General features: G+C 59.9%; 107 protein-coding genes and 3 pseudogenes (2 of these 110 cut by a window edge). 40 read left to right on the top strand and 70 right to left on the bottom strand.

Annotation, left to right across the window (positions count from 1 at the left end; all coding sequences use genetic code 11):
- From L9B60_RS11965 to L9B60_RS11955, 3 genes are all read left to right on the top strand, one after another.
- Positions 1-635, top strand: the 3' portion of a protein-coding gene (locus L9B60_RS11965) for an ABC transporter substrate-binding protein (protein WP_249678870.1). The gene continues 187 nt to the left of window position 1, outside the view; only the last 635 of its 822 coding nucleotides appear in the window; its start codon lies beyond the left edge, outside the window; it ends in the stop codon at positions 633-635.
- Complete coding sequence (locus tag L9B60_RS11960) at positions 632-1,465, top strand: amino acid ABC transporter permease (protein WP_249678868.1); 834 nt, start codon at positions 632-634, stop codon at positions 1,463-1,465. Before L9B60_RS11965 ends, L9B60_RS11960 begins: the two co-directional genes overlap by 4 nt.
- Positions 1,466-1,528: 63 nt before the next feature.
- The gene (locus L9B60_RS11955) at positions 1,529-4,420 is read left to right on the top strand and encodes an autotransporter outer membrane beta-barrel domain-containing protein (RefSeq protein ID WP_249678866.1); all 2,892 of its coding nucleotides are present in this window, start codon (positions 1,529-1,531) and stop codon (positions 4,418-4,420) included.
- Between the two features lie 139 nt (positions 4,421-4,559).
- Here the strand turns inward: L9B60_RS11955 and oadA are convergent, their stop codons facing one another.
- Positions 4,560-6,368, bottom strand: a complete 1,809-nt coding sequence (oadA, locus tag L9B60_RS11950) for a sodium-extruding oxaloacetate decarboxylase subunit alpha (RefSeq protein WP_249678864.1) — start codon at positions 6,366-6,368, stop codon at positions 4,560-4,562.
- 100 nt (positions 6,369-6,468) lie between these two features.
- Positions 6,469-7,884 (bottom strand): acetyl-CoA carboxylase biotin carboxylase subunit, encoded by a 1,416-nt coding sequence (locus L9B60_RS11945; protein ID WP_249678862.1) that lies wholly within the window; start codon positions 7,882-7,884, stop codon positions 6,469-6,471.
- A gap of 187 nt (positions 7,885-8,071) precedes the next feature.
- On the opposite strand from L9B60_RS11945, the gene L9B60_RS11940 reads away from it, so the two are divergent.
- On the top strand, positions 8,072-9,031 hold the full coding sequence (locus L9B60_RS11940) for a LysR family transcriptional regulator (RefSeq protein ID WP_283780604.1): 960 nt from the start codon (positions 8,072-8,074) through the stop codon (positions 9,029-9,031).
- Here the strand turns inward: L9B60_RS11940 and L9B60_RS11935 are convergent.
- From L9B60_RS11935 to L9B60_RS11925, 3 genes are all read right to left on the bottom strand, one after another.
- Positions 8,976-9,191 carry a PA3496 family putative envelope integrity protein gene (locus L9B60_RS11935; protein ID WP_249678860.1) on the bottom strand — a complete coding sequence of 72 codons (216 nt, stop codon included), beginning with the start codon at positions 9,189-9,191 and terminating at the stop codon, positions 8,976-8,978. The two genes, L9B60_RS11940 and L9B60_RS11935, sit on opposite strands and share 56 nt — an antisense overlap.
- A gap of 162 nt (positions 9,192-9,353) precedes the next feature.
- A complete protein-coding gene (gene hexR, locus L9B60_RS11930; RefSeq protein ID WP_249678858.1) occupies positions 9,354-10,220 on the bottom strand; it encodes a transcriptional regulator HexR in 867 nt (288 codons plus the stop codon).
- Between the two features lie 108 nt (positions 10,221-10,328).
- Positions 10,329-13,214 carry a GGDEF and EAL domain-containing protein gene (locus L9B60_RS11925; RefSeq protein WP_249678856.1) on the bottom strand — a complete coding sequence of 962 codons (2,886 nt, stop codon included), beginning with the start codon at positions 13,212-13,214 and terminating at the stop codon, positions 10,329-10,331.
- 134 nt (positions 13,215-13,348) lie between these two features.
- Here L9B60_RS11925 and uvrD point away from each other — a divergent pair, with 134 nt between their 5' ends.
- The 3 genes from uvrD to L9B60_RS11910 all read left to right on the top strand — a co-directional run bounded on the left by uvrD (position 13,349) and on the right by L9B60_RS11910 (position 17,499).
- Positions 13,349-15,532 (top strand): DNA helicase II, encoded by a 2,184-nt coding sequence (gene uvrD / locus L9B60_RS11920; protein ID WP_249678855.1) that lies wholly within the window; start codon positions 13,349-13,351, stop codon positions 15,530-15,532.
- 235 nt (positions 15,533-15,767) lie between these two features.
- The gene (locus tag L9B60_RS11915) at positions 15,768-16,613 is read left to right on the top strand and encodes a Tim44 domain-containing protein (protein WP_249678852.1); all 846 of its coding nucleotides are present in this window, start codon (positions 15,768-15,770) and stop codon (positions 16,611-16,613) included.
- A 478-nt stretch (positions 16,614-17,091) separates the two neighbouring features.
- A complete protein-coding gene (locus L9B60_RS11910) occupies positions 17,092-17,499 on the top strand; it encodes an SMI1/KNR4 family protein (RefSeq protein ID WP_249678850.1) in 408 nt (135 codons plus the stop codon).
- A 24-nt stretch (positions 17,500-17,523) separates the two neighbouring features.
- On the opposite strand, the gene L9B60_RS11905 is transcribed toward L9B60_RS11910, so the two are convergent.
- Positions 17,524-19,290 carry a cation:proton antiporter gene (locus L9B60_RS11905; RefSeq protein WP_249678849.1) on the bottom strand — a complete coding sequence of 589 codons (1,767 nt, stop codon included), beginning with the start codon at positions 19,288-19,290 and terminating at the stop codon, positions 17,524-17,526.
- Positions 19,291-19,608: 318 nt separating this feature from the next.
- On the opposite strand from L9B60_RS11905, the gene L9B60_RS11900 reads away from it, so the two are divergent.
- On the top strand, positions 19,609-20,094 hold the full coding sequence (locus L9B60_RS11900; RefSeq protein ID WP_249678847.1) for an acyl-CoA thioesterase: 486 nt from the start codon (positions 19,609-19,611) through the stop codon (positions 20,092-20,094).
- Here L9B60_RS11900 and pdxY read toward each other — a convergent pair.
- Positions 20,091-20,963: a pyridoxal kinase PdxY gene (gene pdxY, locus L9B60_RS11895; RefSeq protein WP_249678845.1), complete on the bottom strand. Its 873-nt coding sequence runs from the start codon at positions 20,961-20,963 to the stop codon at positions 20,091-20,093. The genes L9B60_RS11900 and pdxY overlap by 4 nt on opposite strands.
- A 108-nt stretch (positions 20,964-21,071) precedes the next feature.
- On the opposite strand from pdxY, the gene L9B60_RS11890 reads away from it, so the two are divergent.
- Positions 21,072-21,461 (top strand): DUF3301 domain-containing protein, encoded by a 390-nt coding sequence (locus tag L9B60_RS11890; protein WP_249678843.1) that lies wholly within the window; start codon positions 21,072-21,074, stop codon positions 21,459-21,461.
- A gap of 33 nt (positions 21,462-21,494) precedes the next feature.
- Here L9B60_RS11890 and L9B60_RS11885 read toward each other — a convergent pair whose 3' ends face one another.
- Positions 21,495-22,469 carry a CobW family GTP-binding protein gene (locus tag L9B60_RS11885; RefSeq protein ID WP_249678841.1) on the bottom strand — a complete coding sequence of 325 codons (975 nt, stop codon included), beginning with the start codon at positions 22,467-22,469 and terminating at the stop codon, positions 21,495-21,497.
- Positions 22,470-22,498: 29 nt separating this feature from the next.
- Between L9B60_RS11885 and L9B60_RS11880 the strand changes: the two genes are divergently transcribed.
- Positions 22,499-22,852: an NADH:ubiquinone oxidoreductase gene (locus tag L9B60_RS11880; RefSeq protein WP_249679719.1), complete on the top strand. Its 354-nt coding sequence runs from the start codon at positions 22,499-22,501 to the stop codon at positions 22,850-22,852.
- On the opposite strand, the gene L9B60_RS11875 is transcribed toward L9B60_RS11880, so the two are convergent.
- The 3 genes from L9B60_RS11875 to L9B60_RS11865 form a co-directional block, all read right to left on the bottom strand.
- On the bottom strand, positions 22,853-23,497 hold the full coding sequence (locus L9B60_RS11875; RefSeq protein ID WP_249678839.1) for a DUF1826 domain-containing protein: 645 nt from the start codon (positions 23,495-23,497) through the stop codon (positions 22,853-22,855).
- On the bottom strand, positions 23,497-24,705 hold the full coding sequence (gene zigA, locus L9B60_RS11870; protein WP_249678837.1) for a zinc metallochaperone GTPase ZigA: 1,209 nt from the start codon (positions 24,703-24,705) through the stop codon (positions 23,497-23,499). Before zigA ends, L9B60_RS11875 begins: the two co-directional genes overlap by 1 nt.
- Positions 24,706-24,808: 103 nt before the next feature.
- Positions 24,809-26,038 (bottom strand): N-acetylmuramoyl-L-alanine amidase, encoded by a 1,230-nt coding sequence (locus L9B60_RS11865; RefSeq protein ID WP_249678835.1) that lies wholly within the window; start codon positions 26,036-26,038, stop codon positions 24,809-24,811.
- 94 nt (positions 26,039-26,132) lie between these two features.
- On the opposite strand from L9B60_RS11865, the gene folE2 reads away from it, so the two are divergent.
- Positions 26,133-27,020, top strand: coding sequence for a GTP cyclohydrolase FolE2 (gene folE2 / locus L9B60_RS11860; protein ID WP_249678833.1), 888 nt, complete (start codon positions 26,133-26,135; stop codon positions 27,018-27,020).
- 13 nt (positions 27,021-27,033) lie between these two features.
- On the top strand, positions 27,034-27,594 hold the full coding sequence (locus L9B60_RS11855; RefSeq protein WP_249678832.1) for a gamma carbonic anhydrase family protein: 561 nt from the start codon (positions 27,034-27,036) through the stop codon (positions 27,592-27,594).
- Between the two features lies 1 nt (position 27,595).
- Here the strand turns inward: L9B60_RS11855 and L9B60_RS11850 are convergent, their stop codons facing one another.
- The gene (locus tag L9B60_RS11850; RefSeq protein ID WP_249678831.1) at positions 27,596-28,123 is read right to left on the bottom strand and encodes a DUF3617 domain-containing protein; all 528 of its coding nucleotides are present in this window, start codon (positions 28,121-28,123) and stop codon (positions 27,596-27,598) included.
- A 144-nt stretch (positions 28,124-28,267) separates the two neighbouring features.
- Here L9B60_RS11850 and cls point away from each other — a divergent pair, with 144 nt between their 5' ends.
- The gene (gene cls / locus L9B60_RS11845; RefSeq protein ID WP_249678830.1) at positions 28,268-29,707 is read left to right on the top strand and encodes a cardiolipin synthase; all 1,440 of its coding nucleotides are present in this window, start codon (positions 28,268-28,270) and stop codon (positions 29,705-29,707) included.
- 18 nt (positions 29,708-29,725) lie between these two features.
- On the opposite strand, the gene cfaB is transcribed toward cls, so the two are convergent.
- From cfaB to L9B60_RS11705, 28 genes are all read right to left on the bottom strand, one after another.
- Entirely contained in the window at positions 29,726-30,910 is a 1,185-nt protein-coding gene (gene cfaB, locus L9B60_RS11840) for a C17 cyclopropane fatty acid synthase CfaB (protein WP_249678828.1), read from the bottom strand.
- Positions 30,911-31,122: 212 nt separating this feature from the next.
- Entirely contained in the window at positions 31,123-32,256 is a 1,134-nt protein-coding gene (locus L9B60_RS11835) for an XdhC family protein (protein ID WP_249678827.1), read from the bottom strand.
- A gap of 24 nt (positions 32,257-32,280) precedes the next feature.
- Entirely contained in the window at positions 32,281-33,507 is a 1,227-nt protein-coding gene (locus L9B60_RS11830) for a cytochrome c (RefSeq protein ID WP_249678824.1), read from the bottom strand.
- A gap of 8 nt (positions 33,508-33,515) precedes the next feature.
- The gene (locus L9B60_RS11825; protein WP_249678822.1) at positions 33,516-35,702 is read right to left on the bottom strand and encodes a xanthine dehydrogenase family protein molybdopterin-binding subunit; all 2,187 of its coding nucleotides are present in this window, start codon (positions 35,700-35,702) and stop codon (positions 33,516-33,518) included.
- Between the two features lie 8 nt (positions 35,703-35,710).
- Entirely contained in the window at positions 35,711-36,163 is a 453-nt protein-coding gene (locus tag L9B60_RS11820) for a (2Fe-2S)-binding protein (protein WP_249678820.1), read from the bottom strand.
- A 277-nt stretch (positions 36,164-36,440) separates the two neighbouring features.
- Positions 36,441-37,535: an alkene reductase gene (locus tag L9B60_RS11815; protein WP_249678819.1), complete on the bottom strand. Its 1,095-nt coding sequence runs from the start codon at positions 37,533-37,535 to the stop codon at positions 36,441-36,443.
- Between the two features lie 40 nt (positions 37,536-37,575).
- Complete coding sequence (locus L9B60_RS11810; RefSeq protein ID WP_249678817.1) at positions 37,576-38,985, bottom strand: NAD-dependent succinate-semialdehyde dehydrogenase; 1,410 nt, start codon at positions 38,983-38,985, stop codon at positions 37,576-37,578.
- Between the two features lie 96 nt (positions 38,986-39,081).
- On the bottom strand, positions 39,082-39,891 hold the full coding sequence (locus L9B60_RS11805) for a helix-turn-helix transcriptional regulator (RefSeq protein ID WP_249678814.1): 810 nt from the start codon (positions 39,889-39,891) through the stop codon (positions 39,082-39,084).
- Between the two features lie 439 nt (positions 39,892-40,330).
- Positions 40,331-42,166, bottom strand: a complete 1,836-nt coding sequence (gene glmS, locus L9B60_RS11800; protein WP_249678812.1) for a glutamine--fructose-6-phosphate transaminase (isomerizing) — start codon at positions 42,164-42,166, stop codon at positions 40,331-40,333.
- A gap of 10 nt (positions 42,167-42,176) precedes the next feature.
- Positions 42,177-42,944: a DeoR/GlpR family DNA-binding transcription regulator gene (locus L9B60_RS11795; protein ID WP_249678810.1), complete on the bottom strand. Its 768-nt coding sequence runs from the start codon at positions 42,942-42,944 to the stop codon at positions 42,177-42,179.
- A gap of 273 nt (positions 42,945-43,217) precedes the next feature.
- The gene (glmU, locus tag L9B60_RS11790; protein WP_249678808.1) at positions 43,218-44,582 is read right to left on the bottom strand and encodes a bifunctional UDP-N-acetylglucosamine diphosphorylase/glucosamine-1-phosphate N-acetyltransferase GlmU; all 1,365 of its coding nucleotides are present in this window, start codon (positions 44,580-44,582) and stop codon (positions 43,218-43,220) included.
- 112 nt (positions 44,583-44,694) lie between these two features.
- Positions 44,695-45,120, bottom strand: a complete 426-nt coding sequence (locus L9B60_RS11785; RefSeq protein ID WP_249678806.1) for a F0F1 ATP synthase subunit epsilon — start codon at positions 45,118-45,120, stop codon at positions 44,695-44,697.
- A 45-nt stretch (positions 45,121-45,165) separates the two neighbouring features.
- On the bottom strand, positions 45,166-46,545 hold the full coding sequence (gene atpD / locus L9B60_RS11780; protein ID WP_249678805.1) for a F0F1 ATP synthase subunit beta: 1,380 nt from the start codon (positions 46,543-46,545) through the stop codon (positions 45,166-45,168).
- Between the two features lie 27 nt (positions 46,546-46,572).
- Positions 46,573-47,433 carry a F0F1 ATP synthase subunit gamma gene (gene atpG, locus L9B60_RS11775; protein WP_249678803.1) on the bottom strand — a complete coding sequence of 287 codons (861 nt, stop codon included), beginning with the start codon at positions 47,431-47,433 and terminating at the stop codon, positions 46,573-46,575.
- A gap of 50 nt (positions 47,434-47,483) precedes the next feature.
- Positions 47,484-49,028, bottom strand: a complete 1,545-nt coding sequence (gene atpA, locus L9B60_RS11770) for a F0F1 ATP synthase subunit alpha (protein ID WP_249678801.1) — start codon at positions 49,026-49,028, stop codon at positions 47,484-47,486.
- Positions 49,029-49,049: 21 nt separating this feature from the next.
- On the bottom strand, positions 49,050-49,586 hold the full coding sequence (locus L9B60_RS11765) for a F0F1 ATP synthase subunit delta (protein WP_249678794.1): 537 nt from the start codon (positions 49,584-49,586) through the stop codon (positions 49,050-49,052).
- A gap of 12 nt (positions 49,587-49,598) precedes the next feature.
- The gene (locus L9B60_RS11760) at positions 49,599-50,069 is read right to left on the bottom strand and encodes a F0F1 ATP synthase subunit B (protein WP_249678792.1); all 471 of its coding nucleotides are present in this window, start codon (positions 50,067-50,069) and stop codon (positions 49,599-49,601) included.
- A gap of 57 nt (positions 50,070-50,126) precedes the next feature.
- Positions 50,127-50,384 carry a F0F1 ATP synthase subunit C gene (atpE, locus tag L9B60_RS11755; protein ID WP_002555987.1) on the bottom strand — a complete coding sequence of 86 codons (258 nt, stop codon included), beginning with the start codon at positions 50,382-50,384 and terminating at the stop codon, positions 50,127-50,129.
- 147 nt (positions 50,385-50,531) lie between these two features.
- Positions 50,532-51,401 carry a F0F1 ATP synthase subunit A gene (atpB, locus tag L9B60_RS11750; RefSeq protein ID WP_249678790.1) on the bottom strand — a complete coding sequence of 290 codons (870 nt, stop codon included), beginning with the start codon at positions 51,399-51,401 and terminating at the stop codon, positions 50,532-50,534.
- 16 nt (positions 51,402-51,417) lie between these two features.
- Entirely contained in the window at positions 51,418-51,825 is a 408-nt protein-coding gene (locus tag L9B60_RS11745) for a F0F1 ATP synthase subunit I (protein WP_249678789.1), read from the bottom strand.
- Between the two features lie 147 nt (positions 51,826-51,972).
- Positions 51,973-52,845: a ParB/RepB/Spo0J family partition protein gene (locus L9B60_RS11740; protein WP_249678788.1), complete on the bottom strand. Its 873-nt coding sequence runs from the start codon at positions 52,843-52,845 to the stop codon at positions 51,973-51,975.
- A gap of 9 nt (positions 52,846-52,854) precedes the next feature.
- Positions 52,855-53,643, bottom strand: coding sequence for a ParA family protein (locus L9B60_RS11735; RefSeq protein WP_249678786.1), 789 nt, complete (start codon positions 53,641-53,643; stop codon positions 52,855-52,857).
- An 18-nt stretch (positions 53,644-53,661) separates the two neighbouring features.
- Positions 53,662-54,300, bottom strand: coding sequence for a 16S rRNA (guanine(527)-N(7))-methyltransferase RsmG (gene rsmG, locus L9B60_RS11730; protein ID WP_249679718.1), 639 nt, complete (start codon positions 54,298-54,300; stop codon positions 53,662-53,664).
- A gap of 5 nt (positions 54,301-54,305) precedes the next feature.
- Positions 54,306-56,198, bottom strand: coding sequence for a tRNA uridine-5-carboxymethylaminomethyl(34) synthesis enzyme MnmG (gene mnmG, locus L9B60_RS11725; RefSeq protein ID WP_249678784.1), 1,893 nt, complete (start codon positions 56,196-56,198; stop codon positions 54,306-54,308).
- Between the two features lie 500 nt (positions 56,199-56,698).
- Entirely contained in the window at positions 56,699-57,319 is a 621-nt protein-coding gene (gene msrA, locus L9B60_RS11720; RefSeq protein WP_249679717.1) for a peptide-methionine (S)-S-oxide reductase MsrA, read from the bottom strand.
- A gap of 138 nt (positions 57,320-57,457) precedes the next feature.
- On the bottom strand, positions 57,458-57,721 hold the full coding sequence (locus L9B60_RS11715) for a pentapeptide MXKDX repeat protein (protein ID WP_249678775.1): 264 nt from the start codon (positions 57,719-57,721) through the stop codon (positions 57,458-57,460).
- A gap of 64 nt (positions 57,722-57,785) precedes the next feature.
- On the bottom strand, positions 57,786-58,571 hold the full coding sequence (locus L9B60_RS11710; RefSeq protein WP_249678773.1) for a molybdopterin-dependent oxidoreductase: 786 nt from the start codon (positions 58,569-58,571) through the stop codon (positions 57,786-57,788).
- Positions 58,572-58,586: 15 nt separating this feature from the next.
- Positions 58,587-59,207, bottom strand: coding sequence for a cytochrome b/b6 domain-containing protein (locus L9B60_RS11705; protein WP_249678762.1), 621 nt, complete (start codon positions 59,205-59,207; stop codon positions 58,587-58,589).
- Between the two features lie 148 nt (positions 59,208-59,355).
- Between L9B60_RS11705 and L9B60_RS11700 the strand changes: the two genes are divergently transcribed.
- On the top strand, positions 59,356-60,084 hold the full coding sequence (locus tag L9B60_RS11700) for a response regulator transcription factor (protein WP_249678761.1): 729 nt from the start codon (positions 59,356-59,358) through the stop codon (positions 60,082-60,084).
- Entirely contained in the window at positions 60,081-61,541 is a 1,461-nt protein-coding gene (locus L9B60_RS11695; protein WP_249678756.1) for a sensor histidine kinase, read from the top strand. Before L9B60_RS11700 ends, L9B60_RS11695 begins: the two co-directional genes overlap by 4 nt.
- Here L9B60_RS11695 and mnmE read toward each other — a convergent pair whose 3' ends face one another.
- The 5 genes from mnmE to rpmH all read right to left on the bottom strand — a co-directional run bounded on the left by mnmE (position 61,542) and on the right by rpmH (position 65,470).
- Positions 61,542-62,912 carry a tRNA uridine-5-carboxymethylaminomethyl(34) synthesis GTPase MnmE gene (gene mnmE, locus L9B60_RS11690; protein WP_249678755.1) on the bottom strand — a complete coding sequence of 457 codons (1,371 nt, stop codon included), beginning with the start codon at positions 62,910-62,912 and terminating at the stop codon, positions 61,542-61,544.
- An 82-nt stretch (positions 62,913-62,994) separates the two neighbouring features.
- Entirely contained in the window at positions 62,995-64,677 is a 1,683-nt protein-coding gene (yidC, locus tag L9B60_RS11685; protein WP_249678754.1) for a membrane protein insertase YidC, read from the bottom strand.
- Positions 64,678-64,679: 2 nt separating this feature from the next.
- A complete protein-coding gene (gene yidD, locus L9B60_RS11680) occupies positions 64,680-64,925 on the bottom strand; it encodes a membrane protein insertion efficiency factor YidD (protein WP_249678752.1) in 246 nt (81 codons plus the stop codon).
- Positions 64,918-65,319 carry a ribonuclease P protein component gene (rnpA, locus tag L9B60_RS11675; RefSeq protein ID WP_249679716.1) on the bottom strand — a complete coding sequence of 134 codons (402 nt, stop codon included), beginning with the start codon at positions 65,317-65,319 and terminating at the stop codon, positions 64,918-64,920. Before rnpA ends, yidD begins: the two co-directional genes overlap by 8 nt.
- Before the next feature lie 16 nt (positions 65,320-65,335).
- Positions 65,336-65,470 (bottom strand): 50S ribosomal protein L34, encoded by a 135-nt coding sequence (gene rpmH / locus L9B60_RS11670; protein ID WP_003213577.1) that lies wholly within the window; start codon positions 65,468-65,470, stop codon positions 65,336-65,338.
- A gap of 573 nt (positions 65,471-66,043) precedes the next feature.
- Between rpmH and dnaA the strand changes: the two genes are divergently transcribed.
- From dnaA to gyrB, 4 genes are read left to right on the top strand one after another with little or no spacing between them, the layout of a single operon-like run.
- On the top strand, positions 66,044-67,564 hold the full coding sequence (gene dnaA, locus L9B60_RS11665) for a chromosomal replication initiator protein DnaA (protein WP_249678750.1): 1,521 nt from the start codon (positions 66,044-66,046) through the stop codon (positions 67,562-67,564).
- Positions 67,565-67,602: 38 nt separating this feature from the next.
- The gene (dnaN, locus tag L9B60_RS11660; RefSeq protein ID WP_249678748.1) at positions 67,603-68,706 is read left to right on the top strand and encodes a DNA polymerase III subunit beta; all 1,104 of its coding nucleotides are present in this window, start codon (positions 67,603-67,605) and stop codon (positions 68,704-68,706) included.
- A 19-nt stretch (positions 68,707-68,725) separates the two neighbouring features.
- A complete protein-coding gene (gene recF / locus L9B60_RS11655) occupies positions 68,726-69,829 on the top strand; it encodes a DNA replication/repair protein RecF (protein WP_249678746.1) in 1,104 nt (367 codons plus the stop codon).
- 4 nt (positions 69,830-69,833) lie between these two features.
- Positions 69,834-72,251: a DNA topoisomerase (ATP-hydrolyzing) subunit B gene (gyrB, locus tag L9B60_RS11650; RefSeq protein WP_249678744.1), complete on the top strand. Its 2,418-nt coding sequence runs from the start codon at positions 69,834-69,836 to the stop codon at positions 72,249-72,251.
- 131 nt (positions 72,252-72,382) lie between these two features.
- Here the strand turns inward: gyrB and L9B60_RS11645 are convergent, their stop codons facing one another.
- The gene (locus L9B60_RS11645; protein ID WP_249678742.1) at positions 72,383-73,267 is read right to left on the bottom strand and encodes a LysR family transcriptional regulator; all 885 of its coding nucleotides are present in this window, start codon (positions 73,265-73,267) and stop codon (positions 72,383-72,385) included.
- A 137-nt stretch (positions 73,268-73,404) separates the two neighbouring features.
- Between L9B60_RS11645 and L9B60_RS11640 the strand changes: the two genes are divergently transcribed.
- On the top strand, positions 73,405-75,054 hold the full coding sequence (locus L9B60_RS11640) for a GMC family oxidoreductase (RefSeq protein WP_249678740.1): 1,650 nt from the start codon (positions 73,405-73,407) through the stop codon (positions 75,052-75,054).
- Between the two features lie 91 nt (positions 75,055-75,145).
- Positions 75,146-76,762, top strand: coding sequence for an MFS transporter (locus L9B60_RS11635; RefSeq protein ID WP_249678737.1), 1,617 nt, complete (start codon positions 75,146-75,148; stop codon positions 76,760-76,762).
- A 189-nt stretch (positions 76,763-76,951) separates the two neighbouring features.
- On the opposite strand, the gene L9B60_RS11630 is transcribed toward L9B60_RS11635, so the two are convergent.
- The 4 genes from L9B60_RS11630 to glyQ all read right to left on the bottom strand — a co-directional run bounded on the left by L9B60_RS11630 (position 76,952) and on the right by glyQ (position 81,367).
- Positions 76,952-77,722: a lysophospholipid acyltransferase family protein gene (locus L9B60_RS11630; RefSeq protein ID WP_249678735.1), complete on the bottom strand. Its 771-nt coding sequence runs from the start codon at positions 77,720-77,722 to the stop codon at positions 76,952-76,954.
- A gap of 109 nt (positions 77,723-77,831) precedes the next feature.
- The gene (gene gmhB / locus L9B60_RS11625; protein ID WP_249678734.1) at positions 77,832-78,365 is read right to left on the bottom strand and encodes a D-glycero-beta-D-manno-heptose 1,7-bisphosphate 7-phosphatase; all 534 of its coding nucleotides are present in this window, start codon (positions 78,363-78,365) and stop codon (positions 77,832-77,834) included.
- A gap of 3 nt (positions 78,366-78,368) precedes the next feature.
- Positions 78,369-80,423, bottom strand: coding sequence for a glycine--tRNA ligase subunit beta (gene glyS, locus L9B60_RS11620; RefSeq protein ID WP_249678732.1), 2,055 nt, complete (start codon positions 80,421-80,423; stop codon positions 78,369-78,371).
- The gene (glyQ, locus tag L9B60_RS11615; RefSeq protein ID WP_249678730.1) at positions 80,420-81,367 is read right to left on the bottom strand and encodes a glycine--tRNA ligase subunit alpha; all 948 of its coding nucleotides are present in this window, start codon (positions 81,365-81,367) and stop codon (positions 80,420-80,422) included. Before glyQ ends, glyS begins: the two co-directional genes overlap by 4 nt.
- 82 nt (positions 81,368-81,449) lie before the next feature.
- Here glyQ and L9B60_RS11610 point away from each other — a divergent pair, with 82 nt between their 5' ends.
- Both L9B60_RS11610 and L9B60_RS11605 read left to right on the top strand, forming a co-directional pair.
- Positions 81,450-82,001 carry a DNA-3-methyladenine glycosylase I gene (locus L9B60_RS11610; RefSeq protein ID WP_249678728.1) on the top strand — a complete coding sequence of 184 codons (552 nt, stop codon included), beginning with the start codon at positions 81,450-81,452 and terminating at the stop codon, positions 81,999-82,001.
- Positions 82,002-82,038: 37 nt separating this feature from the next.
- Positions 82,039-82,926, top strand: coding sequence for a lysophospholipid acyltransferase (locus L9B60_RS11605; protein WP_249678727.1), 888 nt, complete (start codon positions 82,039-82,041; stop codon positions 82,924-82,926).
- A gap of 97 nt (positions 82,927-83,023) precedes the next feature.
- On the opposite strand, the gene L9B60_RS11600 is transcribed toward L9B60_RS11605, so the two are convergent.
- The 5 genes and pseudogenes from L9B60_RS11600 to def form a co-directional block, all read right to left on the bottom strand.
- The gene (locus tag L9B60_RS11600; protein ID WP_249678726.1) at positions 83,024-83,341 is read right to left on the bottom strand and encodes a tetratricopeptide repeat protein; all 318 of its coding nucleotides are present in this window, start codon (positions 83,339-83,341) and stop codon (positions 83,024-83,026) included.
- 12 nt (positions 83,342-83,353) lie between these two features.
- Entirely contained in the window at positions 83,354-84,727 is a 1,374-nt protein-coding gene (gene trkA, locus L9B60_RS11595) for a Trk system potassium transporter TrkA (protein WP_249678723.1), read from the bottom strand.
- Positions 84,728-84,738: 11 nt separating this feature from the next.
- Positions 84,739-86,053 (bottom strand): annotated as a pseudogene (gene rsmB / locus L9B60_RS11590) (16S rRNA (cytosine(967)-C(5))-methyltransferase RsmB).
- Positions 86,050-86,982 carry a methionyl-tRNA formyltransferase gene (gene fmt / locus L9B60_RS11585; protein WP_249678721.1) on the bottom strand — a complete coding sequence of 311 codons (933 nt, stop codon included), beginning with the start codon at positions 86,980-86,982 and terminating at the stop codon, positions 86,050-86,052. Before fmt ends, rsmB begins: the two are co-directional and overlap by 4 nt.
- A gap of 64 nt (positions 86,983-87,046) precedes the next feature.
- Complete coding sequence (gene def / locus L9B60_RS11580; RefSeq protein ID WP_249678720.1) at positions 87,047-87,553, bottom strand: peptide deformylase; 507 nt, start codon at positions 87,551-87,553, stop codon at positions 87,047-87,049.
- Positions 87,554-87,669: 116 nt separating this feature from the next.
- On the opposite strand from def, the gene L9B60_RS11575 reads away from it, so the two are divergent.
- The 3 genes from L9B60_RS11575 (at position 87,670) to tsaC (ending at position 90,490) form a co-directional block, all read left to right on the top strand.
- On the top strand, positions 87,670-88,695 hold the full coding sequence (locus L9B60_RS11575) for a LysM peptidoglycan-binding domain-containing protein (RefSeq protein WP_249678717.1): 1,026 nt from the start codon (positions 87,670-87,672) through the stop codon (positions 88,693-88,695).
- Between the two features lie 91 nt (positions 88,696-88,786).
- Positions 88,787-89,893: a DNA-processing protein DprA gene (gene dprA / locus L9B60_RS11570; RefSeq protein WP_249678715.1), complete on the top strand. Its 1,107-nt coding sequence runs from the start codon at positions 88,787-88,789 to the stop codon at positions 89,891-89,893.
- Positions 89,894-89,932: 39 nt separating this feature from the next.
- Positions 89,933-90,490 (top strand): L-threonylcarbamoyladenylate synthase type 1 TsaC, encoded by a 558-nt coding sequence (tsaC, locus tag L9B60_RS11565; RefSeq protein WP_249678713.1) that lies wholly within the window; start codon positions 89,933-89,935, stop codon positions 90,488-90,490.
- On the opposite strand, the gene L9B60_RS11560 is transcribed toward tsaC, so the two are convergent.
- Positions 90,487-91,461, bottom strand: a complete 975-nt coding sequence (locus L9B60_RS11560) for an NADPH:quinone reductase (protein ID WP_249678711.1) — start codon at positions 91,459-91,461, stop codon at positions 90,487-90,489. The genes tsaC and L9B60_RS11560 overlap by 4 nt on opposite strands.
- Before the next feature lie 155 nt (positions 91,462-91,616).
- Between L9B60_RS11560 and hemF the strand changes: the two genes are divergently transcribed.
- Both hemF and aroE read left to right on the top strand, forming a co-directional pair.
- On the top strand, positions 91,617-92,543 hold the full coding sequence (hemF, locus tag L9B60_RS11555) for an oxygen-dependent coproporphyrinogen oxidase (RefSeq protein WP_249678709.1): 927 nt from the start codon (positions 91,617-91,619) through the stop codon (positions 92,541-92,543).
- 54 nt (positions 92,544-92,597) lie between these two features.
- Complete coding sequence (gene aroE / locus L9B60_RS11550; RefSeq protein ID WP_249678708.1) at positions 92,598-93,422, top strand: shikimate dehydrogenase; 825 nt, start codon at positions 92,598-92,600, stop codon at positions 93,420-93,422.
- On the opposite strand, the gene L9B60_RS11545 is transcribed toward aroE, so the two are convergent.
- The 3 genes from L9B60_RS11545 to betC all read right to left on the bottom strand — a co-directional run bounded on the left by L9B60_RS11545 (position 93,419) and on the right by betC (position 97,541).
- Entirely contained in the window at positions 93,419-94,987 is a 1,569-nt protein-coding gene (locus L9B60_RS11545; RefSeq protein ID WP_249678707.1) for a SulP family inorganic anion transporter, read from the bottom strand. The two genes, aroE and L9B60_RS11545, sit on opposite strands and share 4 nt — an antisense overlap.
- 106 nt (positions 94,988-95,093) lie before the next feature.
- Positions 95,094-96,014 carry a choline ABC transporter substrate-binding protein gene (gene choX, locus L9B60_RS11540; protein WP_249678706.1) on the bottom strand — a complete coding sequence of 307 codons (921 nt, stop codon included), beginning with the start codon at positions 96,012-96,014 and terminating at the stop codon, positions 95,094-95,096.
- Positions 96,015-96,032: 18 nt separating this feature from the next.
- Complete coding sequence (gene betC / locus L9B60_RS11535; RefSeq protein WP_249678697.1) at positions 96,033-97,541, bottom strand: choline-sulfatase; 1,509 nt, start codon at positions 97,539-97,541, stop codon at positions 96,033-96,035.
- Between the two features lie 115 nt (positions 97,542-97,656).
- Here betC and L9B60_RS11530 point away from each other — a divergent pair, with 115 nt between their 5' ends.
- A complete protein-coding gene (locus tag L9B60_RS11530; RefSeq protein WP_249678695.1) occupies positions 97,657-98,568 on the top strand; it encodes a choline sulfate utilization transcriptional regulator in 912 nt (303 codons plus the stop codon).
- A gap of 35 nt (positions 98,569-98,603) precedes the next feature.
- Positions 98,604-98,930: a DOPA 4,5-dioxygenase family protein gene (locus tag L9B60_RS11525; protein WP_249678693.1), complete on the top strand. Its 327-nt coding sequence runs from the start codon at positions 98,604-98,606 to the stop codon at positions 98,928-98,930.
- Positions 98,931-98,997: 67 nt separating this feature from the next.
- Here the strand turns inward: L9B60_RS11525 and L9B60_RS11520 are convergent, their stop codons facing one another.
- The 4 genes and pseudogenes from L9B60_RS11520 to trpB all read right to left on the bottom strand — a co-directional run bounded on the left by L9B60_RS11520 (position 98,998) and on the right by trpB (position 102,057).
- Entirely contained in the window at positions 98,998-99,441 is a 444-nt protein-coding gene (locus tag L9B60_RS11520) for an anti-virulence regulator CigR family protein (protein WP_249678692.1), read from the bottom strand.
- A gap of 27 nt (positions 99,442-99,468) precedes the next feature.
- Entirely contained in the window at positions 99,469-99,897 is a 429-nt protein-coding gene (locus L9B60_RS11515; protein WP_249678691.1) for an anti-virulence regulator CigR family protein, read from the bottom strand.
- A gap of 126 nt (positions 99,898-100,023) precedes the next feature.
- The gene (gene trpA / locus L9B60_RS11510) at positions 100,024-100,836 is read right to left on the bottom strand and encodes a tryptophan synthase subunit alpha (RefSeq protein WP_249678690.1); all 813 of its coding nucleotides are present in this window, start codon (positions 100,834-100,836) and stop codon (positions 100,024-100,026) included.
- Positions 100,833-102,057, bottom strand: a pseudogene (gene trpB / locus L9B60_RS11505) (tryptophan synthase subunit beta). Before trpB ends, trpA begins: the two are co-directional and overlap by 4 nt.
- 110 nt (positions 102,058-102,167) lie before the next feature.
- Here trpB and L9B60_RS11500 point away from each other — a divergent pair.
- The gene (locus tag L9B60_RS11500; RefSeq protein ID WP_249678688.1) at positions 102,168-103,064 is read left to right on the top strand and encodes a LysR family transcriptional regulator; all 897 of its coding nucleotides are present in this window, start codon (positions 102,168-102,170) and stop codon (positions 103,062-103,064) included.
- Here L9B60_RS11500 and L9B60_RS11495 read toward each other — a convergent pair.
- Positions 103,061-103,387, bottom strand: a complete 327-nt coding sequence (locus tag L9B60_RS11495) for an ElaB/YgaM/YqjD family protein (protein ID WP_249678686.1) — start codon at positions 103,385-103,387, stop codon at positions 103,061-103,063. The two genes, L9B60_RS11500 and L9B60_RS11495, sit on opposite strands and share 4 nt — an antisense overlap.
- 157 nt (positions 103,388-103,544) lie before the next feature.
- On the opposite strand from L9B60_RS11495, the gene L9B60_RS11490 reads away from it, so the two are divergent.
- Positions 103,545-103,760, top strand: coding sequence for a dodecin (locus L9B60_RS11490; protein ID WP_249678684.1), 216 nt, complete (start codon positions 103,545-103,547; stop codon positions 103,758-103,760).
- A 120-nt stretch (positions 103,761-103,880) separates the two neighbouring features.
- On the top strand, positions 103,881-104,102 hold the full coding sequence (locus L9B60_RS11485) for a DUF1161 domain-containing protein (protein ID WP_249678682.1): 222 nt from the start codon (positions 103,881-103,883) through the stop codon (positions 104,100-104,102).
- A gap of 53 nt (positions 104,103-104,155) precedes the next feature.
- On the opposite strand, the gene L9B60_RS11480 is transcribed toward L9B60_RS11485, so the two are convergent.
- Entirely contained in the window at positions 104,156-105,157 is a 1,002-nt protein-coding gene (locus tag L9B60_RS11480; protein WP_249678681.1) for an LLM class flavin-dependent oxidoreductase, read from the bottom strand.
- Positions 105,158-105,354: 197 nt separating this feature from the next.
- Between L9B60_RS11480 and L9B60_RS11475 the strand changes: the two genes are divergently transcribed.
- Both L9B60_RS11475 and L9B60_RS11470 read left to right on the top strand, forming a co-directional pair.
- A complete protein-coding gene (locus L9B60_RS11475; protein WP_249678680.1) occupies positions 105,355-105,783 on the top strand; it encodes an OsmC family protein in 429 nt (142 codons plus the stop codon).
- Between the two features lie 139 nt (positions 105,784-105,922).
- Positions 105,923-106,156, top strand: a complete 234-nt coding sequence (locus L9B60_RS11470) for a DUF1161 domain-containing protein (RefSeq protein WP_249678678.1) — start codon at positions 105,923-105,925, stop codon at positions 106,154-106,156.
- Here L9B60_RS11470 and L9B60_RS11465 read toward each other — a convergent pair.
- Together L9B60_RS11465 and L9B60_RS11460 are read right to left on the bottom strand one after the other, a co-directional pair.
- Positions 106,153-106,563, bottom strand: a complete 411-nt coding sequence (locus L9B60_RS11465) for a PA0061/PA0062 family lipoprotein (protein ID WP_249678675.1) — start codon at positions 106,561-106,563, stop codon at positions 106,153-106,155. The two genes, L9B60_RS11470 and L9B60_RS11465, sit on opposite strands and share 4 nt — an antisense overlap.
- A gap of 51 nt (positions 106,564-106,614) precedes the next feature.
- Positions 106,615-107,028 (bottom strand): PA0061/PA0062 family lipoprotein, encoded by a 414-nt coding sequence (locus L9B60_RS11460; protein ID WP_249678673.1) that lies wholly within the window; start codon positions 107,026-107,028, stop codon positions 106,615-106,617.
- A 76-nt stretch (positions 107,029-107,104) separates the two neighbouring features.
- Here L9B60_RS11460 and L9B60_RS11455 point away from each other — a divergent pair, with 76 nt between their 5' ends.
- A complete protein-coding gene (locus tag L9B60_RS11455) occupies positions 107,105-108,169 on the top strand; it encodes an aminopeptidase (RefSeq protein WP_249678671.1) in 1,065 nt (354 codons plus the stop codon).
- Positions 108,170-108,181: 12 nt separating this feature from the next.
- On the opposite strand, the gene L9B60_RS11450 is transcribed toward L9B60_RS11455, so the two are convergent.
- Both L9B60_RS11450 and L9B60_RS11445 read right to left on the bottom strand, forming a co-directional pair.
- Entirely contained in the window at positions 108,182-108,832 is a 651-nt protein-coding gene (locus L9B60_RS11450; protein WP_249678669.1) for an HAD family hydrolase, read from the bottom strand.
- Between the two features lie 29 nt (positions 108,833-108,861).
- Positions 108,862-109,410 (bottom strand): gamma carbonic anhydrase family protein, encoded by a 549-nt coding sequence (locus tag L9B60_RS11445; RefSeq protein ID WP_249678667.1) that lies wholly within the window; start codon positions 109,408-109,410, stop codon positions 108,862-108,864.
- Positions 109,411-109,501: 91 nt separating this feature from the next.
- Here L9B60_RS11445 and prlC point away from each other — a divergent pair.
- Positions 109,502-111,554: pseudogene (gene prlC / locus L9B60_RS11440) on the top strand (oligopeptidase A).
- Positions 111,551-111,817, top strand: a complete 267-nt coding sequence (locus tag L9B60_RS11435) for a YheV family putative zinc ribbon protein (RefSeq protein ID WP_249678665.1) — start codon at positions 111,551-111,553, stop codon at positions 111,815-111,817. Before prlC ends, L9B60_RS11435 begins: the two are co-directional and overlap by 4 nt.
- Here the strand turns inward: L9B60_RS11435 and L9B60_RS11430 are convergent.
- Complete coding sequence (locus L9B60_RS11430; protein ID WP_349631962.1) at positions 111,814-112,440, bottom strand: phosphatase domain-containing protein; 627 nt, start codon at positions 112,438-112,440, stop codon at positions 111,814-111,816. The two genes, L9B60_RS11435 and L9B60_RS11430, sit on opposite strands and share 4 nt — an antisense overlap.
- Before the next feature lie 307 nt (positions 112,441-112,747).
- Between L9B60_RS11430 and L9B60_RS11425 the strand changes: the two genes are divergently transcribed.
- Both L9B60_RS11425 and L9B60_RS11420 read left to right on the top strand, forming a co-directional pair.
- A complete protein-coding gene (locus tag L9B60_RS11425; RefSeq protein ID WP_249678663.1) occupies positions 112,748-113,488 on the top strand; it encodes a gluconate 2-dehydrogenase subunit 3 family protein in 741 nt (246 codons plus the stop codon).
- Between the two features lie 2 nt (positions 113,489-113,490).
- On the top strand, positions 113,491-113,553 hold the 5' end (the start) of the coding sequence (locus L9B60_RS11420) for a GMC family oxidoreductase (protein ID WP_249678662.1). 1,722 nt of this gene lie beyond the right edge of the window; the window shows 63 of its 1,785 coding nt (coding positions 1-63); it begins with the start codon at positions 113,491-113,493; its stop codon lies beyond the right edge, outside the window.

The following is a 113,553-nucleotide window of genomic DNA, read 5'->3' as shown; positions in this document are numbered from 1 at the left end:
CCAAGGCCGTGGCGCAGAAACTGGGCGTCAAGCTACGCTTGGAAACCCCGTCCTGGGACGTGATCGCCGCAGGCCATTGGAGCGGGCGCTATGACATCTGCATCTGCTCCATGACCCCGAGCAAGGCCCGCGCGCAGGTCTTCGATTTCCCCGTCGAGTATTACGCTTCGCCCGCCGTCATCGTGGTCAATGCCAAGGATGAGCGCATCCATTCGGCCAAAGACCTCAGCGGCCTGAAAGTCGGCCTTACCAGCGCCTCCAGCTACGAGAGCTACTTGAACAAGAACCTGGTGATCGAGGGCAAGGAAGACACCCCCCTGGTGTACCCGTTCGACAACGTGCAGATCGCCCCGTACGACACCGACAACGTCGCCTTCCAGGACTTGGGCCTTGGCGCCGGCGTGCGCCTGGACGCCATCCTGACCAACCTGGTGACTGCACAGCCACGGCTGGACCAGGACAAGCGCTTCAAGATCGCCGGCGCGCCGCTGTATGAAGAACCCAATTCGGTGGCCATCGAGAAAGGCGATGCCGAGTGGGACGCCAAGGTGCGCCAGGTATTTGCCGATTTGAGACAGGACGGCACCCTGAGCAAACTGTCGCAAAAATGGATTGGCGCCGACATCAGTAAATGACTTCCTTCGAGCCCCCTCGCCCACCGCAACCGGTAAACGAAACCCTGTTGCAGCGCATCTTCGGCTTTCGCACCCGGCTGTACCTGACCTGGGCGGCGATGTTTGTGTTGTTTGCCGGGTTCTTCCTGAGCTTTGACCTGAAGTTCTCGGTAATCCTGGACAAGCTGCCAAATCTTGTGGGCTACCACCTGGCGCCCAACGGCTTCTTGCAGGGCGCCGCGCTGACGCTGTTTTTGTGCCTGTGCTCGATCGTGGCATCGGTGCTGCTGGGTTTCGTCACTGCGTTGGCGCGCTTGTCGAGCAGCGCGGTGGCCTTTGGCATCGCCAGTTTCTACGCCTCGTTCTTCCGTGGCACGCCGCTGTTGATCCAGATCCTGCTGATCTACCTGGGGCTGCCGCAACTGGGCGTGGTACCCGGAGCCATCAGTGCGGGCATCATCGCCCTGTCGCTGAACTATGGCGCCTACCTGAGCGAGATCTTCCGCTCCGGCATCATCGGCGTAGCCCCCGGCCAAGGCGAGGCGGCACGCGCCCTGGGCCTGCGCCCGGCAGTGATCTTCTGGCGCATTACCCTGCCCCAGGCGATGCGCACCATCATCCCACCCACCACCAACCAATTTATCTCGATGCTCAAGGACTCTTCACTGATCTCGGTGATGGGTGTGTGGGAAGTGATGTTCCTGGCGCAGAGCTATGGCCGCTCCAGTTATCGCTACATCGAGATGCTGACAACGGCTGCAATCATTTACTGGATCATGTCGATCGGCCTGGAATTGCTGCAATCGCGCCTGGAAAAGCACTACGGCAAAGCCTACTCGCAGCAACGTTAAATAATTCTGTAAGAACCCTTCGCTATACAGGACGGCCCTTTCAATAAGAACAAGGCCGTCCTTATGCCCCCTGCGCAAAATCGTCTCGCCCTGACCTTCGCCTTGCTTGGCGGCAGCGGCCTGGCCAGCGCCGCGCCCATTGTCATCAGCACTGCCACTACGGCCAGCCAAACCCTGAGCGGTGCGACGGCATTGACGGTGACGTCGACCGGCAGCATCACCAACGCCAGCAAGGCCGTGAGCTTGAAAGACGCCACCAGTGACGCCGGCGTGGTGGTGGATAACGCCGGCACGATCCAGTCCAGTGGCGGGCGGGCCATCGACAGCAGCGGCGACATAACGCAGGCGCGCAATTACTCAATCACCAACCGCAGCGGCGCGTCGATACTGGGATATGACGACGCCCTGCGCATCAACAGCAATTTCGCCAGCGGCAGCATCCTGATCGACAACAGCGGCACGATCCGCTCCAGTACTGGCCAAGGCATTGACCTGGACGCAGTGCGCAGTGCCGGCGTGACCACCACCATTTACAACCGTGCTGGCGCGCTGATCCGCGGCGACGCCAGCGACGGTATCAAGACCGGCGGCAACGCGACGCTCTACAACTACGGCAAGATATCCACAGGTGACTCGCTCACCGACGACCAGAAATACGACGGCGTGGACATCGACTCCGCAACCGGCGTGACGGTGTACAACTACGGCGATATCAGCGGTGGCCGCCACGGCATCACCACCGATTTGGGCGCCACGCTCTACAACTACGGCACCCTGACCGGGCGCAATGGCTCAGGCTTCGGCTCGGATGGCGATGGCACGGTGTATAACCACGGCACCATCACCGGCGCCTACTCGGGCCTGAAAACCAACGGCGATGGGGACGGCGTGGACATCGATGGTGTCGGCCATGTGGAAAACTATGGCGTGATCCAGGGGACCGGCGCCGGCGGTGTGGATAAAAACGGCTTTGCCAATGGCAGCGAAGGGATTGCCATGGGTGGCGGCTATATTCTCAACGCCAGCGGTGCGCTGATCAGCGGCGCCAATAACGCCATCCTGGTCGACGACGGCAGCGATGGCCCAGGGGTGGCGGCCACCTATTTGGAAAACCACGGCACCATCCAGGGCCTGGCTGGCTTTGGCGTGAAGTTCGTGGGCGAGTACGCCGACACCGTGGTCAACGACGGCTTGATCAGTGGCAGCAATGGCCTGGCCCTGAGCCTGGGTGGCGGCAACGACACCTTGATCCTGCGCAGCGGCAGCCGCTTCGACGGCCTGGTGGACGGTGGCAGCGGCTACGACAGTGTGATCCTCGACGATGCGCGGGGTGGCAGCTTTGGCGCCAGCCAAAATTTCGAGTGGCTGAACGTCAGCCAAGGCACCTGGACCCTTACCGGACTGGGCGACTTCAGCGACGGCGGCGAAGTGGCCAGCGGGGCCAAGCTGATCAACCAGGGCAGTATTGCCGGCACCCTGACCGTCGATAGCGGCGGCGTGTATGCCGGAGGCGGACGGGTCGGTAACCTGACCCTCGCGAGCGGCGCCACCCTGGCCTTTGCCGTCAGCGCCGATGGCAGCAGCACGCCGGTGCAGGTCACCGGCACTGCAAACCTCAATGGCGCAACGCTGGCGATCAATCCAAGCCCAGGCGAGTACCCCTGGCAAAACCACTACGCCGTACTGCAGGCCGGTAGCGTGAATGGCACCTTCGCCAAGGTGACCAGCGACTATGCCTTCCTGACCCCAACGCTAAGCTATACGCCGACCCAGGTCGACCTGGAATACGATCGCAACGACATTGCCTTCGCCAGCTACGCCAGCACCGCTAATGGCGCCAATGCCGCCAGCAGCCTGGCGGGCCTGAGCCAAGGCGCCCTGTACAACGCCTTGCTCAATACCACCACCGCGACCGCAGGCGCCGCTATCGAGCAACTGTCGGGCAACAGCACCGCGAGCCTGGGCGCTGCCACGTTGACTGGCGCGGCCCAAGTAGGCAGCACCATGCTCGCGGCCATGCAACAGATGGGTAGCGGCAGCAGCCTGCTGGTGGGGCTCAACGCCAAGGAAGGCCCGGTGCTGGCCTCCAATGGCGTGCCCGACAGCGCCCGCAACCTCAATGACCCGAATGCACAATCGCGCGTTTGGGTTCAGGCGCTGGGCAGCTATGGCAAGCTCGACGGTGCAAACGGCGGCAGCGCGCTCACCCAACGCACGCGCGGCAGCGTGCTTGGCGCCGACTGGGCAGCCACCAGCGACTGGCGGATTGGCGTATTGGGCGGCTATTCCAAAACCGATCTGGACACCACCGGCGTCGACGGCTCGGTAGACAGCTGGCACCTGGGCGCCTACGCACAACGCTTGAGCGGCCCATACGCCCTGCGACTGGGCGCGGCTTACAGCACCCACGATGGCGACAGTAAACGTGAAGTGGCCTTCAATGGTTTCACGGACACACCACGCGGCGACTACGACGCCAACAGCCAGCAGGCCTTTGCCGAACTGGGCTACAGCTTGGGCCGCGGCCGCCTCAGCGCCGAGCCATTCGCCAACCTTGGTTACCAGCGCTACCACCGCGACCGCTACAGCGAAAAAGGCGGCGCCGCAGCATTGCAGGTGGATGCCACCACCCAGGACAACTTCAGCAGCACCTTGGGCGTGCGCCTTGCCCACCTGAGCCAACTGGACAACGGCATCAGCCTGACCCCGCGCATGAGCCTGGGCTGGCGGCACACTTATGGCGATGTCGACAGCACCACCCGGCAGGCGTTTCTGCAGGGTGGCAGTGCCTTCAGCGTGCAGGGTACGGCGCTGGACCGGGACAGTCTGCTGGTCGAGGCCGGAGTGGATGTAGGGCTGACCGCACGGCAAAGCGTCGGGTTGGGGTATAGCGGGGAGATGGGCAGTAATAGCCAAAATCATGCGGTAATAGGGCAATATCAGTTCAGGTTTTGAGGACCCCTTCGCGGATAAATCTGCGCCTACATGGCTTGTAGGAGCGGATTTATCCGCGAAGGACTCACCCCAAACCCCAGGCAAAAAAAAGGGAGGCCGAAGCCCCCCCGAGGTTAAACGTTGTGTCGAAGGCGGCTAATCAGCCCTCGATTTCAATCAGAATTTCACCCGGGTTGACCCGGTCGCCCTTGGCCACGTGAATGGCGGTGACCTTGCCGGCAATGGCCGATTGCACTTCGGTCTCCATCTTCATCGCTTCGGTGATCAACACGGCCTGGCCGGCTTTGACGGTGTCGCCTTCCTTGACCAGCACGTCGACGATGTTGCCCGGCATGGTGGTGCTCACGTGGCCTGGCGCAGTGGCCTGCTTGCGCTTGCTGCTGCCGCCACCGACGAATTCGTTGAGCGGTTCGAACACCACTTCTTCCGGCATGCCGTCGATGGACAGGTAGAAGTGGCGCTTGCCTTCGGCCTTCACGCCCACGCCGGTAATATCGACGCGGTAGGTCTCGCCGTGCACGTCGATGACGAACTCGGTAGGCACGCCTTCGCCGCCGGCCGAGCTCACGCCGCCCGCCTCGGGAATTGGCAGCAGTACTTCCGGGGTCAAGGTGCCGGCCGCACGCTCTTCCAGGAACTTGCGCCCGATGTCCGGGAACATGGCATAGGTCAGCACGTCTTCTTCGGACTTGGCCAAGGTGCCGATTTCAGCGCGCAGCTTGGTCATTTCCGGCTTGAGCAGGTCAGCCGGGCGCACGTCGATGACTTCTTCGCTGCCGATGGCCTGGCGCCGCAACTTCTCGTTGACCGTGCCTGGTGCCTTGCCGTAGCCGCCTTGCAGGTACAGCTTCACTTCGTTGGTGATGGTTTTGTAGCGCTCGCCGGCCAGCACGTTGAAAAATGCCTGGGTGCCGACGATTTGCGAGGTCGGTGTCACCAGTGGCGGGAAGCCCAGGTCTTCACGCACGCGCGGGATCTCGGCCAACACTTCGCCCATACGGTTCAGTGCGCCCTGCTCCTTGAGCTGGTTGGCCAGGTTGGAAATCATCCCGCCTGGCACCTGGTTCACCTGCACGCGGGTATCGACGGCGGTGAATTCGCTTTCGAACTGGTGGTACTTCTTGCGCACGGCATAGAAGTACAGGCCGATTTCCTGCAGCAATTCCAGGCTCAGGCCGGTGTCGAACTCGCTGCCTTTAAGGGCGGCGACCATCGACTCGGTACCTGGGTGGCTGGTGCCCCAGGCAAAACTGGAGATTGCCGTGTCGATATGGTCGGCGCCGTTTTCGACAGCCTTGAGCTGGCACATGGCGGCAAGGCCAGCGGTGTCGTGTGAGTGGATGAACACCGGCAGCGACTGCTCGGCTTTCAGCGCCTTGACCAGTTCGCCAGTGGCGTATGGGGTCAGCAGGCCGGCCATGTCCTTGATCGCCACCGAGTCGCAACCCATGGCTTCCATTTGCTTGGCCTGGGCCACGAACGCGCCGATGGTGTGCACCGGGCTGGTGGTGTAGGCGATGGTGCCCTGGGCATGCTTGCCGGCAGCCTTTACCGCCTCGATGGCCACGCGAAGGTTACGCACGTCGTTCATGGCATCGAAAATACGGAACACGTCGATGCCGTTGACCGCCGCCTTGGCAACAAAGGCTTTGACCACGTCATCGCTGTAGTGGCGGTAGCCCAGCAGGTTCTGGCCACGCAGCAGCATTTGCAGGCGTGTGTTGGGCAGCGCGGCGCGCAGTTGGCGCAGGCGCTCCCACGGGTCTTCTTTGAGGAAGCGCACGCAAGCATCGAAGGTGGCGCCGCCCCAGACTTCCAGCGACCAGTAGCCGACCTTGTCGAGCTTGTCGCAGATCGGCAGCATGTCTTCGGTGCGCATGCGGGTAGCCAGCAGGGACTGGTGGGCGTCGCGCAGGATGGTGTCGGTTACGAAGATCTTCTTGGACATTGGTATCTCCTCATGAGCGGCAAGCTTCAAGCTACAAGCTGCAGGTAAAAGCAGATCTGCTTCACCTTGCAGCTTTCAACTTGCAGCTCGCAGCTGCTATTCATAGGCCTGCGTGGGCGGCGATGGCGGCGGCGATGGCCAGGGCCAACTCTTCGGGTTTGCGCTTGATCGAGTAGTTGGTCAGTTCAGGGTGGCTTTCAACGAAGCTGGTATTGAACTGGCCGCTACGGAATTCCGGGTTACGCAGGATTTCCTGATAGTACGCGGCAGTGGTCTTCACGCCCTGCAGGCGCATGTCATCCAGCGCGCGCAGGCCGCGGTCCATGGCCTCTTCCCAAGTCAGGGCCCACACCACCAGTTTCAGGCACATCGAATCGTAGAACGGCGGGATGGTGTAGCCGGTGTAGATCGCCGTGTCGGTGCGCACGCCGGGGCCGCCGGGTGCGTAGTAACGGGTGATCTTGCCGAAGCTGGGCAAGAAGTTGTTTTTCGGGTCTTCGGCGTTGATGCGAAACTGCAACGCGAAACCACGATGTTGGATGTCTTCCTGCTTGACCGACAGCGGCAACCCGGAGGCGATGCGGATCTGCTCGCGAACGATGTCGATCCCGGTGATTTCCTCGGTGATGGTGTGTTCCACCTGCACCCGAGTGTTCATTTCCATGAAGTACACCTCGCCATCGGCGAGCAAAAACTCCACGGTACCGGCGTTTTCGTAACCCACGGCCTTGGCGGCGCGCACCGACAGGTCGCCGATGTAGGCGCGCTGTTCGGGGGTCAACTGCGGGCTTGGGGCGATTTCGATCAGCTTCTGGTTGCGGCGCTGGATCGAGCAATCGCGCTCGAACAGGTGCACCACGTTGCCAAAGCTGTCACCGAGGATCTGCGCCTCGATGTGCTTGGGGTTGACGATGCATTTTTCCAGGAACACTTCGGCCGAACCGAAGGCCTTGGTGGCCTCGGAAATCACCCGGGGGAAGGCCTGTTCGAGTTCTTCGCGGCTGTTGCAGCGGCGGATACCACGGCCGCCACCGCCGGAGGTGGCCTTGAGCATCACCGGGTAGCCGATACGCTCGCCTTCCACCAGTGCTTCTTCGATGTCCGCAACGTTGCCTTCGGTGCCCGGGGTTACCGGCACGCCAGCCTTGATCATGCTGCGACGCGCTTCGGTCTTGTCGCCCATGCGGCGGATCACTTCAGCCGAAGGGCCGATGAACTTGACCCCGCGCTCGGCGCAAATGTCGGCCAATTCGGCGTTCTCTGAAAGAAAGCCGTAGCCTGGGTGCAAGGCATCGCAGCCGGTCTCGACAGCCAGGTTCACCAGCTTGCGTGGGTTAAGATACCCAGCCAGCGGTTCGGCGCCGATGCTGTGGGCTTCGTCAGCCCGTTTGACATGCAGGGCATGCCGGTCGGCGTCGGAGTAGATCGCGACCGAGCGAATGCCCATCTCGGCGCAAGCGCGCACGATTCGCACTGCAATCTCACCACGGTTGGCGATCAGGATCTTTTTTATCACTTGGACTTCCTCGACCGTTGGACCTATCGAATCGGCTACGCCGTTCGTTGCGTGACCAGATGTGTCTGGCCAGCCGCGTATTCACACTATCGCTCATCATCGATAAACAAAAATCAATAATTGTTAGGTCCAGCATTAGCTAAACCTTATAGTTGATTTTTCGAATAACTGGCAGGCGGGCAAATACATGCGTAAGTCATTGATGCGTATGACATTGCGTCAATTACAGATCTTTAACGAGGTGTGTGATTTACGCTCTTACAGCCGTGCGGCAGAAGAAATGTCGCTTACGCAACCCGCCGTAAGCCTACAAATTCGTCAGCTGGAAGAGTTGGTGGGCCAACCATTATTCGAATACGTGGGCAAAAAACTCTACCTCACCGAGGCCGCCGAGGCCTTGCAACGGGCCAGCCGCGATATCTTTGGGCGCCTGGAGAGCTTCGACATGCAGTTGTCCGACATGCAAGGCTCGCTGCAAGGGCAATTGAAGCTGGCGGTGGAGTCCAGCGCCAAGTATTTCGTGCCGCACCTGTTTGCCGCTTTCAAAAAGCTCCACCCGGAGGTCAACCTGACCCTGACCGTGGTCAACCGGGCGCAAGCCATTCGCAGGCTTTCGGACAACCGTGACGACCTGATCATCATGTCCATGGTGCCTCAGGACATGGGCCTGGAGTTCATGCCCTTCCTGAACAACCCGATTGTCGCGGTGGCTCCCCCGGGTCACCCGCTGTGTGCCCTGGAGCGCTTGCGCCTGCAAGACCTGGAGCCGCACACGCTGCTGATCCGCGAGCAAGGCTCGGGAACGCGCAAGGCCTGCGAAGAGTTCTTCAAGGACAAACGCGTGCACTTCACCCAGACACTGGAGGTGGCCTCGGCCGAAGCCCAGCGTGAATGTGTGATCGCCGGCCTTGGGCTGGCCATGCTGACCCGGCATGCGCTGAACATGGAGCTGAGCATGGGCACGCTGGTGGAGCTGCCAGTGGAGGAGCTGCCGCTTTACCGCAGTTGGTGCATCGTGCAGGCCAAGGCCAAGCGGCAATCACCGGTGGCCTTGGCATTCCTGGCGTTCATTCGCACCGAACGTGCGCAGATCAGCGTGCTGGTTGAGCGCTTTTCCGGCCAGCCGCAGGCGCGGCCCAGTAGTTGATCCCCTGAATATCGGGGTAGTCGGAAATTTCCTGCAGCAGGCGGCGCTGCTCGGAGTAACTCTCGATCGCCCGGCGAAACTCCATGCGCCGCTGATCTTCCTGCTGACGTTTGCTTTGTTTGTTGCCAGGTTCTTGCGAGCCATCGAAGTAACGAGCCATTGCCTGTCTCCCAGTTCGAGTTCGGGAGTTCAGGGTGGGCTTTGGCGGTGACGGTTTTGGGTCGCGCGGATGAATATCCTGTTAAACCGTGGTGAGTTTTTCGCGGATAAATCCGCTCCTATTGCAGGAGCGGATTTATCCGCGAACCAGGCATCACCGATTTCAATCGTCCAACGCCTTGATCGACTTGGGCGACAACCGCAGGCTGCGCAAGCTGCGCTTCACGCTCTTGAGGTGGTTGACCAGGCTTGGGCCGCGGGCCATGGCAACGCCCATGGCCAGCACGTCGATCACTACCAGGTGGGCAATACGCGAGGTCAGCGGGGTATAGATCTCGGTGTCTTCGTGCACGTCGATGGCCAGGTTGACCGTGGACAGTTCGGCCAACGGCGTTTGGCTCGGGCACAAGGTGATCAGCGTGGCACCACTTTCGCGGACCAGGTTGGCGGTGATCAGCAGGTCTTTGGAGCGGCCTGACTGCGAGATACAGATCGCCACGTCACCGGTTTTCAGGGTGACTGCCGACATTGCCTGCATGTGTGGGTCGGAATACGCCGCCGCGGTCAGCAACAAGCGGAAGAATTTATGCTGGGCATCTGCCGCCACCGCGCCCGACGCACCAAAACCGTAGAACTCGACCCGCTGCGCGGCCGCCATGGCCGTCACCGCGCGTTGCAATGCATGCGGGTCCAGGTGCTCGCGCACCTCCATCAGCGTGTGCAACGTGGTGTCGAAGATCTTCAGGCTGTAGTCGGCTACCGAGTCATCCTCGTGGATCGCGAACTGGCCGAAACTGGCGCCTGCCGCCAGGCTTTGCGCCAGCTTGAGTTTCAGGTCCTGAAAACCGGAGCAACCGATCGCACGGCAGAAGCGCACGATGGTCGGTTCACTGATGCCCACGTTGTGGGCCAGGTCGGCCATGGAACTGTGCATCACAGCCGCAGGGTCGAGCAGCACATGGTCAGCGACCTTGAGCTCCGACTTGCGTAACAGATGGCGAGACTGGGCGATGTGTTGCAACAGGTTCAATGGGCAAGACTCGATTAGGGTCAGATGGACCGGGTTGTAGCTTTCTTGTAGTTATACTACATGACCTTGGGTACGCCCAGCTAAACGATGTTCGACTTCGAACTGCGGCTAACCATCGCGCCCATCACGTATTCGATCATAGACTAGCAATTGCGCCAAAGCCTCGGCTTCTACGGGCCGGCTGATCAAATAGCCCTGCACCTCGTCACACCCGTGGGCCCGCAAAAAGTCCAATTGCTCCTGAGTTTCGACACCTTCTGCAACAACCTTGAGGTGCAGGCTGTGGGCCATGTCGATGATCGCGCGGGTAATCGCGCCATCTTCACTACCTTCGGCCAACCCGCGGATAAACGCCTGGTCGATCTTCACGTAATCCACGGGAAAGCGCTTGAGATAGCTGAGCGATGAATAGCCCGTGCCAAAGTCATCGATGGCCAACTTTACGCCCAATGCCCGCAGTTGGTGGAAGGTCGCGATGATGTGTTCCACGCTGTCCAGCAACTGGCTTTCCGTCAGCTCAAGCTCCAGCAAGGCTGGCGCCAGGCCGGTTTCCTCGAGCACTTGGCGTACCAGGCTGACCAGCTTGCCCTGGCGCAACTGATGCACCGAAAGGTTGACCGACATGCGAATGGGCGCAAGGCCCATGCGCTGCCACTCGCACGCCTGGCGACAGGCTTGGCGCAGCACCATCTCGCCGATGGGCCCGATCAACCCGGTTTCTTCGGCAAGACCGATGAATTCGCCAGGCGCGATCATGCCCAATGTCGGGTGCCGCCAGCGCACCAAGGCTTCGGCACCGTTCAGGTGCCCGGAGGCCAGGCACAGCTTGGGCTGGTAGTAGACTTCCAATTGCTTTTCGTCGATGGCCTTGCGCAGTTGGTTTTCCAATTGCAGGCGCTCCAGCGTGCTGGCCTGCAGGCTTTCCGTGTAGAACTGGAAGTTATTGCCGCCCAGATGCTTGGCGTGCTGCATGGCCATGTTGGCCTGGCTGACCAGTGCGGAAATTTCCCGCGCGTTATCCGGCAGCAGACTGATGCCCACCGAGGCACTGATCACCAGCTCCTGATCGTTGATAAACTGCGGCACCCGCAGTTTTGCCAGCAACCGGCCAGCAACCCGGGCCAGGCTCGACAGGTTGGCGTAGGCGTCGAACAACACGGCGAATTCGTCACCGGAAAGCCGCGCGATGGTGTCGGCCTCGGGCAATGCATTACTGATGCGCCGCGCCATCTGTTTGAGCAACTGGTCGGCCTGTTCATGGCCCAGGCTGTCATTGAGCAGCTTGAAACGGTCCAGGTCGATGTGCAGCAAGGCCAGGCTGCGCCCCCCTTGGCGGACCCGCTGGCTGGCCTCATGCAGCCGATCACGGAACAGCGAGCGGTTGGCCAGGCCCGTCAGCTCATCGTAGTGGGTGAGGTAGCGCATGCGCTCCTCAGAAGCCCTGCGGGCTGATAGATCGGCGAAGTAGCCCACTATATGGCTAATATTTTGCCGATGATCGCGCACTACGCTTAGCTGCAGCCATTGCGGATAGAGCTCGCCACTCTTGCGCGCCTCCACCAGCTCGCCCTGCCACTGGCCGGTCTCTTGCAGCGCAGCCTGAAACGTTGGCAGGTGACGGCGCGCGTCACGGCTGCACGCCAGATCGATCAGGTTGCGGCCCAGTACCTCACCATCGGCATACCCGGTGATGCGCGTGAACGCCTGGTTCACGGCCAGCAGAGTGTAGTCCGCGTCGACAATCAAAATCCCTTCGCCCGCCGCCTCAAACACCATGCTCGACAAGCGCTGCTGCTCTTCCAACGCCTTGCGGGCGCTGATGTCGCGACGGGTACCGAGCATGCGCAGTACCCGCCCGGTGACCGAACGCTCCACGGCTCGGCCACGGTCCTCGACCCACAGCCAGCGGCCATCGCTGTGGCGAATGCGGTATTCGATGCGATAGTCCTCGCTGCGCCCCTTCATGTGCTCCACCAGCGTGCGCTTGAGCAACGGCAGGTCGTCGGGGTGCAGGCGTGGCTTGAGGTGGCGCAGCATGGCCTTGACGTAGTCGGGCTCCAACCCGAACAGCTCTTTGAGGCGGGTGTGGTGAACCTCGTCGGTGCGCAGGTTCCAGTCCCACAGCCCCAACTCACTGGCCTGCAAGGCCATGGCCAGGCGTGCCTCGCTCTTGCCCAGGGCCTGGTTGGCCGTGTCCAGCTCGGCACTGCGCTGGGCCACGCGGCTCTCCAGGCCAGCCTGGGCCTCACGCAATTGGGCCTCTACGCGCCGGCGTTGCTCAACCTCGGTGCCCAGCTCCAGATTAAGTCGCAAGCCTTGGGCCTGTGCATGCTGCAGATCCTCGATCAGTTCCTGGTTTTGAAAGCGTCGTAGCAGGCTGCGCTCAATCAACCGGTTGACCTGCCAGGCCACTACAAACAACGCGATCAGCAGTATCAACGCCAGCCAGCCCCAGCCTTGCTGCTGGTCGTTGCCCTCGTAGAACACATAAATGATCGGCGGCAGCAGGCAGGGCAAGGCGAAGGTCAGGAACGCTGGCAGGCTGACCGCATAGGCCACGCTGGCCGACAGCGTGGCGGCGCCCAGCAGGCCGAACACCCAGGCCTGTTGCACGAAATTGTCGGTAGGTACCAGCATGATCGCCGCGCAACCGATGGTTAGCCCACTGAAAGCCGAGCCAAACAGAAACATGCGCAGCCAGTTGGGGTGGGCCTGGCGGTCCGGGATGGCCGAGTCGAACGCCGCGACCTGAATCACCCGCAATGCCACTAGCGACATCAACCAGACCAGCCAGATGCTGACGATCAGGTAATGTTGCGGGCTCCACAGCAGCCAGGCGCAGACCAGGCCGTTGAGCAGCATGAACAAGGTGGGCAGCAGCGAGCCCTGGTAAAGCAGGCGCGTGCGCTCGACCACCAATTGTGCGGCGTATTTTCGACGAATGTCGCGTTGGCCCGGCTCGGGGGTACCCGGCAGGCCTGAAGCAAGTGTCATAGGCTGTATTCTTGTTTTGTGTGGCGCCTGAAACGTGGTTCGGAGCATACACAAGCGTAGGTCCCAACCAAACTTTTTCGACCGCTCGCAAGCCGGGTTTGCTCCAAACTTGTCCTGCACCCTAAAATGGGCGGATGCGCGATGACCTCTCCCTTCTGCTGAACTCTCTCAACGACGCCCAACGTCAGGCCGTAGCGGCCTCCGTCGGCCGTCAGTTGGTCCTGGCCGGTGCCGGCTCCGGTAAAACCCGAGTGCTGGTGCACCGTATCGCCTGGTTGATCCAGGTCGAGCAGGCCTCACCCCACTCGATTTTGTCGGTGACCTTCACCAACAAGGCCGCCGCCGAGATGCGCCACCGCATCGAACAGCTGATGGGGATCAACCCCGCCGGCATGTGGGTGGGCACCTTCCACGGCCTGGCGCACCGCTTGCTGCGGGCCCATTGGCAGGAAGCAGGGCTTAACCAGAACTTCCAGATCCTGGACAGCGACGACCAGCAACGCCTGGTCAAGCGCGTGATGCGCGAGCTGGGCCTGGACGAACAGAAATGGCCGGCCCGCCAGGCGCAGTGGTTCATCAACGGCCAGAAAGACGAAGGCCTGCGACCACAACACATCCAGGCCGGTGGCGACCTGTTCCTGGCCACCATGAAATCGGTGTACGAGGCCTATGAGGCCGCCTGCCAACGCGCCGGCGTCATCGATTTCTCTGAGCTGCTGCTGCGCGCCCTGGACCTGTGGCGCGACAACGCTGGCCTGTTGGCACACTACCAGCGGCGCTTCCGTCACGTGCTGGTGGACGAGTTCCAGGACACCAACGCCGTGCAGTACGCCTGGTTGCGCCTGCTGGCCAAAGGTGGCGACAGCCTGATGGTGGTGGGCGACGACGACCAGTCGATCTATGGCTGGCGCGGCGCCAAAATCGAGAACATTCACCAATACTCGGCCGACTTCCCCGACACCGAAGTCATCCGCCTGGAACAGAACTACCGCTCCACCGCCGGCATCCTCAAGGCTGCCAACGCCCTGATCGCCAACAACACCGGGCGCCTGGGCAAAGAGTTGTGGACCGACGGCGGCGACGGCGAGCCGTTGAGCCTGTACGCAGCTTTCAATGAGCACGACGAAGCCCGCTACGTGGTCGAGACCATCGAAAGCGCGATCAAGACCGGCATGGCCCGCAGTGACATCGCCATTCTGTATCGCTCCAACGCCCAGTCGCGGGTATTGGAAGAGGCCTTGCTGCGCGAACGCATCCCGTACCGCATCTATGGTGGCCAGCGCTTCTTCGAACGCGCCGAAATCAAGAACGCCATGGCCTACCTGCGCCTGCTGGAAGGCCGCGGCAATGACGCGGCCCTGGAGCGGGTGATCAACGTGCCGCCGCGCGGCATCGGCGAAAAAACCGTGGAAGCGATCCGTGACCATGCCCGCCATGCCGAAGTGTCGATGTGGGAAGCCATGCGCCAACTGGTGGCCAACAAGGGCCTGACCGGTCGCGCGGCCAATGCCCTGGGTGCCTTTATCGAGCTGATCGAGAACCTGGCGGCCAAGGTATTGGACATGCCGCTGCACCTGATGACCCAAACTGTCATCGAGCAGTCCGGGCTGATCACCTACCACCAGGAAGAAAAAGGTGAAAAGGGCCAGGCACGGGTAGAAAACCTTGAGGAACTGGTCAGCGCCGCGCGCAACTTCGAAAACAGCGAAGAAGACGAAGACCTGACCCCGTTGGCCGCTTTTCTCGGCCATGCCTCGCTGGAAGCCGGCGATACCCAGGCCGACGAACATGAGGACAGCGTGCAGTTGATGACGCTGCACAGCGCCAAGGGCCTGGAGTTCCCCCACGTGTTCCTGGTGGGTATGGAAGAAGGCCTGTTCCCGCACAAGATGAGCCTGGAAGAACCCGGCCGCCTTGAAGAGGAGCGCCGCCTGGCCTACGTGGGCATCACCCGGGCCATGCAGCAACTGGTGATGACCTATGCCGAAACCCGGCGCCTGTACGGCAGCGAGACCTATAACAAGGTTTCGCGCTTCGTGCGCGAGATTCCGGGTGGCTTGATCCAGGAAGTGCGGCTGTCCAACAGTGTCAGCCGGCCGTACGGCTCAGGTCAGAAGCAGAACTCCAGCAGCCTGTTCGGCGGCGCGAGCATCCCGCAAACCGAATTCAGCCTGGGCCAGCACGTCAGCCACGCGGTGTTCGGCGAAGGCGTGATTCTCAACTTCGAAGGTTCCGGCGCCCAGGCACGGGTGCAGGTGAACTTCAGCGAAGGCAGCAAGTGGTTGATGATGGGTTACGCCAAGCTCGAAGCGATCTGAGCTGAGTTCGCGGCGCCTGCTTCGCGGATGAACTTGCTCCTACCGGCGCGTGTATTTGTTGGCCGATGAATCCGCTCCTGTAGGAGCGGATTCATCCGCGAACCTGCCGGCACAACGCTCTGATCATCACGCGTGAGTTACTTCGCAGCAAAAGCTCGAAACACTCTGTCACTGGCCTTGTCACATACACATGTGCAACATGGCGCGCGTGCAATCCATAAATGGGAATCCCCTTATGCAACGTTTTCTAAGCATCGCCCTGGCGCTGGTCATCGGTTTGACGATGAGCCTAGACGCCCAGGCCAAGCGTTTTGGTGGCGGCAAGAGCATGGGCGCAGCGCCCACCCACCAAACCCAACAAATGGCTCCGTCGGCCGGCGCCGGCGCTGCAGCTGCAGCCCCTGGCCGCGCCGCACCGGCGGCCGGTGGTGCTTCGCGCTGGCTCGGCCCATTGGCCGGTATCGCCGCTGGCGGCCTGCTGGCCTCCATGTTCATGGGCGGTGGCTTCCAGGGCATGCAGATCTTCGACATCCTGATCATGGCGCTGATCGCCTTCATGGTGTTCCGCTTCATCGCCTCCCGTCGCCGCAAGCAACAGGAGCAAATGGCTCCAGCGGGCGCGCCGATGCAGCGTGAAGCCTTCGGCCAGCCACAGCAGCCTATCTTCGGCGGCTCGGCGGCGCCTGCTGCGCGCCCGGTCATCAACGCACCGGCCTGGTTCAACGAAGAAAGCTTCCTGAACGCCGCCCGTGGCCACTTCCAAGCGCTGCAGCAGCACTGGGACGCCAACGAGATGGACAAGATCGCCGAGTTCGTTACCCCGCAAATGCTGCAGTTCCTCAAGCAGGAACGTGCCGACCTGGGTGACAGCTTCCAGTCCACCTATATCGACAACTTGCAGGTGCAACTGGATGGCGTCGACGACCGCGCCGACAAGACCATCGCCACGCTAACCTTCAACGGCGTGTCGAAATCCTCGCGCTTCGACCAAGGCGAAGTGTTCAGCGAAAGCTGGAACATGGAACGCCCGCAAGGCGACAATCAGCCTTGGCTGGTTGCAGGTATTCGCCAGAACGGCTGATACAAAGGCATTGCACAGAAACACCCCACTGGTTGGGGTGTTTTTTTTTGTCAAAAGTATGTTGTAACTCATCGCTATACAGGCTGCGCTTGGCACAGGTCGAACGGTCGCTTGAGCCCTTCCTGAGCGTTAAAGAGCGGTGTCAGGAACTTCTTGCTGGAGCCTGGACTCGACTATGGCGGTAGAACAAGAACTGAAACCAGGCCAAACGCCTCCGGACCATGACGAAGCCGCGAACCTGAGACCGAGGCATATCAGTACCCAGGGCGAGCTGGACTCAGAAATCGCTACATCCAGTCCCTACGCTCAGCGGATTCTGGCGATTACGGTTTTCTGATGGCTTGCGTGCGCAGCTGAACAATGCCCAATACCCGCTCTAGGCCGGTGGGCTGCAACAGGGCATTTCATTTTTAGCATTGCGAAAATATCCAGCTAAGGTATAAACCGCACCGCGCAATTCGTTGAGAGGACACACGCCGTGGAAGAAGTAATCGAACAACTCCGAGAAGCCAATGAGCCAGTACCTGTGCCTCTCGAGTTGCCCGACGAAGACCAACTGGTCGAAGTCGAAGAACAACTGTTCATCAACATCCCGTTCGTCTTCAAGGAATTTTTGCTGACGGTCAGCGATGTGGTCTACGGCAGCCTGGAGCCGGTAACCATCACCGACCCGCAGTCGCACACCTACCTGCCGGAAGTCGCTGCCAACGCCTGGGACGTCGGCGTTCCGCGTGAGTTGATCCCTATCTGCCAGGACGGCGACGACTATTACTGCGTCGAAGAAGACGGCACCGTGGTGCTCTGGTCGGCCGAAGAAGAGCTCGTCACCGAAGAGAGCTGGGAGTCGGTCTGGCACTGGGCCCGGGACGTTTGGCTGGAGAGCTGAGGCCTTCCAGCCGGCCGGGCCTTGTCAGTGCCCGGCCGAATCCTGTTGGTTATTGCCCAGGGTTTCCAGCAACGCCACTTGCATGCGCGTGTGCACGCGGATAAACCAGCGCCACAGCACCGCCACTACCGCAGCAGCCACCACGGCGATCAGTAGCAACAGCTCGCTGGTCGGCAAGATGCTGGCGGACAAGGCTGCCAGCAGCAAAAAGATCACCAGCAGCGACACCAGCGGGATCACCTCGGCGATCACACGTCGTACGCGCTGGGTATGGCGCCCGGCCATTTCAGGCTTGACCCCCATCTCCGCCAACAGCATCGACAGTGCCTTGAGCTTGCGGTAAGCCGCGATCAGGAACGGCAGCGACACCAGCAACGCCGCGCCCCAGATCAACGCGTTGTGCCAACCGGGGTCGCCGATCCACACCTGCAGGTAGCCGCTGATTTGTCCGGCAAAGAAGGCGCCGCTGAAAAAGATCGCGATCACCAGTGCCAGGTTGACCCCAACCTGCAGCAGGATCTTGCGGATGATCGATGCCAGCAAGGCGCCCTGCCCTTGTGGCTGGATACTGCGCAACCATTCGCCATACAGCCCGAACACCCGCGCCAGCCGCGTAGGCATCACTTGGGCCAATTTGAGCGACAACGGGTCTGCGGCGCGTATCAAGTAAGGCGTCAGCAGGGTGGTAATCGCCGACACCGCCACGGCTACCGGGTAAAGGAAGTCGCTGGTGACCTGCAAGGTCATCCCCAGCGCCGCGATGATGAAGGAAAACTCGCCAATCTGGGACAGCCCCATCCCCACGCGCAACGAGGTGCGGCCGTCGTTGCCGGCGATAAAAGCACCCAGGCCGCAAGACAGCATCTTGCCCAGCACTACGGCAACGGTGATGACCACGATGGGCCAGGCGTAATCCAGCAAGATTTGCGGGTCGATCATCAGGCCAATGGCAACGAAGAAGATTGCGCTGAACATGTCGCGAACAGGCTCGATAAGCCGCTCGATTTTCAATAACTGGCGGGACTCGGCCATGATTGCACCGATCAGGAAAGCGCCCAGCACCATGCTGTATTCAAGCTTGACCACCAACAGGCAGAAGCCGAAACACAAGCCTAAGACCGTAACCAGTAGCATCTCGTTGCTTTCGAACTTGGCCACGTATTCCAGCAAGCGCGGCACCAGCAGAATGCCGATTACCAAGGCCACGATCATGAACAACGACAGTTTGCCCACCGTGGAAAACACCTCGCCAGAACTGACGGTGCCGCTGACCGCGATGCCGGACAGCAGGGCGATGATGCCGATGCCCAGGATGTCTTCGACAATCAGCACGCCAAAGATCAGTTGCGCGAAACGCTGATTCTTCATCTTCAGGTCGTTGAGTGCCTTGACGATGATGGTGGTGGACGAAATGGCCAGGATGGCCCCCAGGAACAATGCATCCATGGTGCTCCAGCCGAACCAGCGACCAATCTCGTAGCCGATCCAGATCATCAGCACGATCTCGAGGAAGGCGGCGATGAATGCAGTGGCCCCCACCTTGAACAACTTGCGCAGGCTGAACTCCAGGCCCAGGCAGAACATCAGGAAGATAACCCCCAGTTCAGCCAGGGTCTTGATGGTATCTTCGTCGTGAATAAGCCCAAACGGCGGGGTGTGCGGGCCGATGATGAAGCCCGCGACGATGTAGCCCAGCACCACCGGTTGTTTGAGCCGGTGAAACAGGATCGTCACCACGCCCGCGACCAGCATGATCACTGCCAGGTCCTGAATGAAACTGATGGCATGCATGGCTGAGCTCCTTTTTGCCGGGCAAACGAATCCCGCGTAGCCCGTTCGCCCTGAAGGCGATTGAGTTACGGCAGATTGCTGGTTAAATAGTCCAGGATGCCCGCGCTATCGGGCTTATGCAGATTAACACCGCGACACGTAACAAAAAGCCTGCGCAATATGCGGAAACAGAACGTCCGAAGCGCCCTCCTAATTGGCGGTTCAAGCGTGACGACAGTCGGTCGGCCAGCGTCCCGATAATGATGGGACCTGTTTAAAAGGGCAGCGCCAACATAGGCGGCACCCCCACTACCCTTGCAACCTTACCGTGAGCGCACTATGGAACCCGGAAACGCCCAGTTGTCGATGACCGTTCTGATGACCCCGGACATGGCCAATTTCTCTGGCAATGTACACGGCGGCACCTTGCTCAAATACCTCGACGAAGTGGCCTACGCCTGCGCCAGCCGCTATGCCGGCCGCTACGTGGTGACCCTGTCGGTTGACCAGGTGATTTTCCGCGAGCCGATTCATGTTGGCGAACTGGTCACCTTCCTGGCCTCGGTGAACTACACCGGCAATACCTCGATGGAAGTGGGTATCAAGGTGGTCACGGAAAACATCCGCGAGCGCTCGGTACGTCATACCAACAGCTGCTTCTTCACCATGGTGGCCGTGGACGACCAGCGCAAGCCGGCTGCAGTACCGCCCTTGCAGCCACTCACCAGCGAAGACAAGCGCCGTTTCATCCAGGCCCAGCAGCGCCGCCAGATCCGCCAGGAGCTGGAAAAGCGCTACCAGGAAATCAAGGACGACGCGCTCTAAGCCGTCAGTTTGACCGCCTCAAACCGCAGCCGTGGATGCACGATGCGATCCTGGGCCCGCACCAGCTCAAGTTCCCAGCTGGCGCAGGCCTGGGTTTCCAGCAGCACTTCATGCACCGCCGCGGCGGCGAATTCAAACGCCGCTACCAGCTCATCACCCAAGAGCACTCGGGCCAGGAACAGGCCGGACGTGAGGTCGCCCACACCCACCGGGTGGCGCGGGAAGGCCAGCAGCGGCCGACGCAAGTGCCAGCTACCGGCAGCCGTTACCAGCAGCATTTCGAAATCTTCGCCCGCTTTGCCCGGATAGGCCAGGTGCTTGACCAGCACTGCCTTGGGCCCCCTGGCCAGCAGCGACTGCGCCATCTGTACGCAGTCCTCCAGCGATTGCGCGCGGCGCCCACAGAAACTGTCCAGTTCCAGCTGGTTGGGGCACAACAGGTCGGCCATGGCCACAGCTTCGTGCAGCAAAAAATCGCTGACCTCTTGCGGCACGCTGCAACCCTTCTCCGGATGGCCCATTACCGGGTCGCACAGGTACAGTGCCTTGGGGTTGGCCGCCTTGACCTTGCGCACCACCTCCAGCACCGCCCTGCCCTGGGCCGCACTGCCCAGGTAGCCGCTGAGCACTGCATCGCAATTGCCCAGCTCGCCAATCGTCGCAATCCCTTCCACAAGCGCTGGAATTTGTTGCGGCGCCAACACTTCTCCCGCCCACTGTCCATACTGTGTGTGGTTGGAGAACTGCACCGTGTTCAGCGGCCAGACGTTGGCGCCGACGCGTTGCATGGCAAACACAGCTGCGCTGTTGCCTGCGTGGCCAAAGACCACGTGGGACTGGATGGCGAGCAGGTGTGGTGTACGTTTCATGCAAGTATCCCGGTGAATTTCCAGGCGCGCAGTATGGCGCTAAATGCCGCCTGTACGACAGGCCGGAGACACAGTTAAGCTGGGCATAATCAGTTGGAGCACTCGTCAATGTTCACCCTCGGAAATTTGTTCGTGCTGATGCTGCTGGCATCGGGCTGTGCCTGGCTGTGGCATAACCACGGGCTGCGGGAAAAAGCCCTGGAGCGGGTCAAGCAGCATTGCGCCAAGCTTGACCTGGAACTGCTGGACGGCGCCGTTGCACTCAAGCGCATCGGCTTTGTGCGCGACGCCAATGGCCGTCGGCGCTTTGCCCGTGTGTATAACTTTGAGTTCACGGTAACCGGCGAGCAGCGCCACCCCGGTACCGTGACGCAGTTTGGCGCCCACTCGATGCAGATCGAGCTGGCGCCCTACCCGTTCGAAATCAAGACCCAGCCAAGCGCCGAGGTCATCGAAATGGACCAGTGGCGGCAGGAGCACAAGCGCTGGCGGCCTTGATGGGCCTGCCGTAACAGCGGATATATTGGCGCGTTACCCGCCATTGGCTAGCAGGCACGCGCGCAATGATTTTTGCAGGCTCGCGGGGTCCTGGGGCGTTTTGAAGATCAGCTCCAGGCGCGAGTCTCGCCGCCATTCGCTGGGCTTCCACGCCCCCTGATGATTATCCACAGCATTGATCGATACCCAGCCGGACGGGCTGTGGACAACAAACTTGGCACGCTTCCAGTCCATCGTGGCCAGCCACTTCTCCAACTTATCCACAGCGAACTGCCGGCTTGGATGCCAGCGCCAGCCAATACTCCAGCCCTCTGGCTTGTCTTGCCACAAGCAAATGGGCTCAGCCGGATCGGCCCAAACCGCCTGAATACTCGAGGCTTTCGATTCTCCGGTAAAGTTGTCCACAGTCGAGCGAGGCTGGCGGTGCTGGTGCGGCAGGTCCTGAAGCGGAAACCGGCCATAATCGGTCCAGTACAGAGGCCCTGTGGGTAACTTGCTTTCTATCCACAAGCGCTGGGAAGCCTCCAGATGCTCAGCCTTGTTCAGCACGATCATGCCGGCGTCAGCCAAAGCCTCCTGTTGGCTGGCGGGCAAATCTTTTCCACAGGCCAGCGCCTGAGCATCCAGCACCATCACCGCCGGCTGCACCGCCAATACCCCGCGCCAGGGCGCATCCTGCAGTTGCTGCATCAGCGTCGCCGGGTGCCCCAGGCCCGAGGGTTCGATAAACAGCCGGTCCGGCGTGGCCTTGCGCAGCAACCGCCCCAGGCCGACCTGAAACGGCGCGCCATTCACACAACACAGGCAGCCCCCTGCCACCTCGCCCAGTGCGATACCATCGTCGTCCGTGGCCAGCAGCGCGGCATCCAGGCCAATCTGGCCGAACTCGTTGATTAGCACGGCCCAACGTTCATCGACGGGGCGCTGCGCCATCAATTGGCGGATCAGGCTAGTTTTGCCGGCACCCAATGGACCGGCGATCACATGTGTGGGAATGTTCTGCAGCATGGCCGGCCAACTTTAATGAGAGGTGAATGATGCGTGTGTGGGGTTTTGCCCTGTTGCTACTGGGCAGCAGCCAGGTATGGGCACAGGCCTGTGTTATCCACAGCCATGGCGAGCGGCTGGACGTGAAACTGTGCCAGCAAAACCGCAACATTCCCGAGAAGATGTTCCACGACGGATTCTGCGAGCCCAACCTGCCGGGCCAGAAGGTGACGGTGGACTATGTCGACCAGTGCCCTACCGGTGCCTTCGGCGTTTGCAGCGACGCTCATGTGGACAATATGCCTTATCGGCAAGATATCCACTATTACGGTGTGGCCAGCGATACCGCCTATCTGAAGCCCTTCTGCGAGCAGAAAAGCCAAGGGCAGTGGCAAGCGCCGTGATCAGGCCAGCCAGTCGAGGCTGAGGATCAAACGGCGAGCCCCCTGCGTGGCCGGCGAGCGATGGATCAGGCCGGCGCCTTCATTGCCCTGCCATTTTTCACCTTTGAGCAGCGCCACATCACCGCACATCAAGTTGCGCACCTGCTCGGGCGCGGTAGGCTCGGCCGCAGGATTGCCCAGCTGCGCGCGCCGCATCGTGCCTTCTTCCAGCCATTGGCTGCCAACGCCTGCATAGGTGGTCAGCAGGCGCACCGGCACATGGTCCACGTGAAAGCGCGGGCACATGGCCTTGTCCAAGACCCGCAAGCGCAAGCCAACCCTGCGTGCGCCCAGCAGGCAGGCGTATGCCTCGACCAGCCAGGTCACGTCAGCCAGGAAGCCCTCGTAGCCTTGCAGGTCGCGCAGGCCGCTGGCCAACCCCGTCAAGTCAACCGGCGCCTGCGGGTCGGCGAGGTCCAGGTACAGGGTATGCGCCAGCGGCTCGCCCAGTGCCAGCACCAGTGCGCCAAAGTCTTCGATGTGCGCGGGCAAGCGACGCTGCCACACCGCCAGGTTGACGCTTTCCAGCAGCACCTGGGTCATCACATCAGGGGCTTCGCCAAACACCTGCCGTGGCGCAGGGCGCGAGGTATTGAGCGCCAGCATCACGCAGCATCCTCATCGTGCCAAGGCCCGAACGGGTCCGGCAAGCGTTGCCAACCGGCCACGCCCAACGTCATCTCCTCATCGGTGAGCAAGCAGTCATCCAACTCGGCATGCAGCAGGCTGAAGTCCATGTTCTGCCCGATGAACACCAGCTCCTGCCGGCAATCACCGGTCTCGGCGGCCCAGTTGGCCAAGATCGCCGCGACACTTTCCTCATCCTGTGGCCACTGCTGTTTGGGCACAAAGCGCCACCAGCGGCCGGCAAAGCCATGGCGCATCAAACCACCGGCCTGGGACCAGCTACCAGCCTCCTGGTGCTTGCTGGCCAGCCAGAAGAAGCCTTTGGAGCGCAGCAATTTGCCATTGGCCCATGGGCCATTTAGCAGCTGGTAAAAGCGCTCCGGGTGGAACGGCCGCTGCGCCCGGTAGGCGGTGGAGGCTATCCCGTACTCGTCGCTTTCCGGCAGGTGCTCGCCACGTAACTCCTGCAACCAGCCCGGCGCCTGGGCTGCCTGTTCGAAGTCAAACAGGCCAGTATTGAGAATGCGCTTGAGCGGCACTTGGCCCATCACCATGGGGATGATCTGTGCCCGGCTGTTCAGACGTTGCAGGATGGCGATCAACTCCTGGCGTTCGGCAGAACTGATCAAGTCAATTTTGCTGAGTACAATCACGTCGGCAAACTCGACCTGCTCGATCAGCAAGTCGGTGATCGAGCGCTCATCTTCTTCACCCAGTGTTTCGCCACGGCTGGCCAGAGTTTCAGCCGCCTGGTAGTCCAGCAGGAAGTTAACCCCATCCACCACCGTCACCATGGTGTCCAGCCGGGCCTGGTCGGACAGGCTGCGGCCTTCTTCATCACGAAAGGTGAAGGTCTCGGCCACGGGCAGTGGCTCGGAGATACCCGTGGACTCGATCAGCAGGTAATCGAAACGGCCTTCCCGGGCCAACCGGCCAACTTCTTCCAACAAGTCTTCGCGCAGGGTGCAGCAAATGCAGCCATTGCTCATCTCGATCAGTTTTTCTTCGGCGCGGTTCAGGCTTACATCGCGCTGCACCTCGCTGCCGTCGATGTTGATCTCGCTCATGTCGTTGACGATCACCGCAACCTTGAGGTTCTCGCGATTTCGCAACACATGGTTCAGCAAGGTACTTTTGCCGGCGCCCAGGAAGCCGGACAGCACGGTAACGGGAAGGCGGTTGGGCATGGGGTTGTCCTCATCAGCTTCTGGTCGGCGCCAGAATTTCTGCAATGTTATATTATAACAATACAGATTAGCCAATGACCTTTTCACCTACCTGTGGTTTTTCTCAGGCCTGCGCTTCCCTCTTCTGTTCCTGAGCCCAGGCCATGTAGCTGTTGAGCGGAGGATTTTTTTCGAAAAAACGGTTCAAACCCACGAACAGACCGTCGGCCACGGCTTGTTGATGGCGGGCGGTGACCAGCCGTCGGCTGTCTTCGCTGTTGGAGATAAAGCCGGTTTCCACCAGAATCGACGGCACGTCGGGTGACTTGAGCACAGCAAAGCCGGCCTGCTCCACGCGCTTTTGATGCAGCGTGGTGATGCCAGACAGGCTGTCGAGCATGGTGCTGCCCAGTTGCAGGCTGGCAGCGATGGTGGCGTTCATCGACATGTCGAGGATCACCCCGGCCAGCATCGGGTCTTTGTCCTTGAGATTGAGCAGGCTGGCAGCACCCAGAAGGTCGACGCCGTTTTCACGCTGCGCCATCAGCCGTGCCGTCGCCGAGGTCGCACCGTTTTCCGACAAGGCAAATACCGAAGCACCCGATGCCGTGAGGCGTGGCGCCGCATCGGCATGTACCGAGATGAACATGTCGGCATTGCGCTGGTGGGCGAACTCCACGCGTTTGCGCAGCGGCACGTAGAAGTCATCATTGCGCACCAAATGCACGGTATAGCCTTTCTCGCGCTTGAGCCGGCGCGCCAGCAACTGGGCGATCGACAGCACCACGTCTTTCTCGCGCTCGCCTTTGGAGCCCACTGCACCCGGGTCTTTGCCGCCATGGCCGGGGTCGACCACCACGATAATATCGCGCTTGAGGTGGCCCGCCGCTGCGGCGCTAGGCGGTTGCGGTTGCGGTACCGGCATCTGCGCAGCGACCACCTGGGCGGCCGGGCGGGTTGCACTGCTCAGGTCCAGCACCAATCGATGGCCTTCGCTGCCCTGTGGCCCCAGCAAAAAGCTCGACAGTTGCAGCGGTTCCTTGAGGTCCAGCACCACCCGGGTATCGCCATGGCCATAGGCGCCGGAACGGATTGCCTTGATCGGCGTGCCGGCCAGGCTCAAGTGGGCGAAATTGCCGCTCAGTTGCGAGCCGGCCACGTCGATGATCAGACGGTCTGGCGCGGTCAGGGTGAAGGTCTTGTATTGCACCGGTCCGCTGAGGTCCAGCACCAGGCGGACCTTGTTATTCGCCTGCCATACCCGCGCATTGCGAATCACACTGGCCGCAGCGCCCAAAGGTAGAGTCAAGGCCGCGCTGGCCAAAATCAGGTGGAGCATTTGACGTCTGTGCATGGCAAACACCGCGAGAGGATCGACAGAAAAAGTTACATTTAACTTAAAAGTTATAATATAACATGCCGTTTTTACCTCGAAGATGAACAATGCCATGACAGACCTGAATCTTCCGGATATCGCTTCTCAAGCTCTGGCACGGGCCCGCACGCTGGATTGGGTAGGCATGGGTGGCATCGCACTGCCCTTGATGTTCCACGACCAACTGGTGAACGCCAAGGCTCGTGCCGGGGTCAGCCTGGACGATGCCAGTGCGCGGGGGATTCACATGTCCCGGCTGTACCTGGCGTTGGCGGCGCTGGAGCAGGAGGAGCTGACGCCACAGTCGATCCATGATGTGCTCCAACAATTCCTGGTCAGCCATGAAGGCTTATCCGCCACGGCTTATCTGCAATTGGACTTCGACGCGCTGATCAAGCGACCTGCGTTGATCAGCCCCCTTGCCGGATGGAAGAGTTACCCGATTCGAATCAATGCCCGCCTACGAGATGAAGTGTTCCACGTGGAACTATCGGTGCAGGTGGAGTACTCCTCTACCTGCCCGTGTTCGGCCGCATTGGCCCGGCAACTGATACAACAGCAATTTGCCAAGGACTTTGCTGATCAGCCACTGAGCCACGAGGCTCTGAACGCTTGGCTAGGCAGCGCTGAAGGGATCGTCGCAACACCTCACAGCCAACGCAGCACGGCCATCGTCGAAGTGCGCTTGGCCACCCTGGCAGCCGACCTGCCAGCCTATACACTGATTGATGAAATCGAAGCCGCGCTAGGTACCGCCGTACAAACTGCAGTAAAGCGTGCGGATGAACAGGCCTTCGCCCTGGCTAACGGCCAGAACCTGATGTTCTGTGAAGACGCAGCACGAAGGGTGGATGAAGCCTTACGACGTATGCCGAACCTGACGGCGTTCAAGGTCGGCATCACCCACGCCGAAAGCCTGCACGCCCACGACGCCGTCGCCCATACAAGTTGGAACTGGTAAGGAGAGCAAAACGATGATTCGCAAAAACCCTTCAGGCGACCTCCCCGTGATCGCCGAGTCAGCGTACGTGGACAAGACCGCGATCATTTGCGGCAAGGTGGTGATCGGCGAAAACGTCTTCGTCGGCCCTTATGCCGTGATACGCGCCGACGAAGTAGACGCCAGCGGCGGCATGGACCCGATCACCATCGGCGCCAATTCGAATATCCAAGATGGCGTGGTGATCCACTCCAAGTCGGGTGCGGCGGTGACCATCGGCGAGTTCACTTCCATCGCCCACCGCTCCATCGTCCACGGCCCATGCAAGGTCGGCGACAAAGTGTTCATCGGCTTCAATAGCGTGCTGTTTAATTGCGAGGTGGGCAACGGCAGTGTGGTGCGGCATAACTCGGTGGTAGACGGTTGCGATTTGCCGCCAGACTTTTACGTACCCTCCACCACTCGGATCGGCAAGGGCACCGACCTGTCGCAGTTCCCACCGGTAAGCGTCAGCGCCAGCGAATTCTCCGAAGACGTGGCGCGGACCAATGTGGATCTGGTCCGCGGCTACAAGGCGCTACAAAACGAGTTCTAGCCTAGCTGCGTGGGCGGACGGTGCCGCAATCCTGCCCCAGCCAGACGGCGCGGGTTTCCATGCTGCCCTTCTGCTGGGTACCGGTGGCGTTGAACGTACCGTTGACCCGCGTGGTGAACTCACGCTGGCTGAGGAAAGTCGCCTGGCCAGCGCCTTGGGCTTTGGGGCAGTTGAAGGTGAAGTCCCAGACATTGCCGTTTCGCTTGGTGATCTTTTGGGTGCAACCGGACTGCGGGTCTTGCAGGGGGATATCGTCGGACTGCACCTGCGCCTGGGTCAGGCAGCTGCGGATGCCCTTGCCGCCCAAGGTGATCCCTTGCTTGGCCAGCGTTTGTTCCATCATCGCTCGCTGTTCAGGCGAGAGCATTTGCATTTGCCCCAGCATGACATTCAGGTCGGGCAAGGCGCTGCCGTCGACTTGCATGTTGCTGGTGGTCAATTCCCACAGACCAGGCTGGAGCATCTGTGCCTGGGCAAACGTGGCCGACAGGCTCAATGCCAACGCAGCAAGCGGAACGCGAATCTTCATGAACAACTCCTCGGGGCTCCGGGCTTCGCCGGATAATAGACTTTGACGCACAATTCGCCGTTCGGTTGCAGGCGCAATTAATTCGAGACATGAGCAGCATAACGTGGTCTGTTAGGGATCATGTATTCAGGAGCGGGGTCACGCATGGATTTCCACAGTCCGTATTTTTTTGGCTATCTATTTGGCCTGATTCACCTGCTGGGTCTGATAGCAGCGATCCATGCGGTGTTCACCGTACGTACCGCGCAAGGCGCCATCGCCTGGGCCATGTCGCTGATTTTCGTCCCCTACCTGACCCTGATCCCCTACCTGGTATTTGGCCGCAGCACCTTCGATGCCTACATCGATGCGCGGCGCCAAGCGAACCAGGAAATGCACACCGCCATCGCCGACCTTAACTGGCGCCCATGGGTGGAAGAAGCACTGGCGGCACGCAGTTCAGCTTCCTACGCCTCGTTGCGCGCCATGCCGAAACTGGGACGCATGCCGTGCCTGGCCAACAACCAGGTCAGCCTGCTGATAAATGGCAAGGCGACGTTCGATGCCATCTTCGATGCAATCGGCCAGGCAAGCCAGGTGGTGTTGATTCAGTTTTTCATTATCCATGACGATGCACTCGGCAAGCGACTGCAGGCACTGCTGTTGCAAAAAGCTGCCGAGGGCGTGGAGATCTACGTCCTCTACGACAGTGTCGGCAGCCATGCACTGCCTCATGAATACAGTGAGGTGCTGCGCCAGGCCGGGGTCAAGGTGCGCGCGTTCGCCACCCGCCGTGGCTGGCTGAACCGCTTCCAGGTCAACTTTCGAAACCACCGCAAGATCGTGGTAGTGGATGGCGTGACCGGGTTCGTCGGTGGTCATAACGTGGGTGACGAATACCTGGGGGCCAACCCAAAGTTGTCCCCGTGGCGCGATACCCACGTGAAAATCAGCGGGCCGGTGATCGCCTGTTTGCAGGAGTCCTTTGCCGAGGACTGGTTCTGGGCTTCCCGGCATCTGCCGCCACTGATACTTCCCGACACCTACGAAGACGACGGCGTGCTGTGCCAGGTGCTGGCCAGCGGCCCCGCCGACCCGCAAGAGACCTGCTCGCTGTTTTTCGTGGAAGCCATCCATGCCGCCACGGAGCGGGTATGGATAACCACGCCTTATTACATCCCGGACGAAGCAGTGTTTGCCGCGCTGCGCCTGGCAGTACTACGCGGCGTGGACGTGCGCATCCTGTTGCCATCGCGGCCCGATCACAAGATCGTATATGCCGCCTCCAGCCTGTTTGCGTTCGACGCGGTACGTGCCGGCGTGCGCATGTTCCGTTACACGCCCGGCTTTCTGCATCAGAAGGTGGTGTTGGTAGACAGCGATATCAGCGCCATTGGCAGCGCCAACATGGACAACCGTTCGTTCCGGCTCAACTTCGAGATCATGCTATTGACCGTCGACAGTCAATTCGCCAGCGAGGTAGAGAGCATGCTGGAGGCCGACTTCGCCGTGTCCAAGGAGATCACGGTAGAAGACACCCGGCAGACCCACCGGTTGCAGAAGCTGGGCATGCGCATCGCCAGGTTGATTTCCCCCATCCTGTGATGCGCAGCCCGGTTGTTTTTATCGGTAGATATCTTCACGGGTCCACGGCAGGCCGTGGCTACCGTCGGAGTAAGCCTTCACCGCGAGGATCTGATCGATATTGATCCAGCCGCGGCTGAAGGCATAGGCACAACCGGCCAGGTACAGGCGCCAGATTCGCAGTGCCTGGTCGGGTACCATCTTGCTGGCTTTCTCCAGGTTGCCTTCCAACCTCGTGCTCCAATGCTCCAGGGTCTTGGCGTAGTGCAGGCGCAGGCTCTCGACGTCGACTACCTCAAGGCCGGCTTCGCTGACGGCAGCGGTAATCATCGACAGGTGTGGCAACTCACCGTGCGGGAAAACATACCGCTCGATGAAGTCCCCTGCCCCGCGCCCAACCGGGCGGCCATCGGTATGCTTGGCGGTGATGCCATGGTTCATCACCAGGCCACCTTCACGCACCGCGCCGAACAGCTTCTCGCAGTACACCTGCAGGTTGGCATGGCCGACGTGCTCGAACATGCCGACGCTGACCACCTTGTCGAAACGACCGTCCTGGGGCAGGTCGCGATAGTCGAGCAGTTGCAGCTCGACCTGAGTCTCCAGGCCCTCTGCCTTGACCCGTTCACGGCCCAGCTTGAGTTGTTCTTTGCTCAAGGTGATACCGAACACCTTGGCGCCGAACTCACGCGCAGCAAACCGCGCCAGCCCACCCCAGCCACACCCAACATCCAGCAGGTAGTCGCCTGGCTGCAAACGCAGCTTGCGGCACAGATGGCGGAATTTGGCGTGTTGGGCTTGTTCCAGGGTTTCTGTACCGGTCTGGAAGTAGGCGCAGGAATAGGCCATGTCCTCGTCCAGCCACAGCTGGTAGAACTTGTTAGACAGGTCGTAATGATAAGAAATGGCCGCAGCGTCGGTGTCCTTGTCGTGCACCAGCCGGGTCGGCTGCGGGCCGTCGTCCTCGCCAATCAAGGCCTGGCTCAGCTCGTCACACACCCGTATGACTTCGCTGATGGAGCCTTCCATTTCCAGCTTGCCCTCGACGAAGGCGCTGCCCAGCAGGTCCAGGCTGGGTTGGGTGAACTGCGTGACCAGTTGCGGGTCCTTCACCACGATAGTGACACTGGGCTCCGGCCCAAGGTTGAATTCATGGCCATCCCAGAGTCTCAAGCGAAGCGGTAGCTGAAGATTCTGCAAGGCCGGTGGTAATTGCGCGAGCATAAACGATCCCCCCTATATCGGACTTCTCCGAAAAAAGGGTAGTACAAAAGCTGGAACTGTCCTGCTGGGTCAGACCAAGGTCTTAGACTATTCATGAACATCGTGCAGAATTTAATCTTTTACACGTTGTGTCGCGCGGCGGTCTGGCGCAACTCGCCACCGAACGATCTTCGCTCATCCCGGCGACGATCATCCGACGTCTTGCAGGTCGATCAGCCTAACGCTTGGAAACCGGCGTCCGCAGTCATCCGACGCTGAACACTGTAGGAATAGGCGCTGCGTTTTTCCAGGGCCGCATTGGCCTCCGCGAGGATGGACACCGCAACGAACGGCGGAGAGTCCCCACCGATGTCCAAGCCGATGGGGTAGTGAAGCCGTGTTTTGGCGGCGGCCCGATCAACCGGCGCCATGGCCTTGAGCAACCGTTCGGTTCGCTCGATCGGCCCCAGTTGCCCGATGTATGCCGTGTCTTCGCGCAGGCAATGGGCCAACCAGTGTTGATCCTGGGCCAGGCTGTGGGTCATGACCGCTACGGCAGCCCCTGTCACATGCTCCGTGAAATCGAAAGGCTCATTCAGCGGGGCGTGAAGCACCACATCGGCGCCAGGAAATCGCGAGGCCTTTGCGAAGTGCGAGCGACTGTCAATCACCGACACGTGCCACCCCCATATTTTGGCAATCTGCACAAGCGGCGGCACGTCGTTGCCCGCGCCGAAGATCACCAGGCGTTGAGGAGGCTGAATGAACTCCAGGAAAAACGAAGCCGTGCTCCGCCCGAGCGGAACAGAATGGAACGACGATTTGCGTGCGGTCAGCGCTTTCAGCAGATGCTGTTCGACGAGCATTTGCAGATCAGGATTCGCCAGAGCGCCAAGAACGTTGTGATCCGAATCCAGCGCCAGGCGATCGCCGACGCCCGCGTTGCCGGACACGATCGTGGCCACCGCCGCCGGGTTACGCTCGCGGACCACACGATCGAGAACATCGATCAGCAGCGCCGCGCCGGGGTCGCCAGCACGTTCCAGCAGCAGCGTGATTTGCCCGTGACAGCCCGTTCCGAAACCTTCGGAAGCAATGCCGTCGATGGTGTCGCCGTCCTCGTTGGTGTCGTACACCAACAGAGTCGCGCCGTCCGAGGTACGCCACCACGCCTTTTTGACCAGATCAGTCTCAAGGCACCCGCCACTGACCATCCCGACCGCCGTACCGACGGCTGGGATGATCATTCGCGCACCGGCTCTGCGATAGGACGAGCCGACCGTCTTCACAACGGTGGCCAGCACCATCTCGTTATCCCGGCGCTGATGCTGCCGGATGGCGTCCAGCACCGCGGTGATATCTGACATACTAACCCTCCCTGCCGCCTGTGCTCAGAGCTCTTTTTTCCGTTCCTGTACGCGTTCAGCCGTGATGGCCCCGCCACTGTCCCCAAAGCGATTGAGGATGAAGGTGCTCACTGCTGCCAACTCCTGATCGCTATAGCTTTTGGCGAAATCCGGCATGAAATGGTCGCGCGGCATGCCCGGATAGGTGTGGCCTGTCAGCAAGATGCCGAGCAGGTTGGCGGCGGTTTTGTCATTAACGGTTTTGGTGCCCGACAAGGTCGCGACGTCGCTGTTATTGCCCTCGCCCGTAACCTTGTGACAACCCGCACAGGCGTCTGCGAAGATTTTCTGACCCAGCACCATCTGTGGATCGGCCGTGCCGTACACCGGAGTGGCCGCGCTGCGCGGTACCGGTACGCCGCCCTGCTGAGGTTTCGAGTCTTTGAGGTAAACCGCAATGGCGCGCACGTCAGCAGGATCAAGCTTGCTGAGACTGTGCTCCACCACTTCAGACATCGGCCCAGCGGCGACGCCGCGACCCGGCTGATAGCCATGCGTCAGGTAATGGGTCAGCTCTTCGATGGACCAGTTCCCGACACCCGTTTGCGCATCCGAACTGATGTTGTAAGCACGCCAGCCTTCGATCTCGGCACCGCCGAGCGCTTTCGAACTGATCGTCGCCTGCATCAGGTTGCGCGGGGTATGGCACTCACCGCAGTGACCAGGGCCTTCAACCAGATACGCACCCCGGTTCCACTCGGCCGACTTTTCAGGCGTCACGGCAAAACGGGCGTTGTCGAAGAACATCCAGTTCCAGATGGCCATGCCCCAACGCTGGTTGAACGGGAACGCCAGCGTGTCAGGCCGTGACTTCTCGTGAACCGGCGGCAGGCTGAACAGGTACTGCTTGATTGCCAGAATGTCTTCGCGCGGCATTAACGTGTACGAGGTGTAAGGGAAGGCCGGGTAGTAATGCTTGCCGTCCTTGCCCACGCCCTGTTGCACAGCGCTGACGAAATCATCATCGGACCAGGTACCGATACCGGTTTCCTTGTCCGAAGTGATGTTGGGGGTAAACAGCGAGCCGAACGGCAGCTTGAACTCACGTCCACCCGCGAACTTCTTCCCGTCCTGAACGGTGTGACAGGCAACGCAGTCAGCGGCGTTGGCGATATATTCGCCAAATTTGATGACGTCCTCGTCCGTCGCACTTGCCGACAAAGCCCACCCGAGCAGGGACAACGCAATCACATAAGATGTAATGTTTTTCATAGAAACACCTAGACGATGTAGTAGCCGGAACGTTTCAACGGCAGCTGCCGAATCCTTTTGCCAGAAGCGGCATGCAACGCGTTGACCAACGCAGGCGCAATCAACGCCGTGCCCGCCTCCCCTACACCGCCAGGCGATGCCTCGCTGGCGATAATATGCACTTCGACCGGCGGGGCGTCGCTCATCCTGATCTGCCGGTAGTTGTGGAAGTTGTTCTGCTGGACCCTACCGTCAGCCACGGTGATCTCATTGAACAAGGAGGCCGAAAGGCCAAACAGTGTTCCCCCTTCAATCTGCGCCATGATCGAGGTCGGGTTCGTCACCACACCGCAGTCAACAGCGCTGACCAGACGGGTGATCCGAATGCCGAACTCCCCAACCATCTCCAGCTCTACCATCGTGGCGACATAGCTGCCGAACACCGCGCTGACGGAAACGCCGCGACCCGCACCCTTTTTCAACGGGCGGCTCCAGTCACCCTTTTCCGCGACGAGGCTAAGGGCCGCACGGGCACGTGGATCTTCGCAAACCTGCAAACGGTACTGGACCGGATCGACACCCGCATTGCGAGCCAGCTCATCGATGAAGCTCTCCAGCGCGTAAGTGCCCCGCAACGGACCCACGCCCCGCCACCAGGATACTGGCAAGACTTTCGCCTCTTCCCGGATGTAACGCAGGGTGTGATTGGTCAGCGCATAGATAGGGTCTTTCGAGACCTCGACGACGTCCCGGTCGATGCCAGTCGGTGGCAGCTTCCCGGCATAGCGCGCAACGACGGATGAACCGGCAATGCGGTGCTCCCAGCCGTTCGGAATCTTGTGTTCGTCCAGCGCGGCAACCAGATGATCCAAGTAGTGAGGGCGGTACATGTCATGAGTCATGTCCTCTTCACGGGACCACGTCATCTTGATCGGGTATGAGACCTGCTTAGCGATCTGCACCGCTTGAGTGATGAAGTCAAAGTCCAGACGTCGTCCGAACGACCCGCCGATCAGTTGGTTATGCACCACGATTTTCTCGGGCGGCAAACCGGTGACCTTCGAGGCCGTCGCTTGCGCCGCCCCCGGCACCTGGGTGCCCACCCAGAGGTCGCAACCGTCAGGGCGGACGTGAACGACACAGGTCATGGGTTCCAGTGGCGAGTGCGACCAGAAAGGTTGTTCGTACGTCGCCTCGAATCGGGAAGAAGCTCCGTCGAGGGCTTTGCGAATATTGCCTTTTTCGACGGCAACCACACCGTCGGTAGTGATCGCTTTCGCCAGGCCGGCTTCGATGATTTCGGAGTTCATCGCCGCGAACTCACCCAAATCCCATTCGATCTCAAGCGCCTTGAGGCCTTCGAAACAGGCCCAGGTGTGAACGCCGATCACGGCCACTGCGTTGTCGAGCTTGACGACCTCGACTACCCCCGGCACCCGCCGGGCAGCCGAATCGTCAACGCTTTTCAGCTTGCCGCCGTATACCGGGCACGCTGAGGTCGAGGCGTAGCGCATCTCAGGGACCCTTAGGTCGATGGTGAATTTGGTATGGCCATTGACCTTGTGCGGCGTGTCGAGGCGCTGCGCAGGCGAGCCCAGCAGCGTGAAGTCCTTGGGCGACTTGAGCGGCACATTGGTTAGCGCAGGGAGCAGCGATGCCTCGCGCACCAGCTCACCGTAGCCAAACTTGCGGCCATCGGGTGCAATCACGAATCCGGCTTTCGCGACGCATTGGCTCGGGGCGATGTTCCAGCGTATCGCGGCGGCCTGGGTCAGGAGGATTCGCGCGGTGGCACCTGCAGTGCGCAGCGGATTCCAGACATAACGCGTGGATGTCGATCCACCGGTCGCCTGCCTATGAAGAATGGTGTCGGCATACAGCGCCTCGTTGGGCGGTGCCTCCTGAATCGTAACGTGGCTCAGCGGCACTTCAAGCTCTTCGGCGACCATCATGGCGATGCCGGTCTGAATGCCCTGCCCCATCTCGATTTTTGGCGAGATGACCGTCACATTACCTTGAATGTCTACACGGACGAATGCGCCGAAACCGTCGGAGTTATCGCCCAATCGCGCATTGGCCACCGTTTCGGCGGCAGCGCTGCGCGCCATGGCGACCGGCAGCCAGGCACTGACGGTCAATCCGGCAAACGTTGCCGCCGACCCTTGTAGGAAATGACGGCGCGAGACAGCACCCACGGATGCTTTTGACTTGGCCATGGGGCGCCTCAGCTAAGTGTGATTGTTTTAATAGTGTTGCGAATGCGCGAGTACGTCGCGCAACGGCACAAGTTGCCCGACATGGCGGTCACAATATCGGACTCACTGGCGTGCGGGTTTTTATGAAGCAGTGCAACAGTGCTCATGATCTGCCCTGACTGGCAATATCCACACTGAACAACTTCGGCCGCGAGCCAGGCCTCTTGCACTTGTTTGCCCACGGCATCGTTTTCAATCGCTTCAATGGTAGTGACTGACTTACCGGCAACTTTCGACACGGGCAATACACAAGAACGAACAGGTTGTCCGTCAACGTGCACCGTACACGCGCCGCATTGTGCAATTCCGCACCCGTATTTAGTTCCGGTTAAACCGATGACATCCCGAAGCACCCACAACAAAGGCATCTCTTCGGGCACTTCAATCGATCGTTCAATACCGTTAACTAAAAGCGTTTTCATAGCCGACTCTCTATAAGCGCCAACAACCCTTGAATGGGCACCGCGCAAGACATTGAATATCGATTTAAAAGGAACTAATGATCCCGAATGACGAATGACGAATGATCATCCGGTGGAAGCCTCTGGTACATGGCTCGCCTGCATACAAGCGCTTCAACTGATTGGCAGCCATCGTCACATTGGTACAAAGACGGGCTAGTGATATCTAACAGGCAAATAAAGCCGTGGCATGTGCGACGGCTTTGGGTGATGCGGGAATCAAAGTTAAACGGCAGGGTCAGGCCATTGCCGGCCAGTCCGAGTAACCGGTGGAGTCGCCGCCGTACCAATAGACTTTTGGCGCTTCCGCCAGCGGCGCTCCGCTGCCCAGGCGATGGATCAGGTCCGGGTTGGCAATGAAAGGACGACCAATACTAAACAAATCAGCGTCCCCCGCCGCCAGCGTCTTCTCGGCCAGATCCAAGGTGTATTGATTGTTGGCGATATAGGCACCGCTGAAACGCTGCCGCAGTTCGGCAAAGTTGACGCCATTGACCTCTTCGCGGCTAAGCTGAGTGACGCCCTCGATTTCATGGATGTACAGCAGACCAAGGTCTGACAGCGCGGCAACATAGGCGCCGAAGGTGGCCATGGTGTTGCTGTCCAGCGGCGTTTCGCCGGGCGTGGTGGTCACCGGAGAGATGCGGATGCCGACTCGTTCGGCGCCCCACACATCGATCACTGCCTTGACCACCTCCAGAGGAAAGCGCAGGCGGTTTTCCAGCGAGCCGCCGTAACGATCCGTTCGAGCGTTGGTGCTGTCGCGAACGAACTGCTCAAGCAGATAGTTGTTCGCCGAATGCACCTCCACACCGTCAAAACCGGCCATTTTGGCGTTTTCAGCGGCCTGACGATAATCCTCGACGATCAGAGGAATTTCATCGGTTTCCAGTGCCCGGGGCGTGACGAAATCCTTCATCCCGTCATGCACCCGAATCTGCCCGTGAGGCTTGATCGCAGAGGGCGCTACGGGAAGGCCGCCGTCTTGCATGTCAGGGTGCGACATGCGTCCGGTGTGCCAGAGTTGCAGGAAAATTTTGCCGTCCTGACGATGCACCGCCTCGGTCACACGCTTCCAAGCAACGATTTGCGCCTCGGTCCAGATCCCTGGTGTTCGCGAGTAGCCACGAGCCTGGGCTGAAATATTGGTCGCTTCCGTCACAATCAGCCCGGTACTTGCCCGCTGGGCGTAATACTCAGCAACGTAGCCGGGTTGAACACCGGCGTCGTCAGCGCGGCTGCGGGTCATCGGCGCCATTACAATTCGGTTCTTCAGTTGCAGTCCGCCCAATTTGACGGGCTGCAGGACAGGGCTTGCGAAACGATCACTCATGATTTTTTCTCTCTACAATTCAGGCACGTTATGGAGGTGTTCAGTCAACGGTCTTGGCCCATACGGCCTGCGCATTGGTGAATTCCCGCAAGCCGAAATGCGAGAGCTCGCGACCGTAACCGCTCTTCTTCACCCCACCCACCGGAATGCGCGCATTGGTTGCAGGGAAGCCATTGATGAAGACCCCACCCGTCTCCAGGCGACGCGCGATGCGTTGTGCGCGATCCATGTCCTGGGTCCACAGGCTGCCACCCAAACCGTAATCACTGGTGTTAGTCAGAACGACGGCGTGCTCGGCATTGTTGGCAACGGTAATCACTGCGACGGGGCCGAACGTTTCTTCATCGAACGCGGCCATGCCAGGCTGAACATCGGCCAACACCGTTGGCGCGTAGAAGTTGCCCGGACCGTCAATCTTCTTGCCACCGAGCAGCAAGGTCGCGCCGGCGGCAAGGGTGCGCTGTACCTGACCATCAAGCTCGTCGCGCAGATCGCCGCGAGCCATTGGGCCGACATTGTTGACGCTGTCCAGCGGGTTACCGACTTTCAGTTGCTTCACCGCCGCGACAAACTTGCGGGTGAACTCCTCCGCAATCGGCTGCTCAACAATGAAGCGCTTTGCCGCCAGACAGACCTGACCGGCATTTTGGAAGCGCGCTTCAACCGCAGCTTTCACCGCCAGGTCGATATTGGCGTCCGCCAGCACGATAAAGGCATCGGAGCCGCCCAGTTCCAGAAGACTCTTTTTAAGCGCCCTTCCCGCCGTGGCCGCGACAGCCGAACCGGCGCGCATGCTGCCCGTCAGCGTCACAGCGGCAATGCGTGGGTCTTCGATGGTGCGAGCAACGGTGTCGTTGTCAGCGATCAGATTGACGAACAGACCTTTGGGAAAGCCCGCTGCCTCGTAGGCGTCCTGCAGGGCGTAGGCCGAGCCCATGACATTCGGCGCATGCTTGAGCATGAAACCGTTACCCGACAGCATGATCGGGCCCGATGCGCGAATCACCTGCCACAGCGGGAAATTCCAGGGCATCACCGCCAGAACGGTCCCGATCGGCAAGAAGGAAACGTGAACCTCGTCATCACCGTCTACGTTGACTGGCTCATCGGCCAGGATGGTCGGGCCGTTGTCGGCAATCCAGTCGATGGTCGCCGCACACTTTTCCACTTCAGCCCGCGCCGAAACCAGCGTCTTGCCCATTTCAGCAGTAATCAGCGCAGCGATGATTTCCGAACGCTCGCGCAGAATGGCGGACAGACGACGATAGGCTGTGACACGTTCGCGCATCGGAGTGGCGCGCCACAAACGGAAGGCAGCGGTGTTTACATCCAGCAGTTGCTCGACTTCGCTCTGCGTCTGAAACGGGTAAGTCGCGATCAGTTCACCGGTCGCCGGGTTACGCGATGTGGCGAAGGCAGGAGGGGTCGAAGTTGCATTCAGGTTAGTCATCGGTATCACCTCGGAGGCGGTGGTGCAGGGCTGTCTGCGCTGCGATGACCGTCACTCTAGGTAAGCCCGACAGGGTCAGGAAGGCGTGTTGTTATCCTATGACTCGGAGTCATAGGCAGTGTGTCGAGGGATGTAAGTGACCAGCGAAAGATCCGGCCGCCCCTCTGGCGTCAGTGCCACGTAGGTGAAATCGATGTAGCCACTGACCGGATGCAGCAGACGCTTTCTTCCTTCGTCGAAGCCTTTGACTTCCGTGTCCTGCCACCATTCGCGGAACTCCGGACTTAACGCTGACAGCTCCTCGATCATGCTGTCGAATGGGGCCTTGTCCTGAGCCCACGCGCGGGAAGCGCGAAAGGCGCTGATCATTCCCCGCGCCATCTGCTCCCAATCTAGGATCACGGTCCGATAGGGGGTGTACAGGAACAGCAGGCGCAGCGTATTGCGCTCATGAGGCTGCAGCGAACCGTAATCGACGAACAGATCGGCGATAGCATCGTTCCACGCCAGGATGTCGAGTCGAGCGTTACGCACGTAGGCCGGAATGGGATTGATCGCCCGCACTAGCATTTCCAGCCCTGCGCTGACCCCGCCGCCGGTCTCGGCCTGAGGTGCATCGAGTGAGGACAACGCAAACAGATGCGCGGACTCTACGCGATCAAGCTTGAGAACTTTCGAAATGCGCCGCAGCGCGTCGGGAGACGGCTGGATATCACGGCCCTGCTCCAGCCAGGTGTACCAACTGACGCTGACCCCTGCCAGCACCGCCACTTCCTCGCGACGCAATCCCGGCGTACGCCTGGGTCCTTCGGGAAGGCCAAAATCTTTAGGCTCAAGGCGAGCACGTCGGCTGGAGAGGAACTTACCGAACTCGCGTCGTTGTTCTACTGAAGGTCTGCTAGCCATAGCGCTCTCGGGGCCTAATACGATTGGATCATTCTAGCCTTCTCCGCTATATCGTAGGTCTCGAAACGCCGATCCGATGTAACTGCAAGATACAGCCTGTCTCGCAGATGGTGCACCACTACATTTTGAGAACAGGCGGTGGATTGCTCAATGGCGAAACCCAAAAGGCGATTATGGGCGCAACTCCTTAGATTCGTGCCGGCAATGGCATCCGGCATCAGCACCACATCCAGATTCACCGGCATAGTGTTGGGTTTCGCCGGGCCGGGTGCGGTACTTGTTGGCGCTGATGAGATTTTGAACCAGGCTACCGGAATTCATTGATCCACCCGAGTACTCAAAAAACAATGGCCTTGCGGGTGATTTCGGTGGCAGCGTTTGGGTCAGCCAAAATCAGCTCCCTGGGTCAAAATCGCAACAGCGTCAACAATCAGGTCACTTACTCAACCGTCACCGACTTCGCCAGGTTACGCGGCTGATCCACATCCGTACCCTTGAGCACTGCCACATAGTAAGAGAGCAACTGCAGCGGAATGGTGTAGAGGATCGGCGCCAGCGCATCGAGGATGTGCGGCATGGCGATCACGTGGGTACCGGGGCCATCCTTGAATTCCGCCTGGGCATCGGCGAACACGATCAGTTCGCCACCGCGTGCGCGGACTTCCTGCAGGTTGGATTTCAGTTTCTCCAGCAGCTCGTTGTTCGGCGCCACGGTAACCACCGGCATGTCTTTATCCACAAGCGCCAGAGGGCCGTGCTTGAGTTCACCGGCCGGGTAGGCTTCAGCGTGGATGTAGGAGATCTCCTTGAGCTTCAAGGCGCCCTCCATTGCGACTGGGAACTGCGCGCCGCGGCCCAGGAATAGCGTGTGGTGCTTCTCGGCGAACAATTCGGCGACGCCCTCCACAGTGCCGTCCATGGCCAGGGCTTCACCCAGGCGGGTCGGCAGGCGGCGCAGCTCTTCAACCAATTCAGCTTCGACACCGGCTTCCAATGTGCCGCGAACCTGGCCCAAGGACAGGGTCAGCAACATCAGCGCGACCAGTTGCGTGGTGAAGGCTTTGGTCGAGGCCACGCCGATTTCCGGGCCGGCCTGGGTCAGCAGGGTCAGGTCCGATTCGCGCACCAGCGAGCTGATGCCCACGTTGCAAATGGCCAGGCTACCCAAGAAACCGAGTTCCTTGGCGTTGCGCAATGCGGCCAGGGTGTCGGCGGTTTCGCCAGACTGCGAGATCGAGACAAACAAAGTGTCTGGCTGTACCACTACCTTGCGATAGCGGAACTCGCTGGCCACTTCAACCTGGCAAGGGATGCCGGCCAAACCTTCCAGCCAGTAACGCGCAACCATACCGGCGTGGTAGCTGGTACCACAGGCTACGATCTGCACGTTGCGTACCTTGGCAAACAATGCGGCGGCTTGCGGCCCGAATGCCTGTACCAGCACTTTCTGCTCACCCAAACGACCTTCCAGGGTGCGCTGTACCACTTTCGGTTGCTCGTGAATCTCTTTGAGCATGAAGTGACGGTACTCGCCCTTCTCGGCCGCTTCTGCACCCTCGTGGTACTGCACGGTTTCACGCTGCACGGCAACGCCGGCGTTGTTCCAGATATGCACGCTGTCGCGGGTGATCTCAGCGATGTCACCCTCTTCCAGGTAAATGAAGCGGTCAGTCACCTGGCGCAGGGCCATTTGGTCCGACGCCAGGAAGTTTTCGCCCAGGCCCAAGCCAATCACCAACGGGCTGCCACTGCGCGCGGCGATCAAGCGATCAGGCTGATGGGTGCTAATCGCCGCCAGGCCATAGGCACCGTGCAATTGCTTGACGGTGGCCTTCACGGCATCGGCCAGGTCCGGCACCGTTTTAAGGGTGTGGTGGATCAGGTGCACGACCACTTCAGTGTCGGTGTCCGAGGTGAACACATAACCCAGGGCCTTGAGCTGTTCGCGCAGCACTTCGTGGTTTTCGATGATGCCGTTGTGCACCACCGCCACTTCGCTGCCCGAGAAATGCGGGTGGGCGTTGCGTTCGTTCGGCGCACCGTGGGTGGCCCAGCGGGTGTGGGCGATGCCCAGTTGGCCGGTCAACGGGTGAGCAGCCAGGGCTGCCTCCAGCTCGCTGACCTTGCCGGTACGGCGGCAGCGCTCCAGGTTGCCCGCGTGGCTGACCAACGCCACGCCGGCGCTGTCGTAGCCACGGTACTCGAGGCGTTTCAGGCCTTCGAGGAGGATGGCCGTGATATTGCGTTCAGCGATAGCGCCGACGATTCCACACATGTTTGTTCTCCTAGCTGACAGCGGCGCAGATCAGATTGATGCCGCGGGCCTGAATTTGTTCGCGTGCCTCCAGGGGCAGGCGATCATCGGTAATAAGGGTATGGACGCTGCTCCAGGGCAGTTCCAGATTGGGAATTTTGCGCCCGACCTTGTCGGACTCGACCATCACGATCACTTCGCGGGCGACTTCAGCCATCACTCGGCTCAAGCCAAGCAGTTCGTTGAAGGTGGTGGTACCACGCACCAGATCGATGCCGTCGGCGCCGATAAACAACTGGTCGAAGTCGTAGGAGCGCAGCACTTGTTCGGCGACCTGGCCCTGAAAGGACTCGGAGCGCGGGTCCCACGTACCACCGGTCATCAACAGTACGGGTTCGTGCTCAAGCTCGGACAGCGCATTGGCCACATTCAAGGAATTGGTCATGACCACCAGGCCAGGTTGCAGGCCTAACTGCGGGATCATGGCGGCGGTGGTGCTGCCACTGTCGATGATGATCCGTGCGTGCTCCTTGATCTTATCCACAGCCGCACGGGCAATTGCCAGCTTGTGGATAGAAACGGGTTGGCTGTCATCGCCGATCAGTTCCTGAGGCATGGTGACCGCGCCCCCATAGCGGCGCAGCAACAAACCATTGGCCTCCAACGCCGCCAAGTCTTTGCGCACGGTGACTTCGGAGGTTTCAAAGCGCTTGGCCAGTTCATCGACACTCACTTCACCCTGCTCGCTGAGCAAGGCGAGGATGTTATGGCGACGCTGTGGAGTGTTGCGTTTCGACATGGGGATTTAAGTTTCGGTTCGAAAGATAACGAACGCAATCAAAACCTAAATCGGAAGATACGTCAAGTGAACAGTCACCCAGGAAGATGGAGATTCAGTTATCCACAGCTACGGTTCAGGAAGCTGAAACCCCATTTATACGGGCGATGTGAACCCTGTAGGGGCGGATTCATTCGCGAAAAGCGCCCCACGCAGCAACAGGTGCAACTGGGCGGCCTTTTCGCGGATAAATCCGCTCCTACAGGGTATTTATGTGGTCGTGGCTGTGGATAACTATTTCTTGATCTTTTCGGGGCGTTTCCAGCCTTCGATATTGCGCTGGCGCCCACGGGCTACGCCCAATTGCCCGGCCGGGATCTGCTGGGTAATGGTGGAACCGGCTGCCGTGGTCGCACCATCAAGGATATCCACAGGCGCCACCAACGAATTGTTGGAACCAATGAACACGTCCTCGCCCAGCACCGTCTTGTGCTTGTTGGCACCATCGTAGTTGCAGGTGATGGTACCGGCACCAATGTTGGTACGCGCACCGATCACCGCATCGCCCAGGTAGGTCAGGTGGCCGGCCTTGGCGCCCTCGCCCATGTGGGCATTCTTGAGCTCGACGAAGTTACCCACATGGGCGCGAGCTTCCAGCACGGTACCGGGGCGCAAACGCGCGAAGGGGCCAGCGTCGCTGCCCTCACCCATCACCGCGCCATCGAGGTGGCTGTTGGCTTTGACCACCACGCCTTTGCGCAGGGTACTGTCCTTGATGTAGCAGTTAGGGCCGATGACCACGTCGTCCTCGATCACTACGCGGCCTTCAAGGATCACGTTGACGTCGATCAACACGTCACGACCCACGCTGACTTCACCGCGCACATCGAAGCGCGCAGGGTCACGCAGGGTTACGCCCTGGGCCATCAGGCGGCGGCCTTCGCGCAATTGATAGTGGCGCTCCAACTCGGACAGTTGCTTGCGATCGTTGGCGCCCTGCACTTCCATTGGGTCCAGCGGCTGTTCGGTGGCCACCACCAGGCCGTCGTTCACCGCCATGGCGATCACGTCGGTGAGGTAATACTCACCCTGGGCATTGTTGTTCGACAGCCGGCCCAGCCACTCCGCCAGGCGCTTGCCGGGCACCGCCAGGATGCCGGTATTGCCTTCGGTGATGGCTTTCTGCGCGTCGCTGGCATCCTTGTGCTCGACGATGGCGCTGACGTTGCCGGCGCCATCGCGCACGATCCGGCCATAACCCGTTGGGTCGGCCAGGGTTACGGTCAACAGGCCCAGCTGGCTGTGGGTAACTTGCTTGAGCAAGCGCTCCAGGGTCTGCACTTCAATCAGCGGCACATCACCGTAGAGGATCAGCACGGTGTCGGCGGTTAGCTCGGGCAGGGCCTGGGCCACGGCGTGGCCGGTGCCCAATTGTTTGTCTTGCAGCACGAAGTTCAGGTCGTCCGCCTGCAGGCGTTCGCGTACCAGGTCGGCACCGTGGCCGATAACCACGTGAATGCTTTGTGGTTCAAGCTGGCGGGCGCTGTGGATAACATGCCCCAGCATGGAATTGCCAGCCACCGGGTGCAGCACCTTGGGCAGGGCCGAACGCATGCGGGTGCCTTGGCCAGCGGCGAGAATAACGATATCGAGGGACATTGAAAGGCTACCAATCCGGGCGGTCAGCGCTGTGACCAGAAATGAAAACGCAGAAAAAGAAAAAGGGTAGCCGAGGCTACCCTTTTACTCAATCACACTTGAAGCCGTTGGCTTAGCCGCCGAACTTCTTGCGGATTTGCTGGACGGTGCGCAGCTGGGCTGCAGCCTCGGCCAGACGTGCAGCAGCAGCGCTGTAGTCGAAGTCGGCACCTTTCTCGTGCAGAGCCTTCTCGGCAGCCTTGACGGCTTCCGAAGCGGCGGCTTCGTCCAGGTCGGCAGCACGTTGCACGGTGTCGGCCAAGACCTTCACCATGTTCGGCTGAACCTCGAGGTAACCACCGGAGATGTAGAACACCTCGGCTTCGCCACCCTGCTTGATCAAACGGATCGGACCTGGCTTCAGGCTAGTGATCAACGGTGCGTGGCCCAGGGCAATACCCAGGTCGCCGAGCTCACCGTGTGCAATCACCATCTCTACCAAGCCGGAGAAAATTTCCCCTTCCGCGCTGACGATATCGCAATGGACTGTCATAGCCATCTGATTGCCTCAACCTGATTAGCGCCCGTTGCCGGGCGCCGGGAATTACAGTTTCTTGGCTTTCTCGATCGCTTCTTCGATGCCGCCGACCATGTAGAACGCTTGTTCTGGCAGGTGGTCGTAGTCACCGTTGAGGATGCCTTTGAAGCCAGCAATGGTGTCTTTCAGGGAAACGTATTTGCCCGATGCACCGGTGAAGACTTCAGCCACGAAGAACGGCTGCGACAGGAAGCGCTGAATCTTACGAGCGCGGGATACCAACTGCTTGTCGGTTTCCGACAGCTCGTCCATACCCAGGATCGCGATGATGTCCTTCAGCTCTTTGTAGCGCTGCAGCACGTACTGAACGCCGCGAGCGGTGTCGTAGTGCTCTTGGCCGATCACGTTCGGGTCCAGCTGGCGCGAAGTCGAGTCCAGTGGATCGACCGCTGGGTAGATACCCAGGGAGGCGATGTCACGGGACAGTACGACGGTTGCGTCCAAGTGGGCGAAAGTGGTCGCTGGCGACGGGTCAGTCAGGTCGTCCGCAGGTACGTATACAGCTTGTACCGAGGTGATCGAGCCGTTCTTGGTCGAAGTGATACGCTCTTGCAGAGTACCCATCTCTTCGGCCAGGGTCGGCTGGTAACCTACTGCCGAAGGCATACGGCCCAGCAGTGCGGATACTTCGGTACCGGCCAGGGTGTAACGATAGATGTTGTCGACGAACAGCAGAACGTCGTTACCTTCGTCACGGAACTTCTCAGCCATGGTCAGGCCGGTCAGTGCAACGCGCAGACGGTTACCCGGCGGCTCGTTCATTTGACCGTAAACCAGCGCTACCTTGTCCAGTACGTTGGAGTCCTTCATCTCGTGATAGAAGTCGTTACCTTCACGAGTACGCTCACCAACACCGGCGAACACGGAATAACCGCTGTGTTCCATCGCGATGTTACGGATCAGTTCCATCATGTTTACGGTTTTGCCTACACCGGCACCACCGAACAGACCGACTTTACCGCCTTTGGCGAACGGGCAAACCAGGTCGATAACCTTGATGCCGGTTTCCAGCAGGTCGTTGCCGCCCGCTTGCTCAGCGAAGGACGGAGCGGCACGGTGAATGCCCCAGCGCTCTTCGGTGTCGATCGGGCCAGCTTCGTCGATCGGGTTACCGAGGACGTCCATGATCCGGCCCAGGGTCGCTTTACCGACCGGTACGGAAATGGCTGCGCCAGAGTCGGTGACTTCCAGACCGCGCTTCAAGCCCTCGGTGGAACCCATCGCAATGGTACGGACCACGCCGTCGCCCAGCTGCTGCTGAACTTCGAGGGTGGTGCCAGCCGCGCTTTGTACTTGCAGCGCGTTGTAGATGCTCGGTACGTGTTCGCGTGGGAATTCCACGTCGATCACGGCGCCGATGATTTGAACGATACGTCCGCTACTCATAGCTGGATCCTCTGAATATTTGAACCGTTAAACCGCGGCAGCGCCGCCGACGATTTCCGAGATCTCTTGGGTGATCGCAGCCTGACGCGCCTTGTTGTAGATCAGTTGCAAATCGCTGATCAAATCACCGGCGTTATCGGTAGCGTTCTTCATTGCGATCATCCGCGCGGCTTGTTCAGCTGCGTTGTTCTCGACCACCGCCTGGTAGACCTGCGACTCCACGTAGCGAACCATCAAGCCGTCCAGCAGCTCCTTGGCGTCGGGTTCGTAGAGATAGTCCCAGTGGTGCTTGAGTTCCTGATCCGGGGTTGCGACCAACGGAATCAACTGCTCGACCGTTGGCTGTTGCGTCATGGTGTTCACGAACTTGTTGGATACCACGGACAGGCGGTCAATACGGCCATCCAGGTAGGCATCCAGCATCACCTTGACGCTGCCGATCAGATCATTGATCGACGGCTCTTCGCCCAGGTGGCTGATCGCAGCGACGACATTGCCGCCAAAGCTGCGGAAAAACGTCGCACCTTTGCTGCCGACCACGCACAGATCGATTTCGACGCCGCGCTCGCGGTTTACCGCCATGTCCTTGACCAGGGCCTTGAACAGGTTGGTATTCAAGCCGCCGCACAGACCACGGTCACTGCTCACCACGACATAACCGACGCGCTTAACTTCGCGGTCGATCATGAACGGGTGGCGGTATTCCGGGTTGGCGTTGGCCAAATGACCGATCACCTGGCGGATACGCTCCGCGTAGGGACGGCTAGCAGCCATGCGCATTTGAGCCTTGCGCATTTTGCTGACCGCCACTTTTTCCATGGCGCTGGTAATTTTTTGCGTGCTTTTGATGCTCGCAATCTTACTGCGAATCTCTTTTGCGCCTGCCATGTAACACCTATCAGGTTAGCAAGCGGGAGCCTCGCGGCCCCCGCTGCGGCTTACCAGGTTTGGGTGGCCTTGAACTTCTCGATACCGGCTTTGATGCCAGCGTCGATTTCGTCATTGAAGTCACCCTTCACGTTGATCTTCGCCATCAAATCGGCGTGATCGCGGTTGAAGTAAGCAATCAGGGCCTGCTCGAAGCTACCGATTTTCGGGATCTCGACGTCAGTCAAGAAACCACGTTCGGCGGCATACAGCGACAGGGCCATGTCAGCGATGGACATCGGCGCATATTGCTTCTGCTTCATCAGCTCGGTAACGCGCTGACCATGCTCAAGTTGCTTGCGAGTGGCTTCGTCCAGGTCAGAAGCGAACTGGGCGAATGCCGCCAGTTCACGGTACTGAGCCAGAGCGGTACGGATGCCACCGGACAGCTTCTTGATGATCTTGGTCTGAGCGGCACCACCTACACGGGATACCGAAACACCGGCGTTCACTGCAGGGCGGATGCCCGAGTTGAACATGGCCGATTCCAGGAAGATCTGACCGTCGGTGATCGAGATCACGTTGGTCGGAACGAACGCGGAAACGTCGCCAGCCTGGGTTTCGATGATCGGCAGTGCGGTCAAGGAACCGGTTTTGCCAGTCACTGCACCGTTGGTGAACTTCTCTACGTACTCTTCGGAAACGCGCGATGCACGCTCCAGCAGACGGGAGTGGAGATAGAACACGTCACCTGGGTAGGCTTCACGGCCTGGTGGACGGCGCAGCAGCAGGGAAATCTGGCGGTAAGCCACTGCTTGCTTGGACAGATCGTCATAAACGATCAGCGCGTCTTCACCGCGGTCGCGGAAGAATTCACCCATGGTGCAGCCGGAGTACGGCGCCAGGTATTGCAGTGCGGCAGATTCCGAAGCACTGGCGGCAACCACGATGGTGTTGGCCAGTGCGCCGTTTTCTTCCAGCTTGCGAACAACGTTGGCGATGGTCGATTGCTTCTGACCGATCGCTACGTATACGCAGAAGATGCCGCTGTTTTTCTGGTTGATGATCGCGTCGATCGCCAGAGCGGTTTTACCGATCTGACGGTCACCGATGATCAGCTCACGCTGGCCACGGCCGACTGGGATCATGGCATCGACAGCCTTGTAGCCAGTCTGTACAGGCTGGTCTACCGACTTACGCCAGATCACGCCTGGAGCAACTTTCTCGACCGCGTCGGTCTCGGTGTTGCCCAGTGGACCTTTACCGTCAACAGGGTTACCCAGTGCGTCGACGACGCGGCCCAGCAGTTCCTTACCAACCGGAACTTCCAGAACGCGGCCAGTGCACTTGGCGCTCATGCCTTCAGCCAAAGACTGGTAGGCGCCCAAAACCACGGCACCTACGGAGTCTTGCTCCAGGTTGAGTGCCATGCCGAAGACGCCGTCCGGAAACTCGATCATCTCGCCGTACATAACGTCGGCCAGACCGTGAATCCGCACGATGCCGTCAGATACGCTGACGACAGTGCCTTCGTTACGGGCTTGGGAGGTCACATCGAGCTTGTCGATGCGGCCCTTGATAATTTCACTTATTTCGGAAGGATTGAGTTGCTGCATTGCTCTGCTGCCCCTTCAAACTCAAGATTTCAATGCTTCGGCCAGTTGCGCGAGTTTGCCACGCACTGAGCCATCGATAACCAGGTCGCCGGCACGGATGATGACACCACCTATCAGGCTGGCATCCTCCGCAGCGTGCAGTCGCACTTCCCGGCCGAGCCGTGCACTGAGAACCTTGGCGAGTTTGTCTTGCTGTTCTTCGTTCAATGCAAAGGCACTGGTGACATCCACATCCACGGACTTCTCTTGCTCGGCCTTGTACAGGTCGAACAGAGCCGAGATCTCCGGCAACAGCAGGAGACGGTCGTTTTCCGCGGCAACATGAATGAAATTCTGTGCCTGAACATTGAGCTTGTCGCCACACACGTCAATAAACGTGGTGGCCTTCTCTGCGCTCGTCAGTCGCGGGGCCTTCAGCACTTGCTGCATGGTGCCGTCTTCCGACACCGCAGCAGCCAGGCCGAGCATGGCTGACCAATTGGCCAGTTGCTGGTGGGCCTGGGCGTGCTCGAAGGCTGCCTTAGCGTAAGGTCGGGCCAACGTGGTCAGTTCTGCCATGATCGCCCTCGCTTAAATTTCAGCAGCCAGTTTATTAACCAGCTCCGCGTGCGCGTTTTGATCGATTGTGGCGCCCAGGATCTTCTCGGCACCGTTGACTGCCAGGCTACCCAGTTGGGCGCGCAGCGCGTCTTTGACACCGTTCAGTTCCTGCTCGATCTCGGCTTGAGCCTGGGCCTTCACACGGTCAGCTTCGACACGGGCCTGATCACGGGCCTCGTCGACGATCTGAGTACCGCGTTTCTTGGCTTGCTCAATGATTTCGGCTGCTTGAGTCTTCGCATCGCGCAGTTGCTGACCCGCTTTATCTTGGGCCAGCTCCAGGTCGCGAGCTGCTCGTGTAGCAGCGTCCAATCCGTCCGCGATCTTCTTCTGACGTTCTTGCAAAGCCGCGATGACCGGAGGCCACACGAACTTCATGCAAAACAGTACAAAAATGAAGAACGCAACGGACTGGCCAATCAGGGTTGCATTAATGTTCACGCCAACACCTCGCTCGTTCTTTGTCCATCACACCAATCACCTCGAGAATTCGAGAGATTAGCCAGCGAGTTGACCAACGAAGGGGTTCGCGAAGGTGAAGAACAGAGCGATACCAACACCGATCATGGTCACGGCGTCGAGCAGACCGGCAACGATGAACATTTTAACTTGCAGCATTGGAACCATTTCTGGTTGGCGAGCAGCGCCTTCCAGGAACTTACCGCCCAGCAGACCGAAGCCGATTGCAGTACCCAGTGCGCCCAGGCCAATCAGCAGTGCAACAGCGATAGCGGTTAGACCAACTACAGTTTCCATCTTTCCTCCCGACTTTTACGTCGTATTGGTTAGGTTTTCTTAGATTAAAGCGGTAAAACAAATCGTTTTTGCAGCAGCCCTGGATGAATCCCCCCGGGGCACCCTCACACAGCAAGCGTGAGGGGCATCAGACACGCCAGGCGGGTCTTAATGGTTATCTTCGTGAGCCATCGACAGGTAAACGATGGTCAGCATCATGAAGATGAACGCTTGCAGCGTGATGATCAGGATGTGGAATACAGCCCACGCCCATTGCAGCACGATACCCAGGCCGCTCAGCCACAACAGGCCGCTGCCGAACATCACAGCGATCAGGATGAACACCAGTTCGCCGGCATACATGTTGCCGAACAGACGCAGTGCCAACGAGATCGGCTTGGCGATCAAGGTCACGAATTCCAGCAGGAAGTTCACTGGGATCAGCAGGATCTTGGCGAAAATGTTCTTGCTACCGAACGGGTGCAAGGTCAGCTCGCCGATGAAACCGCCAATGCCCTTGATCTTGATGCTGTAGAAAATGATCAGTGCGAAGACCGACAACGCCATGCCCAAGGTTGCGTTCGGGTCAGTGGTGGACACTGCACGGAACGGAATCTCGTGGTTGCCAGTGATCTTGGCCGCGATTTGCGGAATCCAGTCCACCGGTACCAGGTCGACGGCGTTCATCAGGAACACCCAGGCAAAAATGGTCAGCGCCAGCGGTGCAATCACCGGGCTGCGGCCGTGGAAGCTGTCTTTCACGCTGCCATCGACGAACTCGACCAGCACTTCAACGAAGTTCTGCAGAGCGCCAGGTTGACCGGAAGTCGCCTTTTTTGCCGCCATGCGGAAAATCAGGACGAAAATCAGGCCCAGGGCAACCGACCAGCCGAGGGTATCGACGTGGAAAGCCCAAAAGCCCATTTCCTTGGCTTGTGCTGCGGTGTGGGCAAAGCCCCAGCCGCCATCTGGTAATTGACCAAAGGTCAAGTTCTGCAAGTGGTGCTGGATATAGCCCGAAGCGGTTTCTGCTGCCATGGTTGCCTCAAACGCCCTAAGGTCTCGAATGTCTTGTTCTCATCAGCAGGGGTGAAAACCAGCTGACCAACTGGGTCAGCACGAAGACGCCGAATACTGCCAGCGGCGCCAATGGCTTCACTCCTGCAAACGTCAGCGCGAAAAGCACTGCCGTCAAAATCAATTTGCCTGCCTCGCCGGCGTAAAACGACCGCACGATGGCTTGCGCTGCCCGCGCTCCGGTAAACCGGAAAGCCTTGTGGGCAAAATACAGATTCGGCAACCAGGCAATCAGCCCCCCGAGGAGACCTGAATATCCACTGACTGCCCCGCGCCACTGCCACAACGCCAAGGCTGCCAACAGAAACACGACACATTGAGCAAACAGCACCGGAAAAACCGGCAGACGATGGAACGGCAAGCGGTTTGGCGTGCGGGTTTCCATCAAAACTGCTCCTCAATACTCGGCATGCCAACGTCAGTGACTTGGCATAATTTGTGCCGACAAAATGCGCGCAGAGTATAGGGGCGGTTCAGCCCCTATTCAACTGCCGGGTAGTGATTTCCGACTGCACGCTACAAAAGGATTGTTTCAACGAATGTGCGCGAGCACACCTTGCAACTCGTCGAGGGAGTTGTAACGGATCACCAGTTGCCCCTTGCCCTTGTGCCCATGACGGATTTGCACGTCAGAGCCCAGCCGCTCTGCGAGGCGCTGCTCAAGGCGGGTGATGTCCGGATCAGGTTTGCTCGGTTCGACCGGATCAGGTTTGCCACTGAGCCACTGGCGAACCAGCGCTTCAGTCTGGCGCACGGTCAGGCCGCGTGCGACAACATGTCGCGCCCCTTCCACCTGCTGTTCGTCCGGCAAACCGAGCAATGCACGCGCATGGCCCATTTCCAGATCGCCGTGCGACAGCATCGTCTTGATGACTTCTGGCAACGCGATCAGGCGCAGCAGGTTGGCCACGGTCACGCGGGACTTGCCCACGGCATCGGCGACCTGTTGCTGGGTCAGCTGAAACTCCTGCTGCAAGCGCTGCAGGGCTACGGCTTCCTCGATCGGGTTGAGGTCTTCGCGCTGGATGTTCTCGATCAACGCCATGGCGATGGCGGTTTCATCGGACACATCGCGAACCATGGCCGGGATGGTTTCCATGCCGGCCTGCTGGCTGGCACGCCAACGGCGTTCACCGGCGATGATCTCGTAGCGGTTGTTGCCGATCGGGCGGACCACTATCGGTTGCATCACGCCCTGGCTCTTGATCGAGCTGGCCAGTTCTTCCAGTGCCTGCGGGTCCATGTCCCGGCGCGGCTGGTACTTGCCACGCTGCATCACGTCCAGGGGCAGGTGCTGCAGTTCTTTTTGATCGATGTGTACGGCTTGTTCTTCCAGCGCACTGACGGTCGGACCACTGAGCAGTGCATCCAGTCCACGTCCGAGACCTCGTTTCTTGACGGCCATGCGGATTCCTTAAGCCTTTGCAGTGCGTGGTTGACGACGCTGCCGACGAACCATCTCGCCCGCCAAGGCCAGATAGGCCAGCGCGCCACGGGAGGATTTGTCGTATGCCAGGGCCGGCATACCGAAGCTTGGGGCTTCGGCCAGGCGGATGTTGCGCGGGATCACGGTATCGTACAACTGATCGCCGAAGTGCTCCTTGAGCTGCGCGGACACATCGTTGATCAGGCTCAGGCGCGGGTCGTACATGGTCCGCAGCAGGCCTTCGATCTTCAGTTCCGGGTTCAGCAGCTCGGCGATGCGCTTGATGTTATCCACAAGGTCGCTCAAGCCTTCCAGGGCGAAGTACTCGCACTGCATCGGGATGATCACGCCATCGGACGCCACCAGGGCGTTGAGGGTCAGCATCGACAGCGACGGGGGGCAGTCGATCAAAATGTAGTCGTAGCTTTCGCGAACCGGCGCCAGCGCAGTGCGCAAGCGGCTTTCCTTCATCTGCATTTCCAGCAGGACCACCTCGGCGGCAGTCAGGTCACGGTTGGCCGGCAGCAGTTGGTAGCCGCCATGCTCGGAATAGTGCATGGCCTGGGACAGGTCGCACTCGCCGATCAACAGATCGTATACCGAGTTTTCCAGGGCGTGTTTATCCACACCGCTACCCATGGTGGCGTTGCCCTGTGGATCGAGATCGATCAACAGCACCCGGCGCTTGGTAGCAACCAGCGATGCTGCGAGGTTGATACAGGTGGTGGTCTTGCCCACACCACCCTTTTGGTTCGCTATCGCGAATACCTTAGCCATTCTTGCTTGTGTTCCCAATCATGCCGTGCGGCGCAGTATCAGCAGATGACGTTGGCCTTGGCAACCGGGCACCGTCAAGGCTTGTGCGCTGTCGAGGTGAAAATCTTGCGGCAATGCTACCAGTTCATCGGAAGGATGCAGACCCTTCATTGCCAACCATCGTGTATTCAGGTCACCGAGGTGGCGCGTCCAGTTACTGAAATCCTCCAGGCTGCTGAACGCCCGGGAAACGATCCCGGTGAATGGCTGCGCGGGCTGGAAGGCTTCGACGCGGCTGTGGATAACTTGCAGGTTGTCGAGTTTCAGCTCCAGTTTCACTTGGGTGAGAAAGCGCGTTTTCTTGCCGTTGCTGTCCAGCACGGTCACTTGCTTCTCGGGAAACAGGATGGCCAGCGGTATACCTGGCATGCCGCCACCACTGCCGACGTCGAGCCAGCGCGGCGAATCACCGATGTGCGGGATCACGCTCAGGCTGTCGAGCAGGTGCCGCGAGACCATTTCGTCGGGGTCGCGCACAGCAGTCAGGTTGTAGGCCTTGTTCCACTTGATCAGCAGGGCCAGGTACGCCAGCAACTGGCTGTGCTGGGTTTCGCTCAGGGCCACGCCCAGTTGTTCTGCGCCTTGGGATAACTCCTGGGCGTGCTGCGAGGTAACCATGGAACTCAAGCGCTTTGCTCCAACTCACGGCCTGCGCCGCGTTTTTTCAAATGGATCATCAACAGCGAAATCGCTGCCGGGGTAACGCCGGGGATACGCGATGCCTGGCCGAGGGTTTCCGGGCGGGTGGCGCCGAGTTTGCCCTGGATTTCCTTGGACAGGCCGGAAATGCCAACGTAGTCGATGTCTGCCGGCAGGCGAGTGTTTTCGCTGGCGCGCAGGCGGGCGATTTCGTCCTGCTGGCGGTCGATGTAACCGGCGTACTTGGTCTTGATCTCGACTTGTTCGGCCACCTGTGGGTCGCTGGCGCCTTCGCCTGTCACTTCGATCAGGCCGACATAGTCGATTTCCGGACGGGTCAGCAGGTTCAACAGGTTGTATTCATGGGCCAGTGGCGTGCCGAACTTCTCGGCCACGGCATCGCCGACCGCGGTGTTAGGGCGGATCCAGGTGCTTTTCAGGCGCTGTTCTTCACGCTCGATGGCTTCGCGCTTGGTGCAGAACGCGGCCCAACGCGCGTCATCGACCAGGCCCAGTTCGCGGCCTTTTTCGGTCAAGCGCAGGTCGGCGTTGTCTTCGCGCAGGATCAAGCGGTACTCGGCCCGCGAAGTGAACATGCGGTAAGGCTCTTGGGTACCCAGGGTGATCAGGTCGTCGACCAGCACGCCGATGTACGCCTCATCTCGGCGCGGGCACCAGCTGTCGCGGCCCTGCGCACGCAGTGCGGCGTTGGTCCCGGCCAGCAAACCTTGGGCGCCGGCTTCTTCGTAGCCGGTGGTGCCGTTGATTTGGCCAGCAAAGAACAGGCCGTCGATGACTTTCGTTTCCAGGCTGTACTTCAGGTCGCGAGGGTCGAAATAGTCGTATTCGATCGCATAGCCTGGCCGCACGATGTGGGCGTTTTCCAGGCCGCGGATCGACTGGACGATCTGCAACTGCACGTCAAATGGCAGCGACGTGGAAATACCGTTGGGGTATAGCTCATGAGTGGTCAGCCCTTCCGGCTCGATGAAGACCTGATGGCTTTCCTTGTCGGCAAAGCGATGGATCTTGTCTTCGATCGATGGGCAGTAGCGCGGGCCAATGCCTTCGATCACCCCGGAGTACATGGGCGAACGATCTAGGTTCGCGGCAATGATCTCGTGGGTACGGGCATTGGTGTGGGTAATCCAGCAACTGACCTGTTTGGGGTGCAGTTCCTTGGAGCCCATGAACGACATGACCGGGATCGGAGTGTCGCCTGGTTGCTCGCTCATCACCGAGAAATCCACGGAGCGCCCGTCGATGCGCGGGGGCGTTCCGGTTTTCAGGCGACCGACGCGCAGATCGAATTCACGCAGGCGTTTGGCCAGGGCCGTGGACGGTGGATCACCGGCGCGGCCACCCGAATAGTTCTGCATGCCGATGTGGATAAGTCCGGCCAGGAAGGTACCTGCGGTCAATACCACGGAGTCGGCGAAAAACTTCAGGCCCATTTGCGTGACCACACCGCGTACCTGGTCCTGCTCGACGATCAGGTCGTCGCAGGACTGCTGGAATATCCACAGGTTGGGCTGGTTTTCAAGAATCTCGCGTACCGCGGCCTTGTACAGGATGCGGTCGGCTTGGGCGCGCGTGGCACGTACAGCCGGGCCCTTGCGGTTGTTCAATACACGGAACTGGATGCCGCCCTTATCGGTAGCCAAAGCCATCGCGCCGCCCAGGGCATCGATTTCCTTGACCAAATGGCTCTTGCCGATGCCACCGATGGCTGGGTTGCAGCTCATCTGCCCGAGGGTTTCCACGTTATGTGTAAGCAGCAGGGTTTTTGCGCCCATGCGTGCTGACGCAAGCGCAGCCTCGGTACCGGCATGGCCGCCGCCGATGACGATCACTTCAAAACGGGAAGGGAAATCCACCACGCACCTCGTGCCTGTTCTGTGTTGGGTAATTGGGATAGCTGACCAGTATAGGGACTTACCCCCCTCCAAAGAAACCTTTTGCACAAAATTTAAACAGCTGTGGATGAATGGCATGCAATAGAAATAAAGAGAGAAGAATTTATTAAAGCTTTGTTTTTATGTTTATTTCTATACAGCACCTTTTCTGTGGATAGAACGCTACAGGCCTTATATTACGTACTGTACAGAGAAATTAAAGGTTGTGGTCATGTGCCCAAGAGCCCTATGGATAAGCGGCCTAAGCCTGTGGATGAAAGTGCTACTTACCCACAGGCGGATTTATCCCCTGCTTTGAGGGCGTCTTATCAACTGGGCTGAAGGGCGGTTACCCACAGGGCTTATTTTCGCCCTGTGTACAAAAAAGCCTGAATGACAGGCATAAAAAAGCCCTCGGTCTGTGTGTGAACAGAGCGCGAGGGCGTCGATGAACTGTGGATAAACCTTGAAGGGGCCTACAGTCAGGGCTGAACCAGGACGGGATCGGACCGATAGCGGTCGGCAAACACCTTGGCCAGGTTGGCAATCTTGGGTTGGTCGTTGATTACGATGTAGAGGCTGCTGGGGTTATGCACAAGGTAGTCCTGGTGGTAATCCTCGGCAGCATAGAACCCTTTCAAGTCCTCCACTGTCGTGGCCAAGGGTTGTGAATAAACGCCGGAGCCATTGAGCTGGGCGATATAGGCTTGGGCAACCTTGTGTTGTTCCGGGGTTGCCGCAAACACCGTCGAGCGATACTGGGTACCCGAGTCTGGCCCCTGCCGGTTGAGCTGGGTGGGGTCATGGGCGACCGAGAAGTAGATTTGCAGCAGATGGCCATAGCTGATCTGCGCAGGGTCGAAGGTGACCTGTACTGATTCGGCATGGCCGGTGTCGCCACCGCTCACGTCATCGTAATGGGCCGTCTGGGCAACGCCACCGGCGTACCCCGATAGGGCTTTGCTCACGCCTTTGACGTGCTCGAACACACCTTGCACACCCCAAAAGCAACCACCGGCGAACACCGCAGTCTCGCTGTGGGACGTGCCAGCGGGTTCATCCAGCTTTGGCGGGGCGATGATAAACGCCTGATCCCCCGCCATTGCCGACCCGGACAGCAAGGCAGCCGCCGTAATGCCGATGGCAGCCAGGCTGCGCATGAAAATAACCATGGTGCTTCCTCCGGGTTAAGGGTACTCGGGCGACATGTGGATAACTTCTGTCGCCCGTCATTGCCCCGTTTACTTGGTCATGCCGTCATCAGAATCTTTTTTCATGGTGTCTTTGGACATCGAATCCTTGCTCATGCTGTCTTTTTTCATCGCATCTTTCTTGGTCATGGCGTCTTTCTTCATCGAGTCCTTTTTCATCGCATCCTTGGACATGGAGTCTTTGGACATACTGTCCTTACTCATGCTGTCGTTGCTCATCGTGTCAGCAGCAAACACGCTAGCGGTGCCCAGGGCCAGGCACAGGGAAAGCACAACTGTGGATAACTTTTTCATGTGAACTCCGTGGAACGTCAGGGTTATAAGGCGCAGCAAGGACGCTGCGCAGGTGAAATTTTGTTCAGCTACCGCCAAACCAGTTGTAGCCTTGGTCTTCCCAGTAGCCGCCCGGGTAGGTGTTGGTGACAAAAATCGCCTGGATATGCTTGGGATTTTTGTAACCAAGTTTTGTCGGCATGCGCAGTTTCATCGGGAAACCGTATTCCCTTGGCAGCGTTTGCCCGTCGTAAGTCAACGCCAGCAGCGTTTGTGGATGCAGTGCGGTGGCCATGTCGATGCTGGTGTAATAGTCATCTGCGCATTTGAAGCCGATGTATTTGGCACTGGTGTCAGCGCCCACCCGCGCCAGAAAATCGGAGAACTTCACCCCGCCCCAGCGCCCGATCGCACTCCAGCCTTCCACGCAGATATGCCGAGTGATTTGGTCCACCTGGGCCATGGCGCGCAGTTCTTCCAGGCGCCAGCTGCGTTTGTCGGCCACCATGCCTGTCACTTCTAGGCGGTAGTTCTGCTCTTCAACCGTCGGCGCCTCGTCCACCCCATAGAACGCATTGAAAGGAAACGGCTTGGTGATCATCGACGCGTCATAGGTGGGCGCCAGCGCAGTGGGATCGAATATCCAGCCTTGTACCCGGTCGTTGAACCGCGAGATGGCCGACAGCGCGGTTTCCACGCTGTCGTTGTCGCTCAGGCTGCAACCCGACAGCATCGCCACGCCGCCCAGGGTCAACGAGCGCATCAAAAAACTGCGTCGCGAGCTTGATTCGATCCGTGGGGCCAAGACTTTGCGAGCTTCACGCAGGACCTCGGGGCCATCCAGATCAGAAGGACGTTTGCCAAAATTCATGTCAGTTCCCTCTGCCTAGCGGCCAGTAATCATGGCGCGCAAAGTGCGCGGTACCAGGGCCACCATGATCAGGTGTACCCCCACGAACGCCATCAGCAAGGCCATGGCAATGAAGTGCACCCGGCGTGCGGCTTCGTAACCGCCGAGCAAGTCGCGCAAGTGGTGAAACTGCACCGATTTCCACAGCACCAGGCCTGACAGGACCAGCACGGTGATATCCAACATGGCGAACAGGTAAGCGAAGCGCTGCACCTGGTTGTAATCGCGCAGGTTGTCATGGGCCAGTTTGCCGCGCAGTGCAGCGAAGGCATCGCGCAGCACGCCTTTGGGTGACACCGGGAAAAAGCGCTGGAACAGCCGGCCGCCGGCGATGTTCAGCAGTACGTACAGCACACCATTGAAAAACAGCAGCCACATGCCTGCGAAGTGCCATTGCAGCGCACCGCCCAGCCAACCGCCTAGAGTGATACCGGCGGGGAAGGTGAAATCAAAAAACGGCGAAGCGTTATAGATGCGCCATCCACTGGTGGCCATGATCAATACCGCCAGGGCGTTCAACCAATGAGTCAACCGCAACCAACGCGGATGGGTGGCACTAGGTGCGGGTTGAACGGCGTGGCTGGATAGTGGGGTCATGTCCGGCTCCCGGAATTATTGTTTTGCTGGAGCCTAGTCTTGGCCCTGGCACATCGCGAAGTCCTCACGCAGAGTTAAATTAAATGTGATAACTCCCAGGCCTTTTATTGGTAACAATGGGCCTAATGGCACAAGGGGAATACACCGCATGGAAAGGCTCAAACACGTCCTGATCGTCGAAGATGACGCCCACATCGCTGACCTCCTGCGCCTGCATCTGCGTGACGAAGGCTATGTGGTAGAGCACGCGGCGGACGGCAATGTCGGCGTGCGCATGCTCGAGGAGGGTAATTGGGACGCTCTGGTGCTGGACCTGATGCTGCCTGGAGTGGACGGCCTGGAAATCTGCAAACGCGCCCGGGCCATGGCCCGCTATACACCGATCATCATTACCAGCGCTCGCTCCAGTGAAGTGCACCGCATCCTGGGGCTGGAACTGGGGGCGGATGACTACTTGGCCAAGCCGTTCTCGATGCTTGAACTGGTGGCACGGGTGCGCGCACTCATGCGCCGCAGCGATGCATTGGCGCAAAACGCCAGAATGGATTCAGGGCTGTTGGTACGCCATGGCTTGTCGATCGACCCGCTGGCGCGGGAAATCAGCCTGGACGGCAAGATTCTTTCGCTGACCCCGCGTGAATTCGACCTGTTGTTTTTCTTTGCCCGGCACCCCGACAAGGTGTTTTCGCGGATGGACCTGCTCAACGAGGTGTGGGGTTACCAGCACGATGGCTACGAACACACGGTAAATACCCACATCAACCGCCTGCGCACCAAGATAGAACAAGACCCGACCGAGCCTCGCAGGATCCTCACCGTATGGGGCCGCGGTTACAAATTTGCCGCCGAGCCAAACTCGGCAGAGAGTTCAGCATGAGATCCTTGAGCCTTACCCAGCGCCTGTCGCTGGTGTTCGCCGCGTTGTTACTGGCCTGTAGCGGGGTTTCCATCTGGTTGCAGATCAACGCCAGCACCCGCCATGAACAGGAGGTGGTGCAACGCTTGTCCATCGGCCTGGCTGGGCACATCGCCGGCACCGCGCAACTGATGGACACCAGCGGCTGGCGCCCGGACGCAATACGCGATCTGTTCGACAAGCTGATGGCGGTCAACCCTTCGGTAGAGCTGTACCTGCTGTCCAACGACGGCAAGATCGTCGGCAACGCCGCGCCAGACGGCCATTTGAAGCTGGACAAGGTCGATCTCGAGCCTGTGCATAAGTTATTGTCCGGTGCACGCCTGCCGGTGCTGGGCGAAGATCCGCGCAGTGATTCGCTGAAGGTGTTCAGCGCAGCTCCCGTGCAAGTTGGTGGGCGCAACGCCGGGTATATTTACGTGGTACTACAGGGCGAAGCTCACGATGCGCTGGTTGCCGCCCTCTCGGGAGATTCGGTACTGCGGGTCACCCTGTGGACAATGTTCCTGATGGCGCTGCTCAGTTTGATCATGGGCCTGGTTGCCTTTCGCCTGATCACCCGTCCATTGCGGGCGCTGACCCAAACAGTCCGCAGTTTTGATGGCAATGGCGAGCTGGCGGCTTCGTTGGCCACCGACCTGCCTGCCGATGGTAAAGGTGACGAAATCGCCGTGCTGCGCGGTGCTTTCGCACAGATGGGCCAACGCATTTCCGAGCAATGGCGTGAACTGACCCGCCAGGACCAACAGCGTCGCGACATGGTGGCGAACATTTCCCACGACCTGCGCACCCCGATGACCTCCCTGCACGGCTACCTGGAAACCCTGCGCCTGAAGGACGAAACCCTCAGCCAGGCAGAACGCCGGCATTATCTGGACGTGGCGCTGGGGCAAAGCCGCAAGGTAGGGCGCCTGGCCCAGGAACTGTTCGAGTTGGCACGCCTGGAATCGGGGCTGGTACAGCCGGATACCGAGGCATTCGCCTTGCCAGACCTTGTGCAAGACGTACTGCAAAAATTTGAATTGGCGGCCGAGGCGCGGCATCAGTTGCTGCAGGTCGACATGCCTCACGCCGTGCCTATCGTCAGCGCCGACCTGGCAATGATCGAGCGGGTACTGACCAACCTGCTGGACAACGCCATTCGCCATAACCCGCCGGGCACCCAAATCGTGGTGCGCATGCAGGGGCAATCGGCAAAAGTCCAAGTGGAGGTCAGTGACACCGGCGGCGGTATCGACCCAAGCCTGCGCGATGGGCTGTTTTCCAGGGCCTCGGCGTTGCGGCGCACGTCCTCGGAAAGCGGCGGATTGGGATTGATCATCGTCAAACGGATGCTGCAGCTCAATGGCAGCGACATTCAGATGGTCCCTGGGCAACCTTCAGGGACCGTATTGCGCTTTGATCTGGCGGTTGCCTGACTATTTGCCGATGCAGAAGCTGGAAAAAATCCGCCCCAACAGGTCATCGGAGCTGAACGCACCGGTGATCTCCCCCAATGACTGCTGCGCCTGACGCAAATCTTCTGCCAGCAGCTCACCGGCCCCTGCCAGGGTCAACTGCGCCCTGCCATGCTCCAGGGACTGGCTGGCATGGCGCAGCGCTTCCAGGTGCCGCCGGCGAGCGCTGAAGCTGCTTTCGGCAGTCTGCTCATAGCCCATGCATGCTTTCAGGTGCTCACGCAGCAATTCCAGGCCCTGCCCTTCGGCTGTTGCGCTTAAGCTGATGGTCACATGGCCATCGGCACTTTGCTCCATGGCTATGGTTTCGCCGCTCAGGTCTGCCTTGTTACGGATCAGGGTGACTTTTGCCGGGTCCGGGCGTTGCTCGAGGAATTCCGGCCACAGGGCAAAGGGGTCGCTGGCTTCCGGGGCCGTGGCGTCTACCACCAGCAGCACTCGATCGGCCTCGCCAATGGCCTTGAGCGCACGCTCTACACCGATCTTTTCCACCTGGTCATCGGTATCGCGCAACCCTGCGGTATCCACGACGTGCAATGGCATGCCGTCGATGTGGATATGTTCACGCAAAATGTCCCGGGTGGTACCGGCGATATCCGTCACGATCGCCGCCTCACGGCCCGCCAGCAAATTCAGCAAGCTGGATTTACCGGCATTGGGCCGACCGGCAATCACTACGGTCATGCCATCGCGCAACAGGGCACCTTGCCCAGCTTCGCGCAGCACTGTGGATAAGTCTTCGCGTACCTTATCGAGCATGCCCAGTACGTGGCCATCGGCAAGAAAGTCGATTTCCTCTTCGGGGAAGTCGATCGCGGCCTCTACGTAGATACGCAGGTTGATCAATTTCTCGGTCAAGTTATCCACACGCCGGGAAAAAGCACCCTGCAAGGAACGCACGGCGTTGCGTGCCGCCTGTGCGGAACTGGCTTCGATCAGGTCGGCGATTGCCTCGGCCTGGGCCAAGTCGAGTTTGTCATTGAGGAACGCCCGCTCGCTGAACTCGCCCGGCCGGGCCAAACGGCAGCCCAGTTCCAGGCAGCGGCGCAGCAGCATATCCAATACCACGGGGCCGCCGTGACCCTGCAGTTCCAAGACATCTTCCCCGGTAAACGAATTTGGGCCGGGGAAATACAACGCCAGGCCCTCGTCGATCACTTCGTCGGCATCGCTAAGCATCGGGCCGTAATGGGCATAGCGAGGCTTCAGGGTTTTGCCGGTGATGGCCAGTGCCGCCTGTTCCGCCAAGGGGCCGGAGATCCGCACGATACCCACGCCACCGCGGCCTTGGGCCGTGGCAATCGCTGCGATGGTTTCTTTGGAAGTGTTCATGGTACGGCCCCTCGATGGAAACGACAGATAGCAAAACGCCCCACGAGGGGGCGTTTATCCACAGGTTAGATGATCAAACCTGTCAGGCGGCAGCTTTCTTGGCTTTCGCCTCGATGCCGCGGGTGATGTACCACTGCTGCAGAATCGACAGCGTGTTGTTGGTCACCCAGTACATAACCAGACCAGCAGGGAACCACAGGAAGAAGAAGGTGAAGACGATTGGCATCAGCTTCATCACCTTGGCCTGCATCGGATCCGGCGGAGTCGGGTTCAGGCGCTGCTGGATGAACATGGTCGCGCCCATGATGATCGGCAGGATGAAGAACGGATCCTTGATCGACAGGTCGGTGATCCAGAACATCCACGGTGCCTGGCGCATTTCCACGCTTTCCAGCAGAACCCAGTACAGCGAAAGGAAAACCGGCATCTGCACGACGATTGGCAAGCAGCCGCCCAGCGGGTTGATCTTCTCTTTCTTGTACAGCTCCATCATGGCTTGCGACATTTTCTGCCGGTCGTCGCCATGCTGCTCTTTCAGGATTGCCAGTTTCGGTGCAACGGCACGCATACGCGCCATCGACTTGTAGCTGGCGGCCGACAGCGGGAAGAAGAACAACTTGATCAGCATGGTCAGGCAGATGATCGAGAAGCCCCAGTTGCCCAGCAGCATGTGGATATGTTTCAGCAACCAGAAGATCGGCTGAGCGATGAACCACAGAATGCCGTAGTCAACGGTCAGTTCCAGGCCAGGTGCCAGTTCTTTCAGGCGGTCCTGGATCTTAGGACCGGCGTAGAGCACAGCGCTGGTTTCGACTTTTGCACCAGGCGCTGCAGTCAGCGTCGGGCCTGTGAAACCAATGATGTAGTTGCCGGCGCTGTCTTTACGAGTCGACATCGCGTTGTTATCCGATTTGTTCGGAATCCACGCGGTGACGAAGTAGTGCTGCAGCCAGGCTACCCAACCACCTTGCACGGTCTCTTTCAGGCTGCCCTTGTCGATATCTTTCATCGATATCTTTTTGTAGGGCTCAGCTGGCGTACCGAGGGCGGCGCCCAGGTAGGTCGCGGTACCGGTGGCGGTGCTCGACGATGGGTCGGCGCTGGCGTCACGCTTCAATTGCGCGAACAGGCTGCCGGACCAAGGCTGTGCGCTCTGGTTATCCACAAGGTAGGTGACCTTCAGGTCGTACTCATTGCGGTCCAAAGTGAAGCGCTTGATGTAATTCACGCCGTTATCGGAGAACTTCAGGTCCACAACCAGTTGGTTTTGACCGTCAGCCAGTTGATAACTTTTTTGCTCGCTGGTGTACAGCGGGCGACCGGTAGGGCGCGAATCCGGGCCGTTGGTGCCGATCAGGCCGCTTTGCGCCAGGTAGGTGCGCTCGCCGCCGTTGTCGAACAGCTGGAATGGCACGTCAGGGTGATCCTGGCGGCGCGGATATTCCGGCAGAGTCAGCTGGGCAATGTCGCCCCCGTTCGGATCGATAGCCAGATCCAGGACATCGGTCTTGACGCGAATCAGGTTCTTGCTGCCAGCGTCCGGAGCCAAAGCTGGCGCGGTAGCGGCAGTGTTGGTGTTGGGTACGTCGGCACTCGCTTGAGTGTTGTTAGCCAATGGCGCTTCGGGCAAATCCGAGGCGGCAGAGTTGGTAGCAACATTCTGAGTCGGCAAGGCAGCTTGGCCGTAGTCCTGGTTCCACTTAAGGACCATGACGTAGGACACGATTGCCAGGGCGACGATCAGGATCGTGCGTTTAATATCCATGATTACTCGGCTATCGAAGAAGTACGGGGAGATGGGGCAGGCGGAACCGGGTCAAAACCACCGGCGTTCCACGGATGACAACGACCCAGACGACGGATGGTCAGCCAGCCGCCGCGCAGAAGGCCATGGTGTTCTATGGCTTCCAACGCGTAGCAAGAGCAGCTGGGGTAAAAACGACAGTGATCGGCCATCAAAGGGCTGATGGCGTAGCGGTAAAACTGGATCGGAACGAGTGCCAGTTTACGCATTCTGACTGTCTACCCCTTCAGATTCCGGCTTATTGGCTGGTGTCGGCTTGCTGCGAGCAAGGCGTTTCCAGAGTTTGCCGAAATGCTGATGCAATTCTGGGTTTTCGACATCGCCTAAGCCCTTGCGAGCCACAATGACGATATCCCAATCAGCCAGGAGATCCTGGTGCTGGCGAAACGAGTCACGCATCAAGCGTTTGAGACGGTTGCGCTGTACGGAGAGCTTGACGCTCTTTTTCCCGATCACTAGCCCCAGACGGGGATGACCCAGACCGTTTTCGCGCGCAAGGAGCAGCAGGTTTTTCCCTGGAACCTTGCCGGTTGGGGAGTCAAAGACAGCTTTGAAGTGTCGGGCTGTCAGAAGACGCTTTTCCCGACTGAAGTCCTGACTCACCCCCAGTGCCGAATGATCAAACTGCCAGACGCGCACGGCCTTTGGCACGGCGACGCGACAGTACGGCGCGGCCGTTCTTGGTGGCCATGCGAGCACGGAAGCCGTGGGTACGGGCGCGTTTGATGGTGCTGGGTTGGAAAGTACGTTTCATGGCGTGTTACCTGGTTCGTCCACAACGGGCCGGAATGGCCCCCGTTTTAAGAGACCGGCGATTCTATTGAAAGCAAGGCCTCAGGTCAATTTCCAACCAGCTTTTCCTTTCCATGAGCATGACCATTGGTCTGACGGCTTGGGTAGCACGGCTCACGGATCAAATATAAAAATAGAGAAGGGACTTATTTAAAGCTTTTTTGTAGAACTTATAGATATTAAGCAGCCACTTTTCTGTGGATAAGCCACTCTAGGCCTTATAAACCGCTATGTACAGAGCACCGGTAGCTTGTCAGGAAGCGGTGCTGCGGCTGTGCTCTGACCTCGGATAACCTGTGCATGAAACGGCCTGTTATCCACAGCGATGTTATCCACAGGCTAACCCCCCTACTTGTGCATAGACCTTAATGGCGGTTATCCACAGAGCTTATTCACACCCTATCGAACGGTTCTTTTAACGTTAAGCTGCTGATTTCTCATTGCCTGTGAGCAAGCTACGTGTGGATAAGTCCGCCCGGCGTCGGTACAATGGGGATTGTTTTTGCCTCTCCGGCTTTCAATTCAGGGGATATCCGTGTCAGTGGAACTTTGGCAGCAGTGCGTGGAGCTTCTGCGCGATGAACTGCCTGCCCAGCAATTCAACACCTGGATCCGTCCGCTACAGGTCGAAGCCGAAGGCGACGAGTTGCGTGTCTACGCGCCCAACCGGTTTGTGCTGGATTGGGTCAACGAAAAATACCTCTCACGGTTGCTCGAATTATTGGGAGAGCACGGCAGCGGAATCGCGCCTGCCCTTTCCTTATTAATAGGTAGCCGTCGCAGCTCAGCACCGCGTGCGGCACCCAACGCGCCGCTGGCCGCTTCTGCAGCAGCCTCGCAGGCGGCGCAGCAAGCCCAGGCCGCTCCAGTGGCCAAGGCCCCTGCTGCAACCAGCGCTGCCGTATCTGCCCCGGCAGCCACGCATAGCGAAGAGCCTTCGCGCGACAGCTTTGATTCGATGGCCGGCGCCAGCTCGCAGCCTGCGCCCGTGCGCTCGGAACAACGCAACGTCCAGGTCGAGGGTGCGCTCAAGCACACCAGCTACCTGAACCGCACGTTCACGTTCGAGAATTTTGTCGAAGGTAAATCCAACCAACTGGCCCGCGCGGCTGCTTGGCAGGTAGCCGACAACCCCAAGCACGGCTACAACCCGCTGTTCCTTTATGGCGGCGTAGGTTTGGGTAAGACTCACTTGATGCACGCCGTGGGTAACCACCTGCTCAAGAAAAACCCCAACGCCAAAGTGGTCTACCTGCACTCAGAGCGTTTCGTGGCCGACATGGTCAAGGCGCTGCAGTTGAACGCGATCAACGAGTTCAAGCGCTTCTACCGATCGGTAGATGCATTGCTCATCGATGACATTCAATTCTTTGCTCGCAAAGAGCGTTCGCAGGAAGAGTTTTTCCACACCTTCAACGCCCTGCTCGAAGGTGGCCAGCAGGTCATCCTTACCAGCGACCGTTACCCGAAAGAAATCGAAGGGCTGGAAGAGCGTCTCAAGTCGCGCTTTGGCTGGGGCCTGACCGTGGCCGTCGAGCCACCAGAGTTGGAAACCCGTGTCGCGATTCTGATGAAGAAGGCCGACCAGGCGAAAGTAGATCTGCCACATGACGCAGCATTCTTCATTGCCCAGCGTATTCGCTCTAACGTTCGCGAACTGGAAGGCGCGCTCAAGCGGGTGATCGCTCACTCGCACTTCATGGGCCGCGACATCACCATCGAGCTGATTCGCGAATCGTTGAAAGACTTGTTGGCGCTGCAGGATAAACTGGTCTCTGTGGATAACATTCAGCGTACTGTGGCTGAATACTACAAGATCAAGATTTCCGACCTGCTGTCCAAGCGTCGTTCGCGCTCGGTAGCGCGCCCACGTCAGGTAGCCATGGCGTTGTCCAAGGAACTGACCAACCACAGCCTGCCGGAAATCGGCGATGTGTTTGGCGGTCGCGACCACACCACGGTCTTGCACGCGTGCCGCAAGATCAATGAACTCAAGGAATCCGACGCGGATATTCGCGAGGACTACAAGAACCTGCTGCGTACACTGACTACTTGATGACCTCAGTGCAGCTTATTAAGGCAAGGGACTAGACCATGCATTTCACCATTCAACGCGAAGCCCTGTTGAAACCCCTGCAACTGGTCGCCGGCGTCGTCGAGCGCCGCCAGACCTTGCCGGTATTGTCCAACGTGCTGCTGGTTGTCGAAGGCCAGCAGCTGTCGCTGACCGGTACCGACCTTGAGGTCGAACTGGTAGGCCGCGTGCAACTGGAAGAGCCGGCCGAGCCTGGCGAAATCACCGTGCCCGCACGCAAGTTGATGGACATCTGCAAAAGCCTGCCAAACGATGCACTGATCGACATCAAGGTCGATGAGCAGAAGCTCGTGGTCAAGGCAGGTCGCAGCCGCTTTACCCTGTCCACCTTGCCTGCCAATGACTTCCCGACCGTGGAAGAAGGCCCGGGCTCGCTGACTTGCAGCTTGGAGCAAAGCCGCCTGCGCCGACTGATCGAGCGCACCAGCTTCGCCATGGCGCAACAGGACGTCCGTTACTACCTCAATGGCATGCTGCTGGAGGTGTCGGCGGGCATCATGCGCGCGGTTGCTACCGACGGTCACCGCCTGGCCATGTGCTCGATGAAGGCCGATATCGGCCAGACCGACAAGCACCAGGTGATCGTCCCGCGTAAAGGTATCCTGGAACTGGCACGCCTGCTGACCGAGCCGGACGGCGTGGTTAGCATTGTCCTGGGTCAGCACCACATCCGTGCTACCACCGGTGAGTTCACCTTTACCTCGAAACTGGTCGATGGCAAATTCCCTGACTACGAGCGCGTTCTGCCCAAGGGCGGTGACAAGCTTGTGGTGGGTGATCGCCAGGCGCTGCGCGAAGCGTTCAGCCGTACCGCGATCCTTTCCAACGAAAAGTACCGGGGTATCCGTCTGCAACTGGCTGCTGGCCAATTGAAGATCCAGGCGAACAACCCGGAGCAGGAAGAAGCCGAAGAAGAAGTGGGCGTGGAATACAACGGCGGCGCGCTGGAGATCGGCTTCAACGTCAGCTACCTGCTCGACGTGCTGGGTGTGATGACTACCGAACAGGTTCGCCTGATTCTGTCTGACTCCAACAGCAGCGCCTTGGTGCAAGAGTCCGATAACGACGACTCCGCCTACGTCGTTATGCCGATGCGCCTGTAACGTGATCAGCAGACTCTAGATGTCCCTCAGTCGCGTTTCTGTCACCGCGGTGCGTAACCTGCACCCGGTGACCTTCTCCCCCTCTCCTCGCATCAATATCCTCTACGGCTCGAACGGCAGTGGCAAAACCAGTGTGCTGGAAGCCATCCATTTGTTGGGGTTGGCGCGTTCCTTTCGTAGCACTCGCCTGCTGCCGGTGATCCAGTATGAGCAAGGCGCCTGCACGGTGTTTGGCCAAGTGGAGTTAGCCGAAGGCGGCCACAGTGCCTTGGGGATTTCACGCGAGCGACAGGGTGATTTCACCATACGCATCGATGGGCAGAACGCACGCAGTGCCGCCCAACTTGCTGAAATCCTGCCGCTGCAGTTGATCAACCCAGACAGTTTCCGGTTGCTGGAAGGCGCCCCGAAAATTCGACGCCAGTTCCTGGACTGGGGAGTGTTCCACGTGGAACCTCGCTTCATGTCCACTTGGCAAAGACTGCAGAAGGCCCTGAGGCAGCGGAACTCGTGGCTGCGGCATGGTACACTTGACGCTGCTTCGCAAGCTGCATGGGACCGGGAATTGTGCCTGGCCAGTGCCGAAATTGATGAATACCGTCGCGCCTATATCAAAGCCTTGAAGCCAGTCTTCGAGCAGACGTTGAGCGAGTTGGTGGAGCTTGAAGGTTTGACCCTCAGTTACTATCGCGGCTGGGACAAGGATCGGGAACTCAGCGAAGTACTCGCCTCGTCTGTGCATCGTGATCAACAAATGGGTCATACCCAGGCCGGGCCACAGCGCGCCGATCTGCGACTTCGACTAGGCACTCACAACGCCGCGGACATTCTTTCCCGCGGTCAGCAAAAGCTAGTGGTGTGTGCGCTACGGATTGCCCAAGGGCACTTGGTTAGCCAAGCCCGGCGCGGCCAGTGTATTTATCTGGTGGATGACTTGCCGTCCGAACTGGACGAACAACACCGCCGCTCCTTATGCCGCTTGTTGGAAGACTTACGCTGCCAGGTGTTTATCACCTGTGTAGACCACGAATTATTGAGGGAAGGCTGGCAGACGGAAACGCCAGTTGCTTTGTTCCACGTGGAACAAGGCCGTATCACCCAGACCCACGATCATCGGGAGTGAAGGCATGAGCGAAAATCAAACGTACGATTCCTCCAGCATTAAAGTGCTGAAAGGGCTAGATGCCGTACGCAAACGTCCCGGTATGTACATCGGCGACACCGATGATGGTAGCGGTCTGCACCACATGGTGTTCGAAGTGGTCGATAACTCTATCGACGAAGCGCTGGCCGGTCACTGCGACGATATCTCCATCATCATCCACCCGGACGAGTCCATCACCGTCCGCGACAACGGTCGCGGCATCCCGGTTGATGTCCACAAGGAAGAAGGTGTTTCGGCTGCTGAAGTCATCATGACCGTACTGCACGCCGGCGGTAAGTTCGACGACAACTCCTACAAAGTATCTGGCGGCCTGCACGGCGTAGGTGTTTCGGTAGTGAACGCTTTGTCTGAAGAGTTGGTTTTGACTGTTCGCCGTAGCGGCAAGATCTGGGAACAGACCTACATTCACGGTGTTCCACAAGCGCCGATGGCCATTGTGGGCGAGAGCGAAACCACGGGTACCCAGATCCACTTCAAACCGTCTGCCGATACCTTCAAGAACATTCACTTCAGCTGGGACATCCTGGCCAAACGGATTCGTGAACTGTCGTTCCTGAACTCCGGCGTGGGTATCTACCTGAAGGATGAACGTTCGGGTAAAGACGAGACCTTCAAGTACGAAGGCGGCCTGCGTGCCTTCGTTGAATACCTGAACACCAACAAGACCGCCGTCAACGAAGTATTCCACTTCAACGTGCAGCGCGATGACGGTGTGGGCGTAGAAATCGCCCTGCAGTGGAACGACAGCTTCAACGAAAACCTGTTGTGCTTCACCAACAACATTCCGCAGCGCGATGGTGGCACCCACTTGGTGGGCTTCCGTTCGGCGCTCACCCGTAACCTGAACAACTACATTGAACAGGAAGGGTTGGCGAAAAAGCATAAGGTCGCTACCACTGGTGACGACGCCCGTGAAGGCCTGACTGCCATCATCTCGGTGAAAGTGCCTGATCCAAAGTTCAGCTCCCAGACCAAAGACAAGCTGGTTTCTTCTGAAGTGAAGACCGCGGTCGAACAGGAAATGGGCAAGTACTTCTCGGACTTCCTGTTGGAAAACCCGAACGAAGCCAAGGCCGTCGTGGGCAAGATGATCGACGCAGCCCGCGCCCGTGAAGCCGCGCGCAAGGCCCGTGAGATGACCCGCCGTAAAGGCGCACTGGACATCGCTGGCCTGCCAGGCAAATTGGCTGACTGCCAAGAGAAGGACCCTGCCCTCTCCGAACTGTACCTGGTGGAGGGTGACTCCGCAGGTGGCTCGGCCAAGCAAGGTCGTAACCGCAAGACCCAGGCGATCCTTCCATTGAAGGGTAAGATCCTCAACGTCGAGAAAGCTCGTTTCGACAAGATGATCTCTTCCCAGGAAGTCGGCACGCTGATCACCGCGCTGGGTTGTGGCATTGGCCGTGATGAATACAACATCGCCAAACTGCGTTACCACAACATCATCATCATGACCGATGCTGACGTCGACGGTTCGCACATCCGTACCCTGCTGCTGACTTTCTTCTTCCGTCAGTTGCCAGAGCTGATCGAGAAAGGCTACATCTACATCGCTCAGCCGCCGCTGTACAAGGTCAAGAAAGGCAAGCAAGAGCAGTACATCAAAGACGACGACGCCATGGAAGAGTACATGACGCAGTCGGCCCTGGAAGACGCCAGCCTGCACTTGAACGAATCGGCCCCGGGTATTTCGGGCGAGGCGCTGGAGCGTCTGGTCAACGATTTCCGTATGGTGATGAAGACCCTCAAGCGTTTGTCGCGCCTGTACCCGCTAGAGCTGACCGAGCACTTCGTGTACCTGCCAGCCGTTTCCCTGGAACAACTGGGCGATCACGCCGGCATGCAGGAATGGCTGGCGCGCTTTGATGCTCGCCTGCGCAACTCCGAGAAATCGGGCCTGGTATACAAGGCCAGCCTGCGCGAAGATCGCGAACGTAACGTATGGCTGCCGGAAGTGGAAATTACCTCCCACGGCTTGGCCAGCTACGTGACCTTCAACCGCGACTTCTTCGGCAGCAACGACTACAAGACCGTGACTGCCTTGGGTGCGCAACTGGCTACCCTGCTGGACGAAGGTGCCTACGTACAGCGCGGTGAGCGCAAGAAGCCGGTGGTGGAGTTCAAGGAAGCCCTTGAGTGGCTGATGACCGAAAGCACCAAGCGCCACACCATTCAGCGATACAAAGGTCTGGGCGAAATGAACCCGGATCAGCTGTGGGAAACCACCATGGACCCAAGCGTGCGTCGCATGCTCAAGGTCACCATTGAAGACGCGATCGGTGCCGACCAGATCTTCAATACCCTGATGGGTGACGCGGTAGAACCGCGTCGTGACTTTATCGAGAGCAACGCGCTGGCGGTATCCAACCTGGATTTCTGATCCACGCCTGCAATGCGACCCTCAAAACCAGCGCTCCCGGCGCTGGTTTTTTTTGCCCCCGTAGAAGCGGATTCATCCGCGAAGGCCACACCGCGGTCTACTTGATTCGACTCGCAAACGTTTCGCGGATGTCACCCGTCCAGCTCGTCTTTAGCCGACTCACATAGCTCCACCAAATAATCCCACACCACCCGCAGCCGCACTGACTTATGCAGCTCACGCCGAGTACTGATCCAGTAGCTGCGCTGGATGGTTTCGGCAGGCAAGACATGCGTAAGCTCTGGATCGTGGCGGGCCATGTAGTTGGGCAGTACCGCTATCCCCAGCCCTGCCCTGGCTGCCTGCTGTTGTGCAATCACGCTGGTACTGCGGAACACCACGTTGGGGTTGCGGCAGAAACTGTTTAGAAACAGCAGCTCCTGGCTGAACAGCAAGTCGTCGACGTAACCGATCCAGTCCTGCCGGGCCAAGTCTTCTCGACTGTTCAGCGGAGCGGCCTTCGCCAGATAGGCCGGGCTGGCATACAGCGCCAAGCGGTAGTCGGTGAGCTTGCGGGTAATCAACTGATCGGCCGTGGGCCTATCCAGGTGGATGCTGATCTCGGCTTCACGGTTGAGGATGCTGACGAAGCGCGGCACCGCCACCAGTTCCACTTCCAACCCCGGGTAACGTTGGTACAGGCCGGCAATACGCGGGGTAATGAACTGAATGCCGATGCCTTCCGTCACCCCCAGGCGGATCTTGCCCAGTGGGCTCAGTGCTTGGGTAATCTCCTCTTGCGCCAGCAGGGCAACGTTTTCCATAGCTTCGGCGTGCTTGAGCAGCGCCTGGCCTGCCGGCGTCAGTTCGTAGCCTTGGGCATGTTGGACGAATAACGCCGTACCCAGATGGTGCTCAATGGACTCGATATGCCGAGCCACCGTGCTGTGGGTGGTGCCCAGGCGCTTGGCGGCCGTCAGCAAACGGCCGCTACGCTGTAGCTCCAGGAAGAATCGCAGATCATTCCAGTCGAACATGTTTTTCCTTGTGAATCAGCCATTCACGGTCACTGCTCAAAAACGCACAGCCGGTGGGTGAAAACGTTGGTTTTCAACTCGAAACTAATCAATAACATTGGACAGGACAAGAACAATAATCCGGCGCGAGGTGCTCAATGCCATCAGCCAGCCGTACTTACGACTATGTGATAGTCGGTGCCGGCCCTGCAGGGTGTTTGTTGGCCAATCGGCTTTCGGCAGACCCTGCCATCAACGTTCTACTGCTCGAAGCGGGCGGCCAGGATAACTACGCCTGGATTCATATCCCCGTCGGCTACCTCTTCTGTATTGGCAACCCACGCACCGACTGGTGCTTCAAGACCGAGCCGCAACCTGGTTTGAAGGGCCGTGCCCTGAGTTATCCACGGGGTAAGGTGTTGGGTGGATGTTCTTCTATCAACGGCATGATTTACATGCGCGGCCAGGCTGCCGACTACGACGGTTGGGCGGCGCAGGGCAATGCCGGTTGGGGCTGGAAAGACGTGTTGCCGTTGTTCAAGCAAAGCGAAAATCACTTTGGCGGTGATTCCGAACACCACGGTGGCCAAGGCGAATGGCGCGTGGAATTGCAGCGCTACCGTTGGCCAATTCTGGATGCTTTCCGTGAGGCTGCCGCGCAAAGCGGGGTCAACAGCATCGAAGATTTCAACAGCGGCAATAACGAAGGCTGTGGATACTTTCAGGTCAATCAGCGTTCGGGCATACGCTGGAACTCGGCCAAGGCGTTCTTGCGACCCGTGATCAAGCGGCCTAACCTGACCATCCAGACTGGCGTGCGTGTGGATAAGTTGGGCCTGAGGGATGGCCGGGCGACTACGGTCATTGCCCGCTGGCAAGGCCAGGACCACACCTTCGAGGCCAGCCGCGAGATCCTCTTGTGCGCCGGTGCGATCGGCTCGCCCGGTATCCTTCAACGTTCGGGGATTGGCCCGCGGCCTTTGCTTGAGTCGCTTGGCATTAAGGTCAATCACGAGCTGCCAGGGGTTGGCGGTAACCTGCAAGATCACCTGCAATTGCGGCTGATCTATCAAGTCAGCAACGTGCGCACCCTCAATCAGGTCGCCAATAGTCTGTGGGGCAAGGTGGGCATGGGCATGCGCTACCTGTATGACCGCAGCGGCCCGTTAGCCATGGCGCCGAGCCAGTTGGGGGCTTTCATCAAGTCTGATCCGGGGCAAACCAGCGCGAACCTGGAGTACCATGTTCAACCGTTGTCCTTGGACAAATTCGGCGAGCCGCTGCATCAGTTTCCGGCGTTTACTGCCTCGGTGTGCAACTTGAGGCCCAAGAGCCGTGGGCGGGTCGATATCCGTTCTGCCGATCCCGACCAACCACCGCTCATCGATCCCAATTACTTGAGCCACCCTGATGATCTAAAGGTAGCCGCCGATGCCATTCGCCTGACCCGCGATATCGTCAACGCCCCTGCCCTTCGCGCGTTTGGCCCCAAGGAGTACCTGCCAGGCGCCGAACTCACTACCCAAGAGCAATTGCACCAAGCCGCCAGCTTGATTGGTACCACCATCTTCCATCCTGTAGGTACCTGCCGCATGGGCAATGGCCCGCAGGACGTGGTCGACGATAAGTTGCGGGTGCACGGTATAAAAGGGCTGCGTATTGCCGATGCCTCGATCATGCCGGAAATTGTCTCGGGTAATACGTGTTCGCCTACGCTGATGATTGCAGAGAAGGCGGCGCAGTTGCTGTGCGCGCCACAGGCCCCCTTGAACAAGGAGACACGCAAAGACGCCCTGCCCGTCCCCTAGGGTAGGAGTGGCGCCGGCCGCAGTCTGCCGGCACCGACAGTGGAACAACAACAATAATCACTGTGCCCGAATGGGCCAAAAGGACATCGCAATGGCGGACTACATCGAGAATCAGGGCGTGATGCCAACGTCGGCCCGGGAAGACCGCAAGATCATTTTCGCGTCATCCCTCGGGACAGTGTTCGAGTGGTATGACTTTTTTCTGTATGGCGCCTTGGCAGCGGTGATCAGCAAGCAGTTCTTTGCCGGGGTCAACGACACCACAGCCTTCATCTTCGCCCTCATGGCATTTGCCGCAGGGTTCCTGGTTCGACCTTTCGGTGCATTGGTGTTTGGGCGCCTGGGTGACATGATCGGGCGCAAGTACACTTTTCTGGTGACCATCGTACTGATGGGCCTGTCGACCTTTGCCGTGGGGCTGCTGCCTACCTACACCAGCATCGGTATCGCCGCGCCGATCATGCTGGTGTGCCTGCGTATGTTGCAGGGCCTGGCACTGGGCGGTGAATACGGCGGGGCAGCGACCTACGTCGCCGAACATGCGCCAGCCAACAAGCGTGGCCTGCACACTGGCTGGATTCAATCCACGGCCTCCCTGGGTTTGTTGCTGTCGTTACTGGTGGTGCTGGCTTGCCGCTACCTCACGGGTGATCAATTCGAGGTTTGGGGCTGGCGCCTACCCTTCCTGCTGTCGATCGTGCTGCTGGGTATCTCGACCTGGATTCGCATGAGCCTGCATGAATCACCGGCCTTCGTGAAAATGAAGGCGCAGGGCAAAACCAGCAAATCGCCGATTCGCGAGTCGTTCGGCTCGTGGCAGAACCTCAAATACGTGTTGATCGCGCTGTTCAGTATCAACGCCGGCCAGGCAGTGACGTTCTACACCGCCCAGTTCTACGTGCTGTTCTTCCTGACCCAGATGCTCAAGATGGACCCGGCCCAGGCCAACACTCTGCTGATCATCAGCGTGATCATCGGTGCGCCGTTCTTTGTGATCTTCGGCTGGCTTTCGGACAAGATCGGCCGCAAGCCGATTCTGATGCTTGGCTTGTTGTTGGCGACCGTTTTGTATTTCCCGTTGTTCAAGGGCCTGAGCCATTACGCCAATCCGCAGATCGACCAGGCCAGCCGCCAGGCGCCCATCACCGTGATGGCTGATCCGGCCGGCTGTACCTTCCAGTTCGATCCGGTCGGCAAGGCGCGTTTTGACAGCCCCTGCGACAAGGTCAAGACCTTCCTGGTCAAACAGGGCCTGCCCTACAGTTCTGCGCCGGCGGTAGAAGGCAACGCGGTGGTGGTCAGCGTGGGCGATAAACGCATTACCGGCTATGACGACGCGGCCATGCGCGCGGCGGTCGATGCCGCCGGTTACCCGGCCAAGGCTGACCCCAGCCTGGTCAACCAGCCCATGGTGGTCCTGATTATCGTGGTCATGATATTGATCGCCACCATGACCTACGGCCCGCTGGCGGCTGTGATGGTCGAACTGTTTCCGACGCGTATCCGCTACACCTCCCTGTCCCTGCCTTATCACATCGGCAACGGCTGGTTTGGCGGTTTCCTGCCCACGGTGTCGTTCGCTTTGGTGGTGTACACCGGCGACATTTTCTATGGGCTGTGGTATCCCATCGTGGTGACGGGAGTCAGCCTGGTTGTCGGTCTGTTTTGTTTGAAGGAGACCCGACACGTCGATTTGGACAAGGTGTAAACCCGCCAAGACAGGCTGGCGGTGAGCCATAAAAAAACCGGCGATCAACGCCGGTTTTTTTATGCTCTGAAAAACTTATGCACGTTTTTAATGAATCGGTATTGATCTGAAATAAGCTTTAAAATTAACAGGTTACGGCGTTATTTTTTAAAAAGCCAAATTTCTGTACACAAGTTATCCACAGATCGCTTAGCTCGCTATCTGATCGTCTGCAACGGGTTTTGGCGGCAGCGAACCCAGCTCGCGTTGGGTCTGCTCGTTCCAGGCGGCCACACGGTCATTGAGTTCGGCGATGGCGCGCGGGCCAGTGCCCTCGGCATACATCGGCGCACCGATGACCACCTGAATGGTGCCGGAGCGTTTCGCCCAGCCTTCCTTGGGCCAATACTTGCCCGCGTTGTGGGCGATCGGCAGTACCGGGAGTTCGGCATTCACCGCCAGGGCCGAGCCGCTGCGGGTGAATTTGCCAATCTGGCCAAAGGGTACACGGGTACCTTCCGGAAAAATCAGTACCCAGACGTTGTCCTTGAGCAGTTGATCGCCCTTGCTGGCGACCTGCTTGAGCGCACCCTTGGGGTTATCGCGATCGATGGCGATAGGGCGCAGCATGGCCATGGCCCAGCCGAAAAACGGTACATACAACAGCTCGCGCTTGAGCACCTGGCTCAGGGGCTGAAAATAGGCGGACAGGAAAAACGTTTCCCAGGTGCTCTGGTGGTTGGAAACGATCACGCAGCGGCGTTCCGGGATGTTTTCCGCACCCGTGACTTCAACCTTGATGTCGAGCATGACCCGGGTCAGCAGCAAGGCGAACCGGCACCAGTACACGTTGATAAAGCGATAGCGCGCCGGGAACGACAGAAATGGCGCGATAAAAAAGCTAAGCGAGCACCAGAGCAATGCACTGGTACCCAGCAGCAGGTAAAAAAGAAAGGTTCTGATCGCCTGCAGGGTCGACATAGCGGCTTGTACCGTTGCGGGCATGCCCGCCTTGTTGAAGCGCACTTCTGAACCGGCGTCCGCCATGTCGAGCAACAGCCGACAAGACCGATCAGAGTTCAGAGACGCCCTAAGGGTGGATAAGTGCTCTGGCGACAGCGGCCAGATCCTCGAAAATCAGGGTGCCCTCGGGTAAAACTTTACCCAGGGTCCTTTCGCCTTTTCCGGTTTTTACCAAAACTGGCTGAGAGTCGACGGCTCGCGCGGCCTCCAGGTCACCCATACTGTCGCCGACAAACCAAACGCCGGCCAGGTCGGCCTGGTAGTGGGCGGCAATCGTCTTGAGCATTCCGGGCTTGGGCTTGCGGCAATCACAGCCCTCGTCCGGGCCATGGGGACAGTAGACGATCAACCCGACTTCGCCACCCTGCTCCGCCACCAGTGCGCGCAAGCGCGCGTGCATGGCGTCCAGGGTCGCCAGGTCGTAGTAACCGCGAGCAATGCCAGACTGGTTGGTTGCCACGGCAACCGTCCAGCCGGCTTTGCTCAACTGCGCAATGGCGTCGATCGATCGGGGGATCGGAACCCATTCCTGCACCGATTTGATGTAGGCATCGGAGTCCTGGTTGATCACCCCGTCACGGTCGAGTATCAGCAGCTTCAAGACTTACCCCAGCAGCGAGATGTCGGCAACGCCCAGGAACAGCCCGCGTAGGCGAGCCAACAGGGCATAACGGTTGGCGCGTACGTTGGCGTCCTCGGCATTGACCATGACTGCCTCGAAGAACGCATCCACCGGCTCGCGCAACGCGGCCAGGCGTGCCAGCGATTCGCTGTACTGGCGTGCGGCAGCCATGGGCCCTACGGCCTGGTCGGCTTGCTGGATGGCCGAGTACAGCGAGAACTCGTTGGCGTTGTCAAAGTACTTGGGTTCGACCGTGCTGGCGATCGAGCCTTCGGCCTTGCTCAGCAGGTTGGACACGCGCTTGTTCACGGCGGCCAGGGCAGCGGCTTCGGGCAGTTTGCGGAAGGCTTGGACGGCCTGCACGCGTTGGTCGAAGTCCAGTGCCGAACCCGGCTTCAGCGCACGTACCGACAGGTAGGTGGCAACGTCGGTGCCTTCGTCTTCATAACGCGCACGCAGGCGGTCGAAGATGAATTCCAATACCTGCTCGGCAAGGCCTGCGGACTTGACCGTGGCACCGAAGGCGCCGACGGTGAAGGTCACGGCTTTGCTCAGGTCCAGGTCCAGCTGCTTCTCGATCAGGATACGCAGTACGCCCAGGGCCGCACGGCGCAGCGCGTACGGGTCTTTGCTACCGGTGGGCAACATGCCGATGCCGAAGATACCCACCAGGGTGTCCAGCTTGTCGGCAATGGCCACGGCGGCACCGGTCAGGGTGCTTGGCAGCTCGGCGCCAGCGCCACGCGGCATGTACTGCTCGTTCAGCGCCAGAGCGACGTCTTCAGGCTCGCCATCGTTCAGCGCGTAGTAGTAACCGGCAACGCCTTGCATTTCCGGGAACTCGCCGACCATTTCGGTGGACAGGTCGCACTTGGACAGCAGGCCGGCGCGAGCTGCGCGCTGGGCATCGCCGCCGATCAGCGGAGCGATGTACGCGGCCAGCTTGGAAACACGCACGGCCTTGTCGTAGACGCTGCCCAGTTGGGCCTGGAACACCACGTTTTTCAGGCGTTCGTTGAAGCTTTCCAGCGGCTGCTTCTTGTCTTGCTTGAAGAAGAACTCGGCGTCGGTCAGGCGTGGGCGAACGACTTTCTCGTTACCCTCGATGATCTGCTTGGGGTCGCGGCTTTCAACGTTGGCCACGGTGATGAAGCGCGGCAGCAGCTTGCCTTCGGCGTCCAGCAGGCAGAAATACTTCTGATTGTCCTGCATGGTGGTGATCAGCGCTTCCTGAGGTACTTCCAGGAAACGTTCTTCGAACGAGCACACCAACGGGACTGGCCATTCGACCAGGGCAGTCACTTCATCCAGCAGGGCTGGCGGCACGATGGCGCTGCCTTCTTGCTGCAGGGCCAGTTCCGCGGTGCGCTTGCTGATCAGTTCGCGACGCTCGCCGGCATCGGCCAGCACGTAGGCCTTGCGCAGGTCTTCGGCGTAGTTGGCCGGTGCGCTGATGCGTACGTTTTCCGGGTGATGGAAGCGGTGGCCACGGGATTCACGGCCGGAGCGCTGGGCCAGGATGGTGCAGTCGATCACCTCGTCACCCAGCAGCATCACCAGCCATTGGGTCGGGCGCACGAACTCGACCTTGCGGGCACCCCAGCGCATGCGCTTGGGAATCGGCAGGTCGTTCAGCGAGTCTTCGACGATGGTGGGCAGCAACGAGGCAGTCGGCTTGCCGACGATGCGCTGGCTGTAACGCAGTTTTGGACCGCTTTGGTCGATTTCGCTCAGCTCGACACCGCACTTCTTGGCAAAACCCAGGGCTGCCTGGGTCGGATTGCCTTCGGCGTCGAAGGCGGCCTGGCGCGGCGGGCCGTCCAGGTTCACGCTGCGATCAGGTTGCTGGGTGTCCAAGCCGCTGATCAGCACGGCCAGACGGCGTGGCGCGGCGTAGACTTTTTTGGCGGTGAAGTTCAGGCCAGCGGCTTGCAGGCCTTTCTCGATACCACCCAGGAATGCATCACCCAAGGTGTTCAGGGCTTTTGGCGGCAGTTCTTCGGTGCCCAATTCAACCAGGAAATCTTGAGCACTCATTGTGCAGCCTCCAGCTTAGCCAACACTTCATCACGCAAATCCGGGGACGCCATCGGGAAGCCCAGCTTGGCGCGGGCTTGCAGGTAGCTTTGCGCCACGGCACGGGCCAGGGTACGCACGCGCAGGATGTACTGCTGGCGGGCGGTGACGGAGATGGCGCGGCGGGCATCGAGCAGGTTGAAGGTATGGGAGGCCTTCAACACCATTTCGTAGGTTGGCAGCGGCAGTTCCAGTTCGATCAGGCGGTTGGCTTCGCTTTCATAAAAATCGAACAATTCGAACAGCTTCTCGACGTTGGCGTGCTCGAAGTTGTAGGTGGATTGCTCCACTTCGTTCTGGTGGAACACGTCGCCGTAAGTGACCTTGCCGAACGGGCCGTCGGTCCAGACCAGGTCATACACCGAGTCCACACCCTGCAGGTACATGGCCAGGCGTTCCAGGCCGTAAGTGATTTCACCGGTTACCGGGTAGCACTCGATACCGCCCACTTGCTGGAAGTAGGTGAATTGGGTGACTTCCATGCCGTTGAGCCAGATTTCCCAGCCCAGGCCCCAGGCGCCCAGGGTTGGCGACTCCCAGTTGTCTTCGACGAAACGGATGTCGTGCACCAGCGGGTCGAGGCCGATGTGCTTGAGCGAGCCCAGGTACAGTTCCTGGAAGTTCTCGGGGTTTGGCTTCAAGATCACCTGGAACTGATAGTAGTGCTGCAGGCGGTTCGGGTTTTCGCCGTAGCGGCCGTCAGCCGGGCGACGGCTGGGCTGCACATAAGCGGCGTTCCAGGTTTCCGGGCCGATGGCCCGCAGGAAAGTGGCGGTGTGGAAAGTGCCGGCGCCTACTTCCATATCGTAGGGCTGAAGTACCACGCAACCTTGCTCTGCCCAGTATTGCTGGAGGGCGAGGATCAAGTCTTGGAAGGTACGCACGGCTGGCGTAGGCTGGCTCACGAAAATCACCTGTTTCTTGGGCTGCGAATATAAAGAGCGGGAGTATACCGCGATTCAGCCGCGCCTCTACCCATGGAGCCTTATGCCTCGTTGCTTTTGGTGCACAGAAGACCCGCTTTACCAGCAATATCACGACCAGGAATGGGGTGTTCCGCTGCGCGATCCCGGCAGTATGTTTGAGTTGTTGCTGCTGGAAGGCTGCCAGGCCGGGCTGTCGTGGATCACCGTGCTTAAAAAGCGCCAGCGTTACCGCGAAGTGATGTTCGGCTTTGATCCCGTCAGGTTATCGAAGATGACCGATGAAGAGGTCGAGCAACGCATGCTGGAGCCTGGCATCATTCGCAACCGCCTGAAAATCCAGGCTGCGCGGAAAAACGCCATTGCCTGGCTCAAGCTCGACGACCCGGTGGCCTACCTCTGGTCTTTCGTGGGTGGCAAGCCGCAGGTCAATCACCACCCGGACCGCAGCAGCATGCCCACGCAAACCGCTGAAGCCGAAGCGATGAGCAAAGCGCTTAAAAAAGCCGGCTTCACCTTTGTCGGCCCCACCATCTGCTACGCCTTCATGCAGGCCTCTGGGATGGTCATGGACCACACCACCGATTGCGATCGTTACGCCGCATTGAGCCGCTGACGTTACAATGGGCGGATAGAAAAGGAAGGAGTGGGCTGTGGATAAGTTCAAGGGCGCCCTGATGGTCGGGGCGTTGCGGTTGTTTGCCAAGCTGCCTTGGCGTGCCGTTCAAGGCGTGGGCGCGGCCATCGGCTGGTTGACCTGGAAGCTGCCCAATCGCTCGCGCGAAGTGGTACGCATCAATATCGCCAAGTGCTTCCCGGAACTGGACCCCATCGCGCGTGAGCGCCTGGTGGGGCAGAGCATGATGGACATCGGCCGCAGCCTGACCGAAAGCGCCTGTGCCTGGATATGGCCAGCGGAACGTTCGCTCAAGCTGGTGCGCGAGGTACAGGGGCTGGAAGTACTGGAGCAGGCCCTGGCCACCGGCAAGGGCGTGGTGGGTATTACCAGCCACCTGGGCAACTGGGAAGTGCTGAACCACTTCTATTGCAACCAGTGCAAGCCGATCATCTTCTATCGCCCGCCCAAGTTGAAAGCGGTGGATGACCTGTTGCGCAAACAACGCGTGCAACTGGGCAACCGCGTGGCGGCGTCGACCAAGGAAGGCATCCTCAGCATCATCAAGGAAGTACGCAAGGGCGGCCAGGTCGGTATTCCCGCAGACCCGGAGCCAGCCGAATCGGCCGGTTTGTTCGTGCCGTTCCTCGGCACCACGGCCCTGACCAGCAAATTCGTACCCAACATGCTCGCCGGTGGCAAGGCTGTGGGCGTGTTCCTGCATGCCCTGCGCTTGCCGGACGGTTCGGGTTTCCGGGTGATACTGGAAGCGGCGCCTGAAGACATGTACAGCACCGATACGCACACTTCGGTGGCGGCCATGAGCGCGGTGATTGCCAAGTACGTGCGGGCTTACCCGAGCCAGTACATGTGGAGCATGAAGCGCTTCAAGAAGCGGCCGGAGGGCGAAGAGCGCTGGTATTGATGGTTTTGCGGGGTGGGTCTTTTCGCGGATAAATCCCTACCCCAGGGGAGTGCAATACCTGTAGGAGCGGATTCATCCGCGAAAAAAGAACCGCCGTCTAAGCTGGATTCAACCGATCCAGCTTCTTCAAAAACACGGTCATCTCTTTCTCCGCCTGCTTGTCGCCATGGGCCTGGGCGGCCGCGATTCCCTGCTCCCAAGCCCCGCGCGCAGCTGCCACATCCCCCTGCCCTTGCAGCGCCTTGCCCAGCAGCTTCCACGCCGCCGAGTACTTGGGGTCCAGCTCCACGCAGCGCTGCAGGTGCTCGGTGGCCCTCAAATGGTCGTTCAAATCCAGGTAACCCTTGCCCAGGCCAAAGCGCAACAGGGAGTTATCCACACCCTTGGCGAGCATTTTTTCCAGTGATTCGAGCATGGGGCGTCTTCCTCAGAAAAAACTCAGGCCCACGTGGAACAGCTTCTCCACGTCGCGAATGTATTTTTTATCCACAACGAACAGGATCACGTGGTCGCCCGCGTTGATCACGGTTTCGCCTTGGGCAATGAGCACCTCTTCGTCGCGGATGATCGCGCCGATGGTGGTGCCCGGTGGCAGGCTGATCTGCTCGATGGTTTTGCCCACCACCTTACTGGAGTGCGTATCACCGTGGGCGATGGCCTCGATGGCTTCCGCCGCGCCCCTGCGCAAGGAGTGCACGCTGACGATGTCACCACGGCGCACATGGGCCAGCAAGGTGCCGATGGTCGCCAATTGCGGGCTGATGGCGATGTCGATGTCACCGCCCTGCACCAGGTCGACGTAGGCCGGGTTGTTGATCAGGGTCATCACCTTGCGCGCGCCCAGGCGCTTGGCCAGCAACGACGACATGATGTTGGCCTCGTCATCGTTGGTCAGGGCCAGGAAAATGTCGGCTTCGGCGATGTTTTCTTCCAGCATCAGGTCGCGGTCCGAGGCACTGCCTTGCAGCACCACGGTACTGTCCAGAGTGTCGGACAGGTGCCGGCAGCGCGCCGGGTTCATCTCGATAATCTTGACCTGGTAGCGGCTTTCGATGGCCTCGGCCAAGCGCTCGCCGATCTGCCCGCCCCCGGCGATCACCACCCGCTTGTTGGTTTCATCCAGACGGCGTAGTTCGCCCATTACCGCGCGGATGTCTTGCTTGGCAGCGATGAAGAACACTTCGTCGTCGGCTTCGATAACGGTATCGCCACGGGGCAGTATCGGCCGGTCGCGTCGGAAAATAGCCGCAACACGCGTCTGAACTTTCGGCATGTGTTGGCGAATCTGCCGTAGTTGTTGACCGACCAGAGGGCCGCCGTAGTAGGCCTTCACCGCTACCAACTGTGCTTTACCTTCGGCGAAGTCGATCACCTGCAAAGCGCCGGGTATCTCGATCAGACGCTTGATGTAGTTGGTCACCAGCTGTTCCGGGCTGATCAACACGTCGACCGGAATATGATCGTTGTCGAACAGCTCGGGGCGGGTCAGGTACGCGGCCTGGCGGACCCGGGCGATCTTGGTCGGGGTTTTGAAGAAGGTGTAGGCGACCTGGCAGGCGACCATGTTGGTTTCGTCGCTGTTGGTCACCGCCACCAACATGTCGGCGTCGTCGGCCCCGGCCTGGCGCAGCGTGCTGGGGAACGACGCGTGGCCCTGCACGGTACGGATGTCCAGGCGATCACCCAGGGCGCGCAGCAGGTCACCGTTGGTATCGACCACGGTGATGTCGTTGGCCTCGCCGGCCAGGTGTTCGGCCAGTGTGCCGCCGACCTGCCCGGCGCCCAGGATGATGATCTTCATCCGCTACTCCCTTATTGGCCCGGTTGGGCCGCGATCTTGATCAGCTTGGCGTAGTAGAAGCCATCATGGCCGCCTTCCTGCGCCAGCAGTTGCCGACCGTGGGGTTGCTTGATGCCGGCGGTGGTGGCGATGTCCAGCTCACGGGCGCCGGAGGTGCGGGCCAGGAACGCCTCGATCACCTCGGTGTTTTCCGTGGGCAGGGTCGAGCAGGTGGCGTACACCAGCTCGCCGCCTACCGCGAGGGTGGGCCACAACGCATCGAGCAACTCGCCTTGAAGTGTGGCGAGTGCCTGGATGTCGTCGGGCTGGCGGGTCAACTTGATGTCTGGGTGGCGACGGATGACACCGGTGGCCGAACACGGCGCGTCCAACAGGATGCGCTGGAACTGTTCACCATCCCACCATGCCGCGGTATCCCGGGCGTCGGCGGCGATCAGCTCGGCTTCCAGGCCCAGGCGTGCAAGGTTTTCCTTTACCCGTACCAGGCGCTTGGCTTCCAGGTCGATGGCGACCACGCCCTTGAGCGCAGGCTCGGCTTCCAGCAGGTGGCAGGTTTTGCCGCCGGGGGCGCAGCAGGCATCCAGCACGCGCTGGCCGGGGGCGAGGCCAAGCAGGTCGGCAGCCAGTTGCGCTGCTTCGTCCTGCACGCTGATCCAGCCCTCGTTGAAGCCGGGCAGGTCGCGCACGTCGCAGGCCTGTTCGAGCACGATGCCATCGCGGCTGAACTGGCAGGGGGTCGCGGCAATCCGAGGCCTGCAGCAGCAGTTGCAGGTAGGCATCGCGGCTATGGTGGCGACGGTTGACCCGCAGGATCATTGGCGGGTGCGCATTGTTGGCGGTGCAGATGGCTTCCCACTGATCGGGCCAGAAAGCCTTGAGTGACTTCTGCAGCCAACGCGGGTGCGCAGTACGCACCACCGGGTCGCGCTCGAGTTCGGCGAGGATTTCTGTGCTTTCGCGCTGGGCGCGGCGCAATACCGCGTTGAGCAAGGCCTTGGCCCACGGCTTTTTCAGCTTGTCGGCGCAACCCACGGTTTCGCCAATGGCAGCGTGGGCCGGCACGCGGGTGTAAAGCAACTGGTAAAGGCCGACCAACAGCAATGCCTCTACATCGGCATCGGCGGCCTTGAAAGGCTTTTGCAGCAGGCGTTCGGCCAGGGCAGACAAGCGTGGCTGCCAGCGGGCCGTACCGAAGGCCAGGTCTTGGGTCAGGCCGCGATCGCGGGCCTCGACCTTGTCCAGTTGAATGGGCAGCGAACTGTTCAGCGAAGCCTTGCCGGTGAGCACGGCAGCCAGGGCCTTGGCGGCAGCCAGACGCGGGTTCATTGGCCGAGCACCGTGCCGACGGCGAACTTCTCGCGGCGGCTGTTGAACAGGTCGCTGAAGCTCAGCGGTTTGCCACCGGGCAGTTGCAGGCGGGTCAGGCGCAGCGAACCTTCACCACAGCCCACTACCAGGCCTTCCTTGCTAGCGGCAAGGATTTCGCCGGGAGCGCCCGGTTGCTCGGCAACACTGGCCGCCAGCACTTTCAGTGCTTCGCCGTTCAACGTGCTATGGCAGATGGGCCAGGGGAAAAAGGCCCGTACCAGGCGCTCCAGCTCGACAGCCGGGCGCGCCCAATCGATGCGAGCTTCGTCTTTGTTCAGTTTGTGCGCATACGTGGCCAGGCCATCGTCCTGCACCTCACCCGGCAGTGCGCCGGCGTCCAGGCCGGCGATGGCCTGGATGACCGCAGGCGGGCCTAGCTCGGCCAGGCGATCATGCAGGCTGCCACCGGTGTCTTGGGCCGTGATGGGGGTACTGACCTTGAGCAGCATCGGCCCGGTGTCCAGGCCTGCCTCCATGCGCATCACGGTCACGCCGCTCTCGGCATCGCCCGCTTGCACGGCGCGCTGGATCGGCGCTGCACCACGCCAGCGTGGCAGCAGTGAGGCATGGCTGTTGATGCAGCCAAGGCGCGGAATATCCAGCACAACTTGTGGCAGGATCAGGCCGTAGGCGACCACCACCATCAGGTCTGGCTTGAGCGCTGCGAGTTCGGCCTGGGCCAGCGGGTCGCGCAGGGTGGGCGGTTGCAGCACTGCTATGCCGTGCTCCAGGGCCAACTGCTTGACCGGGCTTGGCATCAGTTTCTGCCCGCGGCCAGCCGGGCGATCGGGCTGGGTGTACACCGCAATCACTTCGTACGGGCTGTCGAGCAGGGCTTTGAGGTGTTCGGCGGCAAACTCGGGAGTGCCCGCGAAGACGATGCGCATGGGGTTCTCGCTTAATGCTGAAAAAGAAAAAGGCTTGCCGGAGCAAGCCTTTGGGAAGTGCTGGTCACGCTTGCTGGCGGTGCGCTTTTTCCAGCTTCTTCTTGATCCGGTCACGCTTGAGCGTAGACAGGTAATCGACGAAAAGCTTGCCGTTGAGGTGGTCGCACTCATGCTGGATGCACACGGCGAGCAGGCCTTCGGCGATCAGCTCATACGGTTTGCCGTCGCGGTCCAGGGCCTTGATCTTGACGGCCTGCGGGCGATCGACGTTTTCGTAGAAACCGGGCACCGACAGGCAGCCTTCCTGGTATTGGCCCATTTCTTCGGTCAGCGATTCGAACTCGGGGTTGATGAACACCCGTGGTTCGCTGCGATCTTCGCTCAGGTCCATGACCACGATGCGTTTGTGCACGTTGACCTGGGTGGCGGCCAAGCCGATGCCAGGTGCTTCGTACATGGTTTCAAACATGTCATCGACCAGCTGACGCACTTCGTCATCCACCACAGCCACTGGCTTGGCGATGGTGCGCAGACGTGGGTCCGGGAATTCGAGGATGTTTAAAATAGCCATATGCGTATTTGCTGCACTGTGAGGTAAAGTCAAAGGTAGCGGAAAACGTTCTCCGGGGGAGAAGACCGCAAACAGCGGCGTTTCACGTGAACGGACATAATAAAGGGATTCACGGCATGAGGAAATCACTACTCGCCCTGTTGCTCCTGGCATCTGCCGGGTTGGCGCAAGCACAGGTGCAGCTCAAGGACGGTTATCCACAGCGCTACACCGTGGTTCGCGGCGACACACTTTGGGACATTTCCGGGAAATTTCTGCGTGAGCCGTGGGAATGGCCGCAAATTTGGCACGCCAACCCGCAAATCGCCAATCCCGACCTGATCTACCCCGGCGACTCGCTGGTGCTGACGTTCGTCGATGGCCAGCCGCAGTTGATGCTTGAACGGGGCGCTTCGCGTGGCACCATCAAGCTGTCGCCGCATATCCGCAGCACACCCATGGCAGAGGCCATCCCCAGTATCCCGTTGGAGTCGATCAACAGTTTTCTGTTGAGCAACCGCATCCTGGAGTCCTCGGAAGAGTTCCAACAGGCACCCTACATCGTGGCCGGCCAAGGTGAGCGGGTCGTCAGTGGCATGGGTGACCGCATCTACGTGCGTGGCAAGCTGGACCCGCGGCACAACGCCTATGGCGTGTTCCGCCAGGGCAAGGTCTACACCGACCCGCAAACCCATGAGTTCCTGGGCATCAACGCCGATAACATCGGTGGTGGTGAGATCGTCGCCACCGAGGGCGACGTGGCCACGCTGACCCTGCAACGCTCCAACGAAGAAGTGCGGCTGGGCGACCGGCTGTTCTCCAATGAAGAACGCCCGGTAAATTCGACCTTTTTGCCGAGTGCACCCCAGGCGACTGTCAGTGGCGTCATCCTTGATGTGCCACGAGGTGTTACACAGATCGGCAAGTACGATGTGGTCACTTTGGACAAGGGCAAACGCGACGGGCTCAACGAGGGCAACGTGTTGGCGGTGTACAAGACCGGCGAGACGGTGCGTGATCGGGTGACCGGTGACCTGGTGAAAATCCCCGACGAACGCGCCGGGTTGTTGATGGTGTTCCGCACTTACGAAAAGCTGAGCTATGGTTTAGTGCTCAACGCCAATCGCTCCCTGGCGGTGATGGATAAAGTGAAAAATCCCTGAACCTGGCAGGTAACTTGTCAAACAGTTACCAACAGAGTTATCCACAGGTTGTCCGCACCGCCGTGGAGCGCACGAGATCAAGGATGATCCCATGCCGCTGTTTTCCGAAGCCTGCAATAGCCCTGCTGAATTGGAAGCGCGCCTGCGCCTGCATCGGCTCCCCGATATCGGTTCGGCTCGTTTTCGCAAAATAATCGATGCGTTTGGATCGGCGTCGTCAGCCTTCAGTGCGCCGGCCTCCGCTTGGCGGGCGCTGGGTGTATCGGCGGCCGCTTGCGAGGCCCGGCGCAGCCCCGACGTTCGCGATGGCGCCAGCGCTGCAATGGCCTGGCTAGAGCGGCCGGGCCAGCATTTACTGATGTGGGACCAACCTGGTTACCCTGCCCTGCTGGCGGAAATAAGCGATGCGCCGACACTGCTTTTCGTTGCTGGCGACCCTGCGATTCTAGACAAGCCCCAGCTGGCAATCGTCGGCAGTCGGCGGGCTTCACGGCCTGGACTGGACACGGCGGCGGCATTTTCACGCACCTTGGCGGCTGCCGGTTTTGTCATCACCAGCGGTCTGGCTCAAGGGGTCGACGGTGCCGCGCACCAGGCCGCTCTAGAGGTGGGCGGCCAGACCGTGGGGGTGCTGGGCACCGGCATCGAAAAACTTTATCCACAGCGCCATCGACAACTCGCGGCGGCGATGGCCGAGAGCGGTAGCGCGGTGGTTTCCGAGTTCCCTTTGGATGCCGGGCCGCAGGCTGCGAACTTCCCTAGGCGCAACCGCATCATCAGCGGTCTGTCCTTGGGTGTGCTGGTGGTTGAGGCAAGCCTGGCCAGTGGTTCACTGATAACCGCGCGCTTGGCGGCCGAACAGGGCCGCGAGGTTTTCGCCATTCCGGGCTCCATCCACCACCCAGGTGCCAAGGGTTGCCACCAGTTGATTCGCGATGGTGCGCAGTTAGTGGAAAGTATCGATCACATTTTGGAAGCTTTGCAGGGCTGGAAGCGGCTGCCTCCCGAGGCGATCGCCAAGCCGCGGCCTGTGGATAATCCCCTGCATGCGTTGCTGCTGGCCGCCCCGCAAACCAGCGAAGCGTTGGTCACTAGCAGTGGCTGGGCGCTTTCAGCGGTATTGCAGGCATTGACCGAGCTTGAGTTGGCCGGACAGGTGGTGAACGAGGCTGGGCGTTGGTTTGCCCGGCGCAGCTAAGTACACTGGGCGCAGTGCCTAATTCGCGGAGTAGCAACAATGGTCAACAGTTGGCGTGTGCAACAAGCGGCGCGCGATATCCGAGCGGGCGCGGTAATTGCCTATCCAACCGAAGCGGTCTGGGGCCTGGGCTGCAACCCGTGGGATGCAGAGGCGGTGTATCGCCTGCTGGCGATCAAGTCGCGGCCGGTGCACAAGGGCCTGATCGTGGTGGCAGACAACATCCGCCAGTTCGACTTTCTGTTCGAAGACTTTCCGGAACTCTGGCTGGACCGCATGGCCAGTACCTGGCCTGGGCCCAACACCTGGCTGGTGCCGCATCAGGGCCTGCTGCCGGAATGGGTGACGGGCGATCACGATACGGTTGCGCTGCGGGTCAGCGATCACCCGCTGGTGCGTGAATTATGCGCCTTGGTCGGGCCATTGATCTCGACGTCTGCCAACCCTGCGGGCCGGCCGCCAGCGCGCTCGCGTTTACGTGTGGAGCAGTATTTCCGTGGCCAGATCGATGGGGTACTTGGCGGCGCCTTGGGCGGGCGCAAGAACCCCAGTGTGATTCGCGACCTGGTCACGGCTGACGTGGTGCGGCCCGCTTAAGGCAACAGAATGGTCGACCCCATGGTGCGCCGAGCCGACAGTTCGGTCTGCGCCTTGGCCGCCTCGCTCAGCGGATAGCGCTGGCTGATTTCCACTTCCAGCTTGCCGCTGGTGATCATCCCGAACAACTCGTCGGCCATGGCCTGCAGGGTGTCGGCGGTGGCGTAGGTGGCCAGCGTCGGGCGGGTGACGTACAGCGAGCCCTTCTGCGACAGGATGCCCAGGTTCACGTCGGTGACCGCCCCCGAGGCATTGCCGAAGCTGACCAGCAGGCCACGCGGTTCCACGCAATCGAGCGAGGTGGCCCAGGTATCCTTGCCGACGCCGTCGTACACCACCGGGCATTTTTTGCCGTTGGTGAGCTCCAGCACGCGCTTGGCTACGTCTTCGTGGCTGTAATCAATGGTTTCCCAGGCGCCTAGTGCTTTGGCCTTGGCGGCTTTTTCTGGCGAGCTGACGGTACCGATCAGCTTGGCGCCGATCGCCTTGGCCCATTGGCAGGCCAGAAGCCCAACGCCCCCGGCGGCGGCGTGGAAGAGGATGACTTCGTCGCGCTTGAGCTCGTAGGTCTGGCGGAACAGGTACTGCACGGTCAGGCCCTTTAGCATCGACGCCGCAGCCTGTTCGAAGCTGATGGCGTCAGGCAGCTTGACCACTACCGCCGCCGGCAGGGTGTGCACTTCGCTATAGGCACCCAGCGGGCCGCCGGCATACGCCACGCGATCGCCGACGTTCAGGTGCGTGACGTCACTGCCAACGGCGTCGATGACACCGGCCGCTTCGGTGCCTTGCCCGGACGGCAGCGAGGGCGCGGGATACAGGCCACTGCGAAAGTACGTATCGATGTAATTCAGGCCGATGGCCTTGTTGCGTACGCGCACTTGGTTTGGGCCAGGTTCGCTGGGCTGGAAGTCGACGAACTCGAGCACTTCCGGACCGCCGTGTTTGCTGAACTGAATACGCTTGGCCATCTGCATCTCCTGAATCGCAGGCTGAAAAGCTCTATCGGACGCCTTTAGCTGACTGCCGTCAACTGCTTAAGGCCCCGAGTGGGTGGTATGCTACGCGCCGAATTTGCTGCCAGGCACGACTTGTCCACAGTGCCCGCCCCTTTCAAGGTGATGCCATGACTACCCGCACCGAGGCCGTAAAAGCCTACCTGCTCGACCTGCAAGACCGGATTTGCCACGCACTGGAAGGCGAGGACGGCAGCGCCGCCTTCGTTGAAGATGCCTGGGTCCGCGAAGCGGGCGGCGGTGGCCGTACGCGGGTGATCGAGAACGGCGAGCTGATCGAAAAAGGCGGGGTCAACTTTTCCCACGTCTTTGGCAGCGGCCTGCCGCCGTCGGCCAGCGCCCATCGGCCTGAGTTGGCCGGGCGCGGCTTCGAAGCATTGGGCGTGTCGCTGGTGATCCACCCGCACAACCCCCATGTGCCAACTTCCCACGCCAACGTGCGGTTTTTCATCGCGGAAAAAGAGGGTGAAGAGCCGGTCTGGTGGTTTGGCGGTGGCTTCGACCTGACGCCCTATTACGCCAACGAAGAAGACTGCGTGCACTGGCACCGCGTGGCCGAACAGGCGTGTGCGCCCTTCGGTAGCGAGGTTTACCCGCGCTACAAGGCCTGGTGCGACCGTTATTTCCATATCAAGCATCGGCACGAGCCCCGTGGCATCGGCGGCCTGTTTTTCGATGACCTGAACGAGTGGGACTTCGACACCAGCTTTGCCTTCATGCGTGCCATTGGCGATGCCTTTATCGACGCCTACCTGCCCATCGTGCAGCGCCGCAAGGCCATTGCGTTTACCGCGCAGCAACGCGAATTCCAGGAGTTCCGTCGTGGCCGCTACGTCGAGTTCAACCTGGTATACGACCGTGGAACGTTGTTTGGCCTGCAATCGGGTGGGCGCACCGAGTCGATCCTGATGTCGCTGCCCCCGCAAGTGCGTTGGGGTTACGACTGGAAGGCCGAGCCCGGCAGCCCGGAAGCGCGCCTGACCGAGTATTTCCTGCAAGACCGTGACTGGCTCGCTGAAGCCGGCACCCAGCCCTGAGTGCAAATCGCTCTGTGGATAACTTCCCTGGACACTGATTAGGAAGCTGCTTGAATGGACCGCTACGTTGTTTTCGGTAACCCGATTGGCCACAGCAAGTCGCCGGCGATCCATCGCCTGTTCGCCGAGCAGACGGGCCAGGAGCTGGACTACAGTGCGCGCCTTGCGCCCTTGGAAGACTTTGCCGGCAATGCTCGGGAATTTTTCCTGCAGGGGCACGGCGCCAACGTGACGCTGCCATTCAAGGAAGACGCTTACCGCCTGTGCGATGTGCTGACCCCGCGGGCCGAACGCGCCGGTGCGGTGAACATGCTGACCAAGCAAGCTGACGGTACCCTGCGCGGTGACAACACCGATGGCACTGGCCTGGTACGTGACCTGACGATCAATGCCGGCCTGAACCTTGAAGGCAAGCGCATCCTCTTGCTTGGCGCCGGCGGCGCAGTGCGTGGGGTGATCGAGTCGCTGCTGGAGCAGAAGCCGGTATCGCTGGTGGTGGCCAACCGCACGGTGGATAAAGCCGAGTTGCTGGCTCAGATTTTTGCCGACATGGGGCCCATCGCCGCCAGCGGTTTTGATTGGCTGGAAGAGCCAGTGGACGTGATCATCAACGCCACCTCGGCAAGCTTGGCCGGTGACCTGCCGCCGATCTCCGCCAGCTTGATCCAGCCCGGTGTCACCGTGTGCTACGACATGATGTACGGCAAGGAGCCCACGCCGTTCTGCCTGTGGGCTGAGGAGCACGGCGCGGCGCTGGCGCTTGATGGCTTCGGCATGTTGGTGGAGCAGGCTGCTGTGGCTTTCGCCTACTGGCGCGGCGTGCAGCCCGACAGCGCCCCGGTGCTGGCGCAGCTGCGCGAAGAAATCGCCAAGGGCTAATCCTCGAAGCGGATCGGGCAGTTCGCTGCCCCTTCCAGCTTGCGTAACTCATCGATCACTTGCGGCCGCGCGCGGCGCAAGGTCAGGCTGCGGTTCAGCGCTTTCAGGCGGCGGGCTTCCTGGTGGAGCATCTCCACGCCTGAGTAGTCGATAAAATTGATCTGTTGGGCGTCGATCACCACCCTCGCGCCTTCGGCCTGCTGCAGCCGAACCTGCAGGTAATGGCTGGCGCCGAAGAATATCGAACCCCATACCCGCAATACTTCTTCCTCACCTTCGCGCCACTGCTGCACGCGGGGCTGTGAGGTGCGCTTGAGATAGAAGAACAGCGAGGCCAGCACCCCGGCGTAGATCGCCGTTTGCAGTTCCAGTAGCAAGGTCGCCAGGCAGGTGAGTGCCATCACCACGAACTCCGAGCGGCTGACCCGGAACAATGCGCGAATGCCGCGATGGTCGATCAGGCCCCAACTGATCAGCAAGATACTGCCGGCCATGGCTGGGATCGGGATGTGGGAGATGAGGTTGGCGCCGGTCACCGCGAACAGCGCAACCCACAGCGCTGAAAATACGCCCGCCAACGGGGAGCAGGCACCGGCTTCGTAGCTTAAGCCTGAGCGCGTGAACGACCCGGCCGACAGCGAGCCCGAAAAAAACGCGCCGACGATATTCGATAGCCCTTGCGCACGAACTTCCTGGTTTGCATTGAGCATTTGCTGCGAACGTGCCGCCAACGAGCGGGCTATGGACAAGCTGGTCACCAGCCCGAGCATGCCCACGGCCACCGCGCTGGGTAGCAAGCGCAACATCAAGCCTGGGTCCAATGGCAAAGTACTGAAAGGCGGCAGTTGGCCGGTAAAAGCGCTGACCAATTGCACGTGGCCGAACATCGAAGGCCACAGCCAGGCCAGCAAGCTGCCGCTGACCAGGGCAATCAACAAGGTTGGCCAGCGGGGTAGCAGGCTTTTCAACACGATGCCCAGGGCCAGGGTGAACAGCCCCAGGCTCAAGGACGGTCGGTCCAGTTCAGACAGGTGTTGGAACAGGTTAACCAGGCTTTGCGAGGCCGTCGCTTGGCTGGCCAGGCTAAGCCCCAACAGGCTGGGTAACTGACCGATTGCAATGACAATCGCGGCCCCCAATGTGAAGCCGAGCACCACGGAATGGGAAACGAAATTGACCAAGGCGCCAAAACGCAGCATGCCCAGCAGCCATTGGAAGATCCCGGCCAAGAACGTCAGCAGCAGGATCAGCGTGACGTAATCCTGGCTGGCCGGTATCGCCAGCGGGCTGATGCTGGCGTACAACACGATGGAGATCGCCGCCGTGGGCCCGCAAATCAAGTGCCATGATGAGCCCCACAGGCAGGCGATCAGTACCGGCACAATAGCGGCGTACAGCCCATATTCGGGCGGCAAGCCGGCAATCAGCGCGTAGGCGATAGACTGCGGCAAGGCGAGGATCGCGCCGCTCAGGCCCACGATCAGGTCGCGGCCGGCGCTGGCACGGCTGACGCGTGGCAGCCAGGCCAGGAAGGGGAACAGTTTATGGCGGTTGGACCAGCCCATTGAATACTCGATTATCTACGGTCACCGCGTGTAGGAGCATGGCTTGCCAGCGAAGGCGGCCTTGATGACCCCATCGCTGGCAAGCCATGCTCCTACAGTTTTACGATCAGAGTTTTGCTTTCACTGCTGCCAGCGCATCCTGCCCATCCAGCGTCTTGACCCCATCCAGCCATTTCTCCAGCACGGCCGGATTGGCTTTCATGTAGGCCTTGGCGGCATCGGCATTGGTGATTTTCTTGTTCACCACTTCGGCCATGATGCCGTTCTCCATCTCTTGGGTAAAACTTAGATTGGTCAAAAGCTTGCCAACGTTCGGGCAGGCCTGTGCATAACCTTTGCGCGTCAGGGTATAGACGCTGCCGCTGGCGCCAAAATAAGCCTCGCCGCCAGTGAGGTAGTGCATTTTAAGCTGCACGTTCATCGGGTGCGGCGTCCAGCCGAGGAAGGTGATGAAGGCCTTCTTTTTCACGGCCCGCGATACTTCCGACAGCATCGCCTGCTCGCTGGATTCCACCAGCTTCCAATCGCCCAGGCCGAACTCGTTTTTCTTGATGATCTCCTGCAGCGACAGGTTCGCTGGCGCACCGGAGCCAATGCCGTAGATCTTCTTGCCGAACTTGTCGGCCTGCTTTTGCAGGTCGGCAAAGTCGTGGATGCCGGCGTCCCACACATAGTCCGGCACGGCCAAAGTGAACTCGGTGCCTTCCAGGTTTTTGTTGTACTGGGTCACGTCCCCAGTTTTCACGAACTTGTCGTAGAACCCCTGCTGGGCGGGCATCCAGTTACCGAGAAAGACATCCACCTGCCCATCTTTCAAGCCGCCGTAGGCGATGGGCACGGCCAGGGTATCGACCTTAGCCTTGTAACCCATGCCATCGAGCAGTACACCCGTGATGGCATTGGTGGCGGCGATATCGCTCCAGCCAGGGTCAGCCATTTTTACCGTGGCACAACTCTGCTCATCGGCCATGGCCCCGTTACCTGCCAGGCCAATCAGCCCGGCCACCAGCATTGTGGATAACTTCATCGAACATCCCCTAGGTTATTAGTATGGGCAGGGTTGTGGATAACGTGCCTTGCGCTCCAGATCGTCCAAGTCGATATGGTTGCGCATGTATTGCTGACTGGCGTCGACCAGCGGCTGGTGATCCCAGCTCTTCAGCGTGCCTTGGGTCAATGCCTGGTACACCAGGCGCCGACGGCGCTGGCTGGCCAGTACCTGGCTGTGGATAACTGGAATGTCCCAACGCTCGCGTGCTTGCGCCAGGAAGCGTGAAAAAACTTCAGGCAATGCCTGGCTTAACTCCTCGCGCTCCTGTGGATCGTTTTTCACATCAAAGAGTAGGCAAGGGTCGCTTTCGCTGTAGATGAATTTGTAGTCGCCACGACGAATCATCATCAGCGGACTGTTGGTACCCTCGGCCATGTATTCGCCAAAGACCTCATCGTGGCCGCCCTCGCCTTTCAAGTGGCCGACCAGTGAACGGCCATCCAGCGGCAGGCAGTTATCCACAACCCCCCCTGCCAGTTCGACAAACGTGGGTAGCAAATCAGCTGTGGAGACCGCTGCGCTGACCCGGCCAGCCTTGAATTGCCCTGGCGCGTAGACCAGTAGCGGCACCCGCGCCGACATCTCGAACCAGTGCATTTTGTACCAGAGGCCCCGCTCGCCGAGCATGTCGCCGTGGTCGCCGGAGAACACGATGATGGTGTCGTCTGCCAACCCGGTCTCTTCCAGGGTTTGCAGTAGCTTGCCGACGTTGCTGTCGATATAGCTGCAAGCTCCAAAGTAAGCGCGGCGGGCGTCACGAATTTTATCCACAGGCAGCGGCTTGCCCCATAGGTCGTACACCTTGAGCAGGCGCTGGGAGTGCGGATCGAGTTGATCCTGGCTGGGTACGTTTTGTGGGAGCGGGATGTCTTCATCGCGGTACATATCCCAGAACGGCTTGGGAATGGTGTACGGGTCGTGTGGGTGAGTCATCGACACGGTCAGGCAGAACGGCTGGTCGCCTGCTTCACGAATGTGATCGAACAGGTATTGCTGGGCCTTGAACACCACTTCTTCGTCGAAGTCCAGCTGGTTGGTGCGCACGCACGGGCCGGCCTGCAGTACCGAGGACATGTTGTGGTACCAACTGGGGCGCACGTCGGGTTCGTCCCAGTTAACCGCCCAGCCATAGTCGGCGGGGTAAATGTCACTGGTCAGGCGTTCTTCGTAGCCATGCAATTGGTCGGGCCCGCAGAAGTGCATCTTGCCGGACAATGCCGTGCGGTAGCCCAGGCGGCGCAGGTAATGGGCATAGGTCGGAATATCCGCGGGGAAATCGGCGGCATTGTCGTAGGCGCCGATCTTGCTCGGCAGTTGGCCGCTCACCAGGGTAAAGCGCGAAGGTGCGCACAGCGGGCTGTTGCAATAAGCGGCATCGAACACCACCCCGGCATTGGCGAGGCGGCTAAGGTTGGGCAGTTTGATCGCAGAGGGGGCGTAAAACGGCAACATGGGCGCGGCCATCTGATCGGCCATGATGAAAAGAATGTTCTTGCGCTTCATGGGTTCGCGGCATTCCATAGTCATAATTTATGCGACAGTGCGTGCTATTCAGATTGCGACCCACTGCCCTCGCGGTAAAGCCCATGACCGGCAATGCCTAGGATAAGCCCTGCTTATGTATGAAAGCCTTGGAGACCTCTCGCTCGACCTGCTGCGCGCGTTCGAGTCCGCCGCGCGCCAGCGCAGTTTCACCGCTGCGGCCATTGAGTTGGGCACCACCCAACCTGCTGTCAGCCAGCAGATCAAACGCCTGGAATACCAACTGGCCACCCGGCTTTTTGACCGCATTTACCGCGGCATCGAACTCACCGATGCTGGCTTGACGTTATTTGAAGCCGTGCAGGCCGGTTTGACCAGCATCGACAGCGGCCTGGAAGCCATTACCGCTCAGCCCCAGCATGAAGTGTTGCAGGTGGCCACTGACTTCGCCTTCGCCGCGTACTGGCTGATGCCGCGCCTGCACCGTTTTCACCAGGCCAACCCGGACGTGGACGTGAGCCTGGTGACCAGCGAACGCAGCCACGCCATGCTGCGTTCAGACATTGATGTGGCCGTGCTGTTTGGCGATGGTCGTTTCAAGCAGGGCGAAAGCCATTGGCTGTTCGGCGAAGAAGCCTACCCGGTGTGTAGCCCCAAACTGCTCGACGGCCGCTCCTTGCCCCTCCCCGCCAGCGCCTTGCACGAATTGCCCCTGCTGCACCTGCGCGGCGAAAGCAGCAGTTTGTGGTTTGACTGGGCCGGCCTGTTTCGCGCCCTGCACATCCCCAGCACCCCCGCCCCTGGCCAATTGCGCTTTGACAACTACACGCTGCTGATCCAAGCCGCGATCGCCGGGCAAGGCGTTGCCATTGGCTGGCGTCACCTGGTGGATGCGTTGCTGGAGCAAGGCTTGCTGTGCCGGCCAGTGCTGGAGACGGCGAATTCGCCGCTGGGCTATTACGTAGTGCTGCCGCAACGCAAACGGCGCGGGCCGATGATCCAGCGGTTTGTGGATTGGTTGGGGCAGGAGCAGGCCGCCGACGCGTGATAACCTGAGATGATCAGTTAATTCGAGGACGCTCCGTGCAACAGATCAAGGGCTACCACGCCCACGTCTATTTCAATGCGACCACTATCGGCCAGGCCCGCGCGCTATGCGAAGAAGCGGCGCGGTTGTTCCCGCTGGCCATGGGCCGGGTACACGAGCGGCCGGTAGGCCCGCATCCGGATTGGAGCTGCCAGTTGGCGTTTGCGCCTGAAGTGCTGGGGGATGTGTTGCCGTGGCTGGCGCTGAACCGCAAGGGGTTGGTGGTGTTCACCCATCCGTTGACCGGGGACGATCTGGTGGACCACCGCGATCATGCGATCTGGATGGGGGCTGTACGGCCGTTGGATTTATCGCGGTTTTGAAAGCTTCGCGGATGAATCCGCTCCTACAAGGGGTTACCTGTAGGGGCGGATTCATCTGCGAAAGGGCTTAGTTCAAGACACCCGACAGGATCTCGTAAACCACGCCATTGGCGACCGAGATCAGCACCACGTCGTTACCCAGGCGGCGCCATTCGTAGCCTTTGTACTGGGGCATGTGCGCCAGTGCGCGACTGTCCAGGCGTTTGCCGTAGCCTTTGGGCAGTGGGTGGCCTTTCTGCACGTGGACGTTGGCCGGCAGTGGGTTGCCACGGCCGAAGTCGGCGTGGTTGCTCTGGATGGTTTGGCGCACCGGGCCGAAATCCTGAGGTGGGCGGCCGTTGCCTTGCTTCTGTTGCTGGCCGCCTTGTTGGCCGTGCTGTTCGCCATGGCCCTGCTGTTGTTGCTGGGGCTGACCATGCTGGTCATCGGGGCCCGGTGCCGCTTGCAGCAAAGGCGTCACGCCCAGCAGCAGGATGCCCATGCCGGCGATCAGGGATTTGGACAATTTCATCAGCGCATTCCTCGGCAAACTCAAAAATTAATAAGGCAGTACGCCTTGCATCACTTCGTAAACCACACCGGTACCCACGGCGATCAACACCAGGTCGGGGCCAAACCCGCGCCATTCGTAGCCTGGGTAGTACGGCAGGTGTTCCAGTGCACGCCGGTCCAGCGGGCGGCCGTAGCCTGGCGGCAGCGGGCGGCCGCGCATCACTTGCACCCCTGGCGGCAGGCGCTCGGCGCGGCCGAAGTGTTCGCGGTATTGCTCCACGTCATGGCGGTACGGGCTGAAATCATGAGGCGGTGGGCCGCGGTGATCGTCGCGATGGTCATCGTGCCGATCGTCATGGCGCTGGTCGTGATAACGCTGATCATCATGGCCGTAGCCATCGTCTGCGTGGGCCAGGGAGGTCACACCTACCAACAGCATGCCCAAGGTGGCAATCAACGGTTTGCACAGTTTCATCGAGCGAATTCCTCACTGCTCATACAGCAAAAAGGGGAACCAGGCCGGTAGACCTGATTCCCCTCGGTCTTGCGTAATTAGTACGCAAAACAACAACCTAGTTTCTTTGTATCAGGATCTTTACCCTCAGCCTACACGAGCCTTACGTACGCCCTGGGACAGTTCGGAACACAGTTGCAGGACATTCTTCACTGCCTGGTCGAAATCGTTGGCGGTGGCGATCTTGTCGACCAGCGCCGAGCCGACCACCACGCCATCGGCCAGGCGGGCAATGGCCGCGGCCTGTTCGGGTGTGCGGATACCGAAGCCCACGCTGATCGGCAGGTCGGTGTGGCGACGCAGGCGGTTGATCGCGCTGCTGACCGCTTCGGTGGTGGCAGAGCCCGCGCCGGTTACACCGGCCACCGAGACGTAGTAGACGAAGCCGGAGCTGCGTTCCAGCACACGCGGCAGGCGCGCGTCGTCGGTGGTCGGGGTAGTCAGGCGGATGAAGTCGATGCCGGCGGCCTGGGCCGGGGTGGCCAGTTCGGCGTCATGCTCAGGTGGCAGGTCGACGATGATCAGGCCATCGACGCCCGCTTCCTTGGCTTGCTCGACGAACGCTTGCACGCCAAAGCGATGGATCGGGTTGTAGTACCCCATCAGCACGATTGGCGTGGTGGTGTTATCCACGCGAAACTCACGCACCATCTGCAGGGTTTTCGCCAGGGTCTGGCCGGCGTTCAGGGCGCGCAGTGTCGCCAGTTGAATAGCCACGCCGTCGGCCATCGGGTCGGTGAAGGGCATGCCCAACTCGATCACGTCGGCGCCAGCTGCAGGCAGGCCCTTGAGGATGGCCAGCGAAGCGTCGTAGCCAGGGTCACCGGCGGTCACGAAAGTGACCAGGGCAGCGCGGCCTTCGGCCTTGAGGTCGGCGAAGCGTTGTTCGAGACGGCTCATGCCAGTTTCTCCTGATCTGCGGCGGCCATATGGCTCATCACGGTTTGCATGTCTTTGTCGCCACGGCCGGACAGGCACACCACCATCAGGTGATCCTTAGGCAGGTGCGGCGCGCGCTTGATCACTTCGGCCAAGGCGTGGGCGGTTTCCAGCGCTGGGATGATGCCTTCCAGGCGGCAGGTGGTGTGGAACGCGGCCAGGGCTTCGTCGTCGGTGATGCTGGTGTAGTTGACGCGCTTCATCTCGTGCAACCAGGCATGCTCTGGGCCGATGCCGGGGTAGTCGAGGCCGGCGGAGATCGAGTGGGCGTCGGTGATCTGGCCGTCGTCGTCCTGCAACAAGTAGGTACGGTTACCGTGCAGTACGCCGGGTACGCCACCGTTTAGGCTGGCCGCGTGCTTGCCGGATTCCACACCATGGCCGGCGGCTTCAACGCCGATGATTTCCACGCTGGCGTCGTCCAGGAAGGGGTGGAACAGGCCCATGGCGTTGGAGCCACCGCCCACGCAGGCGACCAGGCTGTCGGGCAGGCGCCCTTCCTTGGCGTGCATTTGTTCTTTGGTTTCCTTGCCGATGATCGACTGGAAATCGCGGACCATGGCTGGGTACGGGTGCGGGCCGGCGACGGTGCCGATCAGGGTAGAAGGTGTCTTCAACGTTGGTGACCCAGTCACGCAGGGCGTCGTTCATGGCGTCCTTGAGGGTGCCGGTGCCGGAAGTGACCGGTACGATCTCGGCGCCCAGCAGCTTCATGCGGAACACGTTGGCTTGCTGGCGCTCGATGTCGGTGGCGCCCATGTAGATCACGCAGGGCAGGCCGAAACGCGCAGCCACGGTAGCGGTGGCCACACCGTGCATGCCGGCGCCGGTTTCAGCGATCAGGCGTTTTTTGCCCATGCGCTTGGCCAGCAGTACCTGGCCGATGCAGTTGTTCACCTTGTGGGCGCCGGTGTGGTTGAGCTCTTCGCGCTTGAAGAAGATTTTAGCGCCGCCCAGGTGTTCGGTCAGGCGCTCGGCGAAGTACAGCGGGTTCGGGCGGCCGATGTAGTCACGCTGAAAGTAGGCCAGTTGCTCAAGGAACTCCGGATCTTTCTGCGCCGCTTCGTATTCGCGGGCCAGGTCCAGCACCAATGGCATCAAGGTTTCTGCGACGTAGCGGCCGCCGAAGTCGCCGAACAGGCCGTTGGCGTCGGGGCCACTGCGAAATTGAGTCTGGGTCATGGAAAGCTCCAGTTAAGGTCTGAGGTAGCAATGGGTCTACTCTAACCACGCCACTGCCGGATGAAAACCGATAAGATTGCGGCAACCTGTCAGGAAAACTCACAGATACCATGAGCCGAGACCTTCCCCCCCTCAACGCGTTGCGTGCCTTTGAGGCGGCTGCCCGCCTGAACAGCGTTAGCCAGGCGGCGGAGCAGCTGCACGTGACCCACGGCGCGGTAAGCCGACAAATCAAAATCCTTGAGGAGCACCTGGGCGTGAGCCTTTTCGTCAAGGATGGCCGGGGCCTTAAACTCACAGATGCCGGCATTCGCCTGCGCGATGCCAGCGACGAAGCGTTCGAGCGTTTGCGCCGGGTATGCGCCGAATTGAGCCAGGGCAGCGCCGATGCGCCGTTCGTGTTGGGGTGCTCAGGTAGCTTGCTGGCCCGGTGGTTTATCCCGCGCCTGGGCCGCCTGAATGCCGATTTGCCTGACTTGCGCCTGCACCTGTCTGCCGGCGAAGGTGATCTGGACCCGCGGCGGCCTGGGCTGGATGCACTATTGGTTTTTGCAGAGCCGCCGTGGCCAGCGGACATGCAGGTGTATGAACTGGCCTGCGAGCGGATCGGCCCGGTGTTGAGCCCACGCTTTGCCCGCTATGAAGCCCTGAAAAATGCGCCGGCGAACTCATTGCTGGGGGAATTGCTGCTGCAAACCACATCTCGCTTGCAAGCCTGGCCCAGTTGGGCGCAAAAAAACGGCATCACCGCCGATAAGCTGCGCTACGGACAAGGTTTTGAGCATTTGTATTATTTACTGGAAGCCGCAGTGGCAGGGTTGGGCGTGGCGATTGCGCCAGAACCGCTGGTGGTGGACGACCTGCGCGCCGGCCGCCTGGCCGCGCCATGGGGTTTTAGCGAAACCCCGGCGCGGCTGGCGTTATGGGTGCCCCGACGCGCCGCGGATGGGCGTGCCAGGCAACTGGCGCAGTGGCTCAAGGCAGAGCTTGAGCGCCAGGTCGATTAATCGCCGCGTTTGAGCAACAGGTAAGCGGCCAGCAGGCCTACCGCACCGACGGCCACGCCAGCGGTGGTCCAAGGGTGTTCCTGGGCATAGTCACGGGTAGCAATGCCGGTTTCGCGGGTTTTCACCTTGACCTCGTCATACACATCGCTAAGCAGGTGGCGCGAGTGCTTGAGGGCGTTTTCGGCGTTGCTGCGCAGGGCTTTCAGGGTTTTGCGCGACTCATCGGAGGCATCTTCTTTCAGGCTCTCCAAGGACTTGAGCAGACTCTCGATTTCCGCTTCCATGCTTTGCAACGAGGCTTTGCGAAGTGAAGTAGTAGCCATGGTGTCTCTCCTAGCAGTGGTGAGGTACGTGTGTAAGTTTCCGACTGCGCTGCTGCGCGAAAGTGCAGTGAATCTGAACTTTTACCGGTCATTTCCCCACAGAGGTAAAAGCTAGCGAGGCTGCTAGGCTCAGATTCACTACCCTAAGGAGAGCGCCATGACTGACCACCACACTTACAAGAAAATCGAACTGGTAGGGTCTTCCGCCACCAGCATCGAAGACGCTATCAACAACGCGCTGGCCGAGGCCGGCAAGAGCATCAAGCACTTGGAGTGGTTCGAAGTGCTGGAAACCCGTGGCCATATCAAGGATGGCCGTGCGGCGCACTTTCAGGTCACCCTCAAGGTCGGTTTCCGTATAGCAAACAGCTGACAATGAAATCGGAAGCGGATGACTGGCCTATTGCCTTTTATTCCGCTACAACAGTTCCAGGGGTCGCCTGCCTTCCGGTGGGCGAATTTTGCTTTTTGATATGACCAGGGAATGTGACCGATGAAGAGAATTTTGTTGGCTGTAGGTGTGTTGTGTCTGGCCAGTTCGGCGTTTGCCGCAGGTAAATCCTGTGAAACGCTGAAAGGCGAGATCGATGCGAAAATCAAGGCAAAAGGCGCTTCGGGTTACTCGCTGGAGGTTGTCGACAAAGGTGCTGCGGCAGACGGCAAGGTGGTTGGCACCTGCGAGGCCGGCAGCAAGGAAATTGTCTACAAGAAGTAATTGCAGCGAATAAAAAACCGACGCCATGGCGTCGGTTTTTTATAGGCGCGGATTTACCCGCGAACCGCCTGTGCCAGCAATTCGTAGGACCGGATGCGGTCCGCATGCTCATACAGGTCGCAGGTAAAGATCAGTTCGTCGGCCTCGGTCTGCTCCAGCAACACCTCAAGCTTAGCCTTGATCTTCTCTGGGCTACCCACCATTGCCAGGCCCAGGAAACTGGCCACTGCGTCTTTCTCATGGGGCAACCACAGGCCGTCCATGCTCTTGACCGGCGGTTGTTGCACCAGGGTCTGGCCGCGCATCAGGTTGAGGATGCGCTGGTAAACGGAGGTGGCCAGGTATTCAGCCTGCTCGTCGGTTTCGGCGGCTACCAGCGGAACGCCCAGCATCACGTAAGGCTTGTCCAATACCGCCGAAGGCTTGAAGTGATTGCGGTACACGCGAATCGCTTCATGCATGTAGCGCGGTGCGAAGTGCGAAGCGAAGGCGTAAGGCAAGCCGCGCATCCCAGCCAATTGCGCGCTGAACAGGCTGGAACCCAATAGCCAAACGGGCACGTTGGTATTGCTGCCCGGTACAGCGATCACTTTTTGATCAGGTGTGCGCGGCCCCAGGTAGGCCATCAGCTCAGCCACGTCATCCGGGAAGTCATCGGCGCTGCCCGAGCGCTCGCGGCGCAAGGCCCTGGCGGTCATTTGATCGGAGCCGGGGGCGCGGCCCAGGCCCAGGTCGATGCGGCCGGGGTACAGGCTTTCCAGGGTGCCAAATTGTTCGGCAATCACCAGCGGGGCGTGATTGGGCAGCATCACGCCGCCGGAGCCGACACGGATGGTCGAGGTGCCACCGGCCAGGTAGCCCAACAGTACCGAGGTGGCAGAGCTGGCGATACCGTCCATGTTGTGGTGCTCGGCGACCCAAAAACGGTGATAGCCAAACTTTTCCACGTGCTGCGCCAGGTCCAGCGAGTTGCGCAGGGATTGGGCCGGGCCCTTGTCCTGGCGAACGGGCACCAGGTCCAGGGTCGAAATCTTGATATCTGCTAGACGTTTCATGAGTGGGGTGCGTCCTCAGTTGTGTGGGAGGCTGCTGCAGCAATTCAGACGTCGGAACAAGCCACCCTTTGCTATGTTGTATGGGCAAATCGCGAATTATCAATAGGCTTGCGTCAATCAGTCTGAACTTGCCCGACTGGCGGCCCTCTGAACCTAGGCAACTGCGCGAACCCTCGCGTCGATCCTGAGGAGGCACTATGAAGAAGACAGCATCAGCCGTCTGGCAAGGCGGCTTGAAGGACGGTAAAGGGCAGATTTCCACGGAAAGTGGTGCGCTGAAGAATAGCCCCTATGGCTTCAACACTCGCTTCGAGGGCCAGCCTGGGACCAACCCGGAAGAGCTGATAGGTGCGGCTCATGCGGGTTGTTTCTCCATGGCCTTGTCGATGATTCTGGGTGAGGCGGGTTTGACCGCCGAGCGTATCGATACCATTGCCGAAGTCACCCTGGACAAGCAGCCGGATGGGTTTGCCATCACTGCGGTGCACTTGATCCTCAAGGCCAAAGTGCCAGGCGCCAGTGAAGCCCAGTTCACTGAGTTGGCCAACAAGGCCAAGGCTGGGTGCCCGGTTTCCAAGGTGCTCAAAGGCGCCGATATCAGCTTGGATGCTACGTTGTTGAGCTGACAGAGTCTGGTCCGCAGATGAATCCGCCCTGCAGGGGGCGCGAATTGTTTGCGGGCCGGATTTTTACCGCCTGATCATGGTCGAATGGGTGAGTGTGGCCTATACGCAACTCCCTGCGCGCCGCCTCAAGGAAGCCATCATGACCAAACGAATTGTTCTGGCGATGCTGTGTTTTGCCGCCACTTCAGCCATGGCTGCCCCCAAGCCGTGTGAAGAGTTGAAGGCGGAGATCGAAGCCAAGATCCAAGCCCAGGGCGTGACCTCTTACACCCTGGAGATCGTGGCCAACGAAGAGGTTCACGACAAGAATATGATCGTGGGCTCATGCGAAGCCGGTACGAAGAAAATCATTTATCAGAAGAACGATCGCTAGAGTAGGCAGTTGACATCACTGTCCTCGGCGACGATCTTGCGCTGCGGGTCATATAGTCGGGCCATGGGCGTGAGGCCCATGGTGCGCGTCTCGATCAGGTAGCGCTGGCCGGCCTTGAAGCCATCGTAATGTATGGTCAGGTAGCACAGGCGTTGGCCTGGATCGCTGAAAAACATCCCGCCCTGGGAAATCTCGTAGTCATAGCGCACGATCAGCTTGTGGGCGCCTGGCGTCACCTGGAAGTACCTGCCGTCGCGTAGTCGTTCACCGTCCAGACGCTCGGCCATCACCACTTTGCCATCGATCATGGTCATGTCGACCCAGGCTTGTTGCGGGTCTTTGGCGGGTAAGGGACTGGCGCAGCCACCCACCAGGGCAAGGCAGAGCAACAACAACGGGCGGCGCATGGCAGACTCCAATGGATGGAACACCCCACCATGATACCGCTGTTACAGGCATCAGGCGTGCTGGCAGCCAGCCGGTTGTGCCTTGCCTACCAGGTAGCGCTGGCCGTCATACAGCTTGGCCCAAGGGCGGAACCCGATGCTGCCAGCCTGCAGTTCGTAGCGCTGGCCCGCGTTGAAATCCTTGAAGTTCAGTTTCAGTTGGCAATCGCGCCACAAGGTGGTTGCCTGTGGGCCGATGTTGGTTGGCTCCACGGGGAACTGGAAGTTGACCAGCAGTTCGTGGCTGCCAGGCTGTACCTCAAAGTAGCGTGGATCGGCCAGCGGCTTGTTATCCACCTTCACGGCATGCAATGAATTATCTTTGTCCACCTTGAGGTCTACCCAGGCCTGGTTTGGGTCTGGGTCGGGCAAACCGGCGCAGCCGGCCAGGGTCACGAAACTGGTGACGATCAATAAGGCACGCATTGGCTTTTACTCCTGACGGGCGAAGTAGCAACTGCTACAAAGGTGATTCACGGCAATGAATGGATTTTTTCTTTTGATGCGCTCACGCCATGGGTCACTCGACCGTCATTTGTACCGCTTTGTTCCCCTGTTGCTGACCTTGGCGCTGAACGGTTGCGCCAGCCTGAACTACTACGGACAGCTGGCTAAAGGCCAGGTCAGCCTGTTGCGCGCTCGGGAGCCGATCGCCCAGGTGATAGCCGACCCCACGCGCGATCCGCGCTTGCGCGAGCATCTCCAGCGGGCCCAGGCTGCCCGCGTGTTTGCCAGCGCACACCTGCATTTGCCAGACAACCAGAGTTACCGGTTGTACGCGGACATCAAGCGCCCTTACGTGTTGTGGAACGTATTCGCTACGCCGGAATTTTCTCTCGAGCCGCAAACCCATTGCTTTCCGATTGCCGGTTGCGTGGCCTACCGCGGTTATTACGACCAGAACGCTGCCCGTGGCGCCGCTGGCCTGCAGAAGCAGGCTGGCATGGACGTTTACGTCAGTGGCGTGGAAACCTATTCGACCCTGGGTTGGTTCGATGACCCGATCATCAGTTCGATGATGAGTTGGGGCGACGAGCGCCTGGCGACGCTGATATTCCATGAGTTGGCGCATCAGCGTTTCTATGTGAAGGACGACACGGAATTCAACGAGTCGTATGCCACCTTTGTCGAGCAGGAAGGCACGCGCCAGTGGCGGCTTGCCCAGGGCCTTTCGCCTACCGGCGAGGACCAGGGGCAGCAGCGTGACCAGTTCATCGAACTGGTACTGGAGACTCGCGACCGCCTGAAGGCACTGTATGGCCAGCCTCTGGCCCCGACGGTGATGCGCGAGAAAAAAGCCGCCGAGTTCGAACGGTTACGCGCTCAGTACAAACAGTTGCAGGCCAGCCAGTGGCAGGGTGACAAGCGCTATGACGCTTGGGTGTACGCCCCCATGAATAACGCCAAGCTGTTGCCATTTGGCTTATACGACCGCTGGGTGCCGGCGTTCGCAGCACTGTTCAAGCAGGTGGACGGTGATTGGCCGACGTTTTTCCAGGCGGTGGAAAAATGGGGCCGGTTGCCGCCCGATGAGCGCAAGGCGGCTATGGTCGAGATTTCGCGGTGAGCTTTACGCGGATTACCCTTGGGTAAAGGCTTGGTGCAGCTGTGCCAAGGTATCGAAGTGGTAGGTCGGCGCCTCGGCCTCCAGTTCTTCGCGGCTACCAAACCCGTAACCCACCGCCACCACGTCCAGCCCATTGGCCTTGGCGCCGATCAGGTCATGCTTGCGGTCGCCGATCATCAGGGTTTGCGCGGGGTCCAGCCCTTCTTCGTCGAGCAGGTGGCGGATCAGCTCGACCTTGTTGGTGCGGGTGCCGTCCAGCTCGCTGCCGTAGATGACCTTGAAGTGCTTGGCAAAATCGAAATGCCGGGCGATCTCCCGGGCAAATTCCCACGGCTTGGAGGTGGCCACATACAAGTGGCGGCCCTGCCCTTCCAGGGTTTGCAGCAGCTCAATCACGCCTTCGAACACTTCGTTTTCGTACAGGCCGGTCACCTTGAAGCGCTCACGGTAAAAGCCCACCGCTTCCCAGGCCTTGGCCTCGTCCATGCCGTAGAACTGCATGAACGCTTGCAACAGCGGCGGCCCGATGAAGTGCTCGAGCTTTTGCAGGTCGGGTTCATCGATGCCCAGCTTGGCCAATGCATATTGGATCGAACGGGTAATGCCTTCGCGCGGGTCGGTCAGGGTGCCGTCCAGGTCGAATAGAATATTTTGATAGTGCATGGTTCTCTCGAAATCGGTCTGTGGGTAAGTCACTCGGCGAGGTTGTAGCCTTCGGCCAGGTGCTGGTCCTTGAGCTTCATGTAGTTGCCAGCGGTGTAGGTGAAAAAGGCCCGCTCCTTGTCAGTCAGGGGGCGGGCCTGCTTGACCGGGCTGCCGACATAGAGAAAGCCGCTTTCCAAGCGCTTGCCCGGGGGCACCAGGCTGCCGGCGCCGATGATGACCTCGTCTTCGACCACCGCGCCGTCCATCACCGTGCTGCCCATGCCGATCAGGATGCGGCTGCCGACCGTGCAACCATGCAGCATGACTTTATGGCCGATGGTCACGTCATCGCCGATCAGCAGGGGAAAGCCGTCGGGGTTGAAGGGCCCGGCGTGGGTAATGTGCAGCACACTGGCGTCTTGCACGCTGGTACGTTGGCCGATGCGGATGCGGTGCATGTCGCCACGGATCACGGTCATGGGCCACACCGAACTGTCGGCGCCGATCTCCACGTCGCCGATCACCACGGCCGAACGGTCGACAAAGGCCCGGTCGCCCAATGTTGGCGTGTGTTGCTGGAATGTGCGAATCGCCACGATAGACTCCTTCTCTGGCGCTGATAGCTGCGCGCAGCGTCGATTGTAATTAAGATGGTCCAGTGTTTCTTCATAGCCAAGGTGTTTAACCGTGAGCGCGAACAACCCGCTTCTGCAGTCCTATGACCTGCCGCCGTTCTCCGCGATTCGTGCCGAGCACGTACAACCGGCGATTGAACAGATTTTGGCCGACAACCGTGCCGGTATTCAAAAGCTTCTGGAAACCCAGGGCAAGCAGCCGAGCTGGGCTGGCCTGGTATTGGCCATGGACGAACTGAACGACCGCCTGGGCGCTGCCTGGAGCCCGGTCAGCCACCTTAACGCAGTCTGCAACAGCGCAGAACTGCGTGAAGCATACGAAGCCTGCCTGCCTGCCTTGAGCGCCTACTCCACCGAGATGGGCCAGAACCGCGAGCTGTTCCAGGCCTATGAAGCCTTGGCCAACGGCCCGGAGGCTGCCAGCTTCGACATTGCCCAGAAAACCATCCTGGAGCATGCGCTGCGTGATTTCCGCCTGTCGGGTATCGACCTGCCGCCCGAGCAGCAAAAACGCTACGCCGAGGTTCAAAGCAAGCTGTCGGAGTTGGGCAGCCGCTTCTCCAACCAGTTGTTGGACGCCACCCAAGCCTGGACCAAGCACGTCAGCGACGAAGCAGCCCTGGCCGGCCTGACCGATTCGGCCAAGGCACAGATGGCGGCCGCAGCCACGGCCAAGGGCCTGGACGGCTGGTTGATCAGCCTGGAGTTCCCCAGCTACTACGCAGTGATGACCTACGCCCACGACCGCGCGCTGCGTGAAGAGGTGTACGCGGCCTACTGCACCCGTGCCTCGGACCAAGGCCCGAACGCTGGCAAGAACGACAACGGCCCGGTGATGGAGCAGATCCTCGACCTGCGCCAGGAACTGGCACAACTGTTGGGTTACGCCAGCTTCTCGGAGCTGAGCCTGGCCACCAAAATGGCCGAGTCCAGCGACCAGGTGCTGACCTTCCTGCGTGACCTGGCCAAGCGCAGCAAGCCGTTTGCCGCCCAGGACCTGCAGCAACTGAAGGCCTACGCGGCCGAACCAGGGTTGCCCGGACCTGCAAAGTTGGGACAGCGGGTTCTACGGCGAAAAACTCCGTGAGCAACGTTACAGCGTGTCTCAGGAAGCCCTGCGTGCCTACTTCCCGATCGACAAAGTGCTGGGTGGCTTGTTCGCCATCGTCCAGCGCCTGTACGGCATCGAGATCGCCGAGCAAAAAGGCTTCGACACCTGGCACCCGGACGTTCGCCTGTTCGAGATCAAGGAAAACGGCCGTCACGTCGGGCGTTTCTTCTTCGACCTGTACGCCCGCGCCAACAAGCGCGGCGGCGCGTGGATGGACGGTGCGCGCGACCACCGCCGTACCGCTGATGGCGCGCTGCAAAGCCCGGTGGCCAACCTGGTGTGCAATTTCACCCCGGCCGACGCGGGCAAGCCTGCGTTGCTGACCCACGATGAAGTCACCACCCTGTTCCACGAGTTCGGCCACGGCCTGCATCACCTGCTGACCCGCATCGAGCATGCCGGTGTGTCCGGTATCAACGGCGTGGCGTGGGACGCGGTCGAGTTGCCAAGCCAGTTCATGGAAAACTGGTGCTGGGAGCCGGAAGGCCTGGCGCTGATTTCCGGCCACTATGAAACCGGCGAGGCCCTGCCCCAGGACCTGCTGGAAAAAATGCTGGCGGCCAAGAACTTCCAGTCCGGGCTGATGATGGTCCGCCAGGTCGAGTTCTCGCTGTTCGACTTCGAGTTGCACGCCACCCATGGCGACGGCCGCAGCGTGCTGCAGGTGCTGGAAGCTGTGCGTGACGAGGTATCGGTAATGCGCCCACCGGCGTACAACCGCTTCCCCAACAGTTTCGCGCATATCTTTGCTGGCGGTTACGCGGCCGGTTACTACAGCTACAAATGGGCCGAAGTGCTGTCGGCCGACGCTTTCTCGCGCTTCGAGGAAGAAGGCGTGCTCAATGCCGAGACCGGCAGGGCCTTCCGCGAAGCCATCCTGGCCCGTGGCGGTTCCCAGGAGCCGATGGTGTTGTTCGTCGATTTCCGCGGGCGCGAGCCGTCGATTGATGCACTGTTGCGCCACAGTGGCCTGAGTGAGGAAACGGCAGCATGAGCACCACCAAGAAGCGCTTCATCGCCGGGGCGGTGTGCCCGGCGTGCAGCGAGCCAGACAAACTGAAGATGTGGAGTGTGGACGACGTGCCGCACCGTGAGTGCGTGGCGTGCGGTTATTCCGACACGCTGAACGCCCAAGGCCAGTCGATACCCAATGAACTGGGTACCCGGGTCAACCAGGCGGCCCCCAAGGTCGCCAACCCCAAGGTCCAGACGGTGCAGTTCTTCCCCAACCCCAAGCTGAAGAAACCTGAAACCTAAGTCAGGCTTTTGAACAGCCCCTTGATCGCACACGCGGCCAAGGGGCTGGTGCTGCAGGCTCCGCTGGCCAGTGCGCTGCGCACGTCCTCGACGTTGACGCCATTGATGTAGTCAATGCCGTATTTCACCCGTTTGGCATCGCCGAACCCGCCTTGAGTCATCTCCTCGATGGCCGCCTGCTTGGTCCAACCCTGAATAACCACCCGATACATCGCGCTCACCAGCCCGGTGCGGTCCAGGCCATGTTTGCAATGGATCAACACCGGCCCCTGGGTTTCGGCCTGCTGAATGGCCCGCAGCGAAGCAATGATGTCGGCGTCATCGACGTGCACGGTGCGCATTGGCAATTGCACTTGGGTGATACCCGGCGTGGTGAGCCAGCTTTTATCGGACTCAGGCAGGAAGCTGACTACGGTCTTGACCTTGAGTTGGTCAAGCAAGGGCAACGCTTGTGCATCGGGTAGGGCGCTGCGATAAAGCGTGGGGGACATCTGGTAGAGATTGTAGTGTGGGGCGACTGGCTGGGCCCATTGCGCAGGGCGATCTGCAGCCTGCGCCATGGCACAGGTTGCCACGCCCAGGCAAAAAGTCAGGGCCAGGGCGATTTTGCGGGTAACGAGCATAGGGGCGGTATCCGGACGAAGCGGTTATCAGTGGCCGCAGACTGCCGCTTGAAGTGTCAAAACTCTGTGAGCGATTTGTAAACAGGCTGTTGCAAATGATCGGCAGACTCTGAAACCGGTTTCATTTTCTGTGGCAAATCGCTACATTTCACGCCGATACGATTAATCCAGCCTTCGCTCAAACTTTCGCCTTGCCCTGTGCTCCTAAAAATACGTCGTCATCTACAGTCGATGTAGCCGAAAAAAAATATAAGCCGCCAGCAAAGCCGCGCCCGGTCCACCGTGGACCGAATGATGAGGAACCCCCATGTCTGAAAATGACCAAGAAAACCCGCGTCGGGATTTTCTGCGTAAAACCCTGACACTGATTCCCGTGGTGACCGTAGCCAGTACTGGCCTGGGCGCCAGCGCTCTGATGGCGGCCCCGGAAAAAGCAACCGCCGCGCAGCCCAAGGCTCCGACCGCGGCGGCCCCGTACGAGCCCACCTACTTCACCGCTGAAGAGTGGGCGTTCGTCAATGCTGCCGTGGCGCGGTTGATCCCTGCCGATGATCTGGGCCCAGGCGCGCTGGAAGCGGGTGCGCCGGAATTTATTGATCGGCAGATGAACACGGCCTATGCCAGTGGTTCGTTGTGGTTCATGCAGGGGCCGTTCGTGGCCGATGCACCGGCCGAGATGGGTTACCAGTTGCAGTTGGTACCCAAGCAGATCTACCGCCTCGGCATTGCGGCCACCGACGCCTGGACCAAAAAGCAGGCCGGCAAGGTGTTCGCCGAGCTCGATGGCGCGGCGCAGGACGATGTACTTAAAAAGCTCGAAGCGGGCGACATCCAGCTCGACGACGTTCCCGCCAAGGCCTTCTTCAGCCTGATGGTGCAAAACACCCGCGAGGGCTTTTTCAGCGACCCTATCCACGGTGGCAACAAGGGCCTGGTCGGCTGGACCATGGTCGGCTTCCCCGGCGCGCGCGCCGATTTCATGGACTGGGTAGAACGCAACGAGAAGTACCCCTTCCCGGCAGTTTCCATTCGCGGCGAGAGGGCTTGAGCATGGCTACGGTAATGAAAAAGGTCGACGCGGTGATCGTCGGTTTCGGTTGGACTGGCGCGATC

The organism is Pseudomonas abieticivorans, from assembly GCF_023509015.1.
GTDB lineage: Bacteria > Pseudomonadota > Gammaproteobacteria > Pseudomonadales > Pseudomonadaceae > Aquipseudomonas > Aquipseudomonas abieticivorans.
This window is presented reverse-complemented; position numbering and strand designations above follow the sequence as displayed.

Excerpts from the sequence above, each read along its gene's own strand:
- L9B60_RS11710 (WP_249678773.1), bottom strand. The coding sequence starts at position 58,571 with ATGAATTTTGGCAAACGTCCTTCTGATCTGGATGGCCCCGAGGTCCTG.
- yidC (WP_249678754.1), bottom strand. The coding sequence starts at position 64,677 with ATGGATATTAAACGCACGATCCTGATCGTCGCCCTGGCAATCGTGTCC.
- L9B60_RS11900 (WP_249678847.1), top strand. The coding sequence starts at position 19,609 with ATGGAACCCGGAAACGCCCAGTTGTCGATGACCGTTCTGATGACCCCG.
- L9B60_RS11515 (WP_249678691.1), bottom strand. The coding sequence starts at position 99,897 with ATGAAACTGTGCAAACCGTTGATTGCCACCTTGGGCATGCTGTTGGTA.
- betC (WP_249678697.1), bottom strand. The coding sequence starts at position 97,541 with ATGAAGCGCAAGAACATTCTTTTCATCATGGCCGATCAGATGGCCGCG.
- choX (WP_249678706.1), bottom strand. The coding sequence starts at position 96,014 with ATGAAGTTATCCACAATGCTGGTGGCCGGGCTGATTGGCCTGGCAGGT.
- L9B60_RS11810 (WP_249678817.1), bottom strand. The coding sequence starts at position 38,985 with ATGACTAACCTGAATGCAACTTCGACCCCTCCTGCCTTCGCCACATCG.
- L9B60_RS11850 (WP_249678831.1), bottom strand. The coding sequence starts at position 28,123 with ATGAAGATTCGCGTTCCGCTTGCTGCGTTGGCATTGAGCCTGTCGGCC.
- uvrD (WP_249678855.1), top strand. The coding sequence starts at position 13,349 with ATGCGCGATGACCTCTCCCTTCTGCTGAACTCTCTCAACGACGCCCAA.
- L9B60_RS11795 (WP_249678810.1), bottom strand. The coding sequence starts at position 42,944 with ATGTCGAAACGCAACACTCCACAGCGTCGCCATAACATCCTCGCCTTG.
- glmS (WP_249678812.1), bottom strand. The coding sequence starts at position 42,166 with ATGTGTGGAATCGTCGGCGCTATCGCTGAACGCAATATCACGGCCATC.
- L9B60_RS11470 (WP_249678678.1), top strand. The coding sequence starts at position 105,923 with ATGACCAAACGAATTGTTCTGGCGATGCTGTGTTTTGCCGCCACTTCA.
- L9B60_RS11630 (WP_249678735.1), bottom strand. The coding sequence starts at position 77,722 with ATGTCGACCCTGCAGGCGATCAGAACCTTTCTTTTTTACCTGCTGCTG.
- dprA (WP_249678715.1), top strand. The coding sequence starts at position 88,787 with ATGCCGCTGTTTTCCGAAGCCTGCAATAGCCCTGCTGAATTGGAAGCG.
- atpG (WP_249678803.1), bottom strand. The coding sequence starts at position 47,433 with ATGGCAGGCGCAAAAGAGATTCGCAGTAAGATTGCGAGCATCAAAAGC.
- L9B60_RS11765 (WP_249678794.1), bottom strand. The coding sequence starts at position 49,586 with ATGGCAGAACTGACCACGTTGGCCCGACCTTACGCTAAGGCAGCCTTC.
- L9B60_RS11865 (WP_249678835.1), bottom strand. The coding sequence starts at position 26,038 with ATGCACAGACGTCAAATGCTCCACCTGATTTTGGCCAGCGCGGCCTTG.
- L9B60_RS11700 (WP_249678761.1), top strand. The coding sequence starts at position 59,356 with ATGGAAAGGCTCAAACACGTCCTGATCGTCGAAGATGACGCCCACATC.
- L9B60_RS11740 (WP_249678788.1), bottom strand. The coding sequence starts at position 52,845 with ATGGCCGTCAAGAAACGAGGTCTCGGACGTGGACTGGATGCACTGCTC.
- L9B60_RS11450 (WP_249678669.1), bottom strand. The coding sequence starts at position 108,832 with ATGCACTATCAAAATATTCTATTCGACCTGGACGGCACCCTGACCGAC.
- L9B60_RS11825 (WP_249678822.1), bottom strand. The coding sequence starts at position 35,702 with ATGGCCAAGTCAAAAGCATCCGTGGGTGCTGTCTCGCGCCGTCATTTC.
- fmt (WP_249678721.1), bottom strand. The coding sequence starts at position 86,982 with ATGCGCATCGTCTTCGCGGGCACTCCCGAGTTTGCCGCCGAACACCTC.
- L9B60_RS11465 (WP_249678675.1), bottom strand. The coding sequence starts at position 106,563 with ATGCGCCGCCCGTTGTTGTTGCTCTGCCTTGCCCTGGTGGGTGGCTGC.
- L9B60_RS11495 (WP_249678686.1), bottom strand. The coding sequence starts at position 103,387 with ATGGCTACTACTTCACTTCGCAAAGCCTCGTTGCAAAGCATGGAAGCG.
- L9B60_RS11940 (WP_283780604.1), top strand. The coding sequence starts at position 8,072 with ATGCGTAAGTCATTGATGCGTATGACATTGCGTCAATTACAGATCTTT.
- L9B60_RS11705 (WP_249678762.1), bottom strand. The coding sequence starts at position 59,207 with ATGACCCCACTATCCAGCCACGCCGTTCAACCCGCACCTAGTGCCACC.
- L9B60_RS11915 (WP_249678852.1), top strand. The coding sequence starts at position 15,768 with ATGCAACGTTTTCTAAGCATCGCCCTGGCGCTGGTCATCGGTTTGACG.
- L9B60_RS11935 (WP_249678860.1), bottom strand. The coding sequence starts at position 9,191 with ATGGCTCGTTACTTCGATGGCTCGCAAGAACCTGGCAACAAACAAAGC.
- trkA (WP_249678723.1), bottom strand. The coding sequence starts at position 84,727 with ATGAAGATCATCATCCTGGGCGCCGGGCAGGTCGGCGGCACACTGGCC.
- L9B60_RS11435 (WP_249678665.1), top strand. The coding sequence starts at position 111,551 with ATGAGCACCACCAAGAAGCGCTTCATCGCCGGGGCGGTGTGCCCGGCG.
- L9B60_RS11455 (WP_249678671.1), top strand. The coding sequence starts at position 107,105 with ATGCGCTCACGCCATGGGTCACTCGACCGTCATTTGTACCGCTTTGTT.
- L9B60_RS11785 (WP_249678806.1), bottom strand. The coding sequence starts at position 45,120 with ATGGCTATGACAGTCCATTGCGATATCGTCAGCGCGGAAGGGGAAATT.
- L9B60_RS11960 (WP_249678868.1), top strand. The coding sequence starts at position 632 with ATGACTTCCTTCGAGCCCCCTCGCCCACCGCAACCGGTAAACGAAACC.
- gyrB (WP_249678744.1), top strand. The coding sequence starts at position 69,834 with ATGAGCGAAAATCAAACGTACGATTCCTCCAGCATTAAAGTGCTGAAA.
- cfaB (WP_249678828.1), bottom strand. The coding sequence starts at position 30,910 with ATGCTCGCGCAATTACCACCGGCCTTGCAGAATCTTCAGCTACCGCTT.
- L9B60_RS11855 (WP_249678832.1), top strand. The coding sequence starts at position 27,034 with ATGATTCGCAAAAACCCTTCAGGCGACCTCCCCGTGATCGCCGAGTCA.
- L9B60_RS11560 (WP_249678711.1), bottom strand. The coding sequence starts at position 91,461 with ATGGCCAAGCGTATTCAGTTCAGCAAACACGGCGGTCCGGAAGTGCTC.
- glmU (WP_249678808.1), bottom strand. The coding sequence starts at position 44,582 with ATGTCCCTCGATATCGTTATTCTCGCCGCTGGCCAAGGCACCCGCATG.
- L9B60_RS11905 (WP_249678849.1), bottom strand. The coding sequence starts at position 19,290 with ATGCATGCCATCAGTTTCATTCAGGACCTGGCAGTGATCATGCTGGTC.
- L9B60_RS11815 (WP_249678819.1), bottom strand. The coding sequence starts at position 37,535 with ATGAGTGATCGTTTCGCAAGCCCTGTCCTGCAGCCCGTCAAATTGGGC.
- L9B60_RS11430 (WP_349631962.1), bottom strand. The coding sequence starts at position 112,440 with ATGCTCGTTACCCGCAAAATCGCCCTGGCCCTGACTTTTTGCCTGGGC.
- folE2 (WP_249678833.1), top strand. The coding sequence starts at position 26,133 with ATGACAGACCTGAATCTTCCGGATATCGCTTCTCAAGCTCTGGCACGG.
- L9B60_RS11475 (WP_249678680.1), top strand. The coding sequence starts at position 105,355 with ATGAAGAAGACAGCATCAGCCGTCTGGCAAGGCGGCTTGAAGGACGGT.
- dnaN (WP_249678748.1), top strand. The coding sequence starts at position 67,603 with ATGCATTTCACCATTCAACGCGAAGCCCTGTTGAAACCCCTGCAACTG.
- hemF (WP_249678709.1), top strand. The coding sequence starts at position 91,617 with ATGACTACCCGCACCGAGGCCGTAAAAGCCTACCTGCTCGACCTGCAA.
- L9B60_RS11745 (WP_249678789.1), bottom strand. The coding sequence starts at position 51,825 with ATGGAAACCCGCACGCCAAACCGCTTGCCGTTCCATCGTCTGCCGGTT.
- L9B60_RS11645 (WP_249678742.1), bottom strand. The coding sequence starts at position 73,267 with ATGTTCGACTGGAATGATCTGCGATTCTTCCTGGAGCTACAGCGTAGC.
- rsmG (WP_249679718.1), bottom strand. The coding sequence starts at position 54,300 with ATGGTTACCTCGCAGCACGCCCAGGAGTTATCCCAAGGCGCAGAACAA.
- L9B60_RS11480 (WP_249678681.1), bottom strand. The coding sequence starts at position 105,157 with ATGAAACGTCTAGCAGATATCAAGATTTCGACCCTGGACCTGGTGCCC.
- L9B60_RS11890 (WP_249678843.1), top strand. The coding sequence starts at position 21,072 with ATGTTCACCCTCGGAAATTTGTTCGTGCTGATGCTGCTGGCATCGGGC.
- atpD (WP_249678805.1), bottom strand. The coding sequence starts at position 46,545 with ATGAGTAGCGGACGTATCGTTCAAATCATCGGCGCCGTGATCGACGTG.
- L9B60_RS11820 (WP_249678820.1), bottom strand. The coding sequence starts at position 36,163 with ATGAAAACGCTTTTAGTTAACGGTATTGAACGATCGATTGAAGTGCCC.
- def (WP_249678720.1), bottom strand. The coding sequence starts at position 87,553 with ATGGCTATTTTAAACATCCTCGAATTCCCGGACCCACGTCTGCGCACC.
- L9B60_RS11880 (WP_249679719.1), top strand. The coding sequence starts at position 22,499 with ATGCGTGTGTGGGGTTTTGCCCTGTTGCTACTGGGCAGCAGCCAGGTA.
- L9B60_RS11735 (WP_249678786.1), bottom strand. The coding sequence starts at position 53,643 with ATGGCTAAGGTATTCGCGATAGCGAACCAAAAGGGTGGTGTGGGCAAG.
- L9B60_RS11955 (WP_249678866.1), top strand. The coding sequence starts at position 1,529 with ATGCCCCCTGCGCAAAATCGTCTCGCCCTGACCTTCGCCTTGCTTGGC.
- msrA (WP_249679717.1), bottom strand. The coding sequence starts at position 57,319 with ATGGCGGGGGATCAGGCGTTTATCATCGCCCCGCCAAAGCTGGATGAA.
- L9B60_RS11925 (WP_249678856.1), bottom strand. The coding sequence starts at position 13,214 with ATGACACTTGCTTCAGGCCTGCCGGGTACCCCCGAGCCGGGCCAACGC.
- L9B60_RS11715 (WP_249678775.1), bottom strand. The coding sequence starts at position 57,721 with ATGAAAAAGTTATCCACAGTTGTGCTTTCCCTGTGCCTGGCCCTGGGC.
- L9B60_RS11695 (WP_249678756.1), top strand. The coding sequence starts at position 60,081 with ATGAGATCCTTGAGCCTTACCCAGCGCCTGTCGCTGGTGTTCGCCGCG.
- L9B60_RS11520 (WP_249678692.1), bottom strand. The coding sequence starts at position 99,441 with ATGAAATTGTCCAAATCCCTGATCGCCGGCATGGGCATCCTGCTGCTG.
- L9B60_RS11485 (WP_249678682.1), top strand. The coding sequence starts at position 103,881 with ATGAAGAGAATTTTGTTGGCTGTAGGTGTGTTGTGTCTGGCCAGTTCG.
- cls (WP_249678830.1), top strand. The coding sequence starts at position 28,268 with ATGGATTTCCACAGTCCGTATTTTTTTGGCTATCTATTTGGCCTGATT.
- L9B60_RS11600 (WP_249678726.1), bottom strand. The coding sequence starts at position 83,341 with ATGCTCGAATCACTGGAAAAAATGCTCGCCAAGGGTGTGGATAACTCC.
- rpmH (WP_003213577.1), bottom strand. The coding sequence starts at position 65,470 with ATGAAACGTACTTTCCAACCCAGCACCATCAAACGCGCCCGTACCCAC.
- glyS (WP_249678732.1), bottom strand. The coding sequence starts at position 80,423 with ATGAGTGCTCAAGATTTCCTGGTTGAATTGGGCACCGAAGAACTGCCG.
- L9B60_RS11640 (WP_249678740.1), top strand. The coding sequence starts at position 73,405 with ATGCCATCAGCCAGCCGTACTTACGACTATGTGATAGTCGGTGCCGGC.
- recF (WP_249678746.1), top strand. The coding sequence starts at position 68,726 with ATGTCCCTCAGTCGCGTTTCTGTCACCGCGGTGCGTAACCTGCACCCG.
- L9B60_RS11835 (WP_249678827.1), bottom strand. The coding sequence starts at position 32,256 with ATGTCAGATATCACCGCGGTGCTGGACGCCATCCGGCAGCATCAGCGC.
- L9B60_RS11530 (WP_249678695.1), top strand. The coding sequence starts at position 97,657 with ATGTATGAAAGCCTTGGAGACCTCTCGCTCGACCTGCTGCGCGCGTTC.
- L9B60_RS11875 (WP_249678839.1), bottom strand. The coding sequence starts at position 23,497 with ATGCTGGCGCTCAATACCTCGCGCCCTGCGCCACGGCAGGTGTTTGGC.
- mnmE (WP_249678755.1), bottom strand. The coding sequence starts at position 62,912 with ATGAACACTTCCAAAGAAACCATCGCAGCGATTGCCACGGCCCAAGGC.
- L9B60_RS11805 (WP_249678814.1), bottom strand. The coding sequence starts at position 39,891 with ATGGCTAGCAGACCTTCAGTAGAACAACGACGCGAGTTCGGTAAGTTC.
- L9B60_RS11460 (WP_249678673.1), bottom strand. The coding sequence starts at position 107,028 with ATGCGTGCCTTATTGATCGTCACCAGTTTCGTGACCCTGGCCGGCTGC.
- atpB (WP_249678790.1), bottom strand. The coding sequence starts at position 51,401 with ATGGCAGCAGAAACCGCTTCGGGCTATATCCAGCACCACTTGCAGAAC.
- aroE (WP_249678708.1), top strand. The coding sequence starts at position 92,598 with ATGGACCGCTACGTTGTTTTCGGTAACCCGATTGGCCACAGCAAGTCG.
- atpE (WP_002555987.1), bottom strand. The coding sequence starts at position 50,384 with ATGGAAACTGTAGTTGGTCTAACCGCTATCGCTGTTGCACTGCTGATT.
- yidD (WP_249678752.1), bottom strand. The coding sequence starts at position 64,925 with ATGCGTAAACTGGCACTCGTTCCGATCCAGTTTTACCGCTACGCCATC.
- trpA (WP_249678690.1), bottom strand. The coding sequence starts at position 100,836 with ATGAGCCGTCTCGAACAACGCTTCGCCGACCTCAAGGCCGAAGGCCGC.
- pdxY (WP_249678845.1), bottom strand. The coding sequence starts at position 20,963 with ATGAAACGTACACCACACCTGCTCGCCATCCAGTCCCACGTGGTCTTT.
- L9B60_RS11885 (WP_249678841.1), bottom strand. The coding sequence starts at position 22,469 with ATGCTGCAGAACATTCCCACACATGTGATCGCCGGTCCATTGGGTGCC.
- L9B60_RS11830 (WP_249678824.1), bottom strand. The coding sequence starts at position 33,507 with ATGAAAAACATTACATCTTATGTGATTGCGTTGTCCCTGCTCGGGTGG.
- L9B60_RS11575 (WP_249678717.1), top strand. The coding sequence starts at position 87,670 with ATGAGGAAATCACTACTCGCCCTGTTGCTCCTGGCATCTGCCGGGTTG.
- L9B60_RS11635 (WP_249678737.1), top strand. The coding sequence starts at position 75,146 with ATGGCGGACTACATCGAGAATCAGGGCGTGATGCCAACGTCGGCCCGG.
- oadA (WP_249678864.1), bottom strand. The coding sequence starts at position 6,368 with ATGTCCAAGAAGATCTTCGTAACCGACACCATCCTGCGCGACGCCCAC.
- L9B60_RS11500 (WP_249678688.1), top strand. The coding sequence starts at position 102,168 with ATGAGCCGAGACCTTCCCCCCCTCAACGCGTTGCGTGCCTTTGAGGCG.
- atpA (WP_249678801.1), bottom strand. The coding sequence starts at position 49,028 with ATGCAGCAACTCAATCCTTCCGAAATAAGTGAAATTATCAAGGGCCGC.
- tsaC (WP_249678713.1), top strand. The coding sequence starts at position 89,933 with ATGGTCAACAGTTGGCGTGTGCAACAAGCGGCGCGCGATATCCGAGCG.
- L9B60_RS11490 (WP_249678684.1), top strand. The coding sequence starts at position 103,545 with ATGACTGACCACCACACTTACAAGAAAATCGAACTGGTAGGGTCTTCC.
- L9B60_RS11610 (WP_249678728.1), top strand. The coding sequence starts at position 81,450 with ATGCCTCGTTGCTTTTGGTGCACAGAAGACCCGCTTTACCAGCAATAT.
- L9B60_RS11545 (WP_249678707.1), bottom strand. The coding sequence starts at position 94,987 with ATGGGCTGGTCCAACCGCCATAAACTGTTCCCCTTCCTGGCCTGGCTG.
- zigA (WP_249678837.1), bottom strand. The coding sequence starts at position 24,705 with ATGCCCAACCGCCTTCCCGTTACCGTGCTGTCCGGCTTCCTGGGCGCC.
- L9B60_RS11425 (WP_249678663.1), top strand. The coding sequence starts at position 112,748 with ATGTCTGAAAATGACCAAGAAAACCCGCGTCGGGATTTTCTGCGTAAA.